Raw genomic sequence first — 113,297 nt, 5'->3', positions numbered from 1 at the left:
GCGCAGCTTGGCGGGTCGAAGCCCGCGTGGTGACTTAGCTGTCAGCTGGTGGCCGCGAGTACGAGGGGTAACACCGCGGGCGCGCCGGCCCCTCGGACCACCCGCGCCGCCATCGTCAACGTCCAGCCGGTGTCGGTGAGGTCATCGACCAGCAGCACCGGCCCGCCCGCGGCAGCGATGGCCGACGGGTCCGGCGCCGACCACGATCCCTCCAGCGCAGCGACACGATAGGCGGAGTTGGCCGCCGCGACCGGGCGGCGACCGGCGGCGTAGTGCAGCACACCGAGATCGGTCAGCCTGCCGAGCCGGGCCACCTCGCGCGCCAGCGACGAGATCAGGACCGGATGGGAGTCCGAGTCGAGCGCCAGCACCGCGGTCGGTCGGGTCGACCAGTTCCAGGCGGCGAGCACCTTGACCGCCGCCTGCACCACCTCCGGTGGGACTTCGCCGTCAGGTTCGTCGAGCAGACGTCGCAGACGCGGGCCCCAGCCCAGGTCGGTCAGTCGCCCGATCGCCCGGCCCGGGGCGGGACCGTCACCGATGCGGCCACTGAGGGTGACGCCCAGCTTGCCGAGCCCTGACGGCCACTGTTTGCGTGGGGTGATCTCTATGCCTGGGCGCATCAGCCGCTCTGCGGTCAGCGCTGCGGCACCGTCGTCCACCGCAGCGGTGAACCGGGCGCCGGCACAGTTGTCGCAGCGGCCGCACCGCTCGCCATCGGTGAGGTCGGGGTCGTCGAGTTGCCTGCGCAGGAACGTCATTCGGCATTCGTCGGTGCTCTGGTAGTCGAGCATGGCCTGCTGCTCGCGGCGGCGGGCCTCGTCGAGTTGGCGGTACCGCACCTCGTCGTAGTCCCATGGCTGGCCGGTGCCTACCCACCCGCCTTTGACCCGTCGCACCGCACCGTCGACGTCGAGCACCTTCAACACCATCTCCAGCCGGGTGCGGCCCAGATCCACCAGCGGCTCCAAGGCCGGCGTCGACTGTGGCCGGTCGGGCTCCAGCGCACCAATCACATTGCGCACCATGGCTTCCGAGGGAAATGCCACCGATGCGAAGTATCGCCAGACATCCTGGTCTTCACGCCCCGGCAGCAGCACCACCTCGGCGCTGTCCGTCGAGCGGCCCGCGCGGCCGACCTGCTGGTAGTACGCGATCGGCGAGGACGGCGCACCGAGGTGCACGACGAAGCCGAGATCCGGCTTGTCGAACCCCATCCCGAGCGCCGAGGTGGCGATCAGGGCCTTGACCCGGTTCTCCAGCAGATCCGCCTCGAGCTGTTCGCGCTCAGCGGTTTCCGTGGACCCGGTGTAGGCGGCCACCTCGTGGCCGCGCTCGCGCAGCAGCGCCGCCACGTCGTGCGCCTGGGCGACGGTCAGCGTGTAGACGATCCCGGAACCCGGCAGCGCATCGAGGTGCTCGGCCAGCCACGCTGTGCGCTGTGCACCGCCGCCGGCCTGGACTACCGACAGCCGCAGCGACTCGCGGTCGAGCCCCCCGCGCAGTACAAGCGTGTCCCGGCCGCCGACCCCCAACTGGGCTGCGACGTCGTTGACGACCCGGTCGTTGGCGGTGGCGGTGGTCGCCAAAACCGGTACGTCCGAACCGAGTTCGGCGATCAGCGTCCGGATCCGCCGATAGTCGGGGCGAAAGTCGTGACCCCAGTCCGAGACGCAGTGCGCCTCGTCGACCACCACCAGTCCGGCGTCGGCGGCCAGCGCCGGCAGAACGGTGTCGCGGAACTCCGGGTTGTTCAGGCGTTCCGGACTGACCAGCAGGACGTCGAGCTGACCGCCGTTGACCCGCTGGTGAATGTCATCCCACTCGGTGACGTTGCCGGAGTTTATGGCGGCCGCGCGAACGCCCGCGCGCTGGGCGGCGGCGACCTGGTTGCGCATCAACGCCAGCAGAGGCGAGACGATGACGGTCGCACCATGACCGCGCTCGCGCAGCAGCTTGGCGGCGATGAAGTACACCGCCGACTTGCCCCACCCGGTGCGCTGCACGACGAGCGCCTGGCGGCGCTGCACCACGAGCGCTTCGATGGCCGTCCACTGGTCGTCGTGCAGGACCGCGGCGGGTCCGGCCAACTGTTCGAGGATGGCCTGGGCGTGCTCGCGGGTGGCCGCCGGCTGGGTCATGGGCACCATCGTGCCCTGCGGGCCCGACAGCGCTCTCGACTAGCCCTTGGCCGCGGCTGAAGCAGTCCCCGAGTCGCTGCGCTCCTGCCCGCCGGCCGCCTGCTCGCGCTGGATCTCCAGCGCGATGTCGATCAGCTGATCCTCCTGGCCGCCGATCAGCTTGCGCTGCCCGGCGCGGTGCAGCAGCTGATGGGCGGGAACGCCGTAGCGCTCGGACTGGCGGATGGCGTGCTTGAGGAAGCTCGAGTACACCCCCGAGTAGCCCATGATCAGCGCGTTGCGGTCCAGCAGGCACTCGGCCGGCATCGCGGGGGCGACGACCTCTTCGGCGGCGTCGGCGATCTCGAAGAAGTCGATACCGGTCTTGACGCCGATCTTGTCGAACACCCCGATCAACGCTTCCACCGGAGCATTGCCCGCACCGGCGCCGAACCGGCGGCAGCTGCCGTCGATCTGCTTGGCGCCCGCGCGCACCGCCTCCACCGAGTTGGCCACCCCCAGGCCGAGGTTCTCGTGGCCGTGGAAACCGACCTGGGCATCGTCACCCAGTTCGGCGACCAGAGCCGCCACCCGATCGGCCACGCCTTCGAGCACCAGCGCACCGGCCGAGTCGACCACGTAGACGCACTGGCAGCCGGCGTCGGCCATGATCCGAGCCTGCTTGGCCAGCTTCTCCGGTGAGATGGTGTGGCTCATCATCAGGAACCCGACGGTCTCCAGGCCGAGCTCGCGGGCCAACCCGAAGTGCTGGATCGACACGTCGGCTTCGGTGCAGTGGGTAGCGATCCGGCAGATCGAGCCACCATTGTTCTGCGCTTCCTTGATGTCTTCCTTGGTGCCCACGCCGGGCAGCATCAGGAAGGCGATCTTGGATTCCTTGGCCGTCTCGGCGGCCAGCTTGATCAGCTCCTGCTCCGGGGTCTTCGAGAACCCGTAGTTGAAGCTGGACCCACCCAGCCCGTCGCCGTGGGTCACCTCGATCACCGGCACGCCTGCGGCGTCCAGGGCGGCGACGATGGCGCCGACTTCGTCCTTGGTGAACTGGTGGCGCTTGTGATGGCTGCCGTCCCGCAGAGAGGTGTCCGTCATCCGGACATCCCAGCTGGCGTCGAACCAGACCTGTGCACTCATGCTTGCGCTCCTGTTGCCGATGAAGACAGTGACCCCGCGCCGGCCAACTCTTTGGCGATCTCCTCGCCGACCTTGGTGGCCGCGGCGGTCATGATGTCGAGATTTCCCGCATACGGCGGCAGGTAATCGCCGGCACCCTCGACCTCCACGAACGTGGTCACGAGATGGTTGCCCCCGTTGTAGACGGTCGGCTCGTCGAACTGCGGCTCGTTGAGCAACCGGTACCCGGGCACGTAGGTCTGCACCTCGGCCACGACCTCCTTGATGGAGGCGGTGATGGCGTCATGGTCGGCATCCTCGGGGATCGCGCAGAAGATGGTGTCGCGCATGATCATCGGCGGATCGGCCGGGTTGAGGATGATGATCGCCTTGCCGCGTTTGGCACCGCCGATGACCTCGACGCCGGCGCTGGTCGTCTTGGTGAACTCGTCGATGTTGGCGCGGGTGCCCGGACCGGCCGAGGCCGACGACACCGACGCGACGATCTCGGCATACGGCACATCCACGACGCGGCTCACGGCGTACACCATCGGGATGGTGGCCTGGCCACCGCAGGTGACCATGTTGACGTTGGGTGCGTCCAGGTGCGCGCGCAGGTTGGCCGGCGGGATGACACCGGGGCCGACGGCGGCCGGGGTCAGGTCGATCGCCCGGATGCCGGCCTCGGCGTAGCGCGGCGCGGCGGCCTTGTGCACGTAGGCGCTGGTCGCCTCGAACACCAGATCCGGCTTCTCCGACTGGGCGAGCAGCCAGTCCACGCCTTCATGGCTGGTCTCCAGACCCAGCTTGCGGGCGCGGGCCAGACCCTCGCTTTCCGGGTCGATGCCGATCATCCAGCGCGGCTCGAGCCAGTCCGAGCGCAGCAGCTTGTAGAGCAGGTCGGTGCTGATGTTGCCCGAGCCGACGATGGCGACGGACTTCTTGGCCGTTGCGGCCATATGAACGCTCCTCTTACTCGAATGACAGCCGGACTGAGCCCAGACCGGCGAAGTCGGCGACGAACTGGTCGCCGGGACGGGCGTCGATGGCCCTGGTGCACGACCCCGGCAGCACGATGTCGCCGGCTTTGAGGCGGACGCCAAAACTGTCGACCTTGCGGGCCAGCCAGGCCACGGCGGTGACCGGATTACCGAGAACGGCGTCACTGCGGCCCTCGGCCACCACCTCGCCGTTGCGGGTCAAGACGGCCTGGATAGCTCTGATATCCACGTCCTTGGGCGAGACCCGCTCCTTGCCGAGCACGAAACCTGCCGACGACGCGTTGTCGGCGATGGTGTCGCACAACGCGATCTTCCAGTCCTTGATCCGGGTGTCGATCAGCTCGATGGACGGGGCGAACGCCGCGGTCGCGGCCAGCACGTCGTCCTCGGTGCACCCCGCGCCCGGCAGGTCGTCGGCGAGGATGAACCCGACCTCGACCTCGACGCGCGGGAACAGGAAACGTCCGGCCGGAACCGGGATGTCCTCGAAGACCTCCATGTCGGCGAGGAGATGACCGTAGTCGGGCTCGTCGACGCCCATCATCTTCTGCATCGCCTCCGAGGACAGGCCCACCTTGTGGCCCACCACGCGGGCACCCTCGGCGACCCGCTGACGGATGTTGATGAGCTGGATCTCGTAGGCGTCGACCACGTCGATGCCGGGGTGATTGGCGGTCAGCGGGGTCAGCGGGACACGGCTGCGCTCGGCCTCGGCCAGTTCGGCCGCAAGCTCTTCTCGCGTCGCAACGCTCAGCATTACCCGGAGTCCCCTCGTCGGTGTGACCGGGGCGAACGGCGCCCGGTGCGGCTGATTCTAGTGCTGTCCGACACCCCCTGGTGTAAGCGTTCCGCTGATCGGATAGGTGGGGTCAGTAGCGCCAGGACGGGGCAATTCTATAACGTGTTCTAGTATGACAGCTCAGGAGTTCGACGTCGTCGTCGTCGGTAGCGGCGCCGCGGGTATGGTCGCCGCGCTCACCGCCGCTCACCAGGGACTATCGGCGGTCGTCGTCGAGAAGGCGCCGCACTTCGGTGGATCCACCGCCCGGTCGGGTGGTGGCGTCTGGATTCCCAACAACGAGATCCTCAAGCGCGACGGCGTCACCGACACCAAAGAGGCCGCGCGCACCTATCTGCACACCCTCGTCGGTGACGTGGTCGAACCCGAACGAATCGACACCTATCTCGAGCGCGGGCCGGAGATGCTCTCGTTCGTGCTCAAGCACACGCCGCTGAAGATGTGCTGGGTGCCGGGCTACTCGGACTACTACCCCGAGACTCCCGGCGGGCGCCCCGGCGGCCGCTCGGTCGAACCGAAGCCGTTCGACGCCAAGAAGCTCGGACCCGACGAGAAGTTCCTGGAGCCGGCTTACGGCAAGGTGCCGCTGAACGTCGTTGTGATGCAGCAGGACTACATGCGGCTCAACCAGCTCAAGCGTCACCCCCGCGGTGTGCTGCGCAGCCTGAAGGTGGGCGCGCGCACCGTATGGGCCAACGCCCGGGGCAAGAACCTGGTGGGCATGGGCCGCGCACTGATCGCGCCGCTGCGCATCGGTCTGCGTGAGGCCGGGGTGCCGGTGCTGCTGAATACCGCGCTCACCGACCTCTACGTGGAGGACGGCGTGGTGCGCGGTGTGTACGTCCGCGACACCACCGGGCCGGAAGCGGCTGACCCGCAACTGATCCGGGCCCGTCGCGGCGTGATCCTCGGTTCGGGCGGCTTCGAGCACAACGAGCAGATGCGCATCAAGTACCAGCGTGCACCGATCACCACCGAGTGGACGGTCGGGGCGGTGGCCAACACCGGCGACGGCATCGTGGCCGCCGAAAAGCTCGGTGCAGCACTGGAATTGATGGAGGACGCGTGGTGGGGACCGACGGTGCCGCTGGTCGGAGCGCCGTGGTTCGCGCTGTCCGAGCGCAACTCCCCCGGCTCGATCATCGTCAACATGTCGGGTAAGCGATTCATGAACGAGTCGATGCCGTACGTCGAGGCCTGCCACCACATGTACGGCGGCCAGTACGGCCAGGGCAACGGCCCGGGCGAGAACATCCCGGCCTGGCTGGTCTTCGACCAGCAGTACCGCGACCGGTACATCTTCGCCGGATTGCAGCCCGGACAGCGCATTCCGAAGAAGTGGATGGAATCCGGTGTGATCGTCAAGGCCGACAGCCTGGCCGAGCTCGCGGAGAAGACCGGACTTCCCGCCGATTCGTTCGCGGCGACGGTCGAGCGGTTCAACGGGTTCGCCCGCACCGGTGTCGACGAGGACTTCCGTCGTGGCGAGAGTGCCTACGACAAGTACTACGGCGATCCCACCAACAAGCCCAACCCGAACCTGGGCGAGATCAAGCACGGACCGTTCTACGCGGCGAAGCTGGTGCCCGGTGATCTCGGCACCAAGGGCGGAGTCCGCACCGACGTCAACGGCCGCGCCCTGCGCGACGACGGCTCGGTCATCGAAGGCCTGTACGCGGCCGGTAATGTCAGCTCGCCGGTGATGGGTCACACCTATCCCGGCCCGGGTGGCACCATCGGCCCCGCGATGACCTTCGGCTACCTGGCCGCACTCGACATAGCCGGGAAGGGCTGACATGCCAATCGATCTCGACGTGGCGCTCGGCGCCGAGCTGGACCCCATCGAGTTCTCCTGGACGAGCAGCGACGTGCAGCTCTACCACCTCGGCCTGGGTGCGGGTTCCGACCCGATGGACCCGCGCGAGCTGCGTTATCTGACCGACCGCACCCCGCAGGTGCTGCCGACGTTCAGCAGTGTGGCGGCAAGCTTCCACATGACCGAGGCGCCGAAGGTGAAGTTCCCCGGGATCGACATCGAGCTGAGCAAGGTGCTGCACGCCAGCGAGTCCGTCACCGTGGCGGCGCCGATTCCGCCGAGCGGCACCGGGCGGTCGGTGCAGAAGTTCACCGAGATCTGGGACAAGGGCAAGGCAGCGGTCATCGTCAGCGAGATGACGGTGACCGATCCCGCGGGCAACCTGCTGTGGACCACCAAGCGGTCGATCTTCGCTCGCGGCGAGGGCGGTTTCGGCGGTGAGCGCGGCCCGTCGACCTCGGTGGCTGCACCGGATCGCGCACCGGACTACGAGATCTCGATCCCGGTGTCACCGCAGCAGGCGCTGCTCTACCGGATGTGCGGCGACCGTAATCCGCTACACTCCGATCCCGAATTCGCTGCTGCCGCAGGCTTTCCGCGACCGATCCTGCACGGGCTGTGCACCTACGGCATGACCTGCAAGGCGCTGGTCGACACACTAGTCGACGGCGACGCCACCCAGGTGAAGACCTACGGGGCGCGCTTCGCCGGTGTGGTGTTCCCGGGCGAGACCATCAAGGCCAGCATCTGGAAAGAGGACGGCCGCTTCGTCGGTGTGGTCACCGTTCCGTCTCGCGATGACGCCGTGGCGCTTTCCGACGTTGAGTTCGTCCCGGCCTAGTCCCCTTCCCGTCGACAGTAACCTGATGGCGGAAAATCAGGCTCGAGACCGCCGGGAGGTTGCTGTCGGCGAGCCAGTGCAAGTTCTGCCCAACGGATGATGCTGCCGTCGGTGTCCTCGGCGGTGATGCGGATGACGATCCAGCCGAGTCCGATGAGTGTGTCGTGACGGCGGATGTCCTTGTTGAACTGCCGACGATCAGTCCGATGGTGGTCACCTTCATATTCGAAGGCGATCTTGAGGTGCTCGTAGCCCATGTCCACCTCGGCGATGAGGACGCCGTACTCGTTGTACACCCGGATCTGGGTTTCTGGTCGCGGTAAGCCTGCTCGAATGATCAACAGGCGCAATGCCGTTTCTCGGGGTGACTCGGCACCCGGATCCACGAGCTGCAGACTGGCGCGAGCTTGCGTGATGCCACGCCGGCCGCGATAGCGCTGCGCGAGCAGCTCGACGTCAGCGACTTTGAGCCGAGTGGCGCGAGCCAGCGCGTCGACGGCCGGTATCGCGGTGTCGGGCGGATACCAGCACAGCAGGTCCAGTGCCGTGCGCTCAGGTGTGGTGACTGGCATGCCTGCCCTCTGGCAGACCTCGTCGGGCTCCAGGTACACGCCGCGGGCGATCACGCCGCGAGTTCGCTTGTGGTTGGTGTCGTTGATCTCGGCGGGTCGAGCACGACTGATCCACTTCGCCCCGTGAAGGGCAGATGCCGAGAAGCCGACGAGGACGCCACGCCGGCGAGACCGAAGCCAACAAGCTCTCGCACGTATCCACGGTGTCAGCTCCGTGCCGACCGGGATGTAGACGTCTTGATGAACGGCGACGAACTTCGTACGCAATTGATGTTGGGTCAACCGGCCAGCCACCAGCGCCTCACTGCCGAGGAATGGTCCTTCCATGCCGGGAGTGTGCCGCGGCGGTCCGACAACCCGACGACAGTAACCTGACGGCGGAAAATCAGGCTCGAGACCGCCGTGAGGTTACTGTGGGCGAGAAGAAGGGTCCCGGGCTCAGCCGAGGATGAGCCCCGAGGTCGGTACGCCGGTGCCGGCGGTGACGAGCACATGCTCGACGTCAGGTACCTGGTTCACCGACGTCCCGCGAAGCTGACGCACACCCTCGGCGATGCCGTTCATCCCGTGGATGTAGGCCTCGCCCAGCTGTCCGCCGTGGGTGTTGATCGGCAGCCGGCCGCCGATCTCGATCGCGCCGTCGGCGATGAAGTCCTTGGCCTCACCCCAGCCGCAGAACCCCAACTCCTCCAACTGAATCAGCGTGAACGGCGTGAAGTGGTCATAGAGGATCGCGGTCTGGATGTCGGTCGGCTTCAGCCCGGACTGCGACCACAGCTGCTTGCCGACCAGACCCATCTCCGGCAGCCCGTCCAGTTCGGGACGGTAGTAGCTCACCATCGAGTACTGGTTGGGGCTGGAGCCCTGCGCGGCAGCCTCGATGACGGCCGGCCGGTGCTTGAGATCCTTGGCCCGCTCTGCTGACACAACCACGATGGCCACGCCGCCGTCGGTCTCCTGGCAGCAGTCCAGCAGCCGCAGCGGCTCGGCGATCCACCGCGAGTTCTGGTGATCCTCGATGGTGATCGGCTTGCCGTAGAAGTACGCCTTTGGATTGTTGGCCGCATGCTTGCGGTCGGCCACCGAAATAGCGCCGAAGTCACGGCTGGTGGCACCCGAGAGGTGCATGTACCGCTTGGCGATCATCGCCACCTGCGCGGCTGGCGTCGAAAGCCCGTGCGGGTAGGAGAACGAGTTGTCCACGCTGGTGGAGTCCGCGCCCTGGATCAGCCGCAGCTGCACCTGGCCGAACCGCATACCCGAGCGCTCGTTGAAAGCACGGTATGCCACAACACAATCCGCGACACCGGTCGCCACCGCGATCGCGGCCTGCTGGACCGTCGCGCACGCCGCGCCGCCACCGTGGTGGATCTTGGAGAAGAACTTCAGATCCCCGATACCGGTCGCACGCGCAACGGCCACCTCGGTGTTGGTGTCCATCGTGAACGTCACCATGCCGTCGACGTCAGCGGGAGTCAGGCCGGCATCGTCAAGAGCGGCGGTTACCGCCTCTGCCGCCAACCGCAGCTCGCTGCGTCCGGAGTCCTTGGAGAAGTCCGTGGCACCGATACCTGCGATGGCTGCTTTTCCCGAGAGCTCACCGGGCATCAGGCGTTTCCTCCGATGGTCAACGTCGAGGTCGCGATCACATGGTCTCCGAGACTATTGCTGCCAACAACTTTCACCGTGATCACACCGTCCTCGACAGCGGTCACCTCACCTCTGAAGGTCACCGTGTCATAGGCGTACCACGGCACTCCCAGACGCAACCCGATCGTCTTGATCACCGCGTTGGGACCCGCCCAGTCGGTGACGTAACGCTGCACCAGACCGGTGTCGGTGAGGATGTTGACGAAGATGTCCTTGGATCCCTTGGCCTGCGCCTTGTCCCGGTCGTGGTGCACGTCCTGGTAGTCGCGCGTCGCGATGGCGGTCGAGACGATGAACGTCGGATCGCCGTAGAGGGCGAGTTCGGGCAGCTTGGTGCCCACCTCGACAGTCGGTGCACTCATGCTTGCGGCTCCCACGCGTACAGGGTCCAGGCCGGCCCGTCTTCACCGGCCGGAAAGTCGATATAGGTTGCCTGGACCGGCATTCCGATCTCCACGGTCGCCGGGTCGACGCCACGCAGCTCGCCGAGCATCCGCACGCCTTCGTCGAGTTCGACGAGCGCGATGACGAACGGCAGCGTTCGGCCGGGCACCTTCGGCGCATGGTGTACGACGAAACTGAACACCGTGCCTTTGCCGCTGGCGACCACGTACTCGATGGGCAGCTCTTTGTCCTGCCACAACGCCGGGACCGGCGGGTGCTGCAGCGTTCCGTCGGGCCGCTTCTGCAGCCGCAGCTCGTGAGCATTGACGCCGTCCCAGAAGAACTGGGTGTCCCGCGACGGCGCGGGCCGCATCATGAATGCCGGATCCAAGTCGTCCGGAACCGAAGAAACTGCCTCCACCTTATCCGCGGGCTTGAATTTCATGATGCGCCACATCATTTCGGCGACGTCTTCGTCACCGACCGACCAGGTGATCTTCTGGGTGATGAAGAAGCCTTCACCCAGCGCGGTCTGCTTGGGACCGATGACATCGGTCAGTTCTGCACTGACGCTGACATCCTCACCGGGCCGTAGGTAGCGGTGGTAGGTCTGCTCGCAGTTCGTGGCGACCACGCCGATGTAGCCGGCCGCGTCGAACAAGGTGATGATCTTGCCCAACGGGTCGTCGTCGGGGCGGACACCGCCGAGCCCCATCATCGTCCACACCTGGATCATCGCCGGGGGCGCGACAATGCCGGGATGGCCGGCTTCCTTGGCCGCAGCCTCATCGATATAGATCGGGTTCTGGTCGCCGATCGCGTCCAGCCAGTGGTCGATCATCGGCTGGTTCACCGCATGACGGCCGGTGCGCGGCTTGCTCTTTCCCTCGGACTTGACCTTCTCCGCGGCCGCCCGGATATCGTCGACCGCACTCATAGTTGTCCGTTCTTCGCGCGAGCGCTCATCACCGCGGAACCCTCGGCACCTTCAGGCCCGACGCCGCGACCTGTTCACGCATCACCTCGTTGACACCACCACCGAACGTGATGACGAGGTTGCGCTTGGTCTGCGAGTCCAGCCAGTCCAGCAGCTCCGCGGTCTGCGGCTCAGCCGGGTTGCCGTACTTGCCGACGATCTCCTCGGCCAACCGCCCGATCCGCTGGATGCGCTCGGTCGAAAAGACCTTGGTGGCAGCGGCATCGGCGATGTCGATGGTCTCACCGGAGGCCGCGACCTGCCAGTTGAGCAGCTCGTTGATCCGCCAGATCGCCTTGATCTCACCGAGCAGACGGCGTACGTCGTCATTGTCCAGCGGAGTCACACCATTACCGCCGGGCTTGGAGGCCCACTCGTGCACCCGGTCGTATATACCGGCAATCCTGCCCGCCGGCCCGAGCATCACGCGTTCGTGGTTGAGCTGAGTGGTGATCAGTCGCCACCCGGCGTTCTCCTCGCCGACCAGCATCTCGGCCGGGACGCGGACGTCGTTGTAGTAGGTGGCGTTGGTGTGATGCGCACCGTCGGACAGGATGATCGGCGTCCAGGAGTAGCCAGGGTCGGTGGTGTCGACGATCAGGATCGAAATTCCCTTGTGCTTCACCGCATCCGGGTCGGTACGGCAGGCCAGCCACACGTAGTCGGCGTCATGGCCGCCGGTGGTCCAGATCTTCTGCCCGTTGACGATGTACTCGTCGCCCTGGCGCACCGCTGAGGTGCGCAGCGAGGCGAGGTCGGTACCGGCCTCAGGCTCGGAGTACCCGATCGCGAAGTGGACCTCACCGGCCAGGATCGCAGGCAGGAACTTCTTCTTCTGCAACTCGGTGCCGTACACCTGCAGCGTGGGGCCGACGGTCTGCAGCGTCACCGCCGGAAGTGGGACGTCGGCGCGCGCCGCCTCGTTGACGAAGATCGACTGCTCGACCGGCCCGAAGCCGTGGCCGCCGAACTCCTTTGGCCAGCCGACGCCGAGCTTGCCGTCGGAGCCCATCCGCTTGATGATCGCCCGGTAGGCCTTGCCGTGCCGGTCGATCTCCATCTCCGCGCGTTCCTCAGGCGAGATGAGATTGGCGAAATACTGCCGCATCTCGGCCTGCAAGTGCCGCTGCTCGGGGGTCAGTTCGATGAACATTGCGCTCCCACAAGGTCGAGTCGATAAGAGGGGCCACCCAGCAACCGGGTGAGGTCCTTGATCGTGGAGTAATACCGGTGCATCGGGTAGGTGATGTCCATACCCATGCCGCCGTGCAGGTGATGACAGGTCTGCATCGCCGGCGGGGCTTGCGAGGTCAGCCAGTAGCCGAGCACGTCGATGTCGTCGTCGGCGTCGCGCCCTTCGGCGAGCCGCCAGATCACCGAGTTGGCCGCCAAAGCCAGTGTGCGCGAGGCGATGTACACCTCGGCCAGCTGTGCAGCCACGGTCTGGAAGGTGGACAGCGGCCTGCCGAACTGTTCCCGGTTGGCCACATAGCCCGCCGTCAGAGTCAGCGCGCCGGCCACCAGTCCCGCGGCGAACGCGCCGATGGCCGCCGACGCCAACTGGTTGACCCGGTGCGGGGTTGCGCCGTCGAGCACATCGTCGGGCTCGACGGCGACATCTGTGAAGGTGACGGCGTACTCGTCACCACCGGTGGAGGCAGGAGTCTTGGTGAGCTGCACACCCTCGGCGTTCGGCGAGACCACCACCACCGCGGTGTCGGCCGTGACGATCAGCCAGTCGGCCTGTTCGGCGTACGGCACAACGACCTTGGTGCCGTTGAGCTTTCCACCGGCCACGGTGGTCGCCGGGCGATCAGGAAGCGACGCGCCGGGCTCGTTGAGTGCGGCCGACAGGATCGCGCCCTTGGCCACACCGGCGAGGAACCGGTCCTGCTGGGCATCGGAGGCGAGATCGAGCAGCGGAAGCAGGCCGAGACCCAACGTCGCCAACGCCGGCGAGACGGTCCCGTGGCGGCCGATCTCGGTGAGCGCCGTCGTGATCTCGGGCAGGCCGACGCCGTCTCCCCCGAGTCGCTCGGGAACGCCCAGTGCCGTGACACCGCCCGAAACCAAGGCGTCCCAACTGTTGTCGCGGTCCAGGACCGAGGTCACCACATCGGCGACAGCCTGCTGTTCCGGGTCCGGAGTGAAATCCACCCGAATCCTCCTTGGTGTTGAGGTTGAGACGGAGACTGAGGTCTAGTGCGCCGACGCCACGGCGGGCGTCTTTCCGGTGTAGTCGACCTGCCAGTGCTTGATTCCGTTGAGCCACCCCGAACGTAGCCGCTCGGGTGTGCCCACCGAGGTGAGATCGGGCATATGGTCAGCAATCGCATTGAACATGAGGTTGATGGTCATTCTGGCCAGGTTCGCCCCGATGCAGTAGTGCACCCCGGTGCCGCCGAAGCCGACGTGCGGGTTGGGGTCGCGCAGGATGTTGAACGAGTGCGGATCGTCGAAGACTTCTTCGTCGAAGTTGGCCGAGCGGTAGAAGATCGCCACTCGCTGGCCCTTTTTGATCGACACTCCGCCGAGCTCGACGTCTTCGAGCGCGGTGCGCTGGAACGCCGTGACGGGGGTCGCCCACCGGACGATCTCGTCCGCTGCGGTCTCGGGACGGTCCTTCTTGTACAAGTCCCACTGGTCGGGATTGTTCGCGAAGGCGATCATTCCGTGGGTGATCGAGTTGCGGGTGGTCTCGTTGCCGGCGACGGCCAGCATCATCACGAAGAAGCCGAACTCGTCCTCGGAGAGCTTCTCCCCGTCGATGTCGGCGTTGACCAGGGCGGTGACGATGTCATCGCCGGGGTTCGCGGTCTTCACCCCGGCCATGTGCATGGCGTAGGCCAGCACCTCCATCGACGACTGCTTGGGGTCGACGTCGGCGAACTCCGGATCCTCCCCACCGGTCATCTCGTTGGACCAGCGGAACAGCTTCTCGCGGTCCTCCTGGGGCACACCGAGCAGACCGGCGATCGCCTGCAGCGGAAGCTCGCACGATACCTGCTCGACGAAGTCGCCGGAGCCCTCCGCGGCGGCGGCCTTGGCGATGGCCTGGGCGCGCTCGTTGAGCTCGTCCTTCAGTCGGCCGACCGCGCGCGGCGTGAAGCCCTTGGAGATGATGCGGCGCAGCCGGTCGTGGTGTTCGCCGTCCATGTTGAGCATGACGAAGCGCTGAAGATCGATGTCCTCGCGCGACATGTCATCGGGGAACTGCGGGATGGCGCCGTTCTCCCAGCTGGAGAAAACGTCGTTGCGGCGTGAGACCTCTTTGACGTCCTTGTGCTTGGTGACGACCCAATATCCGCCGTCGTTGAAGCCGCCCTTTCCGATAGGCTGCTCGCACCACCAGATCGGCGCCACCTCGCGCAGCTCAGCGAGCTCCTCGACCGGCAACTTCTTGACGTTGCGGTCCGGATCCAAGAAGTCGAATCCGTGCGGCAGGTTGGGGGTTGGCATGTCCATGCGCTCCTCAGTTATGACGTGTTCTAGTGCCAGTAAAACACGGCTCCACCGCAGACAAAAGGCACCAAGGCATCCTCGCTTGTCAGAGTAATGAAACGTGTTCTAGCCTGACCGCATGGGTAATCCTGTCATCGTCGAAGCCACCCGCAGCCCGATCGGAAAGCGGGGCGGCTGGTTGTCCGGTCTGCACGCCACCGAATTGCTGGGCGCGGTACAGCGGGCTGTAGTGGAAAAAGCCGGTATCGATCCGAACGAGGTCGAGCAGGCCATCGGCGGTTGCGTCACCCAGTTCGGTGAGCAGTCCAACAACATCACCCGGGTGGCCTGGCTGACGGCCGGCCTGCCCGAGCAGATCGGCGCAACGACGGTGGACTGCCAGTGCGGCAGCGCCCAGCAGGCCAACCACCTCATCGCCGGCCTGATCTCAGTCGGGGCCATCGACGTCGGGATCGCCTGCGGTATCGAGGCCATGAGCCGCGTCGGCCTGGGCGCCAACGCCGGTCCGGACCGCTCGAAGATCCGCGCCGCCTCGTGGGACATCGACATGCCCGACCAGTTCACCGCCGCTGAGCGCATCGCCAAGCGCCGCGGCATCACCCGCGAAGACCTCGACCATCTTGGCTACATCTCCCAGCTGAAAGCCAAGCGCGCCTGGGACGAGGGCCGCTTCGACCGGGAGATCTCCCCGATCGAGGCACCTGTTCTCGACGAGAACAAGCAACCCACCTCCGAGCGGCACCTGGTCAGCCGCGACCAAGGTCTGCGCGAGACCACCATGGAGGGCCTCGCCGGGCTCAAGCCGGTGATGGAAGGTGCGATGCACACAGCAGGCACCTCGTCGCAGATCTCCGACGGCGCCGCCGCGGTGCTGTGGATGGACGAAGACAAGGCACGCGCGCTCGGCCTGCGTCCGCGTGCCCGCATCGTCGCCCAGGCCCTCGTCGGCGCCGAGCCCTACTACCACCTCGACGGCCCGGTGCAGTCAACGGCGAAGGTGCTGGAGAAGGCCGGGATGAAGATGGGTGACATCGACCTGACCGAGATCAACGAGGCGTTCGCCTCCGTCGTGCTGTCGTGGGCCCAGGTGCACGGGGCCGATATGGACAAGGTCAACGTCAACGGCGGAGCGATCGCACTGGGCCACCCGGTCGGCAGCACCGGCAGCCGGCTGATCACCACCGCGCTGCACGAGCTCGAGCGCACCGACCAGAGCACCGCGCTGATCACGATGTGCGCCGGCGGTGCGCTGTCGACCGGAACCATCATCGAGCGGATCTAAAGCTTGACGACGAATGACACCGGCGGGCTGGAGCGCAGCGACCCGGGGACAGACTCGGCCCGCATCGCGGCCGCGCAGGCCTACATCAGCGCACTGGCCAGCCACCGGGGCGACGACGTTCCGTTCGCTCCTGATTGCACCCGCGTCGAGGTCGGCCTCAAGACCGGCTTCTCCGGAAATCACTTGCGGCGCAGCCTCAATCGCGGCCTGCAGTACCGGGTCATCGCGGCGATCACCGAGCCGGAGTTCACCGTCTCCGGTGACGAGGTGCACGCCCGCTTCGATCTGGTCACCAAACCGTCGTTCGCTGGACGGAAAGTCGGGGCGCACATCGACGAGACGTTCCTGATTCCGGCGGCCGATGGCAGGATTCATCACATCCGGGCCCACATCCGCCCGTTCATCCAGCGCTAGCCCGAGGAGATCTTCTTGCCTAAACCGCGCCCCAAGGGCCTCGACACCCCGACGACGAAGTTCATCATCAGGTGGATGTCAAAAGCGCAGACCGCGGTCTACAAGGCCAGCAAAGGCAAGATCGGCGGCAGCTTCCTCGAAGGCGCGCCGGTGGCGCTGCTGACGACAATCGGGCGCAAGACTGGTGAACCGCGGGTCGCGCCACTGCTGTTTCTGCGCGAAGGCAATCGGATAGTGCTGGTTGCTTCCCAGGGCGGCAGCGACAAGCACCCCCTGTGGTACCTCAATCTCAAGGCGAACCCGAAGGTGAAGGTTCAGATCAAGGACGAGGTGCTGGAGTTGACAGCGCGCGATGCCACCGAGGCCGAGCGTGCCGAGTACTGGCCCAAGATGACCGCGTTCTACACCGGCTTCGAGGACTACCAGTCCTGGACCGATCGCGTCATCCCGATCGTGATCTGCGACCCGTAAACCCTAGGCGCCGAACACCGGCAGCGGTTCGCGGGACTTGGCCAGCAGGTCGGTGACGACGGGGCCGAGTTCGGCGGGATCCCACCGAGCGCCCTTGTCGATCTCTGCGCCGCGCGCCCAGCCCTCGGCGACCCGCACGATGCCGCCCTCGACCTCGAATACTCGGCCGGTCACGTCGCGCGACTCGACACTGCCGAGCCACACCACCAGCGGTGAGATGTTCTCCGGTGCCATCGCGTCGAAATCCTGTCCCTGCGTTGACATCATGTCGGCGAAGACCGTCTCGGTCATCCGGGTGCGTGCCGACGGGGCGATCGCGTTGACGGTCACACCGATGCGGCTCATCTCGGCGGCGGCAACCAGAGTCAGTGCGGCGATGCCTGCTTTGGCGGCGCTGTAGTTGGCCTGCCCGACGCTGCCCTGCAGGCCTGCCCCCGAGCTGGTGTTGATGATGCGGGCATCGACGGCGTCGCCGGCCTTGGACTTGGCCCGCCAGTACGCGCCGGCATGTTTCATGGTGGCGAAGTGGCCTTTGAGGTGGACGGCGATGACGGCGTCGAACTCCTCTTCGGAGGTGTTGACGAACATCCGGTCCCGCACGATGCCGGCGTTGTTCACCAGGACGTCGAGCCCGCCGAAGGAGTCCACGGCGGTCTGAACCAGTTCGGCGGCCTGAGCCCAGTCGGCGACATTTGATCCGTTGGCGACGGCTTCCCCACCGGCTGCGGTGATTTCGTCGACCACCGACTGCGCCGCACTACCACCGCCGGCAGGAGACCCGTCGAGCCCGACACCGATGTCGTTGACCACCACACGTGCCCCTTCGGCGGCGAACGCCAGTGCGTGCGCCCGCCCGATGCCACCACCAGCACCCGTGACGATGACCACCCGGCCGTCGAGCAAACCCATTGCGTTGTCTCCTTACTTGTTTGCACTCGAGGCGGACAGATACGCAGGCGGCTCTCCGCCACCGTGCACCGCCATCTTGGCCCCACTGATGTATGAGGCTGCGTCGGAAGCCAGAAATGCTGCGGCCCAACCGATATCAGCCGGCTTGGCCAGGCGGCCCAGCGGCACGGTGGCCGCGACGGCTGCCTGCGAGTCGGCGTCGCCGTAGAACAGTTCGACCTGCTCGGTTTCGACCATGCCGACGACGAGGGCGTTGACCCGGACCTTCGGCGCCCATTCCACCGCCAGTGTGGTGGTCAGGCTCTCGACTCCCGCTTTGGCCGCACTGTAGGCGGCGGTGCCGGGCGACGGGCGGCCCGCACTCACCGACGAGATCGACACGATCGAACCGCCGTTCGGTTGCTTCTGCATCACCGCGTTCGCGGCCTGCGAGACATGCAGCATCCCAAGCAGATTCAGCTCGATGATCTTCTGGTGGAACTTCGGCGAAGCTTCGGCGGCCAGCGCGTACGGTGAGCCGCCGGCGTTGTTGACCACCACATCCAGGCGGCCGTGCTTGTCGACGATCGCGTCGATCAGGGCGGCCACGGCCTCCGGGTCGCGGACGTCGCAGCTGTGGAACTCGTAGGGCAGGTCCTCGACGGGACGCCGGGCGCAGGTGACGACCGTCGCGCCTTGCTGCGCGAATACGGAACTGATGCCCGCGCCGACACCTCGAACACCACCGGTGACGAGGACGACGCGACCTCGTAGGCCCAGGTCCAGCGTCCCGGGAGTGTCAACCGCCTCAGTCACTGTGCTAGCGTACCAAGCAAGTGCTTGCTTAGGTATTCGCCCCGTCAGGAAGTGGCCCAGGAACTCTGATGACCATCACGTCTCGCACCGTCGAACCCGGCATCGTCGCTGTCACGGTGGACCACCCGCCCGTCAACGCGCTGCCCTCGCGTGGCTGGTTCGAACTCGCCGACACCATCACCGCCGCCGGGCGCGACATGACGACCCACGTGGTGATCCTGCGCGCCGAAGGCCGCGGCTTCAACGCCGGCGTGGACATCAAGGAAATGCAGAACACCGAAGGCTTCACCGCCCTCATCGACGCCAACCGGGGCTGCTTCGCCGCGTTCAAGGCGGTCTACGAGTGCGAGGTGCCGGTGGTCGCCGCGGTCAACGGCTTCTGCGTCGGCGGTGGCATCGGTCTGGTCGGCAACGCCGACGTGATCGTCGCCTCCGACGATGCCAAGTTCGGGCTCCCCGAGGTCGAACGCGGCGCACTCGGTGCGGCCACCCACCTGTCCCGGTTGGTGCCCCAGCACATGATGCGGCGGCTGTTCTACACCGCGGCGACGGTCGACGCCGAGACGCTGCACCACTTCGGGTCGGTGCACGAGGTGGTGCCCCGGGCCGAGCTCGACGAGGCCGCGCTGCGGGTGGCCCGCAACATCGCCAACAAGGACACCCGGGTGATCCGGGCCGCCAAGGAAGCGCTGAACCTCATCGACGTCCAGCGCGTCAACTCCAGCTACCGCATGGAGCAGGGCTTCACCTTCGAGCTGAACCTGTCCGGTGTGGCCGACGAGCACCGCGACGCGTTCGCCGGGACTTCGAAGGCGGACAAGCTATGAGAGACAAGCGAACAACACTCGACGAAGCAGTCGCCGGCATCGAGAGCGGTATGACCATCGGCATCGCCGGCTGGGGATCGCGGCGCAAGCCGATGGCCTTTGTGCGCGCACTGCTGCGTACCGATGTCACCGACCTGACCGTCGTCACCTATGGGGGACCTGATCTCGGGCTGCTGTGCTCGGAAGGCAAGGTCAGCAAGGTCTACTACGGCTTCGTCTCGCTGGACTCCCCGCCGTTCTACGACCCATGGTTCTCCAAAGCCCGCACCACGGGTGCGATCGTGGCCCGGGAGATGGACGAGGGCATGCTGCGGTGCGGTCTGCAGGCCGCCGCGCAACGGCTGCCGTTCCTGCCGATCCGCGCCGGACTGGGCAGCTCGGTCATCGACTTCTGGGACGGCGAGCTCAAGACCGTGCGCTCCCCCTACCAGACCGACGGATCGTACGAGGAACTGGTCGCGATGCCCGCCCTGCGGTTGGACGCCGCCTTTGCGCACCTGAATCTCGGTGACAAGCACGGCAATGCCGCCTACACCGGTATCGACCCGTACTTCGACGACCTGTTCCTGATGGCCGCCGACCGGCGGTACCTGTCGGTCGAGAAGGTGGTCTCCACCGAGGAGCTGGTGAAATCCGTTCCGCCACAGGCACTGTTGGTCAACCGGATGATGGTCGACCAGGTGGTCGAAGCGCCCAACGGGGCCCACTTCACCACCGCTGAGCCGGATTACCCGCGCGACGAGAAGTTCCAGCGCCACTACGCCGCGGCAGCCGCCGAGGAGGCGACCTGGCAGGAGTTCGTCGACACCTACCTGTCGGGCAGTGAAGCCGACTACCAGGCCGCAGTGCGGCGCTTCGGACAGCAGGAGGCCAAATGATCCAGGTCAGCCGCGCCGAGGTGTGCGTCATCGCCTGTGCCGAACTGTTCCGCGATGCCGGCGAGATCATGGTCAGCCCGATGACGAACGTCGTCTCCATCGGCGCCCGCCTGGCGCGTCTGACGTTCGCACCGGACATCCTGCTCACCGACGGCGAGGCCCGACTGCTCGCCGACACACCGGCACTCGGCGCGCAGGGCGCGATCGAGGGATGGATGCCCTTCGGGCGCGTCTTCGAGACGCTGGCCTGGGGACGGCGTCATGTCGTGATGGGCGCCAACCAGATCGACCGGCACGGTAATCAGAACCTGTCGGCGTTCGGTCCGCTGCAGCACCCCACCAGGCAGATGTTCGGGGTCCGCGGCGCACCGGGCAACACGATCAACCACGCCACCAGCTACTGGGTGGGCAATCACTCCAAGCGGGTGTTCTGCGACGAGGTCGACATCGTCTCCGGAATCGGCTGGGACAAGGTCGATCCGGACAACCCGGCGTACCGCTTCGTCAACGTCTACCGCGTGGTCACCAACCTCGGCGTATTCGACTTCGGCGGTCCCGACCGCACCATGCGGGCGTTGTCGCTGCACCCCGGTGTCGAACCCGACGAAGTCCGGGAGAACACCTCCTTCGAGGTCCACGGTCTCGACGACGCCGACCGCACCCGGCTGCCCAGCGGTGAGGAGCAGACTCTGATCCGCGAGCGAATCGACCCGAAAGGGCTGCGCGACAAGGAAGTAAAAGCATGAGGCTGCGCACGCCGCTGACCGAGCTGGTCGGCATCGAGCATCCGGTGGTCCAGACCGGTATGGGCTGGGTGGCCGGCGCCCGGCTGGTCTCGGCCACGTCCAATGCCGGCGGCCTGGGCATCCTGGCCTCGGCGACGATGACGATCGACGAGCTCGCCACCGCGATCGCCAAGGTGAAGTCCGCCACCGACAAGCCGTTCGGGGTGAACATCCGCGCCGATGCAGCCGACGCCGGTGACCGCGTGGATCTGATGATCCGCGAGGGAGTCAAGGTGGCCTCGTTCGCGCTGGCCCCCAAGCAGGAGCTGATCGCCCGTCTCAAAGAGGCCGGCGCCGTTGTGGTTCCGTCGGTGGGTGCGGCCAAGCATGCCCGCAAGGTGGCGAGTTGGGGTGCCGATGCGGTGATCGTGCAGGGCGGCGAGGGCGGCGGGCACACCGGCCCGGTGGCCACCACGCTGCTGCTGCCCTCGGTTCTCGACGCGGTGGACATCCCCGTCATCGCGGCCGGCGGGTTCTTCGACGGCCGCGGTCTGGCAGCCGCACTGTCCTACGGTGCGGCCGGCGTTGCGATGGGCACCCGGTTCCTGCTGACCTCGGACTCCACCGTGCCCGACGAGATCAAACAGCGTTACCTGCAAGCCGCTCTCGACGGGACCGTGGTGTCCACGCGGGTCGACGGTATGCCGCACCGGGTGCTGCGCACCGGACTGGTCGAGAAGCTGGAAAGCGGTTCACGGCTAAGGGGATTCACCGCTGCCGTGGGCAATGCGGCGAAGTTCAAGAAGATGTCGCAGATGAGCTGGGCGTCGATGATCCGTGACGGCCTGGCGATGCGGCACGGCAAGGACCTCACGTGGTCGCAGGTTCTGATGGCGGCCAACACCCCGATGCTGCTCAAGGCAGGTCTGGTCGAGGGCAACACCGCGGCCGGTGTGCTGGCCTCCGGGCAGGTGACCGGCATCATCGAGGACCTGCCGTCCTGTGCAGAACTGATCGAGACCATCGTCAGCGACGCCGTCAAGCACCTGCAGGCCGCCGCCGCGCTCGTCGAATGATGCGTACGCTGGGCAGGTAAGCCTGATTCCGGGGGGAAGCGATGGCACTTGCACCACAGAGTTGGCCGCGGCAGTTCCGCGACCTGATCCGGCTGTCCAACAAATACCTGCTGAATCCGGCCATGTTGCGACTGGCCGGAACGAAGTACTGGTACGCCTCGGTGATCCGGCACACCGGGCGCCGGTCCGGAAAGAACTACGCGACGCCGGTCGTCGCCGACCGGGTCGGTGACCGGTTCATCGTTCCGCTGCCCTACGGCACCCAGGTGGACTGGCTGCGCAACGTTCTGACCGCCGGCCGGGCCCGCATCTCCAGCCGAGGCGAAACCTACGAGGTCGTGGCACCGCAGATCATCGACGCGACCGAAGCGCTGCCCCTGCTACCCCGCGACCGCCGGCGCACCTTCGAGCGGACCGGTATCGACCACTTCCTGCGGGTCCGGATAGCCTAGTTAAGCTGTGGCCTACATTCTCTGCAAATGAAGCTATTATCTTCATATGGCAGTTATGCAGCCTATGCCTTCATCTCGGGCGACGGTGATCGGGGATATCGTCGGCTCCCGGCAGACGCCTGACCGCGCGCGCCTGCACCGCCAGGTGACCCGCGCTCTCGATGAGGTCTCCTCGAGCGCCATCGATCCGCCCGCGTTCACGGTCGGTGACGAGTTCCAGGGCAGCTACCCCACCGTGGGTGCGGCGATCGACGCCGCACTGTCGCTGCGGTTGGCGCTCGCTCCCGACATCGACGTCCGCTTCGGCATCGGCTGGGGCGAGGTCACGATCCTCGATCCGGATACCGGCATCCAGGACGGGCCCGGATGGTGGTCGGCCAGAGAGTCCATCGAATGGATCGCCGGCGCCCAACAACAGCCTGGCCTGGCCCACGTCCGCACCGCCTACCGCCGCGCTGACGCCGACGGCCCCGACCCCGACGCCGTCAACGCCGCCCTGTTGTGTCGGGACCACCTGCTTGGATCGATGGATGCACGATCCCTGCGGCTGTTGCGGGGGCTCCTCGAGCACAAGACGAAGAAGGATCTGGCGGTAATGGAAGGCATCAGCGCTTCGGCGGTGTCCCAACGGGCGGCACGCGACGGACTCGATCTCGTGGTGTTGGCCAGCGGGCAGCTGGCGGCCCTCCGATGAGCGGCGTCGCCCTTTTCCTGATCGCCGTGGGGTGCGCCGACATCGTGCGGCGGCTGACATCACGCGCCGGGTTCGCTGTCCTGGCCGGCCCCCTGATCGCGGTGGGAGTTACCGCGCTCGGTGGGCTGTGGCACCTCGGCGACCTCGCCCTGCTCGGAATCGCCGCAGTCGCGGCGGCAGCCTGGGAGCTGGCCTGCACCCGCGCCGAACGCGTCGGCGGCCGCTGGCAGATCTGGCCGCTGGTGCTGTTCGGGTCGGCCCTTGTGGTGTTGATCCTGTTGTCCGGGCTGGGCTCTCCGGTGGGTGGTCCGGTCGCGGCCTGGGTCAGCTGGGCTGTGCTGCCGGGACTGCACACCGTGGATCCCGGCCGCGTCGTCATGGTCATCGGTGTGGTGCTGCTGCAGTTGGTGACCGGGAACCAGTTGGTGCGCCTGCTGCTCGGGTCGGTCGGTTCGGTCAAACCGGCCGGCCAGCCGCAGGCGTCCGACCGCCTCAAGGGTGGCCGGCTTCTCGGTCCCATGGAACGGCTGCTCATCGTGGGCCTGAGCCTCGCCGGTCAGCTCGCAGCGGCGACCGCGGTCGTCGCTGCCAAGAGCATCATCCGGTTCCCCGAGATCAACGCCCAGAAGGTCCGTGAGAACGGCGGCATCAGTATCGGCGGGCAGGAGCGCAGCGACCCGGGGATAACCATCGACGACGTCACCGAGTACTTCCTCGTCGGCAGTTTCGCCAGCTGGATTGTCGCGCTCGGCGGCCTCGCGCTCGCCCAATAGTCCGCAGTCTCAGGTCGCGGATTTTCCGCCCGGCAACGCGGGTCGACTTCGTACACTTCGGCACATGAAGACCAATGCCGCGGTGCTGTGGGAAATCGACGGAGACTGGCAGATCGAAGAAATCGACCTCGACGGGCCCAAGGAGGGCGAGGTCCTCATCGAGTTCGAGGCCACCGGACTGTGCCACTCCGACCAGCACGTGCGCACCGGAGATCTCGCCGGAGTGCCGCTACCGATCATCGGCGGGCACGAGGGCGCCGGTACCGTCCAGGAAGTCGGACCCGGTGTGCGCGACCTCAAGCCCGGCGACCACGTCGTGACGTCCTTCCTGCCGGCCTGCGGCCGCTGCCGCTGGTGCGCCAGCGGCCACCAGAACCTTTGCGATCTAGGCGCATTGATTCTTGTCGGCATCCAGACCGACGGCACCTACCGCCGTCGGGTCAAAGGCCACGACGTCGGCACACTGGCCGGGGTCGGCAGCTTCTCGCAGTACGGCACCCTGTCGGAGGCCTCCGTGATCAAGATCGACGACGACCTGCCGCTGAACCGGGCCTGCCTTCTTGGCTGCGGGGTCATGACCGGCTGGGGTTCAGCGGTCAACACCGCCGACATCAGGCCCGGTGACACCGTCGTCGTCATCGGATTCGGCGGCATCGGCAGTGGCGCGGTCCAGGGGGCACGGCTGGCCGGCGCCGAGCGGATCATCGTGGTCGAACCCGTCGAGTCCAAGCGCGAGAAGGCATTTCAGTTCGGCGCCACCCACTTTGTAACCACGATCGCCGAGGCCACCGCCCTGGCCGCGGACCTGACCCGCGGAGTGATGGCGGACTCGGCGCTGCTGACCGTCGGGGTGGTGGAGGGCCCGATGATCAACGACGCGTTCAACATCATCCGTAAAGGCGGCGCAGTGGTGCTGACCGGTCTGGCTCCGACCGAGGACCTCAACGCAGTGCTGCCGATGGCCTGGATCACGTTGTTCCAGAAGCGTCTTCTCGGCAGCCTGTACGGTGAGGCCAACCCGCGCGCCGACATCCCGCGACTGCTCAACCTCTACCGGGATGGCCAGCTGCTACTCGACGAGACCGTGACGCGCGAGTACAAGCTCGCCGATATCAACGAAGGCTTCGACGACATGCTGGCCGGCCGCAATATCCGCGGCGTCATCCTGCACGACCACTGACGACACACGAGTTCACGCGCGGCCGGAACGCGCCGCGTTGTTCTGGTGCACCCGGACACTGACCTCCAGCTGGAAACGGTCGGCGGGGTTCTTCAACGACAAGCCGGTGAGATCCTCGATGAGTTTGATCCGGTACAACAGTGAGTGACGGTTCAGATAGAGCGCCCTGGCCGCCGCGCTGGTGTTCGTCGCTTCGTTGAGCACGATCTCCAACGTGTGCATGAGTTGCCCACGCCGCGTGGTGTCGTAGTCGATCAGCGGCTGCAACGTCTGCAACACCATCGCCATGCTGCGCGGATGGTGGCGCAGCACGTCGGCGAACTGTTGGGCGCCGACGCTGCTGTCGGCAGGTGACGGGCGCGTCACAGCAGCGGCGGGCGGCGGTCCAAATGCAGCGGGTAGCAAAGCCCAGCTGACCAGATCATCGGAAAGCCCGCTGAGCTGCTGAGCGCACGCCACGAGCTCGGTGATCGTGGAAGCACTTGGCGCCGAGGCAAAGTGACTCATCACCAGGTCATCCGTGACCGACGACCGCACCGCAATGTCGGCCGACCGCGCCAGCGCCTGCAGAGATTCGGCGAACGCTCGGGCCAGATCGGTCCAGCCGTCGTCAGGACGTTCACTGCGACCGATGACCATCTGGAACCGTTGGTCCACCCGCGACGGACTCAACAGCGGGAGGACGCTCTTCTGGACGTCGGCGAAGGCAATCTCCCACGGCAACAACACAAACGGGAACGCGTGCTGCTCCGCGAGCGGGATCAGCAACTCGAGCAGCTCGTCGACGGCGACCTCGGGCGGAGGACTCAGCACCACGCCGGCCGCCGCAGAGGTGAACAGTGAGATGAGGAAATCGCCGACGCCCGGCTGATGGATGTCGGCATCGGTGGTCAGTACCAGGTCGCCCGGGCGGACGAAGTCCTCGGCCGGGGCGTGGATGATGTCGACCCAGCGCACCTCGCGGGTCAGCCCGCGGCGACCGGCGATGACCGAACCATGATCCAGCGGTGGAACCATCAAGACCGCCGCCACACTCAGCGACGAGTCCCCCGACATGACCGCTTCACTCTCCTGATCCACGCTCAGCGCCGGTTCGGCACCGAGAACCCCCGCTGGCCGCTGGTACTCCCGAAATCCGACGGTACCAGCGCCCATGCCGAGGCTAGTCAGCCCGCTGCCCGCCCGTCGGCGTCAGGACACCGACGAAATCGAGGACAGCTCACCGGTGGATCGGCGGCTCAAGAACATGCCCACCGCGAAGAACACCAACGGCATCACGCCGAAAATGGCCGCCAGGGTCGGATTGCCGCCGACGACCAGGGTCAGATTGGACACCACCAGAACCAGACTCGCTGCCAACACCAGTGTCGCCGCCGACGCGAGCAGCACGGTGCCAGTCGAACCACCCCGACGAACGAAGAAGATCACCACGGAGATCGTCGTCAGCAACCACAGGATCGCCAGCGCGAGGATTCCCAGACCACCGAGCGGACCGAAGATCTGTAGGACCGGATCGAGTCCGAGCACAACGAAGATCGCCATGATCACGAACGACGCCGCGGAGACGACCAGGGATGCCACCGCCGGCGAGCCATGCCGGGAGTGCACCCCGCCGATCTTGGTGGAGAAGACACCGCTCTGCCCCAGCACGAAGGCGTACCGCGCACTGATGTTGTGAAATGCCAGCGCACAGGCGAAGACGCTGATGAACCACAGCGCGGTGGTCAGGTCGCGTCCGACCATGCCGAGGTACTGCTGGGCGGTGTTGACCATGAAGTTGTCGGGGTCGTCCTCGGCGGCCTGGATGGCATCCGGTCCACCATTGCCCTCGATGAGGGCCCAGCTGGAGAAGGCATAGAACGTGGCGACGATGCCCACCGCCCAGAACGTCGCGCGCGGCACGGTGCGATCGGGGTCGCGGGCCTCATCCCGGAACACCACCGTCGCCTCGACACCAACGAAACCCCACAGCGCATAGAGCAACGCGATACCGAACCCGCCGGCGATCCCCTGCGGCGTGAACGAGTCACCGGTCAAACCGTGCTCACCACCGCGCATCACGATGACGAAGTCCAGGACCATCAGGATCGCGACCTCCGACACCAGGAACACGCCGAGCACCTTGGCGCTCAGATCGATGTCGCGGTAGCCGAGCCACGCGACCACGGCAAGCACCGCAGCCGTCAACAGCCACCATGGAATATCCGGTCCGTCGAAGCGCGTGATGAGCCCGTTGAGGATGACGCCGTCATAGGCGGCCACCGCCAGCAGCGTCGCCATGTAAGCCGGCAACGCGAGAACCGCTGCACCGGTTCCGGCCGCGCGACCGAGCGATTTACGGATATACGCATAGAAGGCGCCGGCGTCGGTGACGTACTTCGACATGGCCACGAAGCTGGCGGCAAACAGCAGGAATACCAGACCCGCGACGATGAACGAGACCGGGATGCCGGTGGTCTTGCCCAGTACCATCGCGATCGGCACGTTGCCGCCGATTGTGGACAGCGGCGCCGCGGCGGCGACCACCATCAGCACGATGGCGGGAACACCTAGGTGACCGCGTAGTTTCGTGGGCGCAGTGGTGGGTGCGGCGCTCCGGCTCGACCCGCCGCTCGTATCGACAACCTCGGTCACGGTTACTCCTGTTCTCCCCACGGAGCTATGACTGGGACCACTCCGATGTCCGGCCATTCTGCGAGAAGGCCTGCCGCTCGACTACACAGATCGGTGGCTTTCCAACACGTTGTGGTACGGCGAATTGCCCGGAAGGGCCTTGAGAGAACCGACACCGGACACGTTGTTGGAAGTTTTGGGTGCGTTCTTGCCTGCCAGGGCAGATACCCCAATGCTGTGTGCCATGCACCCGAATAGTGACGAGGCCGGCCAGGACCATCGGCTGGGCCGCATCCGACTGTTGGACCAGCAGACAGTCAATCTGGACGGGTTCGCCGAACCCGATCCGGAACTCGGCATGATCTCGCACCTGTCGCCGTATGACCCCGAGCCGTCCTGGCGTGTGGCCGACGACGGCACGGTGCTGGAGATGGACTCCAAGCCGGCCGCCGACTTCGACACGATCGATGAATTCGTTGTGCGGTATGCGATCGACCATTCCCAGGCCTGCTTGTCGATGGCCATGAGCGAGATCGAGCTGGCTCGGCTGATCGTGGATTCCAGCGTGCCGCGCGACGAGGTACTCCGGGTCTGCTCAGGCCTGACCCCGGCGAAGATGGCCAGGGTCGTCGCGATGCTGCAGCCGGTGGAGATCCAGATGGCGATGATGAAGATGCGCGCTCGCCGCACCCCGGCCAATCAGGCCCACGTCACCAACCGACTCGACGACCCATTGTTGATCGCGGCCGACGCGGCGACCGCGGTGGTGTACGGCTTCCGCGAACTGGAGGCGACGGTGCCGGTGCTCGACGACGCTCCCGCCGTTGCGATGGCTCTGCTCATCGGCTCCCAGGTCCCGGCGGCCGGCGCGCTGACACAGTGTTCGGTGGAGGAAGCCCGGGAACTCGAGCTCGGAGTACGCGGGCTGGTGTCCTACGCCGAGACGGTGTCGGTCTACGGAACTGAGCAGGTCTTCACCGACGGCGACGACACCCCGTGGTCCAAGGCCTTCCTGACCTCGGCCTACGCCTCACGCGGGATCAAGATGCGGCTGTCCAGCGGAGCCGGCTCCGAGGTGCTGATGGGCCAGGCCGAACGAAAGTCGATGAACTATCTGGAGTCCCGCTGCGTCGCGCTGGCCAAGGGAATCGGGGCACAGGGTGTGCAGAATGGCGGCGTCGACGGGGCAGCGATCACCGCCTCAGTGCCTGGTGGCGTCAAGGAACTCCACGCCGAGAATCTGATGGTGATGCTGCGCGGGCTCGAATCATGCAGTGGAAACGACTCGCTGATGAGTGAATCGACCATGCGCCGCACCAGCCGGACGTTGCCGACGCTGCTGTCGGGGTCGGACTTCATCTTCTCCGGCTTCGGTTCGATTGTGTCCTACGACAACATGTTTGGCCCGTCCAACTTCAATGCCGCCGACCTCGACGACTATCTGGTGCTGCAGCGCGACTGGGGCGTCGACGGCGGGTTGCGCTCGGTTGATCCGACCACGCTGGAGGCGATGCGGCGGCAGGCCGCCGAAGCCACCCGGGCGGTATTCGAATACCTCGGGCTGGCGGACTTCGACGATGAGCACGTCGAGGCCGTCGTGCAGGCCGAGGGTTCCAAGGACCTCCCCGCCAGCGACGGCGTGACCGTGCTGAACGCCGCCCGGATGATCGAACAATCCGGACTGACCGTCCTCGACGTCGTCGCTGCACTCGCCGAGACCGGGTTCACCGATGTCGCCGACCGCGTGCTGGGCATGGCCAAAGCCCGCGTCACCGGTGACTATCTGCAGACCGCGGCGATTTTCGACGAGCAGATGAATGTGCTTTCGGCACTGCAAGATCCCAACGACTACCGCGGACCCGGCACCGGTTACCGGCCAACACCGGAGCGACAGGCCCAGATCGACACCGTCCGACAGGCACGCTCGGTGACCGACCTGGTCAAGGAGCAGGCCAACTACTGCGAACCCGGCCGGGTGCTGGAGCTGGGGCCGGCCCTACCTGGCACCGATCCACGGGAGGTCGTGGTCGGCGTCTCCCCCGCCTTCGCCACCAAGCTGTTTCGCACGCTGTCGGGCATGACGATCTACGACGTGCTCGAGCAGATCCTCGCCGGCCTGGAAGAAGAGCAGTGCGTGGCGCGGCTGGTTCGCATCACCAACACCGTGGATCTGGGGTCGATCGGGAAGACCGCGGCCGGACTGTCCGGCTCCGGGGTCAGCGTCGGCCTGCAGGCCAAGGGCACCACCCTGATCCACCGCCGGGACCTGCCACCGCTGGCCAACCTCGAATTGCTCAGTGTCGCACCGCTGATCGCCCCCGATATGTACCGACTGATCGGTATCAATGCCGGTAGACATGCGAAGGGCGCGACCCCGGCCCCGATGCGCAACGCCTACACCGACGAGGCCATCACCGCCCGCTACCACACGAAGGTGGTGTCGATGGTCGCGATCGAGCGAGCCGAGATCGCCGCCCACACCGGATCCAATGTGGAATTGGAGTTCGTTCGATGACAACCTCTGCCCATTCGGGTCGCGCTCTCGACGAGATCACGGTCGACGCCGCGCGTGCCGGTCAGCTCAGCCTGGACGACATTCGGATCAGCCGAGAGACACTTCTGGTCCAGGCCGATAACGCTGAGCGGTCCGGTTCGGCGCAACTGGGGATGAATCTGCGCCGGGCGGCCGAGATGACCGTGCTGCCGGCCGCGGACATGCTGGCGGCCTACGAGGCACTGCGCCCCAACCGTTCCACATTCGACGAACTGCAGGAGCTGGCACAGCGACTCGAGGCCCACCAAGCACACGCGTGCGCACAGCTGGTCCGCGAGGCGGCGACGGCATACCAGCGGCGCGGCCTGTTGCGATGACGGTGTGGGCCGGTGTCGACATCGGCAATGCCACCACCGAGGTGGTCCTGTGCCGCGGCAGTGGTGAGCTCGAGGTGATCGGCAGCGCGCGGGTGCCGACCCGGGGCGGGAAGGGATCGCTGCGCGCCATCGACGTTGCCGCCCAGCTGGTTCGCCAGGTGAGCGGCGCCCACGGACTCATGGTCGAACGGGCCGCGTTCGCTCCGACGCCCCCGGTGACGTCCACCACTGAACAGGTCAAACTCCGGACCCGCCGAACCGGCCGGCTGCTCATCATCACCCGGGCCGCACCAACGACAGCGGGCGATGCCGCCGGCATCGGCGTCCCGGTACCGGTCGAACGCCTCAGCGAAGTCGGCCCCGACCAGTCGGTCATCGCCTGCGCGACAGCCGACCAGGGCTACCGCGATGTCGCGGGATTCGTCAATGCGGCAATCGATTCCGGCCGCGCCGTGGTGGGCGTGGTGACCACCAACGACGAGGCCGTGCTGGTGTCCAACCGGCTGAGGATTCCGTTGCCCGTCATCGACGGCGTCGACGTGACGGCGCTGTTGTCGGCCACCCTGGTCGCCGTCGAAGTGCGCCAGGGCTTCACGTCACTGCAGCGACTCACCGACCCGCACTGGCTCGTCGACGCGTTCAGCCTGTCCGACGACGAACGCGCCGACGCCACCGTGGTCGCCGATCAACTCTTCGACAGCGCGTGCGCGGTGGTGTGCCTGCACGACGGCACCCCCGAGGACGACGACCAGCCCGCCGAACCGGTCCCCACCGCGGCCGAGACCGAAGCCTCGCATGTTGTCCACCTGGCTGACATTGCGGCACAGGCGAATTCCCGGCGCGGCGCGGTGGTAGTCGACAGTCTGGTGCGGGCGACGATGGGCGATGACGTGCACCGGCCGCCTGCCGGTGCCGACGCGCTGAGCGAGGCTCTCGGAGTGCCGGTGGTGCGGGTCGACTCCGAAGCCGTCGCAGCCAGGGTGGGTGCACTGACCACCCCCGGCGTCACCGAGGACATGGCGGTCGTCGACGTCGGCGGCGGCACCGTCGACGTGGTGTCGGCGACGCAGCGCATCGTGCTTCCCGGCGCCGGCCAACTGCTCACGACCGCGACGTCGGCGGCCCTGGGGATTTCCCGCAGCACCGCCGAATACGCCAAGCGTGCCGAGGCGCTCAGCGCGGTCACCCCCCAGCTCGTCGAGGACGAGCACGGGCGCAGGCACTTCCTCGACACCCCGATCGACGGTCGCTGCACCGGCTGGCTGTTGGCCTCGGCCCCTAATGGGTTGCTGCCCTTCACCTCACGGCTATCCGGCTCCGAATGGCGCAACTGGCGCCTGGCGGCCAAACGCCTGGTCATCGGCGCCAATGTGGTGCGCGGACTGGAGCGGGTGGCTCCCGACGCCCGAGGACTGGTCCTGGTCGGCGGCGGAGCCGGTGACGACGAACTCGTGCGCGCCGTCAGCGAACAGCTCGGCCTGCGGGTGACCGTCGGGCGGGGCAACGTCTGCCGCACACTGGGCCACCGCTATGCAGTGGCCTACGGACTCGTCGCCATCGCCGCCGGCGGGTGAGACGCGTGTGGGCCCTATGCACCGGTTTTCGCCGATCTGCGTACATAGGACCCACACTCGAGGAAGTGCTAGAGCCGTTCGATGATGGTGACGTTGGCGGTACCGCCACCCTCACACATCGTCTGCAGGCCGTAGCGGCCGCCGCGGCGCTCCAACTCGTTGAGCATCGTGGTGAACAGCTTGGCCCCGGTCGCACCCAGCGGGTGGCCGAGCGCGATCGCGCCGCCGTTCGGGTTCACCTTCTCCGGGTCGGCCTTGGTCTCCTTGAGCCAGGCCATCACCACGGGCGCGAAGGCCTCGTTGATCTCGACGACATCGATGTCGTCGATCGTCAGGCCCGCCTTGTCCAGCGCGTACTTGGTGGCCGGAATCGGGCCGGTCAGCATGAACACCGGATCGGCGCCACGGGCACTGATGTGGTGGATGCGGGCCCGCGGGGTCAGGTTGTGATCCTTGACCGCCTGCTCTGAGGCCAGCAGCACAGCGCTTGCGCCGTCGGAGATCTGGCTGGCCATCGCCGCGGTCAGCCGGCCGCCTTCCCGAAGGGTCTTGAGGCCGGCCATCTTCTCCAGGCTGGATTCGCGCGGCCCCTCATCGATGCGGAAGTCACCGACCGGGACGATCTCGTTCTCGAAGTGCCCGGCACGGATCGCCGCAAATGCCTTCTCGTGGCTGTTGAGCGAGAACTCTTCCATCTCCTCGCGGGACAGGCCCCACTTCTCGGCGATCATCTCAGCGCCGCGGAACTGCGAGATCTCCTGGTCGCCGTAGCGCTCCAGCCAGTGCTGCGACTCGTTGGTCGGCGAGGTGAAGCCGAACTGCTCGGCCACGGTCATCGCCGAGGAGATCGGGATACGGCTCATGTTCTGCATACCGCCGGCCAGGATCAGATCGGCCGTACCGGCCATGATCGCCTGCGCCCCAAAGGAAATGGCCTGCTGGCTGGAGCCGCACTGCCGGTCGACGGTCACCCCGGGCACCTCTTCGGGGAAGCCCGCGGCCAGCCAGGTGTTGCGGCCGATGTTGCCCGCCTGCGGGCCGATGGTGTCCAGGCAGCCGACGATCGCGTCCTCGACGGCGCCGGGGTCGACGTCGACCCGGTCGAAGACGCCGCGGAAGGCCGCCACCCCGAGGTCGATGGGATGCACGTGGGCCAGCGAGCCGTTGCGCTTACCGACCGCGGTACGCACAGCCTCGATGACGTATGCCTGTGAGGCGGGGGCCATGTCGATCTCCTTACTTTGGGGCGGCTATTCCGCCGAGGACGATGGAAAGGTATTGGCGGCCAACCTCTTCAGCCGTCAGCGGGCCACCGGGCTGATACCAGCGCACGGATACCCAGGTGGTGTCGCGGATGAAGCGGTACACCACGTCGACGTCGATGTCGGGCCGGAAGCAGCCCTGCTCAATGCCTTCGTTGAGCAGGTCCAGCCACATCTTGCGCTGCTCTTTGTTTCGGGTGTCGACGAAGTCGAACTGCGGCAGCGAGGACAGCCGTTTGGCCTCGTCCTGGTAGATGACCACCTGAGCGTGCCGGTCCTCGATGGCCTCGAACGACGTCATGAACAGCCCCTTGAGCCGTTCCAGCGGGTTGGGTTCGGACTCGACGATCTCCTGGTAGCGGCCGAACAGCCAGTCCAGGAAGTCGCGCAGGACCTCCTCGACCATCTGCTCTTTGCTCTTGAAGTGGTGATACAGGCTGCCGGACAGGATGCCCGCCGAATCGGCGATGTCGCGCACGGTGGTGGCGCGCAGACCGCGTTCGGCGAACATGGTCGCGGCGAGATCGAGAAGCTCGTCGCGACGGCTGACCGGCTGTTCTGTCATGGGTGCTGGCTCGATACCGAAATCACTTCGCCGGTGAGGTAACTCGAGTAGTCACTGGCCAGGAAGGCGATCGTGGAGGCGATCTCCCACGGCTCGGCGGCCCGGCCGAAAGCCTCGCCCTCCGACAGCCGATCCAGCAGGTCGGTCGAGCTGACCTTCTCGAGGAACTTGTGCCGGGCGATGCTCGGGGACACCGCGTTGATCCGCACCCCGAACTCGACGGCTTCGATTGCGCTGCAACGAGTCAGGGCCATAACGCCGGCCTTGGCCGCGGCGTAGTGCGACTGCGAGTGCTGTGCGCGCCAGCCGAGCACACTGGCGTTGTTGACGATCACGCCGCCTTGTCCGGCCTCTCGGAAATACCGCAGCGCTGCCCGCGTCGCCCGCATCACCGAGGTCAGCGTGACGTTGAGAACGCGGTCCCACTCCTCGTCGGTCATGTCGACCACGGGCGTCTCACCACCGAGGCCGGCGTTGTTGACCAGCACGTCCAGGCGCCCCATCCGGGCGGTGGTCGAGGCGATCAGCGCGTCGACCTGCGCGGTGGACGTGACGTCGCACACGACGCTCTCCACCCGGCCGAGGCCGAGTTCGGCGAGCTGGTCCCGGGTCTCACCGAGCCGGCGTTCGTGGTGATCGGAGATGACGACGTCGGCGCCTTCGGCCAGCGCACGACGCGCTGTCGCCGAACCGATGCCGGTGCCCGCCGCCGCCGTGACCACGACGACCTTGCCGGTCAGCAGACCGTGGCCGGCGACCTCCTGCGGCACATCCGCCAATGAGCTCACTAGCCCTTCGCCTCTCGCGGTAGGCCGAGCACCCGCTCGGCGATGATGTTGCGTTGGATCTCGTTGGAGCCGCCGTAAATGGTATCGGCGCGGGAGAACAGGAACAGCCGCTGCCACTCGTCGAACTCGCCGCCGGCCATCAGCAGGCCGGACTTGCCCTGGATGTCCATCGCCAGCTCGCCGAGGTCGCGATGCCAGTTCGCCCACAGCAGTTTCGAGACGTTGTCCTGACCGGGCTGTTCGACGTCCATGGTCGCCAACGCGAAGGAGCGCATCGTCTGCAGACCCGCCCAGGCCCGGGTGAGCCGCTCCCGGATCAGCGGATCGTCGATCGCTCCGTTGGCCTTGGCCAACTCGACGACACCGGAAAGCTCACGGGCATAACGGATCTGCTGGCCCAGCGTCGAGACACCGCGCTCGAACGTCAGCAACCCCATGGCCACCCGCCAGCCGTCGCCCGGCTCGCCCACCACCAGGCCGGCGTCGGCGCGGGCATCGGTGAAGAACACCTCGTTGAACTCCGAGTCACCGGTCAGCTGAATGATCGGGCGGATCTCCACGCCGGGCTGATCGAGCGGCACCAGCAGGAAGGACAGACCGGCGTGCCGCTTGGAGCCCTTCTCGGTGCGGGCCACCACGAAACACCATTGCGCCCAGTGCGCCAGCGACGTCCACACCTTCTGGCCGTTGATGACCCAGTGGTCCCCGTCGAGCACCGCCGAGGTCGCGACGTTGGCCAGGTCGCTACCCGCGCCGGGCTCGGAGTAGCCCTGTGACCACAGCTCGGTGACATCGAGGATGTGCGGCAGGAACCGCTTCTGCTGCTCGGGAGTTCCGAAGGCGATCAGGGTGGGCCCGAGCAGTTCCTCACCCAGGTGGTTCACCTTGTCCGGGGCATCGGCCTTGGCGTACTCCTCGTAGAAGGCGACGCGGTGCGCCACCGACAGACCGCGGCCGCCGTGCTCGACGGGCCAGCCCAGGCAGGTCAGTCCGGCCGCCGCCAGATGGCGGTTCCAGGCCAGCCGCTCTTCGAAGGCTTCGTGTTCGCGCCCGGGGCCGCCGAGACCCTTGAGTGCGGCGTATTCGCCGACCAGGTTGTCGGCCAGCCACTCGCGGACCTCAGCCCGGAACTCCTCGACCGTTATCACCCCTGTAGGCTAACCTACCAAGCACTTGCTTTGTTAGCCCGGTCGGTGATGACGGCGCGAGACCGTGATGAGCAAGACCAAAGGAGCATTGATGGAGCGCAGCGACCCGCGCACGACGCCCGCTGTGCTGGACCGGATGGCCCGCGAACTGGGCGACCGGGAGGCGTTGGTCACCGAGGAGCGCACCTTCACCTTCGCCGAACTGCGCGAGGAAGTGCGCCAGGCCGCCGCGGCCATGATCGCGCTCGGGGTCGCCGCCGGCGACCGGGTAGCGATCTGGTCGCCGAACACCTGGCACTGGGTGGTCGCCTGCTTGGCCACCCATTACGCCGGCGCCGTGGTGGTTCCCCTCAACACCCGCTACACCGCCGCGGAGGCATCCGACATCCTGGCCCGCACGCATGCGCCGCTGCTGATCGCGATGGGCCGCTTCCTCGACACCGACCGCGTCGCCGACCTCGACCTCGCCGCGCTGCCCGATCTGCGCCACATCGTGCGGGTGCCCCTCGATACCGACGACGGGACATGGGACGAGTTCATGGCGGGCCCGAAAGCACCCGCTTCGGAGGTCGACCGCCGTGCCGCTGCACTGTCCGGCGACGACGTCTCCGACATCCTGTTCACCTCGGGCACCACGGGTCGCAGCAAAGGCGTCCTCTGTGCACATCGGCAGTCCCTGGCGGCGCCGGCCGCGTGGGCGGCGTGCGGTCAGCTCACCAGTGCCGACCGCTACCTGTGCATCAACCCGTTCTTCCACAACTTCGGCTTCAAGGCCGCCATCCTGGCCTGCCTACAGACCGGGGCCGCTCTGATCCCGCAGCTGACCTTCGACCCCGAGCAGGCCTTCCGGATCGTCCAGGACCACCGGGTGACCGTGCTGCCCGGGCCGCCGACGATCTTCCAGACCCTGCTCGACCACCCGGCCCGCAAGGACTACGACCTGAGCTCGCTGCGGTTCGCGGTCACCGGCGCGGCGACCGTCCCGGTGGTGCTCATCGAGCGCATGCAGGCCGAACTCGACTTCGACATCGTGCTGACGGCCTACGGGCTCACGGAGGCAAGCGGATTCGGCACCATGTGCCGGGCCGACGACGACGCGGTCACCGTGGCGACGACGTGCGGGCGACCGATCGCCGACTTCGAGCTGCGGATCGACTCACCGGATTCAGGGGGGGCCGGCGAGGTGCTGCTGCGCGGACCCAACGTGATGCTCGGCTATCTCGACGATCCGGCCGCCACCGAGGCCGCCATCGACACCGAGGGCTGGCTGCACACCGGCGATATCGGAACAGTCGACGCCGCAGGCAATCTGCGCATCACCGACCGCCTCAAGGACATGTACATCTGCGGCGGCTTCAACGTCTACCCCGCCGAGATCGAGCAAGTACTGGCCCGCCTCGACGGTGTCGCCGACGCAGCGGTGATCGGCGTGCCCGACGAGCGGCTCGGCGAGGTCGGCAGGGCGTTCATCGTGCGACGGCCCGACAGCGAGCTCGACGAGCAGGCGGTCATCGACTACACCCGTAAGCACCTGGCGAACTTCAAAGCACCACGATCGGTGGTGTTCCTGGCAGCACTGCCCCGCAACCCCGGCGGAAAAGTGGTCAAACCCACACTGCGAGAGATGGTCTGATGGATCTCAGTTACGACGACGCCACCCGCGAGTTCCGCGACGAGGTGCGCGACTTCCTGGCCGCCAACAAGGCCTCGTTCCCGACCAAGTCCTACGACACCGCCGAGGGTTTCGAGCAGCACCGGCACTGGGACAAGGTGTTGTTCGACGCCGGGCTGTCGGTGATCACCTGGCCGAAGAAATACGGCGGCCGGGACGCGAGCCTGCTGCAGTGGGTCGTCTACGAGGAGGAGTACTTCCGCGCCGGAGCGCCAGGACGCGCCAGCGCCAACGGCACCTCCATGCTGGCGCCGACGCTGTTCGCGCACGGCTCCGAGGAGCAGCTGGACCGGGTGCTGCCGAAAATGGCCAGCGGCGAAGAGATCTGGGCCCAGGCCTGGTCGGAGCCGGAGTCCGGTAGCGACCTGGCCTCGCTGCGCTCGACCGCGACCCAGACCGAGGGCGGCTGGCTGCTCAACGGCCAGAAGATCTGGAGCAGCCGGGCACCGTTCGGCGACCGCGGGTTCGGGTTGTTCCGGTCGGACCCGAGCGCCGAGCGCCATCGCGGACTGACCTATTTCATGTTCGACCTCAAGGCCGACGGCGTGACCGTGCGCCCGATCGCCCAGCTCGGTGGCGACACCGGGTTCGGAGAGATCTTCCTGGACAACGTATTCGTGCCCGACCACGACGTGATCGGCTCGGTGCACGAAGGCTGGCGGGCCGCGATGAGCACCACCAGCAATGAGCGGGGCATGTCGTTGCGCAGCCCGGCGCGTTTCCTGGCTCCGGCCGAGCGGCTGGTTGACGCATGGACGTCACACGGCTCCGACCCCGCCTACGCCGACCGGGTGGCCGACGCCTGGATCAAGGCGCAGGCCTATCGACTGCACACGTTCGGCACCGTCACCCGGCTGTCCCAGGGCGGTGAGCTGGGCGCCGAGTCGTCAGTCACCAAGGTGTTCTGGTCAGATCTCGACGTAGCACTGCACCAGACCGCACTGGAGCTTCGCGGGGCGGATGCCGAACTCGCCGACTCATGGACCGACGGTCTGCTGTTTGCGTTGGGTGGCCCGATCTACGCCGGCACCAATGAGATTCAGCGCAACATCATCGCCGAGCGACTGCTCGGGCTGCCCAAGGAACCCTCCGCGAGCTCTGGGAAGACGAAATGAAATTCGCACTCGACGAACAGCAGCGGGACTTCGCGGCGAGCATCGACGCCGCCCTGGGAGCCGCCGACGTACCCAGCGCGGTGCGGGCCTGGGGACAGGGCGACACCGCCCCGGGACGCAAGGTCTGGGCGACGTTGACCGACCTCGGCGTCACCGCCCTGGCCGTTGCGGAGAAGTTCGACGGTATCGAGGCCCACCCGGTGGACCTGGTCGTCGCACTCGAGGCGCTGGGCCGCTGGTGCGTGCCCGGCCCGGTGGCCGAATCCATCGCGGTGGCACCGGTTCTGCTCGCCGACGACGAGCGCTCCGCCGCGCTGGCCGCCGGTGAGCTCATCGCCACGGTGGCGCTGCCGCCTGCGGTGCCCCGCGCCGCCGACGCCGACTTCGCCGGACTGGTACTGCTGGCTCACGACGGCACGGTCACCGACGCCGCCGCCGGCAGCGAGCACGAGTCCGTCGACCCGGCCCGAAAGTTGTTCGACGTCAACGGGGTAGGCGAAGGTTCTGCCGCCGACGTCGCGAAGGCATTCGACTTCGGCGCGCTGGCCACCGCCGCGCAGCTGGTCGGCGCGGGCCAGGCGATGCTGGACATGTCGGTGGAGTATGCCAAGCAGCGCAGCCAGTTCGGCCGCATCATCGGCAGCTACCAGGCGATCAAGCACAAGCTGGCCGACGTGCACATCGCCCTGGAACTCGCCCGCCCGCTGGTGTACGGCGCAGCCCTGTCGCTGGCCGACGGCTCACCGGACACCGCCCGCGACGTCAGTGCGGCCAAGGCGGCCGCCTCCGACGCCGCCCTGCTGGCCGCGCGTTCGTCGCTGCAGACCCACGGCGCCATCGGGTTCACCTCCGAGCACGACCTGTCGCTGTGGCTGCTGCGGGTGCAGGCCTTGCATTCGGCCTGGGGCGACCCCACCACCCACCGCCGTCGCGTGCTGGAGGCCCTGGCATGACATCGCTGGAAGAACGGCAGATGCTGCGCGACACCGTCGTCGCACTGATCGACAAGCACGCCTCCTCGGCCGCGGTGCGCGAGGCGATGCAGTCACCCCGCGGGTACGACGAGACGCTGTGGACGCTGCTGTGCGAGCAGGTCGGCGTCGCCGCGCTCGTGGTACCCGAGGAACTCGGCGGTGCCGGCGGTGAATTGGCCGATGCGGCAGCGGTTCTCGAGGAGCTGGGCCGCGGACTGGTCCCGACACCGCTGCTGGGCACCACCCTTGCCGAGCTCGCACTGCTGGCCGCCGACGAACCTGACGGCGAACTGCTGGAACAACTGGCCGCGGGCGCGGCGATCGGCGCCGTCGCGCTCGACCCCGACTATGTGGTCAACGGCGACATCGCCGACGTGGTGGTCGGCTTGGAAAAAGACTCAGCGGGTGCCCGGCTGCAACGCTGGAACGACGTCACCGCCGAGGTGACACCGACCGTCGACCCGACGCGCCGGCTCGCCCGGGTGGTCCCCGGATCGACCGAGCCGATCGGAAACGATCCCGGCCTGGCCGATCTCGCCGCGATCCTGCTGGCCGCCGAGCAGGTCGGCGCTGCCGCGCGCTGTCTGGAGCTGACGGTGGCCTACACCAAGGAGCGGGTGCAGTTCGGCAGGCCGATCGGCAGCTTCCAGGCGCTCAAGCACCGGATGGCCGACCTGTACGTGTTGGTGCAGTCGGCGCGGGCCCTGGTCGGCGACGCGGTTGCCGACCCCACACGGGCGTCGGCGGCGCTGGCCCGGCTGTCGGCGAGCGAGGCGTTCACCACGGTCGCAGGCGAGGCCATCCAGTTGCACGGCGGTATCGCCATCACCTGGGAGCACGACATCCAGCTGTACTTCAAACGGGCGCACGGCAGCGCCCAGCTGTTCGGGCCGCCGCGCGACCAACTGCGCCTCCTGGAATCCCAGGTGTTCTAACCTGACTTCGGTGAAGTCCACCGCGGTCAACCTGCCCCATCCGATCGGCTACGTCCTCGGCGGGGGCGGCAGCCTGGGTGCGGTCCAGGTCGGGATGTTGCAGGCCCTCAGCGAGCGAGATCTGGGTCCCGACCTCGTGGCCGGCACCTCCGTCGGATCGATCAACGGGGCGGTCCTGGCGTCCGACCCGGTCGGAGCCGCCAACCGGTTGTCCCACGCGTGGGCGCGGATGACCCGGGAGGAGGTGTTTCCCGGCGGTCTGATCGCCCAGGCGCTGCTGTTGCAGCGGGTCAAGACCCACCTGTTCCCCAACACCGGGCTGGCAGCCGTCATCGCCGACTTTCTCGGTCCCACCACGGATTTCGCCGATCTCGTCCTGCCGTTCGCGGCCGTCACCGTCGATGTCGCCACCGCGCAGCCCCACGTGCTTCGGGCGGGGCCCCTGCTGCCGGCGCTGTTGGCCAGCTCGGCCATTCCCGGCATCTACCCGCCCGTCGACCACGACGGGCGGCGGCTCTACGACGGCGGCGTGGTGGCCAACGTCCCGATGCGCCAGGCCGTCGCGATGGGCGCCCGCTCGCTGGTGGTGCTGGACTGCTTCTTCCCCGGTCAGCTACCGCGTTCGACCGACACCATCGCCGACATTCTTCTGTACACCGCACTGGTGACCATGCATTCGCAGTCGGTGTCCGAGGCGACACTGGTGGCCGAGAGCATCCCGGTGGTGTACCTGCCCGGACCGGCGCCGCGGCTCGTCTCGCCGCTGGACTTCACCCACACGGCCGAACTGATCGAGGACGCGTACCTCTCGGCGCGACGGTTTCTCGACGACCTTCACGTCGACGGACCCGGGCTGTACCGTCAGGGCCCGCCGGCGGCGGGTGCTCTAGCGTGAGCCCGGTGAATGATCGCGTGGCGTTGCGGGCCGGTATCCCACCGTTCTACGTGATGGACGTGTGGCTGGCCGCCGCCGAACGCCAGCGCACCCACGGCGATCTGGTGAACCTCTCGGCCGGCCAGCCCAGTGTCGGCGCCCCCGAGCCGGTGCGCGCGGCCGCCGCCGCGGCGTTGCAAGCCAACCAGCTGGGCTACACCGTCGCGCTGGGCATCCCGGAACTGCGCGAGGCGATCGCCAACTCCTACGCCGACCGCTACGGCCTCCACGTCGGCGCCGACGACGTAGTGCTGACCACGGGTTCGTCGGGCGGATTCCTGTTGGCGTTCCTGGCCTGTTTCGACGTCGGCGACCGGGTGGCCATCGCCAGCCCCGGCTACCCGTGCTACCGCAACATCCTCTCGGCGCTGGGCTGCGAGGTGGTCGAGATTGCGTGCGGTCCCGAGACCCGATTCCAGCCGACCGCGCAGATGCTGGCCGAACTCGACCCACCCGTAGCGGGTGTGATCGTGGCCAGCCCGGCCAACCCGACCGGCACGGTGATTCCGGCTGATGAGCTCGCGGCGATCGCCTCGTGGTGTGACGAGACCGGGGTGCGGCTGATCAGCGACGAGGTGTATCACGGCCTGGTCTACCCCGGCGCCCCGGAGACCTCGTGCGCCTGGCAGACCTCCCGCAATGCGGTTGTGGCAAACAGCTTTTCGAAGTACTTCGCAATGACGGGATGGCGGCTGGGCTGGCTGCTGGTGCCGCCCGCGTTGCGGCGGGCGGTGGACTGTCTGACGGGCAACTTCACCATCTGTCCCCCGGTGCTGCCGCAGTATGCGGCGGTGGCCGCGTTCACCCCGGAGGCCATCGCGGAGGCGCAGGGACACCTGCACCAGTACGCACTCAACCGTGAAACCCTGCTCAGTGGGCTGCGCCAGATCGGCATCACCCGGCTGGCCCCGACCGACGGCGCGTTCTACGTCTACGCCGACGTCTCGGACTTCACCTCGGACTCGTTGACGTTCTGCGAAAGGCTTTTGGCGGATACCGGTTTGGCGATCGCACCGGGCATCGACTTCGACACTGTGCACGGCGGATCATTCGTGCGGCTGTCCTTCGCCGGACCTGCACATGACATCGACGAGGCGCTGCGCCGGTTGGGGCCTTGGCTGGGCGCCTGAAGCCCTTGCCGATGGCAACGAGATCAGCCGTTTGATCGCACTCTCGCTGAGCGGGATCTTCTCGGCGACTTCCTGCTCGCCAATACCGTGGGCGCGGCCCTGGTCGGGGCGATCACGCTGCGTATGCACGAGATGGCCGCCGCTCTGGCAGGCACCGGCGCGTGCTGAGCATAAATCTTGCGGCGCACCGGCTCAGCTGGTGCAGTCATCCCATGCCCTTCATCGAGTACAACGACGAACGCATCTACTACCGGCACTGGGCCGCGGCCGAGCCCCGCGCCGCAGTCGTGTTCCTGCACGGCTTCGGCGAGCACACCGGGCTCTACCACCGGTACGGTTTCGCCCTCAACGCCGCCGGGATCGACCTGTGGGCTGTCGACCAGATCGGCCACGGGCTGTCCCCCGGTCCGCGGGGCAACTTCGGCACCATCGAGGACAGCTCGGCGCTCGCCGAGGCACTGACCGAATTGGCCGAGAAGTCCACTCCCGGCATACCGCTTGTTGCACAGGGACATTCGTTCGGATCGATCGTCACGTTGTTCCGGCTCCTGGAACAACCGGACCGCTACCGGGCCGGCGTGATCTCCGGTGCGCCGGTGGTCGCCGTCCCCGAACTTCTCGACACCGACTCGTCGTTCGAACTCGATCCGAGCTGGTTGTCCAGCGACCCGTTCTACGTCGACTCGCTGGAGAACGATCCGCTGGCATTCGTGGAGTCCGACGGTACGGCGCTGACCCGTGAACTCGACCGGGCCTGGGACCGCTTCGGCGCCGAACTGCCGGCGCTGAGCGTGCCGACCCTGGCAGTGCACGGCGAGAACGATCCGATCGCCCAGATCGGGGCGGTGCGCGCCTACTCCGAGCAGATACCGGCCCTGCGACTGGCCGCCTTCGCCGGCGCCCGCCACGACATCCTCAACGAGTCAGTGCACCGCGAAGTGGCGTCGACGATCGTCGAATTCATCGACGAGCAGACAGGGGCCTAAAGCCAGGTGTCGTTGGTGGTCGTGGTCAGGAAGGCCTCGAGGTCGTCACGCCACTGCGCGGGGGTGTTCTTGTCCGGCTCAATGCCGGTGTACTCGCCGCGATAGAACAGCAGCGGACGGGGTTTGACCTTCGGCACCTCAGACAGCGAGTGCACCAGACCGAACACCACGAAATGGTCGCCGCCGTCGTGCACCGAATGCACGGTGCAGTCGATGTGGGCCAGCGAGTTGTCCAGCACCGGGGACCCGAGCTTGGACAGATGCCAGTCCACGCCGGCGAACTTGTCGGGCTCGCGGGATCCGAACCGCGCGCAGGTATCTCGCTGCTTTTCGGTCAGCACGTTGACGCAGAATTTGCCGCTGGCCTCGATGGCCTGCCACGACCGCGACACCTTGGTCGGGCAGAACAACACCAGCGGCGGTTCCAGCGACAGAGCCGCAAACGATTGGCAGGCAAAGCCGTTGGGCACATCGTCATGCATCGTGGTGATGATGGTGATGCCGGTGCAGAACTGGCCGAGCACGTGGCGGAACGTGCGCGGGTCGATCTCAGGGGCGGACATCGCTACTTGAAGCCCACCGAGAAGTCGTGGCCCCACAGGCTGACCGCGGTGCTCTCCCGGGCGACCCAGCCCTGATCTTCGACTTGCAAACCCTCACAACCGAATTCGATGTCGAAGCCACCCGGGGTCTTGATGTAGAAGGACAGCATCTTGTCGTTGGTGTGCCTGCCGAGCGTCGCCGACATCTTGACCTTGCGGCGCAGCGCGCGGTCCAGGCACAAGCCGACGTCGTCGGAGTTCTCGACCTCGACCATCAGGTGCACGATACCGGTCGGGTTGGGCATCGGCATGAAAGCCAGCGCGTGGTGGCGCGGGTTGCAACCGTAGAACCGCAACCAGACCGGATCGCCGTCGGCCGGGCGTCCGGCGATCTGCGGCGGCAGGCTCATCGAATCCCGCAACCGGAAGCCGAGCACGTCCTGATAGAAGGCCTGCGCGGCAGCATCGTCGTCACAGGTGAGAACGACATGCCCGAGGCCCTGCTCGGCGGTGACGAACTTGTGCCCGTACGGGCTGACGAAGCGGCGGCCCAGATACTGCGCACCGTGGAACGCCTCGAGAACGTTGCCGGCCGGATCGGAGAAGCGGATCAGCCCCTCGACCCGCCGTTCCGACTTGTCCTCGCGGGTGCCTTCGGCGAAGTCGACGCCAGCCTTGGCCAACGTTTCCCGCAGACCCTGCAGCGCCGCTGCATCGGCGACCTCCCAGCCGGAGACCAACAGCCGGTCCCGCTCGCCTGGCACGATCACCAGGCGGGCGGCGAACTCGTCCATGCGCAGGTAGAGAGCATCGGGGATGGCCCCGTCACCTTCGACCATGCCGAGCACCTTCAGCGCGAACTCACGCCAAGCCGCCACATCAGTGGCCTCGATCCGCATATAACCGAGCGCCTTGATGCTCATGGGGTGCACCTCCGGGGAAGTCGATTGTCGAACGTGTCGAACTGCTCCAACCGGCTACACCATGGTGTCGCCGAGAGGCAGACCGAACTCCTGGTTGCCGAACATCACGTAGGCCCGCTCGGCATCGTTGGCGGCGTGCACCCGGCCGGCGTGCGCGTCACGCCAGAACCGCTGCAGCGCAGTCTCGGTCTGCAGGGCGGTGGCACCGGCAGCCTCGAAGAGCCGGTCGATCGCCGTGATCGCCCGCTGGCTGGCGCGCACCTGGTCGCGGCGAGCCTTGGCCCGCAGCTCTAGCGGAACTTCCTTGCCCGCCAACAGCAGTGCGTACTCGTCGGCGAGGTTGCCCGACAGCTGCAGCCACGCCGCGTCGATATCGCTGCCGGCCTCGGCGATCCGGACCTTGGCGAACGGATCGTCCTTGGCCTTCTCGCCTGCGTAGGCGGCACGCAACCGCTTGCCCTGGTGCTCGATGTGAGCGTCGTAGGCGCCGAACGCCATACCGACGATCGGAGTCGAGATGGTGGTGGGATGCATTGTTCCCCAAGGCATCTTGTACACCGGCGCGGTGTTGGTCTTCAGTCCGGGCGCGGTGCCGTCGCTCATGGCCTTGAACGACTGGAAGCGGTGCCGCGGCACGAAGACGTCCTTGATCTCCAACGTCTTGGAGCCGGTGCCCTTGAGCCCGACCACATACCAGTCGTCGATGATCTTGTAGTCGCTGATCGGGATCAGGAAGCTGCCGAAGTCGACGGGGCGGCCGTCCTTGATCACCGGGCCGCCGACGAACGTCCAGCTGGCGTGATCGCAACCCGACGACCAGCGCCATGCGCCGTTGACGATGTAGCCGTCGCCGGACTCCGTCACGACACCGGCGCCCATCGGTGCGTAGGACGACGAGATCCGCACCGTTGGGTCGTCACCCCAGACGTCCTGCTGGGCCTGCTGCTCGAACTGGGCCAGGTGCCAGTTGTGCACACCGAGAATGCCCATCGCCCAGCCGGTGGACCCGCAGGCGCTGGCCAGCCGGCGCACCGCCTCGAAGAACAGCGTCGGGTCGGACTGCAAGCCACCCCACTGCTCGGGCTGTACCAGCTTGAAGAACCCGACCTCGTCGAGCTCGGCGACCGTGGCTTCGGGTACCCGGCGCAGATCCTCGGTCTCCTGGGCCCGCTCCCGCAGCCGCGGGAGCAACTCGTCAATACCGGCTAGGACCGATTGCGCGTCACGCTGTTGAATGGACGTCACTGCATGCCTCCCAGAAATGCGTTACTGGACCCAGACTAGAACACGTTACGATTTGTGTCGAGCAGCGCGGTACTGGGGCTGGTGGCGGTATGGATGGTCATTTCTGTAACCTGTTCTAGTTCTGCGAAAGGGAAGGCTAAGCAACGTGACGCAGGTGCCGCCGGACGAGCCCTTGGGCAGCCACGTCCTTGAACTCGAAGTGACCGACGTCGTCGCCGAGACCAGCGATGCACGCTCGCTGGTGTTCGGCGTGCCGGCCGGCGCCGACGTTCCCGCCGAGCGGCTGCGCTACGCGCCCGGACAGTTCCTGACCTTGCGCATCCCCAGCGACCGCACCGGCTCGGTGGCCCGCTGCTACTCGCTGTCCAGCTCGCCGTTCACCGACGACGCCCTGACCGTCACGGTCAAGCGCACCGTCGACGGGTACGCCTCGAACTGGCTGTGCGACCACGCGCACAAGGGCATGCGGATTCATGTGCTCGCGCCGTCGGGAACCTTCGTCCCCAGGACACTCGACGACGACTTCCTGCTGATCGCCGCCGGCAGCGGCATCACCCCGATGCTGGCGATCTGCAAGTCGGCGCTCTCCCAGGGCGCCGGGCAGGTCACGCTGCTCTACGCCAACCGTGACGAAGCCAACGTCATCTTCGCCGGGGCGCTGCGCGAGCTGGCCGCCAAATACCCCGACCGGCTGACCGTCGTGCACTGGCTGGAATCCGTGCAGGGCCTGCCGAGCACGCCGGCGCTGAGCAAGCTGATGGCGCCCTACACCGACCGGCAGGCCTTCATCTGCGGCCCCGGCCCGTTCATGCAGGCCGCCCAGGACGCGTTGGAGTTGCTGAGGGTCCCCTCCAAACAGGTGCACGTCGAGGTGTTCCGGTCGCTGGACACCGACCCGTTCGCCGCCGTGAAGATCACCGACGAGGGCGACGAGCCGCCGGCCACCGCCGTCGTCGAGCTCGACGGGCAGACCCACACCGTCTCGTGGCCGCGCAGCGCCAAGCTGCTCGACATCCTCATCGACAAGGGCCTCGACGTACCGTTCTCCTGCCGCGAAGGACATTGCGGCGCCTGCGCGGTGGTCATGCGCTCCGGCGAGGTCGAGATGGACATCAACGACGTCCTCGAACCTGATGACATCGCCGACGGTCTGATCCTGGCGTGTCAGGCACTGCCGAAGACCGACTCGGTCGAGGTCACCTACGACGAGTAGGCCGCTTCGCGCCGCGAGTGTGAATCGTCATACGGTGGCCGCGGCGTGTTGCGGATGACACCGCACCGTCGAGACGAAACCGCGCTCAGCGGGGCAGGCCGAGCAGACGTTCGCCGGCCATGGTGAGCAGGATCTGCTCGGTGCCGCCGGCGATGGACAGGCAGCGGGTGTTGAGGAAGTCGTGCACGCGCTTGTCGACGACGGCGCCTGCGGACTCCGACAATTCCATCCGGAACTCCGCCAGCTCCTGGCGGTGGCGCACCCCGATCAGCTTGCGGGCACTGGCTTCTGCGCCGGTGTCCAAGCCTGCGACCGCCAGCTGGGCGATGCGCTGATCCAGCAGGGAGCCGGCCTGTGCGGACAGGATCAGCTCTCCCACCCGGTCGAGCAGTGCGGTGTCGAGCTCGTGCTTCGCCGCCGACTGCAACATCTCCTCCACCGGGTTGCCCAGTGCGGTGCCACCGGCCATGGCGACACGCTCGTTGGCCAGCGTGGTGCGGGCCAGCCGCCAGCCGTCGTTGACCGCACCGACCACCAGCTCGTCGGGTACGAAGACGTCGTCGAAGAAGACCTCGTTGAACAATTCGTCGCCGGTGATCTCACGTAGTGGGCGCACCACGATGCCCGGGGTTTTCATGTCGACGATGAAGTAGGTGATGCCCTTGTGCTTGGGCGCGTCCTGATCCGTCCTGGCCAGGCATACCCCGTAGTGCGCCTTCTGCGCAGCAGAGTTCCACACCTTCTGCCCGGTCAAGCGCCAACCACCTTCGGCCCGAACAGCTTTCATGCGCAACGCGGCGAGGTCCGAACCCGCACCCGGCTCGCTGAACAGCTGGCACCAGATGAGCTCGCCCCGCAGTGTCGGCGCCACGAACCGCTCGATCTGCTCGGGTGTGCCGGCGTCGAGGATGGTCGGAAGCGCCCACCAGCCGATCACCAGATCGGGCCGTTGGATGCCCGCGGCGGCCAGCTCCTGGTCGATCAGCAGCTGCTCGGCCGGAGAAGCGTTGCGGCCGTGGGGCTTCGGCCAGTGCGGCGCCAGCAGGCCGTTGCCTGCCAACGCGGGCTGGCGCTGCTCGAGCGGCAGGGCCGCCACCTCGGCGACCGCGGCGGCGATCTCGGGCTGCAGGTGCGCCACCGACTCCAAATCGACGTGCAGTTCGCGGCGCACGCCCTGCAGCGTCAGCGTCGCGACCCGGCGCAGCCATGCCGGACGGCCACCGAGGAAATGGCCGATCCCGTAGGCGCGCCGCAGATAGAGGTGAGCGTCGTGCTCCCAGGTGATCCCGATACCGCCGAGCACCTGGATGGCGTCCTTGGCGTTGGTCTGGGCCGAGCCGATCCCGATCGCGGCGGCGATCGCGGCGGCGATCGCCAGCTGGTCGTCGTCAGAACCCGACCCCGCGACCGCCGCGTCAGCCGCGGCCACGGCGGCCTGCTGCGAGCGCAGCAGCATCTCGGCGCACATGTGCTTGATCGCCTGGAAGCTGCCGATCGGCTTGCCGAACTGCTCGCGCACCTTGGCGTACTCGGTGGCGGTCTCCAGCGCCCACAGCGCCACCCCGGCGGCCTCGGCCGCCAGCAGCGTCGCGGCCAGATCCTCGAAGCGTCGCCGCGACACCGACAACGTGGTGGCCGCCGCGGAGGCCAACGTCACGCGGGCCAGCGGGCGGGAGAAGTCGGTGGCCTCCAGTAACTCGACGGTCACACCGTCGCCGGCGGCATCGACCAGCACGACAGCGTCACCGACCGGCAGCAGCAGCACGCCACCCGCGTCGGCGCCCAGCACCGTCTCGACGGTGCCGGAGACCCGGCCGCCCTCGTCGCGCAGATCGGCGCGCAATGCCACACCCGCGGTGCGCTGCCCCGAGGCCAGCGCGTCGAGGAGGTCCTGGTCAGTCACCACCAGGGTGGCCAGCGCGGTGGTCACGACCGGTCCGGGGATCAATGCGCGGGCCGCCTCCTCGACCATGGCGGTCAAATCCTGAAGCGAACCGCCGGCGCCGCCGGCCTCCTCGGGTACCGCCACTCCGAACAGTCCGAGCTCGGCCAGCCCGGAGTAGACCGGCCGCCAGGCGTCGGGGGTGCCCTGCTCGACTTCCCGCACCGCGGCGTGCGCCGTCGCTGACGAGGCCCAGCTGCGAACCAACTCGCGGGCGGCAAACTGTTCGTCGGTGATGGTCGCTGACACCGTCGGCTCCTAGGTTTGACAAAGAAGGGCCGCTGAAAAACGTCTCGACCCACTAGAACGTGTTCTAATAGTGCCAGCGATCAACCGTCAAGTCGACCGCCATACCAGCAGGACACGCGGCCGACGTGGGGGATGAACAGAAGCGCCGCGCACCGTAGCAATGCGTATCGTTTCTCCACGACCGCGCACGGAAGGAGCCGTCCAGCCATGTCATCGCCCGCGCAGAAATCGTCGGCCGGATCCGGGTCGCAGCCGCGCGAGGTGATGCCGGTGTCGGTGCTTGCCGAGTCCGAGCTGGGCTCCGAGGCGCAGCGTGAACGTCGCAAGCGCATCCTCGACGCCACCATGGCGATCGCCTCCAAGGGCGGTTACGAGGCTGTACAGATGCGCGCGGTCGCCGACCGGGCCGACGTGGCCGTCGGTACGCTCTACCGCTACTTCCCGTCGAAGGTGCACCTGCTCGTTTCGGCCCTGGCCCGCGAGTTCGAGCGCATCGACGCCAAGACCGACCGGTCCGCCGTCTCTGGTGGCACACCCTTCCATCGGCTGAACTTCATGGTGGGCAAGCTCAATCGGGCCATGCAGCGCAACCCACTGCTGACCGAGGCGATGACGCGGGCCTACGTGTTCGCCGACGCCTCGGCGGCCGGTGAGGTTGATCACGTCGAGAAGATCATCGACAGCATGTTCGCCAGGGCGATGAGCGACGGCGAACCGACCGAAGACCAGTACCACATCGCCCGCGTCATCTCCGATGTGTGGCTGTCGAATTTGCTCGCCTGGCTGACGCGGCGCGCTTCAGCCACCGACGTCAGCAAACGTCTGGACCTTGCGGTGCGGCTGTTGATCGGCGACGAGGGCGCACCCTAGAGCCGGTGGCTGTTCCCGACGATCTGCATCGCGCGCTGACCGACATCGCGCGGGTTCCGCGCCTTTTGGTGGCTTCCGATTTCGACGGCACCATCGCACCGATCGTGTCCAACCCCGCCGACGCGCGCCCCATCCCGGCCGCAGCCGAGGCCCTGGCGGCGCTGGCAGCCCTGCGGGGGACCTCGGCCGCACTGATCTCCGGGCGGGCGCGCCGCGACCTGGCCGTGCTCTCCGGCGCCCCATCCGACGTGCACCTGGTGGGCAGCCACGGTTCGGAGTTCGACGCCGACTTCCTCGACGCCGTCGACGCCTCCGCCAGGGCGTTGCTGGCCGACATTGAGCAGGCGATGGCCGATATCGCCGCCCGGTACCCGGGCGCGACCATCGAGACCAAACCGGTCAGCGTCGCCTTCCATGTCCGAAACACCGCTCCCGAACACGCCCAGCAGGCGCTCGATGCCGCGCTGGCAGCTGTCGACGGCTGGGACGTCCACATCACCGAAGGCAAGGCCGTCCGGGAGTTCGCGGTGATCAACACCGACAAGGGCGAGGCGCTGGACCTGTTGCGGCAGCGCGACGAGGCCGACGCCATCGTGTTCTTCGGCGACGACGTGACCGACGAGAAGGCCTTCAGCAGGCTGGCCGGAACCGACGTCGGGGTGAAGGTGGGCCCGGGCGACACCCGCGCCGGCTACCGGGTCGAGGCGCCCGACGACGTGGCGGCGGCCCTGCAGGTACTGCACGAGATCCGCCGCGACTGGCTGGTCGGCTAGGCCGGCGGTCCGGCGGTGCGGCCGCGGACCAGTTCGGTCGACAACACATCGATGACCGGCAGTCCGTCGCGCGGCGGGCTGTGCAGCAGCCGCCCGGCCCGCTTGCCCTTCTCCAGGCTGGGCTGCGACACCGTGGTCAACCCCCGGTTCAGGGCTTCGGGAATTCCGTCGAAGCCCGTCACGGTCATCTGGCCGGGTACGTAAATGCCATGGGCGCGTAGGTAATCCATCGCCGAGATGGCCAGCACGTCGGTGGTGCACAGCAGTGCGGACAGGTGCGGGTTGGCCTGCAGCGCGTGTTCGGCGGCCGCGGCGCCGGAGGCCGGCAGGTGTTCGTAGCTCTCGACGATGGTCAGGGTGGCGGGATCCAGGCCCGCCGAGGCCATGGCGTCGAGCACCCCGGCGATCCGCTCGCTTTGGACGTGAAAGTGCGAATGCCGCAACCGATCCGGGGTCACCAGGCCGGTGCCGTGGCCGCCCGGGCCGGGCTCCCTGCCCAGTCGCATTGTCAGCAGGCCGATCTCGTGGTGGCCGAGGCCGATCACGTACTCGGCTATCCCGCGCATGGCCGCGCGGTCATCGATGCAGACCCGCGACGCCCCGGGGACATCCTTGGGCTGGTCGACGACGACGACCGGCAGGTGGCGCTGCAACACGGTCTGCAGATAGGGGTCGTCGTCGGAGGCGGCGTAGATGACGAAGCCGTCCACACCCGCCGACAACACCGCATTGGTGCCGTCAGTGACGCTGCGGCCCGGGCCGGCCGCCACCAGCAGCAGGCCTTGTCCGACTTCTTCGCACGATTCGGCCAGTCCGGCAACGAAATTGAGTGCTGCCGGATCGTTGAACGAGTACGTCAGCGGTTCGGTGATGAGCAACCCGACCGCACCGGCCTTGCGGGTTCGCAGTGAGCGAGCCACTGGGTCCGGACCCGGATAGCCGAGGCGCTTGGCCGTGGCCAGCACGCGCTCGCGCAGATCGGCCGACAACTGGTCGGGCCGGTTGTAGGCATTGGAGATCGTGGTGCGTGAAACCTTGAGTTCGGCCGCCAATGAGGCCAGCGTCGCCCGGCGCCGCGGCGCGGGACTTCTGGACATGCTCTGTGAGGCTAGCGGATCGGCTTGCGTAAACCCCGCATCAGTACTCTAGACTTTATTGGAAACGGTTTTCATTTGTATTAGAAGGAGCGGTCGTGCGCGCAGGTGCGGTTGTCGCAGTGTCGGCGTTGGTGTTGTCAGTCGGGCTGAGTGCGTGCGGCGGTGACAAGAACACCGGTGGGGCCGACACCAAATCCGGGCCCCCGTCCGTCGTCGCCTCCACCAACGTGTGGGGCAGCGTCGCCCAGGCCGTCGCCGGCGACCACGCCAAGGTGAAGGCGATCATCACCAACGCCTCAGCTGATCCGCATTCCTTCGAAGCCAGCCCGTCGGACGCGGCCGCGATCACCGACGCCGCCCTGGTGGTCTACAACGGCGGCGGCTACGACCACTGGGTCGACGACGTGCTCGCCGGCCACCCCGGTGTCACCTCGATCGACGCCTACAAGCTGCTCAGCGCCACCGGCGAACCCAGCCCCGCCAACGAGCACGTCTTCTACGACCTCGGGACCGCCAAAGCCGTCGCCACCTCGATCGGCGACAAACTGTCGCAGGACGATCCGGCGCACGCCGCCGACTACAAGACCAACGTCGCGACCTTCAACCGCGACGCCGACGCCATCGAGCAGATCGAGAAGTCGATCCGCACCACCCACCCCGGCGCGGCCGTGGTGGCCACCGAACCCGTCGCGCACTACCTGCTGGAAGCCGCCGGGCTGACCGACAAGACCCCGGAGGGCTTCGCCAGCGCTGTCGAGCAGGACACCGACCCGGCGCCCGTCGACGTCGCCGCCATGCTCGACCTGATCAAGAACCGGCAAGTCGCGGCCGTGGTGTTCAACGAACAGACCATCACCCCGGTCACCAAGCAGGTCCAGGCGGCCGCCCAGAGCGCCGGAGTGCCCATCGTCGGGGTCACCGAGACCCTGCCCGAGGGCAGCACTTATCTGTCCTGGCAGCGCGATACCGCCAACCGGTTGGCGAGCGCACTGCAGCAGAACCGATAATCACTGCTTGTGGCTGCCGAGGTCGTGTCGTTGACCGGTGCCCGGTTGGCCTTCGGCGACCGGGTGCTGTGGGATCACCTCGACCTGACGGTGTCGGCCGGTGAGTTCATCGCCATCCTGGGACCGAACGGGACCGGCAAGACGTCGCTGCTCAAGGTGCTGCTCGGCCAGCTGTCGCTGTCCGCAGGCACCGCGACGATCCAGGGCCGGCCGGTCGAGGCCGGAAGCGAGAAGATCGGCTACGTCCCCCAGCACCGTGCCGTCGACCGCGGACTGAGCCTGCGCGGCCGCGACCTCGTCGGCCTCGGTATCGACGGACACCGCTGGGGCGTCGCATCGCTGAACCCCACCGCGCGCCACCACCGCCGCGAGGCCGTCGACCGGGCGCTGGCCCAGGTGCACGCGCTGAAGCTGGCGAAGGTGGCGGTCGGGGTGATGTCCGGCGGCGAGCTGCAACGGCTCCGGGTCGCCCAGGCGCTGGCCAGTGACCCGGTGCTGCTGCTGTGCGACGAGCCGCTGCTCAACCTCGACCCCGCCAATGCCCGGCTGGTCGCCCAGCTCATCGACCGGCGCCGCCAGTCCGGCACCGCGGTGCTCTTCGTGACCCACGAGGTCAACCCCGTGCTGCCCTACGTCGACCGGGTCATCTATCTGGTCGACGGTCGGTTCCGGATCGGCACCGTGGCCGAGGTGATGACCTCCGAGACTCTCTCGGAGCTCTACCGCGCCGACATCCAGGTGGTCCAGGTCGGCAATCGGTACGTGGTCGTCGGCGAACACTTCGACCACTCCGGACACACCCAGGGCCACACCCATGAGTGACGAACTCTCCCACCTGCTGGGGCACCTGTTCTCGTTCGGCGTCACCGCCGATCTGCTCGGGCGTGACTTCGTCCAGCAAGCCCTCATCGCGGCCGCCCTGCTGGCACTGGTGGCCGGGCTGATCGGGCCGTTCATCGTGATGCGCCAGATGTCGTTTGCGGTGCACGGCTCCAGCGAGCTGTCCCTGACCGGCGCGGCCTTCGCACTGCTGGCCGGCTTCAACGTCGGCATCGGCGCGCTGCTGGGCTGCGGGCTGGCGGCGATCCTCTTCGGGGTGCTGGGCCAGCGGGCCCGCGAGCGGGATTCCGCGATCGGTGTGGTGCTGGCGTTCGGCCTCGGCCTGGCGGTGCTGTTCATCCACCTCTACCCCGGCCGGGCCGGAACCAGCTTCGCCTTGCTGACCGGCCAGATCGTCGGGGTCGGCTACTCGGGGCTGGCGCTGCTGGTGGCCGTGACGGTGGTGGTGATCGTGGTCCTGGCGGTCAGCTACCGCCCGCTGCTGTTCGCGACGGCCGACCCTGAGGTGGCCGCGGCGCGCGGCGTACCGGTGCGGGCGCTGGGCATAGTGTTCGCAGCGCTGGTCGGCGTGGTCGCCGCCCAGGGCGTACAGATCGTCGGCGCACTGCTGGTGATGTCGCTGCTGATCACGCCGGCGGCCGCAGCGGCGCGGGTGTTCAGCTCACCGGTGGCGGTGATCGCGGCGTCGGTGCTCTTCGCCGAGGTCTCGGCAGTCGCGGGCATCGTGCTGTCGCTGGCGCCCGGCGTTCCGGTGTCAGTGTTCGTCACGACGATCTCGTTCGTGATCTACCTGGTGTGCTGGGCGATCAGCAGGCGCCAGCATGACCCGGCGGCGGCGTAGCGGCTTTCCGGTGCCGCCCGGCGACCCATAGGCTGGGCCGGTGCCGTCAGTGGATCTCAATGCAGACCTGGGCGAGGGTTTCGGCGTCTGGGAACTCGGTGACGACGACGCCATGCTCGGCATCGTCACCAGCGCGAACCTCGCATGCGGCTTCCACGCGGGCAACCCGGTGCGGCTGGCCCGCACCTGTGAGTCCGCAGCGCGGTCCGGTGTGCGGATCGGCGCCCAGGTCGGCTACTTCGACCTCGCCGGCTTCGGCCGCCGCTACATCGACGTCGAGCCCGCCGAGCTGACCGCCGACATCATCTACCAGATCGGCGCCCTGCGCGGGCTGGCCCAGGCCGCCGGGACAGCCGTCGGCTACGTCAAACCCCATGGCGCCCTGTACAACACGATCGTCAACGACCGAGGGCAGGCCCGCGCCGTAGCGCAGGCGATCCACGCCGTCGACCCGGGCCTGCCGGTGCTCGGGCTGGCCGGGTCGGTGTTCTTCGACGAGGCCCGCGCATTGGGCCTGCGCACCGTCGCTGAGGCCTTCGCCGATCGCGCCTACCAGCCCGACGGTCAGCTGGTCTCCCGGCGTGAGAAGGGCGCCGTGCTGCGCGACCCGGCTCAGATCGCCGACCGCGTGTCGACGATGGTGACCTCCGGACAGGTCAAAGCGATCGACGGGACCACGATCACCATCGAGGTGGAATCGGTTTGTGTACATGGTGATTCACCGGGTGCGGTGGAAATCGCCACAGCGGTTCGTGAACGCCTGCTCGCCGCCGGCGTCGAGCTGACGGCCTTCACCTGATGCGCCTGAAGCTCGGCCGCCCCGACATCGGCGACTACCGCGACCGGTTCGACCTGACCGCCGCCAAACCCGATGCGGCGCTGGCCATCACCTGGCTGGGTGTGTCGACGCTGTTGGTCGACGACGGCACCACCGCGGTGCTCACCGACGGGTTCTTCTCCCGCCCTAGCCTGCTCGACGTGGGATTGCGGCGGCTCACCCCGTCGGAGTCGCGGATCGACTACTGCCTGAACCGGGCCGGGATCAACCGGCTTGCCGCGGTGCTGCCCGTGCACACCCACTTCGACCACGTCATGGACTCCGCGGTAGTCGCCCAGCGAACCGGGGCACAGGTGATCGGCGGCCAGTCGGCCGCCAATGTGGCTCGCGGAGCCGGCCTTGGCTCCGGCAGCATCGTCGTCGCCCATCCCGGCGAGCCGCTGAGTCTCGGGCCCTTCGACGTGACGCTGATCGAATCGCACCACTGCCCACCGGATCGCTTCCCCGGGGAGATCACCCGACCAGTCGTCCCCCCGGTCAAAGCGGCGGCCTACCGCTGCGGTGAGGCGTGGTCCACGCTCATCCACCACACACCCAGCGACCGCAGAGTGCTGATCCAGGGCAGCGCCGGATTCGTCCCCGGCGCACTCGAGGGCCGGCGCGGCGAGGTGGTCTACCTCGGCGTCGGTCAACTCGGCCCCCAGCCGGAGGACTACATCACCGACTACTGGCGGCACACCGTCGAAGCCGTTGGGGCACAACGGGTGATCCTCATCCACTGGGATGACTTCTTCCGCCCGCTGACCGAACCACTTCGAGCGCTGCCCTACGCCGCAGACGATCTCGACGTCACGATGCGCGTGCTGTCACGTCTGGCCGACCGTGACGGCGTGCGGTTGCACCTGCCGACGGTGTGGCAGCCCACCGACCCCTGGACCTGAGTCTTGACCGACCTGATCATCTCGCTGGTGCTGTTGGCGGCCGTCCTGCTGTTCGCGATCGCACGGCCGGCCGGCTGGTCCGAGGCGGTGGCGGCGGTTCCGGCCGCGGCCGTCGTCATCGCCGTCGGCGCGGTGACACCACACGACGCGGTCACCGAGATGAGCCGGATGCTGCCGGTCGTGGCGTTCCTGGCTGCCGTGCTTGCACTGGCCAGCCTCTGCGACGACGAGGGCCTGTTCGAGGCGGCCGGGTCGTGGATGGCACGCACCAGCACGGGCCGACCGCGCCGCCTGCTGGGCCAGGTGTTCGTCGTCGCCGCGGCAACGACGGCGATCCTGAGCCTCGACGCCACGGTGGTGCTGCTGACACCGGTCGTGCTGGCGACCGCGCGGATGCTGCGGGTGCCGGCACGCCCCCACCTGTATGCCACCGCGCACCTGTCCAACACCGCGTCCCTGTTGCTACCGGTCTCCAACCTGACCAATCTGCTGGCATTCAGCGCTGCCGGGTTGTCGTTCACCCGGTTCAGCGTGCTGATGGCCGCACCGTGGCTGGTGGCTGTGGCCGCCGAGTACGCGGTGCTGCGCCTGGTGTTCCGCCGCGACCTCGCCGCCCTGCCCGCCGTCGATGCCCCCGAGCCCGTGCCGCGACCGGTGTTCGTGTTGGTGGTGCTGGGCTTGACCCTGGTGGGCTTCGCCGTGACGTCGTTCGCCGGGCTGTCGCCGGCCTGGGCTGCGCTTGCCGGTGTGCTGGTGCTCGGCGTGCGGCCGCTTGCCCAGCGGCGCAGCACAATTGGCGGCATCGCCCGCTCGCTGAACCTGCCGTTCTGTGTGTTCGTCCTGGCGCTGGCCGTGGTGGTCAAGGCCGTCATGGTCAACGGGCTCGATACCGCCGCCGGCGATCTGCTGCCCGCAGGGGACAGCCTGGCGGCGCTGCTCGGTATCGCGGCCCTGGCCGCGGTGCTGTCCAATGTCGTGAACAACCTGCCTGCGGTGCTGGTGCTGCTGCCCCTCGTCAGTGGCCCGGCCGCGGTGCTGGCGGTGCTGATCGGGGTCAACATCGGACCGAACCTGACCTATGTCGGCTCGCTGGCCAACCTGCTGTGGCGGCGGATTCTGCACCAGCACGGCGAGCCGACCGGCGTGCGGGAGTTCACCTGGCTGGGACTGCTGACGGTGCCGCTGTGCCTCGTCGTCGCCGTGGTGGCACTGTGGGCGGGAATCCGGCTGATCGGCGCCTGATCCCGTCAGCCGCGCCCGGGCGCTGCGCACAGCGCCGCGGTGGCCGCCAGGATCGAGGCCTGCACGTCGGCCTCGGGAACGTCCTTGAGACCGGTCGCCGCTCGCAGGAAGTCCCCGAACAGACACCAGCTCACATAGACCGCGAGGCTATGTGCCGCAGCAAGTCTGGTCTCGCGGTCGTCACCGTGCTGGCGCAACAACGGATCCAGTATTAAGGCCACGTTGGGGAAGGTGGACTGCAACTCTCCCACCGGAAAGCCATCGAGTGAGACCCGGGCGATCACCCGCAGGTGACGGTCGATCGCGGCCTGGGCCACCGCCGGCTCGGGTGAGCTGGCGATCAGCGCAGTGAAATACGAGCCGAGCCAAGTGAGTACGGCGCCGACGAGTTGATCCTTGGTTCCGAAATGGCGGTAGACGAGGCCGTGGTTGACGCCCGCCCGCGCCGCGACATCCCTGATGGAGGTGGCCGTCGGACCCCGCTCGGCGAACAGATCGGCAGCCGCCACCAGGATCGCGTCCACCACCTCTTCCCTGCCCCGCGGACAGGCAACCTCCGATGCTGTTGCCGACGGTGTAGTCATGTGACTACGATAGCTCACCATCAGCTGTAGTCACCCGACTACGACCGCACCGCGACGAGAGGTTCACGATGGCCAGCACCGTGACTGTGACGAAATTGACCAGCCGGATCGGCGCCCAGATCGACGGCGTCCGACTGGACGGGAACCTCGATCCCGACGCGGTACACCTCATCGAGAAAGCACTGCTGGACAACAAGGTGATCTTCTTCCGGGGCCAGCACCACCTCGACGACACCCAGCAGCAGGAGTTCGGGCGGCTACTCGGAACTCCCGTCGCGCACCCGTCCATCAAGCACGCCGACCCGGAGAAGGCACTGATCCAACCGCTGGACTCCGAATGGGGCAAGGCCACCCAGTGGCACACCGACGTGACATTCCTGGCCAATTACCCCAAGGCCTCCATCCTGCGGGCGGTCATCCTGCCCAGCTACGGCGGATCGACCCTGTGGGCCTCGACGGTGGCCGCCTACGAAGCGCTGCCCTCGAGCCTCAAGCGATTCACCGAAGACCTGTGGGCGTTGCATTCCAACCAGTTCGACTATGTGATCAACAGCAAGATCGACGGGATCAACGAACTGGTCGACTTCACCGCATCCGACTTCCGCACCGAACATCCGATCGTGCGCGTGCATCCCGAAACCGGTGAGCGCTCGCTGCTCGTGGGGTCCTTCGTCAAGTACATCCTCGGGCTCGACCCCCACGAGTCCGCCACCGTGATCGATCTACTCCAACGTCGAATCACTCAGCCCGAGAACGTCATTCGCTGGGAATGGCAGCCCGGCGACGTCGCGATCTGGGACAACCGCGCCACCCAGCACCGGGCCATCGACAACTACGACAACCAACGGCGCCTGGTCCACCGGGTCACCCTGGCCGGCGACGTGCCGCAGTCGGTCGACGGCCGGCACAGCCGCGGGGTCGGAAACAGCAACCGCGACACCGTCGCGGCCTGAGGCCCGGGTCCTAGCGGCGGCGGCGCTGGCGGGCCACTTCGGCGAGCACCACACCGGCGGCCACCGACGCGTTCAACGACTCCATCGGCCCTGCCATCGGAATCGACACCACCACGTCACAGGTCTGGCGCACCAGCCGCGACAGCCCCTTGCCTTCGGACCCGACCACCACGACCAACGGACCGGAGGCGTCGAACTCGTCCAGTTCGGTGTCGCCCTCGGCGTCCAGGCCGACCACCTGCAGGCCCGCATCCGACCACTCCTTGAGCGTGCGGTTGAGGTTGGTGGCGCGGGCGACCGGAACACGCGCTGCCGCACCGGCACTGGTGCGCCAGGCCACCGCGGTCACCGACGCCGAACGCCGTTGCGGGATGAGCACACCGTGCCCGGCGAACGCTGCCACCGAGCGCACGATAGCCCCCAGGTTGCGCGGGTCGGAGATGTTGTCGAGCGCGACCAGCAGGGCCGGGTCGACGTCGCGCGTCGCCGAGGCCAGCAGGTCGTCGGGATGGGTGTAGCGGTAGGGCGGCACCTGAAGAGCGATGCCCTGATGCAGGCCGTTGGAGCTCATCCGGTCCAGGTCGGTGCGCGGCACCTCGAGTATCGGGATGCCGCGATCGGCAGCCAGTGTCACCGACTCCGTCAGCCGCTCGTCGGCTTCGGCACCCAGCGCCACGTACAGCGCGTTGGCCGGGGCGTCTGCCCGCAGGCATTCCACGACCGGGTTGCGGCCGAGGACCATTTCGGTTTCGTCGGTGGGCTTGGTGGCCGGCTTGCGCGCCGGTTTGGCGGCCCGCTTGTTGGCCGGATGTCCGGGACGCATGTGCGCCGGCGGTGTGGCGCCGCGCCCCTCGAGCCCGCGCCTGCGCTGCCCGCCTGAGCCGACGGTCGGCCCCTTCTTGGTGCCTGCCTTGCGAATTGCGCCGCGGCGCTGGGAGTTACCCGCCATCTGCTTTGCTGCCTTCTTCGCGCAGCGCCCATTGCGGGCCGTCTGCAGTGTCGGTGACTTCGATTCCGGCTTCCTTGAGTCGGTCCCGGATCTCGTCGGCTTGCGCCCAGTCGCGGGTCTGGCGGGCGTCGTCGCGGCGCTGAAGTTCTGCACGCACCAGGACGTCGACCGCACCGAGCGCGGCCGAGGTCTCGTCGCGGTTCTCCCACCGTTCATTGAGCGGGTCGCAGCCGAGAATGTCCATCATGGCCCGGATTTCACCGGCCTTGGCCAGCGCCGTCTCGTGGTCGCCGGACTCCAGTGCCCGGTTTCCGTCGGCGCGCGCGCTGTGTACCTCCGACAGTGCGACCGGGACGGCGAGGTCGTCGTCGAGTGCGGCACCGAACTTCTCGGTCCAGGTGCCGGGCACCACGGTCCCGACCCGGGTACGCACCCGGTGCAGGAACTCCTCGATGCCGGTGTATGCCTTGACGGCGTCCTGAAGAGCGTTCTCGGAGAACTCCAGCATGGACCGGTAGTGCGCGCTGCCCAGGTAGTAGCGCAGCTCGGCCGGCCGAACCCGTTGCAGCACAGCGGGAATCGATAGCACGTTCCCCAGCGACTTGCTCATCTTTTCGCCGCCCATGGTGACCCAGCCGTTGTGCAGCCAGTACCTGGCGAAGCCGTCGCCGGCGGCGCGGGCCTGGGCGATCTCGTTCTCGTGGTGCGGGAACACCAAATCCATTCCACCGCAATGGATGTCGAATTCAGCGCCCAGGTATTCATGGGCCATCGCGACGCACTCGGAATGCCAGCCCGGCCGACCCCGGCCCCACGGCGTGGGCCACGACGGCTCGCCGGGCTTGGCGCCCTTCCACAACGTGAAGTCGCGTTGGTCGCGTTTACCTTCGCCGGCGCCCTCGCCCTGGTGCACGTCGTCGATCCGGTGCCCGGACAACTTGCCGTACTCCGGGAAGCTGAGCACGTCGAAGTAGACGTCGCCGGAGCCGGTGTAGGCATGGCCGGTGTCGATAAGGCGATCGATGAGCTCGACGATCTGGGTGATGTGTCCGGTCGCCCGCGGCTCCGCCGAGGGCGGCAGCACACCGAGGGCGTCGTAGGCGGCGGAGAACTCACGCTCGTGGGTGGCCGCCCACTCCCACCACGGCCGACCCGCGTCGGCGGCCTTGGTGAGGATCTTGTCGTCGATGTCGGTGACATTGCGAATGAAGGCGACGTCGAAACCCTTGGCCATCAGCCAGCGCCGAAGAACGTCGAAAGCCACGCCGCTGCGGACGTGTCCGATATGGGGCAGGCCCTGCACGGTCGCACCGCACAGATAGATGGAGGCATGGCCGGGCCGGATGGGCACGAATTCGCGCACGCCACCGGTGTAGGTGTCGTGTAATCGCAAACTGGTGCCGGTCACGACGCGCCAGCTTACCGGCCTAATCGGCGTTATCCGGCACCGAGTCGCCGCGGGACACCACCAGAGCGGTCGCCACTGCCGCCAGTCCCTCGCCGCGGCCCGTCAGCCCCAACCCGTCTGTCGTCGTCGCCGACACCGATACCGGCGCGCCGAGCAGCTCGGTGAGCAGCCGCTGCGCCTCCTCGCGGCGCGGACCGATCTTGGGCCGGTTACCGATCACCTGCACCGCGGCGTTGCCGACCACGAAACCGGACTCGGCCAGCAGGTCACGCACGTGTGCCAGCATCTGCGCGCCGGTGACGCCACGCCACTGCCGCTGGTCGACACCGAAGACCGCCCCGAGGTCGCCGAGCCCGGCCGCCGAGAGCAGGGCGTCGCACAACGCGTGCACGGCGACGTCGCCGTCGGAGTGCCCTGAGCAGCCGTCGGCGCCGTCGAACAACAGGCCCAACAGCCAGCAGGGCCGGCCGGCTTCGATCGGGTGGACGTCGGTGCCCAGCCCGACACGGGGAATCGTCATGCGCCGAGCACCGCTTGGGCGAGCCGCAGATCCAGCGGCGTGGTGATCTTGAAGGCCAGCGTGTCACCGGCGACGGTGTGGACCGGGGTTCCCAGGAACTCGACCAGCGAGGCGTCATCGGTGACGACTGCGCGGGCGGCGCCCTCGTAGGCGCGGCGTAGCAGTGCGGTTTCGAAGCCCTGCGGGGTCTGGACCGCGCGGAGTCCGGCACGTTCGGGCGTTCCCAGGACCACGCCGTTGGCGTCGACGGCCTTGATGGTGTCGATGACGGGGAGCACCGGGATGACAGCGCGAAGTCCGTCGCGCAGTGCGGCAACCACCCGCTGGATCTGTGCGACCGGGGTCAGCGGACGGGCCGCGTCGTGGACCAGGACGAAGTCCGGATCCCCTACCGCGGCCAGCGCCCGCCGCACGGTATCGGGACGTTCCGGACCACCGGCCACCACGGTGGCCCGGTCACCAAGGATGAGTTTGGTCGCGTCGACCCGCTCTTCGGGCGCGGCCACGACGACCCGATCGACGACGCCGGAATCGAGAAGTGCGTCCACGGCACGTTCGAGCATGGTGCGTCCGCCGAGATCGACGAATGCTTTGGGAATTCCGGCACCGAGCCGCTCACCGGAACCAGCGGCCGTCACGACCGCGACAGTCTCCGACACCGATACCCCTCAGGGCAGTCAGGAGGCGGCGGCCAGGACCTCGTCGAGAATGATCGACGCCTTGGCGTCATCGGTGTTCTCAGCCAGCGCGAGCTCACCGACGAGGATCTGACGAGCCTTGGCCAGCATCCGCTTCTCGCCGGCGGACAGGCCGCGCTCCTGATCACGGCGCCACAGGTCGCGAACCACTTCGGCCACCTTGTTGACGTCGCCGGAAGCGAGCTTCTCCAGGTTGGCCTTGTAGCGACGCGACCAGTTGGTGGGCTCTTCGGTGTGCGGCGCGCGCAACACCTGGAAGACCTTGTCCAGGCCTTCCTGACCAACAACGTCACGAACGCCGACGTACTCGGCATTATCGGCTGGAACTCGAACGGTCAGGTCTCCCTGGGCGACCTTCAAGACGAGATATTCCTTCTGTTCGCCTTTGATGGTCCGGGTTTCGATCGCTTCGATCAATGCAGCACCGTGGTGTGGATAGACAACGGTGTCTCCGACCTTGAAAATCATCAGATTCGAGCCCCTTTCACTCCTCAATGCTAGCACGGCGTCGAATAGCGTGCGGATCAACGGTGCAGGTCAGGGGCACTGCAGGTGAAGGCGGGGGGTTGACACGGTGACGAAAGCGTGCAACGAGCAGGCCTGTTCCAGTGCTCTGCGGCAACGGTTTGCGATGTTGCCGTCGAGGTAGGGCGACCCTTGGCTACCGCGCGGCCGTGGTACCTACTACGCTACATAGTCGAACCGCGGCGGCGAGATTCTGCCGACCGCACCGGCCCAAGCAGGAGGCTGCTGTGAACCGCTTGTCTAACCGCCTCGTGGTGGCAACCGCGACGCTGGCCGCCGGTGGCCTGCTCCTCACCGGCTGCGGATCTGGCCAGATCTCGCAGACCGCCAGCCAGGAGTCCGCGGTCAACGGCAGCACCGCCAACATCAAGAACATCGCACTGCGCAATGTCCACCTGCAGGCTGTGCAGACCGGCGACTCCCTCAAGCCCGGCCGCACGGTTCAGCTGATCTTCCTGGCAGCCAACAACTCCCCCGACGTCAACGACAAGCTGGTCGGCATCACCAGCGACGTGGGCTCGGTAGAGGTGAGCGGTCCGACCGCGATCCCGGCGTCCTCGCGGCTGCTGGTCGGCACGGCCGACGGCCAGGATGAGGTCACCGCGCTGAGCAGCGCGCAGCCCACCACCGCCGAGGTGACGCTGAGCGAGCCGATCACCAACGGACTGACCTACAAATTCACCTTCGAGTTCGAGAAGGCCGGCCAGGCCACGATCGCCGTGCCGATCTCGGCGGGTGAGGCTCCCCGCCGCGACGAAGTGGGCACCGGCGGCGGACACGGCTGAGCCCGGCCGATCAGCCCGGCGGGTTGATCAGGTTTCTGTCGTACCCACCCGATAGCGTCACAGAGTGGCCAAGGCGCGAGTGCAATACCGATGCTCCGAATGCCGCCATGTCACCGGCAAATGGGTCGGCCGCTGCACCGAATGCGGAACCTGGGGAACCGTCGAGGAACTCACCGCGCCGCCACTGGCGGGCGGAAGCGCGCAACGCGCCGTGGTGCCGTCGTCGCCCGCGGTGCCGATCAGTTCGATCGACCCTGACCGCACCCGCCATTTCCCCACCGGGGTGAGCGAACTCGACCGGGTCCTCGGCGGTGGTGTGGTTCCGGGCTCGGTGAGCCTGCTGGCCGGTGATCCGGGAGTCGGCAAGTCGACGCTGCTGCTCGACGTGGTCAACCGGTGGGCCCAGGCCGGCCGCCGGGCCCTCTACGTATCCGCCGAAGAGTCCGCCGGGCAGATCAGGATGCGCGCCGAGCGCACCGGATGCACGCACGACGAGGTCTTCCTGGCCGCCGAATCAGACGTCAACACCGTGCTCGGGCACATCGATGCGGTGCAACCGAGCCTGGTGATCGTCGACTCGGTACAGACGATGAGCGCAGGCGACACCGACGGCGTGGTCGGCGGGGTCACCCAGGTCCGCGCGGTGACCACCGCGCTGACCGCGACCGCCAAGTCCACCGGTGTCGCGATGATGCTCGTCGGGCACGTCACCAAGGACGGGGCGATCGCCGGGCCGCGTTCCCTGGAACATCTGGTGGACGTGGTCCTGCACTTCGAAGGTGACCGCAACTCCGCTCTGCGCATGGTGCGCGGTGTCAAGAACCGGTTCGGCGCCGCTGACGAAGTCGGCTGTTTCCTGTTGCACGACAACGGAATCGAAGGCGTGGCCGACCCGTCGGGGTTGTTCCTCGACGAGCGGCCCACCCCGGTGTCGGGTACCGCGGTGACGGTGACACTCGACGGTAAGCGTCCGCTGATCGGAGAGATCCAGGCGCTGCTGGCAGCGCGCGGCGACCACGCACAGCCGCGCCGCGCGGTCAGCGGCATCGACAACTCGCGGGCGGCGATGATCGCCGCCGTGCTCGAGCGACGGGCCGGGCTCAAGGTCAGCGCGACCGACATCTACCTGTCGACGGTCGGCGGTATGCGGCTGATGGACCCGTCCTCGGATCTCGCCGTGGCGATGGCGATGGCCTCGGCCTATGCCGACACACCACTACCGAGCACCACCGTGGTGATTGGTGAAGTGGGCCTGGCCGGGGACCTGCGCAAGGTCACCGGTATGGACCGCAGGCTGGCCGAGGCGGCCCGCCTCGGCTTCACCACCGCGCTGGTCCCGGTCGGGTGCGGCACGGTGCCGAAGGGTTTCCGGGCAATCGAATCGGCCACCATCGGCGATGCGCTGCGCTCGATGCTGACCATGGCGAAATCGCAGTACGACAACGTCGTCACACAGATTCGGCGGGACAGGTCGAGTAACGACGGCGACGCAGTGGACAATAAGTGGCTGTGAGCACCGTCAACCGGTCGAATGGGTCGGCACAGCCGCCGGTCGCCACGCTGCGTGACACGATCGGGCGGCTGGCGCCGGGTACCGCCCTACGCGACGGGCTGGAACGCATTCTGCGGGGCCGCACCGGCGCGCTGATCGTGCTGGGCTACGACGAACGGGTCGAGGCCATCTGCGACGGCGGTTTCTCGCTGGACGTCCGGTTTGCTCCGACCCGGCTCCGCGAGCTGTCGAAGATGGACGGCGCGGTGGTGCTCTCGACCGACGGCAGCCGCATCGTGCGGGCGAACGTACAGGTGGTGCCGGACCCGACGATCCCGACCGACGAGTCGGGCACCCGACATCGCTCCGCGGAACGCACCGCCATCCAGACCGGATATCCGGTGATCTCGGTGAGCCACTCGATGAACATCGTCACCGTCTACGTCGCCGGCGAGCGCCACGTGGTCGCGGACTCGGCCACCATCCTGTCCCGCGCAAACCAGGCGATCGCCACGCTGGAGCGTTACAAAGCCCGCCTCGACGAGGTGTCCCGGCAACTCTCGACCGCCGAGATCGAGGACTTCGTCACGCTGCGCGACGTGATGACCGTGGTGCAGCGACTGGAGATGGTCCGCCGGATCGGGCTCGAGATCGACGCGGACGCGGTGGAACTCGGCACCGATGGCCGCCAGCTGCGGTTGCAGCTGGAGGAACTGCTGGGCGGCAACGACACGGCACGTGAGCTGGTCGTGCTGGACTACCACGCCAACCCGGACCCGCCGACGAAGGCCCAGGTCAGCGCAACCCTGGCCGAACTCGACGGGCTGTCGGACACCGAGCTATTGGATTTCACCGCGCTGTCGCGGGTGTTCGGGTATCCCTCCACCGCGGAGGCGCAGGATTCGGCGCTCAGCGCGCGGGGCTACCGCGCGATGGCCGGAATTCCGCGCCTGCAGTTCGCCCACGTGGATCTGCTGGTCCGCAACTTCGGCTCCCTGCAGGGATTGCTGGCGGCCAGCGCGACCGATCTTCAGTCAGTCGACGGCATCGGTGCCATGTGGGCGCGCCACGTCCGTGAGGGACTCTCGCAACTGGCGGAGTCGACGATCGCCGACCGGCTGGTCTAGCCGCCGGGAGCCGGCGGTGCCTCGACCGTGGCCGGGGCATTTCCCGGCGCCGGCGCGGCACCTGGCGGCGGGGCTTCGGCGAGGATGAACGGCACCGATGCCGAGCGCAGGTTGCCCAGCTGGACCACCAGGTTGTAGGTGCCGGGTCCGATGGGCTGACGGGGCAGCGGGCACTGCGGCGCGGAACCCATGCCGGTCCAGGTCACTTCGGTGGTCACCTGCTCACCCGGGTTGAACGTCTTGACCAGGGTCTCGTTGGACGGCGCGCAGTCGAGGTTGGACCACAGCCGCTTGTTGTCCAGCGAGTACACGTAGGCGGCCAGCACAGCGGCGCCCACGTCGCGCTTGCAGGCGACCAGGCCGATGTTGGTGACGACCATGGTGAACTTCGGCTGATCACCGATGACGTACTGCGGCGCGTTGGTGATGCCCTTGACCGCCAACGTCGAGTCCGGGCAGTCGTCGCCCTCCTTCAGCACCGGCGGCGGGGCGACGGCCTCGGTGGGTGTCGGGGTGGGCGGCGGTGCCGACTCGGACGGCGGCGGGGCCACAACAGGAGTCTTGTTCTCCGGCTGGGGGTTCTGCGACTGCGAGGCCGCGGTCTTCACCGAGCTCTTGGAGTCCGAGCCGCCGCCGAACACAGCGAAGGCCACGCCGATGACGATGGCAAGAACCAGCGCCGCGATGCCGATCGCCAGTCCACGGCGTCGCCAGTAGATTTGCGAGGGCAGAGGTCCACGCGGTTCGAGATCCAGCACGATCTCACGGTAAGCCCAGGTCACCGCCAGCTGTCCGACCTCACTCGGCGTGTCGCCTTGTTCGCCAGCCGGATCGGTGATTACTCGCCGATATCGCCGATGTGTTTGCGGAGCGCGACCTTGCCGTCGGCGAGCTGATAAGTGAGGCCGGCGATGGCCAGCGTGCCGGCGTTGATCTTGTCGGCGATGGCCGTCGAGCGGGACATCAGCTGCGCAGCGGTCTCGGTGACATGGCGGGCCTCGAACTCATCGACGCGGGTCAGGCCGTCGCGGCGGCCCAGCAGGATCGACGGGGTGACCCGTTCGACGACGTCTCGGACGAACCCGGGCGGAACCTGCCCGTCGTCGAGCGCCGACAGCGTGGCCTTGACCGCACCGCAGCTGTCGTGGCCGAGTACGACGATCAGCGGCACGTTCAGCACGGTGACGGCGTATTCGATGGAGCCGAGCACCGCGGAGTCGATGACGTGGCCGGCGGTGCGGACCACGAACATGTCCCCGAGGCCCTGGTCGAAGATGATCTCGGCGGCCACCCGGCTGTCGGCGCATCCGAACACGACGGCGGTCGGGCGCTGCTCCGCGGCCAGGCTCGCGCGGTACTCGATGCTCTGGCTCGGATGCTCGGGCTTACCAGCGACGAAGCGCTCGTTACCCTCCTTGAGTGCCTTCCACGCTGTCACCGGGTTGCTGTTTGGCATGGCGCCTATTCTGCACTGCGGATGAATCGGGCACGTCGTGAGCATCTCCCCGAAGGAACTCGTCGACTGGTTCGCCGTGGCCCGCCGCGATCTTCCGTGGCGTGACCCCGATGTCAGTGCCTGGCAGATTCTGGTCAGCGAGTTCATGCTGCAGCAGACCCCGGTGGCGCGGGTGGCGCCGATCTGGCTGGACTGGGTGGCGCGCTGGCCGACCCCGTCGGCGACCGCGGCCGCCGGCGCCGCCGACGTGTTGCGGGCGTGGGGAAAGCTGGGCTACCCGCGCCGCGCCAAGCGTCTGCACGAGTGCGCCACGGTGATCGCGACCGAACATGGCGATGTGGTGCCCGACGATGTCGAGGTGCTGCTGACCCTGCCGGGCGTGGGTGCCTACACCGCACGTGCGGTGGCGTGCTTCGCCTACCGCAAGCCGGTGCCGGTCGTGGACACCAACGTGCGCCGGGTGGTCGCCCGCGCGGTGCACGGCCTGGCCGATGCAGGCAGCCCCTCAGCGACCCGCGATATGGCCGACGTCGAGGCGCTGCTGCCCGATGATGCCAGTGCCCCAACGTTTTCCGCTGCGCTCATGGAGCTCGGCGCCACGGTGTGCACCGCACGATCACCGAAGTGCGGCATCTGCCCGCTGAGCGTGTGCGCCTGGCGGGCCGCGGGTTTCCCGGCTGGCACCGGCCCGGCTCGGCCGACGCAGCGCTACGCCGGTACCGACCGTCAGGTCCGCGGGAAGCTGATGGATGTGTTGCGCGCGAGCACGGCGCCGGTGGAACGGGCCCGGCTCGACGTGGTGTGGCTGACCGACCCAGCACAGCGCGACCGCGCGCTGGACTCGCTGCTGGTGGACGGTTTGGTGGAGCAGACGGCCGACGGCCGGTTCGCGTTGGCCGGCGAAGGCGACGACGCGGGAGCGTAGCGACTGAGGAGGAGCCGAGCAGACACCACCGAAGGCGAGTAAGCCGCGACCGAGCGTGCGTGTCGGTACGGCGACACGCCGCAGCGGCGCGCAGTACGCGCACTGTCGCGACGCGACTAGGAGGCCTGGGCGAAGCGGCGCCGGTAGTCCGAGGGCGTAACACCGACGATCCGGCGGAAGTGGTGGCGCAGCAGGGTGGCGTTGCCGAAGCCGGCCCGCTCAGCGATGCGGTCTACGTCGAGGTCGGTCTCCTCGAGCATCCGGCGCGCATAGAGCACCCGCTGGTCGGTGACCCACTGCATGGGCGTGGTGCCGGTCTCCTCGACGAAGCGGCGCGCAAACGTGCGGGCCGACATGCTCGCACGGCGTGCCAGGCTGGCGACCGTATGAGGCGCTCCTAGGTTGCCGAGGATCCAATCCAGTTGCGGGGCAAAACCTTCCGAACATCGCGCCGGTATCGGCTGATCGATGTACTGACGTTGGCCGCCGTCGCGTTGCGGGGGCACCACCATCCGGCGGGCAATGACGTTGGTGATCGCGCTGCCGAGCTCACGACGCACCAGATGCAGGCTGGCGTCGATACCCGCAGCGGTGCCCGCGCTGGTGACCAGATCGCCGTCGTCGACGAACAGGACATTGCGGTCGACGATGGCCGACGGGTAGCGCCGGGCCAGTTCTTCGGCGTGCATCCAGTGCGTGGTGACCCGGCGTCCGTCGAGCAGGCCCGCGGCGCCTGCGACGAACACGCCCGAGCAGACCGTCAGTACGGTCGAGCCGGCCGCGTGGGCGGCCCGCAGCGCTTCCAGGGCCTCGGGCGGGTAGTTCTCCGGCGGGCCGCTGACCGCGGGAACCGCCACGACGTCGGCACCCATCAGGTCGTCGAGCCCGTGATCGGGGATCAGCTGTGCACCCACGCTGGTGCGCAGGGCCTTGCCGGGTTCCGGTCCGCACACTTTGAAGTCGAAGTTCGGCACGCCGTCGGCGGAGCGGTCGATGCCGAAGACCTCGCAGATCACCCCGAACTCGAACACCGTGACGCCGTCGAGGACGAGGGCCGAGACGCTGCGCAGTGCCATGGCAGCATTTTATCTCATGTGGTCAGTGCTGCCACTGTTGGCTGGATATAACTGCCCGAAGAGTTACTGCCATGACCGCTCTCATCATTTTCCTGGGCCTGACCGTGCTCCTGCTCGCACCGTTCGGCATCGTCGCCGCGGTATCGCACCGCGACGGCACCGCGGGGCTGCACCGCACAAACTTCATGGTCGCCGCCCCCTTGGTCGGCCGACTCTACCGCGACGATGACGACGCCGACGCCCGCCGCATCGCACACGACCTCAGTGCCATCCGCACCCGCTTCGAGGAGCACCCGGTATGGCCGTCACCCGGTGTGCTCGGCGAGCGCCGCTAGAAAGCCCTCGACGGCGACGCGGTACTGATCGGGGGCGTCGTCGTGCACGAGATGCCCGGCGCCGGGCACGTGAACATACGTCGAGCGGTCCCCCGCCAGTTCGTGCATCCGGCGCATCTGGCCGGGCGGCGCCACCGAATCGCCGGCCTCGATCAGCAACACCGGCGCGCGGACCGATCGCCACTGCTGCCAGTAGTCACGGGTGCCCCACTCCGCGGCGATCTCGATCCAGCGGGCCGGCTGCCCGTGCAGTCGCCAGCCGGTGGCGATGCGGTCGAACGCCTCCAGGAAGTACCGCCCGGCCACCGGACCGAACTCCTCGAAAACCTTTTCCGCCGAACCATATTCGACGGGTAGCGCGTGCACCCAGGGCTCCCACGGTCCTGTGGTGCGCCCGACGAAGTCCGGCGCCATATCCTCGACCACCAACGCGCTGACCAGATCGGGCCGCTGCCCGGCCAGGCACCAGGAATGCAGACCGCCCATCGAGTGCCCGATCAGGGTCGCCGGGGCACCCAGCCCGCTGACCGCCTCACCCAGATCCTCGACGAACCGCTCGGTGCTGACGGGGGCGCCGTCCTCGACATCGCGGCCACGGTGCCAGGGCGCGTCGTAGGTGTAGACCGCGCCGAACCGGGACAGCCACGGCACCTGCCGCGACCACGTACTGCCGCGACCCATCAGGCCGTGCACCAACACCAGCGGGCGCCCCATGCCACCGCGGTGGGTCAGCAGCTCGGACTTCACCGCTTCATCTTGCGCGGTGGGACACCGCCTCAGGCGAGCGCGGTAGCCTTGCGCCATGTCCGTGGTGAAGATCAACGCAATCGAGATACCCCCGGGTGCCGGCCCCGAACTGGAGAAGCGGTTCGCCAACCGCGCGCACGCGGTCGACAACCAGCCGGGCTTTCTCGGGTTCCAATTGCTGCGACCGGTCAAAGGTGAGGACCGCTACTTCGTGGTGACCACATGGGAGAGCGAAGAGGCCTTCCAGGCCTGGGCCACCGGCCCCGCGATCGAAGCGCATGCCGGGGAGCGGGCCAACCCGGTGGCCAAGGGTGCTCACCTGCTGGAGTTCGAGGTTGTGCTGGACGTTGCCGGGACCGGCACCCAGGCGTAGCGCCCGCCGGGTGCGCCGGACCACGGTGGCATTGACCACCGTGATCGTGTCGGCTGCTGCCCTGGCGACGAGTTGCGCACCGGCACCTGCGCCGCCGGCCAACGCCGGCGCAGCTGTGCGCATCGAGATCAACACCCCGCAGGGGGTGCGGGCCCAGCAGGTCATGGACATGCTGAACTCCGACTGGCCCATCGGAGCAGCCAGCGTCAAGACCCTCGCCGCGCCCGACATGGTCAACGCGGTAGCCGCCACCATGGACTCGCTGTGGTGGGACCGGCCCTACACCCTGGCCGGAGTGGACATCGGCGCCGGTGTGGCCACGCTGCATCTGCTCACCTCCTACGGTGCCCGCCAGGACATCGAATTGCGCACCGGCGACGACACTTTCGTCCGCCGCTTCGAGGTGACCACCGAGAAGCCCGTCATAAACTCGTGGCAGGACGTCGACACCGCCCTGAACCGCACGGGCGCGCGCTACTCGTGGCAGGTGTCGAAGGTCGACGACGGGCGCTGCGAGAAGGTCGCAGGCACCAACACCGCCCAATCCTTGCCGCTGGCATCGATTTTCAAGACCTACGTGCTGTTCGCCGTGGAAACCGCGGTGCGGGCCGGCACCTTGACGTGGGACGACAAGCTGACCATTACCGCCGAGGGCAAGAAGCTGGGCTCCTCCGGGTTCGACAAGCTGCCAGCGGGATCGCAGATCACCGTACGGCAGGCGGCCGGCAAGATGATCTCGACCAGCGACAACATGGCCACCGACATGCTGATCAACCGGCTGGGCACCCACGCCATCGAGCAGGCCCTGGTCGACGCCGGTCACCACGACCCCGCCAGCATGGTGCCGTTCCCGACCATGCGGGAGATCTTCGCCGTCGGCTGGGGCAACCCCGACGTCCGCGACCAGTGGAAGACAGCCACCCCGCAGCGCCGGGCAATCCTGTTGCAGGAAGCCAACTCCCGCCCCTACGAACCGGATCCACAGCGCACCCACGCACCGGGTTCGGCGTACGGCGCAGAGTGGTACGGCAGCGCGGAGGACATCTGCCGCGTGCACGCCGCCCTGCAGCACAACGCCGTCGGCCCCGCGGCCCCGGTGAAGGACATCATGTCGGAGATCGCCGGTATCGACCTCGACCGCACCGAGTGGCCCTACATCGGGGCGAAGGCCGGTAACCTGCCCGGCGACTACACGTTCAGCTGGTACGCAGTGGATCGCACCGGGCAGGCGTGGGTGGTCAGCTTCCAGCTGAACTGGCCGCGATACCACAGCCCGAATGCCGGCGGCTGGGTGATGACAATCATCAAGCAGGTGTTCGGGCTGCTGCCCCGCTACCGCTGACCCCAGCGCAATGTCCACCCCCCGCGGTGCTGCGCGATGCCAGAGCGGCGAATACGGTGGCCATCACTAGTGTTTCGACCAGACGACGTCCACGGCGAGGGAGCACATGAAGTTCGGTATCTCGACATTCGTGACCGACGACGGCATCGACCCGGTTTCCTTGGGGCGAGCCATCGAGGAACGCGGTTTTCACTCGTTGGTGATCGCCGAGCATTCCAACATCCCGGCCAGCCGCGCATCGGCATTCCCTGACGGCGGCGAACTGCCGTCGATGTACTACAAAACGCTCGACCCGTTTGTGACATTGGCTGCGGCCGCGGCGGTAACGAAGACGATCGAGTTGTTCACCGGCGTCGCTCTGCTGGTGCAACGTGATCCGGTGCATACCGCGAAAGAGGCGGCGAGCATCGATCTGATTTCGGGCGGCAGGTTCGTCTTCGGGGTCGGCGCGGGGTAGAACCTCGAAGAGATGCGCAACCACGGCACCGACCCGAAGACCCGCGGCGCACTTCTCGACGAGCGAATCGAGGCGATCAAAGCGCTGTGGACCGAGGAGCCGGCGGAGTATCACGGCAAGTACGTCGACATCGAGTCTGCCTTCAGCCGGCCCAAGCCGGTACGCAAGCCCCACCCGCCGATCTATATCGGCGGCGACTCCGACGCCACCGTCAAGCGCGTCATCCGCCATGGGGCGGGCTGGATCTGCGAAGCGGGTCCGGCGGACCATTTGTCCAAGCGGATCAACCAGATCCGCGACGGTGCAGGGCACGATGTTCCGCTAGCGCAGTTCGGGACCCCCACGGATCTGGAGTACTGGCGCACGTCTGAGGCTCTCGGCTTCGATCAGGTCGCGTTGTTCCTGCCGCCGGCCCCGAGGGACGAGTCGCTGAGAACTCTCGACGACTTCGCTGCGCTGGTAGCCGAATATCGCGGCTGAGCCCACCGGGACCGGGCTGCCCCGCTACCGCGCACCCCAACGCAATGTCCACCGCCCGCGGTGGTGCAACACGGTGCGGCTGACCGGCGCAATATCGATGCGCCAGAACGACTCCGGTGGGGCGTCGAGCGCGACGACGATGGCTGCGCGCACCACTGCCGGGTGAGTGACGGCGGCCAGTCGCACCGGTGTGCCGCTGACGTCGTCCATCCACGCGCCCACCCGGGCGATCAGCGCCTCGACGGACTCACCGCCGTGCGGGGCACTGTCCGGCCGGCTCAGCCAGGCGGCCAGTTCAGCCGGCGGCGGATCTGAGAGCAGGCAGCCATGCCAGCGCCCAACGTCCAGGTCGGCCAGGCGGTCCTCCACCGCCGCCCGCAGGCCCAGAAGCTCGGCGGTCTGCCGGGCCCGGACCTCGGGCGCGGTGAATGCCGAGTCGAACTGGCCGATATCGGCGACGGCGTCAATCTGGTTGTAGCCCAGTGCGTTCAGCGGCTCGTCGTCGGCGAATCGTCCGGCTGCCATGGCATCGGTCATGGCGTGGGAAACCAGGGTCAGCCGGACGACCTCACTCACACCGGGACGCTGGTCCGCTCACGGGTGTCGAGCAGCCGGTGCATCAGCGCCGCGCACACGACCCCGATGGTCGCCCACATCACCACCTGGGTGCCCAGCGAGTAGAGCCTGAACTCGTAGAGGACGTCGGCCGGAAAGTGCTCGGGCGTCTCGTCGATCGTCGGCAGCACAGCCATCACGACAGTCAGCGCCACCACATAGGCACCCGCCGCGGCTAGCGTCGCGTTCCAACCACCGAGCCGGGCGATCAGCTTGCCGCGCACGACGACCGCGGCCACCAGTAGGACCGCGGAGATCACCACCATCAGCAGATACAGCAGGGTCCGCTGGCGGATGGTCTCCTCCAGACTGGCCGCCGGCGGGGTCGGTGGGTATTTCAGAGCGGGAACGACGTTGAGGCACAACAGCATCGCCCCGGCGAGCAGAGCAGCCGCGGGCCGCGGTGCGAGGTCACCGAAGCGGCCGTAGACCACGCAGAACACCACCGCGAGCAGCGCCCCCATCGCCACTGCGAAGGCAAGGACACCGAACCCCATGCCGATGTTGGCCTGGATACCGCGGCTGAACAGCTCCACGCCGTGTTCCTGCCCGCCGTGCATGTGGGACATCTCGTCCTCGAACGCGATCGCACGGTCGATCACCGGCTCTTGGAAGATCCGGGCGAACAGGAATGCGAGTACGCCGCCTAGCGCGCCGGCCAGCAGGCCGCGCGCGATGATTCGCGCTTGCATGGCGCGATCAGTGGCAGGGGAAGCCGAGGAGGTGCCGCGCGTCGTGCAGGAATTCGTGCACGTGCATGTCGTCACCGAAAACAGACGTCGCGCCCTGATCCATGCCGACGAAGTACAGCACCAGCAGCGCGAAGAACGCGGTTGCGGTCAACCACACCACCGCTTTGGCCGCCGAGAGATCGACGGCACGGGTGGACTTGCGGGCCTCGGAAGATGTCATGAGAGTCCTTTCCCGGAATCTTCGCGTCCCGGATAGGTAGATGACGAGTGTCGGGTCTGACTGTGGACAGTGGCGCGACCGTTCTGGACTCTCACCAGATTCCTCGACTCGTCTATTACACCGAGAATCGTAAACCTTTGAGCGGGTTTAGCCCGACCCGTATCCCAATTGCTGGGCGGTGTACTTGGCGGCATCGGTGACGGGCACCGCCTGAACCGCGGTGCCGTAGGCACAGATCTCGGTCCAGACGTCGCCGATCTCGGTGGTGTCGAAGCGCATGGCGACGATCGCGTTACCGCCCCGGCCGCGGGCTTCGGCGATCAGCCTGGCCATGGCCTCGTTGCGGCTCTCGGCCAGATTCTTCGTCATGCCCTGCAGTTCCCCGCCGAACATGCTCTTGAAGCCGGCGCCCATCTGTGAGAAGGCGTTGCGCGAGCGGACGGTCAGACCGAACACCTCGCCACACACCCGCTGAATCTCCCAGCCCGGAAGGTCATTTGTCGTGACAACAAGCATGAGCAGAAGATTAGCGCCCGCGAGTGCGCGCGTGGATACGCAATTCGCCGCGAGTCCCGTACGAAACGGCACGCCCGCCGCAATCGTCGGCGGACATGCGAAAGGCCCCCCGCGTCGCGGGGGGCCTTCGCTGTGAAACTGCTACTCGCTGGCCGTGCCTGCGCTGGCCAGGTCGGGCTCAGCAGACTCGGGCCGCTTGGGCCCACCGGTGAAGGTGAACACCGCGTCCTCGCCGGCGCCCTCGCCGTCCCAGTTGTCCACGTCGACGGTGACCAGCTGGCCGGGCCCGACCTCCTCGAAGAGGATCTTCTCGCTCAAGGCGTCCTCGATCTCGCGCTGGATGGTCCGGCGCAGCGGCCGGGCCCCGAGCACCGGGTCGAAGCCGCGCTTGGCCAGCAGAGACTTGGCCTTGTCGGTCAGCTCCATCGTCATGTCCTTGGCCTTGAGCTGCTTGGACACCCGGCCCACCATCAGGTCGACCATCGTGATGATCTCTTCCTTGGTGAGCTGGTGGAAGACGATGATGTCGTCGATGCGGTTGAGGAACTCCGGGCGGAAGTGCTTCTTGAGCTCGTCGTTGACCTTCTGCTTCATCCGCTCGTAGTTGTTCTCGCCGCCACCCTGGGTGAAGCCCAGGCCGACCGCCTTGGAGATGTCGGAGGTGCCCAGGTTCGAGGTGAAGATCAGCACGGTGTTCTTGAAGTCGACCGTGCGACCCTGGCCGTCGGTGAGACGGCCGTCCTCGAGGACCTGCAACAGGGTGTTGTAGATCTCCTGGTGCGCCTTCTCGATCTCGTCGAACAAGACGACGGAGAACGGCTTGCGGCGCACCTTCTCGGTGAGCTGGCCGCCCTCCTCGTAGCCGACGTACCCGGGGGGTGCGCCGAACAGCCGCGAGGCGGTGAAGCGGTCGTGGAACTCGCCCATGTCGATCTGGATGAGCGCGTCGTCGTCGCCGAAGAGGAACTCCGCCAGCGCCTTGGACAGCTCGGTCTTACCCACGCCGGACGGGCCGGCGAAGATGAACGAACCGGACGGGCGCTTGGGATCCTTGAGGCCGGCACGGGTGCGGCGGATGGCCTTCGAGACAGCCCGCACCGCGTCCTCTTGCCCGATGATCCGCTTGTGCAGCTCGTCCTCCATGCGCAGCAGCCGAGTGGTCTCCTCCTCGGTCAGCTTGAACACGGGGATACCGGTCCAGTTGCCCAGAACCTCGGCGATCTGCTCGTCGTCGACCTCGGCCACAACATCGAGATCACCTGACCGCCACTGCTTTTCACGCTCGGCGCGCTGAGCGACCAGTTGCTTCTCGCGATCCCGCAGCGACGCCGCCTTCTCGAAGTCCTGCGCATCGATCGCGCTTTCCTTCTCCCGGCGGGCGTCGGCGATCTTCTCGTCGAACTCGCGCAGGTCTGGCGGAGCGGTCATCCGGCGGATACGCATCCGGGCGCCGGCCTCGTCGATCAGGTCGATCGCCTTGTCCGGCAAGAACCGGTCGTTGATGTAGCGGTCGGCCAGGGTGGCCGCGGCCACCACGGCGGCGTCGGTGATCGACACCCGGTGGTGTGCCTCGTAGCGGTCGCGCAGACCCTTGAGGATCTCGATGGTGTGCGCCACGGTCGGCTCACCGACCTGGACCGGCTGGAACCGGCGCTCCAGGGCGGCATCCTTCTCGATGTACTTGCGGTACTCGTCGAGCGTGGTCGCGCCGATCGTCTGCAGCTCACCTCGGGCCAGCTTGGGCTTGAGGATCGAGGCGGCGTCGATCGCACCTTCGGCGGCTCCCGCGCCGACGAGCGTGTGCAGCTCGTCGATGAACAGGATGATGTCGCCGCGGGTGTTGATCTCCTTGAGCACCTTCTTGAGGCGCTCCTCGAAGTCACCGCGGTAGCGGCTACCGGCGACCAGTGAACCCAGATCCAGGGTGTAGAGCTGCTTGTCCTTGAGCGTCTCGGGGACCTCGCCGTGCACGATGGCCTGCGCCAGGCCTTCGACGACGGCGGTCTTGCCGACGCCGGGCTCGCCGATCAGCACCGGGTTGTTCTTGGTGCGCCGGCTCAGCACCTGCATGACCCGCTCGATTTCCTTCTCCCGGCCGATGACCGGGTCGAGCTTGCCTTCCATGGCTGCGGCGGTCAGGTTGCGGCCGAACTGGTCGAGGACCAGCGAGGTCGACGGGTTACCGGACTCGCCGCCGCGGCCGCCGGTACCGGCCTCCGCGGTTTCCTTGCCCTGGTAGCCGCTCAGCAGCTGGATGACCTGCTGGCGCACACGCGTCAGCTCCGCCCCCAGCTTGACGAGCACCTGGGCCGCGACGCCTTCGCCCTCACGGATCAGGCCGAGCAGGATGTGCTCGGTGCCGATGTAGTTGTGGCCGAGCTGCAGCGCTTCGCGCAACGACAGCTCGAGAACCTTCTTGGCACGAGGGGTGAAGGGGATGTGTCCCGACGGCGCCTGCTGGCCCTGGCCGATGATCTCCTCGACCTGGCTGCGGACACCCTCGAGGGAAATGCCCAGCGACTCCAGGGACTTGGCGGCTACGCCTTCACCCTCGTGAATAAGACCCAACAGGATGTGCTCGGTCCCGATGTAGTTGTGGTTGAGCATCCGGGCTTCTTCTTGCGCCAGGACGACGACCCTGCGGGCACGGTCGGTAAATCTCTCGAACATCGGTGGTTACCTGCTCTCCATCACGATTAGGTACGACGGTAGGCACCGCACACCTGTCGACCACTCTAATGGGCGGTTCCAGGAGGTGCCCTCCCTTGCCCACCCATTCCGCATCACAGCGGTGGACATAGCTGACCAACGCGGGAGAACGCCGATTCGTTTCCGGTAATCAGCGGCCTTGCCTTCGCCCCGAGCGAAAGTGACTGACGGGACGGTGACGAGCCGGCCGGCGGCGCCGAATCAGGTCGCGGCGTGGAAAGCGTCGATGATGTCGGCCGGAATCCGGCCGCGCGTCGACACCTTGTGGCCGTTGCGGCGGGCCCAGTCGCGAATGGCAGCGCTCTGCTCGCGATCGATGGACGCGCGGCCGCGCCCGGGCGGGCCGGAGCGGCCACGACGGCGGCCACCGACACGGCGGCCGGCCTCGACCCACGGCTTCAGCTCGTTGCGCAGTTTCTGCGCATTCTTCGCGGAAAGATCGATCTCATAGCTCACGCCGTCGAGCGAAAATTCAACTGTTTCGTCGGCCGCACCTTCACCGTCGAAATCATCGACGAGGGTGACGGTAACTTTCTTGGCCATCAGCTCACGTGGTCCTTCTGCTTGTTCACTACAAGCGATTGATGAAACGCCTCCCCTTGCCAACTAATGTGCCACATTGGCGCAGGGCATTCAACCGGCTGCAGGTCAGGCCACTTCAGTTGCCGTGCCGACGAACAATCGGGAACAAAACAGTCTCTCGAATTGACAATCCTGTGAGAACCATTAGCAATCGGTCGATACCCATTCCGGTTCCGGTGGTCGGCGGCATCGCGTACTCCATCGCAGCCAGGAAATCCTCGTCGAGTGCCATCGCCTCGTCGTCGCCTGCGGCGGCCGCCCTGGCCTGGGCCTCGAAGCGTTCCCGCTGGACGACCGGGTCGACCAGCTCGGAGTATCCGGTGGCCAACTCCACTCCGCGCACGTAGAGATCCCATTTCTCGGTGACGCCGGGGATGCTGCGGTGCTGGCGGGTCAGCGGTGTGGTCTCCACCGGAAAATCCCGGACGAATGTCGGGGCCCACAAAGTGTCGCCGACTGTGTGTTCCCACAGTTCTTCGACGAGCTTGCCGTGCCCGTAGCCGCGATCGCGCGGGATCTCGACATCGAGCCGGTCAGCAATAGCGAGTAGGTAATCCAGCGAGGTGTCGGGAGTGATCTCTTCGCCGAGAGCTTCGGACAGAGATGGATACATTTGAATCGACGGCCATTCGCCGTCGAGATCAAAGATTGTGCCATCCGGCAATGGCACTTGACGTGTGCCGACGGCCTCGTCTGCGACTTCTTGAATAAGTTCCCTGGTGACGACGGCGGAATCGTCGTAGGTTGCCCACGCCTGATATGTCTCCAGCATGGCGAATTCCGGCGAATGAGTGGAATCCGCGCCTTCGTTGCGGAAGTTCCGATTGAGTTCGAAAACTTTCTCCAGACCGCCCACGACACAGCGCTTCAGGAACAATTCCGGCGCGATTCGCAGGTAGAGGTCGGTATCGAGGGCATTGGAATGGGTGACGAACGGCCGGGCCGCCGCGCCACCGGCCAGCGTCTGCAGCATCGGCGTCTCCACCTCGAGGAAGCCGCGCCGATCCAGTGCGTTGCGCACCGCACGCACCACCGCGATGCGCTGGCGGGCCACCGTGCGGGCCTGCGGGCGCACGATGAGGTCGACATACCGCTGGCGGACCCGCGACTCCTCGCTCATCTCCTTGTGCGCAACGGGCAGCGGGCGCAGCGCCTTGGCCGCCATCAGCCAGGAATCGGCGAGCACCGACAACTCGCCGCGGCGCGAGCTGATCACCTCACCATGAACGAACACGATGTCACCGAGGTCGACGTCGGACTTCCACGCTTCGAGCGCGTCCTCGCCCACCCCGGCAAGGCTGATCATCGCCTGCAGCTGGGTGCCGTCCCCCTCCTGCAGGGTGGCGAAGCACAACTTGCCCGAGTTGCGGGCGAACACCACCCGACCGGTGACACCGACGATGTCGCCGGTTGTGGCATCGGCGGGCAGGTCCGGATAGGCGGCTCGGATCTCGGCCAGCGAATGGGTCCGCGGCACCGACACCGGGTACGGGTCCTTACCCTCGGCCAGCAGGCGTTCTCGCTTGCCCTGTCGGATGCGGAACTGCTCGGGGACCTCAGATCCCTCAGTCCCGAGGTGGAGGTCGTCGTCCGGTGCATCAGCAGAGCTCACGACGTGCCAGCTTAAATGAGTCCATGACGCCACTCATCAACGCCGCAGCTGTAGCGGCCCTGGCCGACGAGGCGGTGGACTGGCGCTTCAAGGGGCTGCCGGCATCGTGGTCGGGTCGTACCCCCGCTCAGATCAGCGCCCAGCGGCCCGACCTGTTCGACGCGGGACCGCTGGGGCCGGTGTGCGTACTGCGCGCCGAGGCGCTCGAGCACAATCTGGCGACGATGGCCGCGTGGTGTGCGAAGCACGGGGTGGAACTGGCCCCGCACGGCAAAACCCACATGGCACCGCAGCTGGTGGCACGGCAGTTCGGCGCCGGTGCGTGCGCGGTGACCGCCGCGACGATCAGCCAGGTGCGGACCTTCCGCGCATTCGGTGTCCGTGAGGTGGTGCTGGCCAACGAGCTGGTCGACGCGGCCGGGCTGGCATGGCTGGCCGGCGATCTCGACGCCGACCCGGACTTCCGGCTGATCTGCTGGGCCGACTCGGTGCGTGGCGTTCAGCTGATGACCGAGGCACTCAAGGCGGCCGGGGCCGGGCGGCCGGTCGACGTGTGTGTGGAACTCGGTGCGCCCGGGACGAGAACGGGGTGCCGCGACGACACCGCCGCCGACGCGGTGGCGGCCGCCGTGGTGGCCAGCCCTCGACTGCGGCTGGCTGGGGTGGCCGGTTACGAGGCCGCGCTCGGCCACGACGTCTCGGCCGGCGGGGTGGCGCCGGTGCGGGCCTACCTGAGGAGACTCGCGGACACCGCACGGCGGCTGGCACCCCTGTGCGAAACAGGGGAAGTGATTGTGACCGCCGGTGGCAGTACACATTTCGATCTGGTGGCCGAGGAGCTCGCCGGAGACTGGCGCACGATCGTGCGCAGCGGGGCTTACCTGACCAACGACGACGGGCTCTACCTGCGCACCTCGCCGCTGACCAGGCCGGGGGCGCCGGCAGACGGCTTCGTCGCGGCCCTGCATGTGTGGGCCCAGGTGTGTTCGCGGGCCGAGCCGGGCCTTGCACTGTTGACGATGGGCCGCCGCGACGTGTCGTTCGACCAGGATATGCCTGTGCCGCAACGACTTCGGCAGGACTCCGGCTGGCGCGCTGATGTGCTGGCGGGCTGCGAGGTCACCAAACTCAACGACCAGCACGCGTTCGTGCGCCTGACTCCGGCGGCCGAGGAGACCGTCGGCGTCGGCGACTGGATCGAACTCGGGGTGTCACATCCATGCACCGTGTTCGACAAGTGGCAGCTGATCCCGGTGCTCGACGAGCACGAGCGGGTGGTCGATCTGGTGCGTACGTTCTTCTAGACAGGCTCAGCGCGGTGGTTTGAGCTTGCCGCGCTGGCTGTCACGGTTGCGTTCGTAGACCATCCGCAGCCCGTCGAGGGTCAGATGTTTGTCGTAGTGGGCGACCGTACGCAGATCGGGCAGCAGCAACGGGGCGGTGTGACCGGTGGCCACCACCGAGACGTCGTCGCCACCGAATCCGTCCACATCTTCCCGGATTCGGGCCACCAGGCCGTCGACCAGACCGGCGAAGCCGAACACCGCGCCTGCCTGCATGCACTCGACGGTGTTCTTGCCGATCACCGAACGGGGCCTCGTCAGTTCCACCCGCCGCAACGCGGCTGAGCGGGCCGCGGCCGCGTCGGAGGACACCTGGACGCCGGGAGCTATTGCACCGCCGAGGAATTCGCCCTTGCCCGACACGACGTCGACACAGATCGATGAGCCGAAGTCCACCACGATGGCCGGCGATGAGAACTTGGCGTAGGCCGCCAGGCAGTTCACGATGCGGTCGGCGCCGACCTCTTTGGGATTGTCCACGAGCAACGGGATGCCGGTGCGAACCCCCGGTTCGATGAGCACATGCGGCACCGTCGGCCAGTACTGCTCGAGCATCAGGCGCACCTCGTGCAGCACCGAAGGTACCGTGGACAGGCCGGTGGCTCCGGTCAGCAGCTCGGAGTCGTCACCGATGAGCCCCTCGATGGTCAGCGCCAGCTCGTCGGCGGTGACCTCGGACTCGGTCCGGATTCGCCACTGCTGGGACACTTTTGCGTGATCGCCCGAGCCGGAGATCAACCCGACGACGGTATGGGTGTTGCGGACGTCGATGGCGAGCAGCACGGCTACCGCACAGCCCGCGGCGACAGCAGACCGGTGACGTCGTCGGGGACGTGCGCCGGGTCGTCACCGAGGTCGATCTGACGGTTCTCGGCGTCGACGAACACGATGCGCGGCCGGTACTCGCGGGCCTGCGCGTCGTCCATGGTGCCGTAGGCGATCAGAATGACAAGATCGCCGGGATGCACGAGATGAGCTGCGGCACCATTGATTCCGATGACTCCCGACCCGCGCTGCCCGGTGATGGCGTAGGTGACCAGACGGTTGCCGTTGTCGATGTCGACGATGGTGACCTGCTCACCTTCCAGCAAGTCGGCCGCCTCCATCAGATCGGCGTCGATGGTGACCGAACCCACATAGTGCAGATCCGCATGCGTCACCGTCGCCCGGTGAATCTTGGACTTCAACATCGTCCGGAACATCAATTTCTCCAACTGATTTCGTTGTTCTCGTCGTGCCCGACACCGGGCGGGGCCGCATTGGTCGACAGGTCGATGGCGATGTTGTCCAGCAGCCGGGTGCCACCGATGCGGGCAGCGATCAGCATCCGGGCGGGGCCGTACTCCGGCGGTGGCTCCAGTTGCGGACCGCGCACCTCGAGGTAGTCGACCTCGATCGCGGGCACTTCGTCGAGCACCGCGCGGGCGGCGTCCAGGGCCGGCTCGACCCCACCCGACGCTGCGTACATGCCCGCCAACAGTGCCGACGACAACGCGCAAGCCTGTTCGCGCTCTTCGGGATTCAGATAGCGGTTGCGCGACGACATCGCCAGCCCGTCGGATTCCCGCACGGTCGGCACCCCGACGATGCGCACATCGACGTTGAGGTCGGCGACCATCTGCCGGATGAGAACCAGTTGCTGGTAGTCCTTCTCGCCGAAGAACGCCCGGTCCGGACGCACGATCTGCAGCAGTTTGAGTACCACGGTGAGCATTCCTGCGAAATGCGTCGGGCGCACCGCACCTTCGAGTTCCGCCCCCAGCGGACCGGGATGGACCGTGGTGCGCGGCCCGTCGGGATACATCATCGAGGCGGTCGGGGTGAACACCACCTCGACGTCTTCGCCGCGCAGCAGTTCCAGATCGGAGTCCAGGGTGCGCGGGTAGGCGTCGAGGTCCTCGTTGGCGCCGAACTGCAAGGGGTTGACGAAGATCGACACCACCACGACGGCGCCGGGCACCCGCTTGGCGGCCCGAACCAGGGCCAGGTGGCCGTCGTGCAGCGCACCCATGGTCGGCACGAACATCACCCGCCGTCCGGTGTGCCGCAGCGCCCGGGTCACGTCGGCAAGCGACTGCGGCGTCGGATAGACGTTGAGTTGCCCGGCGCTGAACTGCGGCCCCGCCTTGCTCACTGCGGCCGTCCTTGACCGGCCGACCAGTCCGCCAACACCTCGAAGACCTCCTTGGGAGCCCGCGCCCGCTGGGCGGTACGCAGTGAGTTCGCGCAATAACTCTGCGCCAGTTGGGAATCCACCTCGTTGAGCGCGACGAGATGACCGGCCACCGCGGCGGCGTCACCGCGGGCCACCGGTCCGGTCAGCGCCGACTGGCCACGGCGCAGAGTGTTCTCCAGCGCAGCCCGGGCCAGCGGGCCCACGATGCGCTCGGCCAGCCCGCCCGGTGCGGTGCCGATGAGTTCCTGCCCGAGCAGCTCCTGACCGGAGAGCGCGGCGCGCAGCGCGTCGAGCGCGTCGGCCACCACGGTGACGATGTGGTTGCTCGCATGCGCCAGCGCCGCGTGATACAGCGTGCGCGCATCCTCGCTGACCCGGAACGGCTCGCCGCCGATCTCGAGCACCAGCGACTGGCCGATGGCATAGCCGATCTCGTCGGCGGCGGTGATTCCGAAGCACGTCTCACCGAGACGCACCACGTCTTCGTCGGAGCCGGTGAACGTCATCGCCGGATGGATGGCCAGCGGAACGCAACCCTGCGCGGTCAGCGGGGCGAGCACGCCGATGCCGTTGGCACCCGAGGTGTGCACGACGATCGTTCCGCGCCGCACCGCCCCGGTGGCGGCAAGGCCATTGACCAGTCCGGCCAGCTCCGAGTCGGGCACGGTGAGCAGCAACAGCTCCGCGTTGTCGGCCACATCGGGAACCGGCAGCACCGCTGTGTCGGGCAGCCGCCGCTCCGCCAGCCGCAGGGAAGCGTTCGAGATCGCGCTGCAGGCGACGACGACGTGTTCGGCGCGTTCGAGTGCCAGTCCCAGTGCGGTGCCGACCCGCCCCGCCGAGACGATGCCCACTTTCAGGCGTGCCGGGCGCAAGCCGTTGGGGGTCCCCACCTGGACGACCTCGCTGACGTCGTTGGATTTCGTTCCGGTCCTGCGCTGCGGGTACCGGACGGTCTGGTCAACTTTACCCGGCTGGCTGGGGGCCCTAGTCCTCGCGCCTGCGGCGCCGGCCGCCGCCCCTGTTGCCGTTGGCCTCCAGACGGGCCAGCAACTCGGCGACGGACTGGCCGCCGGCGTGCTGGCCCCGCGGTCCCTCGGGCTGATCGTCTTCGGCGTCGTCATCGCCGCGATGCCGCGACGCGGGCTCGGGCGGCGGCGGGGTGGACATGGCAGGCGGGACCTGGCCGTAGGTCGGTGCCTCTACTGAATGCCGGGCCCGCGGCGCGGCCGGTTCGGGGGCCGGCTGCATCGCCGGTTCGGGGCGCGGCGGTGCGGCTGGCACAGGCTCCTCGGCCTGCGGCCCGGTCCAGTGCCTGCCCCGTGCGGGCTCGTCGGCCGGCGCGGCAGGGGCGGTGACGTCGCTGTCGGGGGCGGACGGCGCGGCCCAGCTGCTGCCCGGCGCGCCCGGCGGCAGCCAGCGGCCTTCGGCCTCCACCGGCTTCCACTCGGAGTGGCTTGCCGCGACGTCGGACGGCGTGTACTCGGCAGCGGGTGCCGACTGCGGCTCGGGCTGCGGCGCACTCACCGGAGCGGGCTCCGGCGGCGGCGTGAACGACCGTTGTGGGGCCGGTGCCGGGCGGGCACCGTTGTCGCCGGACCGGCGGTGCGATCCCCGGTAGTCGTCGGGTAGCGGCGGTTCCTCGTAGCGGCGCCGCGGCGGCGGCGCGTACGGCGGCTGCGGCGGTGGCGCCGGGGCAACCAGGGGTTCCTCGGGAACGTCGATGATCGGGTTCTCGGCAGTGCGGCCGGCGGACTCCTCCGCATTGACCGGCGTGATGCGGCTGCTCTGCACCCGGCCCGGGGTGGGCGGCAACGTGGTGGTGTCGCGGGTCCAATCGCCGTAGCCGGCGCGATCGCCCTCGAGGGCGGGCCGGTCGCCGAGGTCGGCGTCGAATAGGACCTCCAGGTTGGCCCGCAGTGCGGCCAGCTCGGCCCGCAACGCCGCGACCTCGTCGGCGGCCTGGGCGCGCAGCTCGGTGGCCAGCTCGCGGCGCAGATGCGACTCGACACTCAGTTCGTACTCGCGGCGGGCGGAGATCTCCCGGTCCAGTTGCAGGTCGTAGACGAGCTTCAGGTCGCGGGCCCGGGCCGCATCGACATCGCTTTGGCGGCGGTAGATGACCGAGACGAAGGCAGCGACGACGGCCGCCCACAGCGACAGCACCACCGCCAGCTTGAGCAGCTCGACGCGGTTGGTGAAGACCAGAGCAGAACTGGCGACGATGGCCAGGACTAGCAACGTCGTCAAGAGCAGCCAACCCGGCCTGCGGCCGCCGCGCCGATTACGGCTGCCGCGGGACAGAACGGTCATGGGCTGACTGTACCCGGGCGATGTCCGGGAACGTGTCCGCAAGCTGCGGCGATTCGCCCTGGCGGCTACTCGGCGGCGCGGTCGGGGTCCTCGGTCGGCTCGCCGGGCGACTTGCAGCAATTCTGCAGCCACAACGACGCGATCACGAGAGCCACCGCGCTGATCGCCGCTACCACCACACCCGGGATGTCGGCCCGCGCGTGGTCGGTGCGGATGACCAACAGGTAGACCAGCACGCCGATCCACCATCCGGCGACCGGCGCACCGACCCAGGCGGAGGCCTTCGCGATCACCAGACTGCGGGCCACCGCCAGCGGGTGCAGCCGGCCGGCGCCGACACCGATCTGGCCGTCCCGGATCCTGCTGCGCACCGACCAGCCCCAGACCGCCTCGGCCGCGGCCACCGCCAACAACGACAGCCCGGTCCACACCGTGATCGGCGGGAAGTACCGGTAGAGCAGACGCAGCAGCAGACACGACAGGATCGCGACGCCGATGACCGCGGCCAGCAGGTCGCGTTTACGTGTGGGACCCATCAGGTGCCGGAGGCTTCGTCGGGGGGCAAATTGAGGATGAGGTCGGTCAGCCGCACCCCGGCGCGCTCGGCGGGGTCCAACTCCTCGAGCAGCCGCTGAACCGGCCGCACCACGCCGGCCACGGTCAGCGTCGCATCGGGGTCCACCGCCAGCCACGGGATCATGACGAACGCCCGCAGGTGTGCCATCGGATGCGGCAGGGTCAGCCCCTCGTCGAGGGAGAACACCTCGTCGGCACCGTCATGACCCGAGACCAGGTCGACGTCGAGGGTGCGCGGACCCCACCTCTGCTCGCGGACCCGCTCGTTGGCCTGTTCGAGCGCCTGTGCACGGGCCAGCCAGCCGTGGCCGTCGAGCCGGTCGTCCTCGGCGACGACGATCGCGTTGAGGAACGGGCCCTGCTCGACACCGCCCCATGCATCGGTTTCGTAGACGGGCGACAGTGCGCGCACCGAGGTGCCGAGCCCGTCGACGGCCGCCTGCAGCCGGGCCATCCGGTCGCCGAGGTTCGAGCCGATCGACAGCACCACCCGCGTCATGTCACGTCCCCGGCGGGAACGATCTGGCCCCGGCCGCCGCGCCGGGATCGGCGGGCGACGACGGCAACGTCGGTGAACGACAACGGGATCGGTGCGTGCGGCTTGTGGAGGACGACCTCGACGGCGTGCACCCGCGGGTCGGTCATGACGTCCTCAGCGATCTCGGCGGAGACGGTCTCGATGAGGTTGCGGGCCGGGCCACCGATCACGGCGGCCGCACGTTGGGCCAGTACGCCGTAGTCGAACGTGTCGGCCAGGTCGTCGCTGGCGGCGGCATCGGCCAGGTCGATCCACACCGTGATGTCGACCACGAAGTCCTGCCCGTCGCGCCGCTCATGGTCGAAGACACCATGGTTACCGCGAACGGTCAACCCGCGCAATTCGATTCGGTCAGCCACCGCCACCCTCCCAGGCCTCAAGGACGGCGAGCGCGTCCACGCTCGCACGTACGTCGTGCACCCGGACCCCCCACGCACCGTGCACGGCGGCCAGCGCCGAGATCACAGCGGTGGCGGTTTCACGGCCGTCCGGGGGGCGGGGGTTACCGTCCCGGTCGGCCAGCAGGGCGCCCAGGAAACGCTTCCGGGAGGCTCCGACGAGCACCGGGATGCCGGTCGCGACGAACTCGGGCAGCGCGTTGAGCAGAGCCCAATTATGTTGTGCTGTCTTGGCGAAACCCAGGCCGGGATCGATGATCAGGTTGGCGGTCTCGACACCGGCGGCGATGGCGGCGTCGACACTGGCCAGCAGTTCGTCACGCACCTCGGCCACCACGTCGCGGTAGTCGGGTGCCTCGTGTGGGCGCTGCGCCCCCACCGAACGCCAATGCATCAGTACCCAGGGCACTTTCGCATCAGCCAGCAGTGGCGCCATCGCCGGATCGGCACGTCCGCCCGAAACATCGTTGACGATACTGGCACCGCACTCCAGCGCGGCCGCGGCGACCGCGGCGTGCATGGTGTCGATGCTCACGGTGATCCCCTGGGCGGCGAGTCCTTTGACCACCGGGAGCACTCTGGCCGTCTCGACTGCCGCATCGATTCGCACCGCGCCGGGACGGGTCGACTCACCGCCGACGTCCACGATCGCCGCACCCTGGGCGACCAGCTCGACCCCATGCTCGACGGCCCGACCGGGATCCAGGTAGCGGCCGCCGTCGGAGAAGGAGTCATCGGTGACGTTGACAACTCCCATCACCTGCACGGGGCCGGCGGGTCGGAGCGCCCCGACCCGGGGCGGGAGTGTGTTCACTTCCGCAGGATGAGTTCCAGCGCCTCTGCTCGGGATGCATTGTCGGTCTTGAACTGTCCGCGCACCGCCGACGTCGTGGTGGTGGCGCCGGGCTTGCGGACTCCGCGCATCGCCATGCAGAGATGCTCGGCCTCGAGCACCACGATGACCCCGCGCGGCTTGAGCTTGCGCATCACCGCGTCGGCAATCTGCCCGGTCAGCCGCTCCTGCACCTGCGGACGCTTGGCATACAGGTCGACCACCCGAGCCAGCTTCGACAGCCCGGTCACCCGGCCGTCGTCGCCGGGGATGTAGCCGACGTGCGCGACACCGTGGAACGCCACCAGGTGGTGCTCGCAGGTCGAGTACATCGGGATGTTCTTGACCAGGACGAGTTCGTCATGCTGCTCGTCGAAGGTGGTCTCCAGCACCGCGTCCGGGTCGGTGTACAGGCCCGCGAACATCTCCCGGAAGGCCCGCGCAACACGGGCCGGGGTGTCGACCAGACCTTGTCGCTCGGGATCCTCGCCCACCGCGATCAGCAGTTCACGCACTGCCGCCTCGGCACGCTCTTGGTCAAAAACCGGCGTCTCGAGAGTTATCGAGGTCGGTTGCACCATTGGGGCTCCGTTTCGTCAATCAACCATTGGCCGGCGGGTTGGGCCGGTTGCCGTCGTCACCGGCGTCGTCCTGCGGAGCCGACCCGGGCCCGGCATGGCTGGGAGCAGGGTAGGGCTGATACGGCGGGTAAGGCTGCCCGTGCTGCTGCGGCGGCTGTCCCCATCCGGGCGGAGGCGGATACCAGTAGCCGCCGCCACCCTGCTGACCCGGCGGCGGCCAGCCGGGAGCGTGCCAGCCGGCCGGTGCGCCGTAGTCCGGCTGGCTGGTGCCGGGCTGCTGCGCCGGTGCGCCGTGGTGCGCGCCATTGCCGTTACCGCCATTGGGCTGCTGGGCTTGGGCGGCCGCGCTCGCCTGTGCGATCGCCTTCTTGAAGGCCGGCTCGGGCATCGGCTTGGGCCACGGCTCACCGCGCTCGATGGCCAGCTCGCCCGGGGTCTTGATGGGCGGCTTGTCGGACGGGATCCGCCCACCGAAGTCGTCGAACACCGTCAGCCGGGGGCGCTTCTTCACGTCGCCGAAGATCGCCTCCAGCTCGGAGCGGTGCAGGGTTTCCTTCTCCAGCAGCTCCCCGGCGAGGATGTCGAGGACGTCGCGGTACTCGGTGAGGATCGTCCACGCCTCGGTGTGGGCGGCCTCGATGAGTTTGCGGACCTCGTCGTCGATGTCGCGGGCCACCTCGTGGCTGTAGTCCGACTGGGTGCCCATGGTGCGGCCCAGGAACGGGTCGCCGTGCTCGGTGCCGTACTTGACCGCGCCCAGCTTGGAGCTCATGCCGTACTCGGTGACCATTGCCCGGGCGATCTTGGTGGCCTGGTCGATATCGGAGACCGCCCCGGTGGTCGGCTCGCGGAACACCAGCTCCTCGGCGGCACGACCGCCCATGGCGAACACCAGCCGGGAGATCATCTCCGAGCGGGTCATCAGGCCCTTGTCGTCCTCGGGCACCGAGACGGCGTGGCCGCCGGTGCGGCCGCGGGCCAGGATGGTGACCTTGTAGATCGGTTCGATGTCGGGCATCGCCCACGCCGCCAGGGTGTGGCCACCCTCGTGGTAGGCGGTGATCTTCTTCTCCAGCTCGCTGATCACCCGGCCCTTGCGGCGCGGTCCGCCGATCACCCGGTCGACGGCCTCTTCCATGGCCGCAGCGGTGATGACGGTGCCGTTCTCGCGGGCGGTGAGCAGCGCGGCCTCGTTGATGACGTTGGCCAGGTCGGCGCCGGACATGCCGACGGTCCGCTTGGCCAGCCCGTCGAGGTCGGCATCGGGGGCCATCGGCTTGCCGGCCGAATGCACGCGCAGCACCGCCTTGCGGCCGGCCAGGTCCGGGCTGGTGACCGGGATCTGGCGGTCGAAGCGGCCGGGACGCAGCAGGGCGGGGTCGAGGATGTCGGGCCGGTTGGTGGCCGCGATCAGGATGACGCCCTGGCGTTCGCCGAAACCGTCCATCTCCACGAGCAGCTGGTTGAGGGTCTGCTCGCGCTCGTCATGCCCACCACCGAGGCCGGCGCCGCGCTGGCGGCCGACGGCGTCGATCTCGTCGACGAAGATGATGCACGGGCTGTTCTGCTTGGCCTGCTCGAACAGGTCACGCACCCGGGAGGCGCCGACACCGACGAACATCTCGACGAAGTCCGAGCCTGAAATCGTGAAGAACGGAACTCCGGCCTCGCCGGCGACAGCGCGCGCCAGCAGCGTCTTTCCGGTGCCGGGTGGCCCGTAGAGCAGCACGCCCTTGGGGATCTTCGCCCCGAGCGCCTGATAGCGCGACGGGTTCTGCAGGAAGTCCTTGATCTCATAGAGCTCTTCGACGGCCTCGTCGACGCCGGCCACGTCGGCGAACGTGGTCTTCGGCATGTCCTTGGAGAGCTGCTTGGCCCGCGACTTGCCGAAGCCGAAGCCCATCCGGCCACCGGTCTGCATCCGGGAGAACAGCACGAACAAGCCGACGAGAAGCAGCAGCGGGAGCATGTAGACCAGCAGCGAGCCCAGGACGCTGCCCTGGTTGACCACGGTGTTGGTCTTGATGTTCTTGGCGCTCAGCGCGTTGAACAGATCGACGCCGTACCCGGTCGGGTACTTGGCGATGACCTTGTTGGAGTTCTCGGTGTCGCCATTGCCGTTCTTGAGCTCCAGGCGCAGCTGCTGTTCGCGGTCGTCGATCTGGGCGCTCTTGACGTTGTCGCCGTTGATCTGGGCCATCGCCACCGAGGTGTCGACAGGCTTGAAGCCACGGGTGTCGTCACTGAAATAGAAGAACGACCAGCCGAGCAGCAACACCACGGCCACCACCGTCAGTGTGCGGATCACGTTTTTCCGGTTCATCTACATCGGCCGTGTCCGGCCAGGTCCTTCCGATATGCGCAGCTGGAATAGTTCAGGCTACCGCTAGACCAACGTGGGGAAGTGCCCCGCCGGTTTCCGTCAGGGATTGGTTCGTGTTCACCCGTGGGCGAACACGCCCTTCCGGCAGGCCGACTGCTGTGCTTGGCTACCACCGTGGTCGCCTCTACCGAACGGTTAGTTGACGTCAACGGTGTTCGGTTGCGGGTGGCCGAGGCAGGTGAGCAGGGTGCCCCGGTGGTCGTCCTGACCCACGGTTTTCCGGAGCTGGCCTACTCCTGGCGCCACCAGATCCCGGTGCTGGCCGAGGCGGGGTATCACGTGCTGGCACCCGACCAGCGCGGCTATGGCGGATCCTCGCGGCCGGCACAGATCGAGGCCTACGACATCACCGAACTGACCGGCGATGTGGCCGCACTGCTCGACGTCGTGGGCGCGCGGCGCGCCGCGATCGTCGGGCACGACTTCGGTGCCGTGGTGGCCTGGAACATGCCGCTGCTGCACCCCGACCGGGTCGCCGGGGTCGCCGGGCTGGCGGTGCCGCCGATACCGCGGCCGCTGACACCGCCGACCGAGGCGTTCCGGCGGATCTTCGGCGACAACTTCTTCTACATCCTCTACTTCCAGCAGCCCGGCCCCGCCGACGCCGAGCTGGCCGAAGATCCGTTGCGAACCATGCGCGTGCTGCTGGGCGGCATGCGCACACCCAAGACCGAGGAAGCCGCGCAGCAGATGCTGTCCCCCGGACCCGACGGCTTCCTCGACCGGCTGGCCCAGCCCGAGCAACTCCCGGACTGGCTCAGCACCGAGGAGCTGGCGCACTACGCCGCCGAGTTCGGCCGCACCGGGTTCACCGGGGCGCTCAACTGGTATCGCTGTTTCGACCGGAACTGGCACATCCTGGGCCAGGCATCGACCGAAACCATCACTGTCCCAGCACTATTCGTCGGCGGCACCGAAGATCCCACGCTCGGCTTCACCCGAGTCGACCGGGCCACCGAGGTGGTCAAGGGCCCGTACCGGCAGGTGCTGCTCGACGGCGCCGGACATTGGATTCAGCAGGAACGACCCGACGAGATCAACCGTGAACTGGTGGGTTTCCTATCCGGATTGGAGTGGTGACCATGCGACCCCTCAACTTCGGCGTGTTCGTCACGCCGTTTCACCCTGTCGGCCAATCCCCCACTGTCGCACTGGAGTATGACCTGGAGCGGACCGTCGCACTGGATAGGCTGGGCTACGACGAGGTGTGGTTCGGCGAGCACCACTCGGGTGGATACGAGCTGATCGCCTGCCCCGAGGTGTTCATCGCCGCGGCCGCCGAACGCACCAAGCACATCCGGCTGGGCACCGGCGTGGTCTCACTGCCCTATCACCACCCGTTGATGGTCGCCGACCGGTGGGTGCTGCTCGACCACCTGACGCGCGGGCGGGTGATGTTCGGAACCGGTCCCGGCGCACTTCCCTCGGACGCCTACATGATGGGCATCGACCCGGTGGAGCAGCGGCAGATGATGCAGGAGTCGCTGGAGGCCATCCTCGCGCTGTTCCGGGCCGGGCCCGACGAACGCATCAGCAGGCACTGCGACTGGTTCACCCTGCGCGACGCGCAGTTGCACATCCGCCCCTACACCTGGCCGTACCCCGAAATATCCACGGCAGCAATGGTTTCACCGTCTGGTCCGCGGCTGGCCGGGACACTGGGCACGTCGCTGCTGTCGTTGTCGATGTCGGTTCCCGGCGGGTACGCGGCCCTGGACAGCGCCTGGCAGATCGTGGTGGACAAGGCCGCCGAAGCGGGCCGTCCGGAGCCCGACCGGACCAACTGGCGGGTGCTGGGCATCGTGCACCTGGCCGATACCCGCGAGCAGGCCATCGACGACTGCACCTACGGGCTGCAGGACTTCGCCAACTACTTCGGTGCGGCCGGGTTCGTGCCGCTGTCCAATGATGTCGAGGCCCCCGCGCAGACACCGCACGAGTTCGTCGCCGCCTATGCGGCGCAAGGTAACTGCTGCATCGGAACCCCAGACGACGCGATCGCCTACATCACCGATCTGCTCGAGCAGTCCGGCGGGTTCGGCACCTTCCTGATGCTCGGCCACGACTGGGCCGACCCGAAAGCGACCTACCACTCCTACGACTTGTTCGCCCGCAAGGTCATCCCGCACTTCAAAGGCCAGCTGCGCGCTGCCGAGGCATCCCACGAGTGGGCCAGGGACATGCGCGGTGACCTGTTCGGCCGGGTGGGCGAAGCGATCGTGAAGGCGATCGGCGAGCACACCGGCAGCCAGGCTTAGACCTCGTTAGGTACGCCCGGGGTGAGCCAGCGGATGCGGTCACTCACATCTGAGTCCGACAGTGTTTGACGCATCACGCTTTCCGGCTCGCGGAAGTGGGTCCACCCGCCGTAGTGCACAGGCACCACGACATTGGGCCGCATCAGCCGGATCAGGTCGACGGCGTCTGCGGCCGTCATCGTGAAGCGCACCGGGCCGGTGAACCAGAACCGCACGCCACCCAGATGCAACAGCGCCACGTCGACCGGAAACCGTTGAGCCACCTCGCGCACACCCTCATAGAGCACGGTGTCACCGGACATCCACAGCGCGGCAGCCTCCTCACCGTCGCGGTGCAGGGCGAAACCGACCACCTTCCCGGCGATCGGCCTGCTGAACTTCGGGCCGTGCCGGCACGGCGTCGCAGTGACCCGCAACGGCGCCCGGCCGGGGGCGGTCAACGTCGTCGACTCCCAGTTGGCCAGACCACGCACGTCGGGCGCTGCACCGGAAATCCGCTGCGCGCCGGGCACGGTGGTGATCACCGTTGCCGCCTGGCGCAGCAGTCCGCGACCGGAGTCGTCGAGGTTGTCGGCATGGTGATCGTGGCTGAGCAGCACGGCATCGACCGGAAACACCTCGGCCGGCGGTTGCGCCGGACCGGCGATCTTGCGTGACGACGTGCCCCAGCCGAAGGTGTACCGCCGCCCGGGCGGGTCGAACGTCGGGTCGGTGAGGATGCGCCACCCGTCGAGCTCGATCAGGGTCGTGGGACCACCGAGGTGGGTGAGCCGGGGCCGAGACATCCAATGACTGTAGTGCCGCCGGTACGGTGGCAGGCATGCCGATCGCCGGACGCCGACTCATTGGTCTCGTTGCCGCTGCGGGTGTCACCGCCGTGGTTCTCAGCGGCTGCGACGCCGCCAGCACCGCGCCGTCCGGCAGCAACCCGCGCCAGGTGACGGTCGTCGGCTCCGGGGAAGTCAAGGGCGTTCCCGACACGCTGACCGCCGACGTGAGCATCGAGGCGAGCGCGCCGGACGTGACCACGGCGATGAACCAGACCAACGACCGGCAGAAGGCCGTGCTCAATGCGCTCAACGCCAGCGGCGTCGACGCCAAGGACATCAGCACCACGCAGGTCAGCCTTGCGCCGCAGTACAGCGACGGTTCGGTGATCTCCGGCTACCGGGCCAGCAATTCGATCCAGATCAAGATCCGCAAGCTCGACACCGCCTCGCAGGTGCTGGCCAACGTCGTCAGCGCAGGCGGCGACGCGACCCGGATCAACTCGGTGAGCTACTCCATCGAGGACGACTCGAAGCTGGTCAGCGATGCGCGCGCGCGAGCGTTCAACAACGCCAAGGAACGTGCCCAGCAGTACGCCGATCTGTCCGGGCTGTCGTTGGGCCCGATCATCTCGATCAGCGAGGCGCCGGGCAGCACGGCCCCGCCGCAGCCGATGCCGGCACCGATGCCGCGCGGGGCGATGGCCAGCGAGGTGCCGTTGCAGCCGGGCGAGCAGACCGTCGGCTTCTCGGTGACGGCGGTCTGGCAACTCGGCTGACGGTGCCGATCAGTCGTCGCCGAAGCCCTCGTGGCAGTCGACGTCGGCCGTGCCGTCGTTGTCGGAATCCCGGTCGATCACCTGCCCGTTGACCGTGATGGTGCAGGACACCTGGGACCCGGTGGACCGGGCGGTCACACCGTAGGTCGGGTTGACCTGCTGGCCCACGAATGTCGTGGTCCACGGCGCTGACACGTTGTTGAGCTGCTGGCGGTTGCCGTCCCCGTCGAGATAGGTGACGTTCGACAGGGTTCCGTCGCTGGTGACCGTGTAGACGACGACGTTCCCGTCGGCCCCCGCGTTGGGCGCCGCGACGAGCGCAGCACCGCAGATGACGGTGGCCGCCATCGCCACCCGAGTCCGGTTGTTCGGCAGCCGACGCGTAGTCGAAGTCATGAGTCCCCATCTCTGTTGACGTACGTGGGCGAGGACGTTACCCGTGATCAGCGAGTTGCGAGGCTCAGTGCTGATAGACCTTCGGGTCCAGAGTGCCGATGTAGGGCAGGTCGCGGTACCGCTCGGCGTAGTCCAGGCCGTAGCCGACAACGAATTCGTTGGGGATGTCGAAGCCGACGTAGGAGATTTCGACGTCGGCGCGCACGGCATCGGGTTTGCGCAGCAGAGTGCACACCCGCAGCGACTTGGGGTGCCGGGAGGCGAGGTTGCGCAGCAGCCAGGACAGCGTCAGGCCGGAGTCGACAATGTCCTCGACGATGAGCACGTCACGGTCGTGGATGTCGCGGTCGAGATCCTTGAGGATTCGGACCACACCCGACGATGACGTGGACGACCCGTACGAACTGACGGCCATGAACTCCAGCTGGGTGGGCAGTGGGATGGCCCGCGCCAGGTCGGTCACGAACATGACCGCGCCCTTGAGGACGGTGACCAGAAGCAGATCCTGGCCGTCGAGGGAGTTGCCGTAGTCCTTGGCGACCAAGGCCGCCAGTTCCCCGGTCCGGGCCTGAATCTGATCTTGGGACAACAGGACCGACTTGATATCCCCGGAATAGAGGTCGTCCACCGACACGAGCCACACTGTGCCATGCCCAGGCCCGCACGACCAATTACACCGGCCGGACGTACAACACCAGCGTGCGGTCGCGGCGCCCGGCGAACAGTCGCTGGTGGCGCAGATCCGAGCCGACCGCCACCCCGCCCTGCCCGCGCCACGCGGTGACCAGCGCGTCTACCGCACGAATCTGCTTGTCGGTGAGTCCGCTGGCTCCGCCGCGCAGCAGCCATCCCCGGATCACCCGTCGCCGCACCGCCGCAGGCAGGTCGGTCAGCGCCGACACCGGCAGGGCGGCACCGCCGTCGGCAGCGGCCAGCGCCTCCTCGGCGAGCGCGTCGAGCGCGTCGGTGTCCTCGCGCAGCGCCGCGGCGGTGCGGGCCAGCGCCTCGGCCACACCTCCGCCGAGGACGTCTTCGAGCAGCGGCAGGACCTCGTCGCGCAGCCGTACCCGGGTGAACCGCGGGTCGTGGTTGTGCGGGTCGTCCCACGCGTGGAGACCGAGCTCAGCGCAGGCGGCGTGGGTGAGACTGCGGCGTTCGCCGAGCAGCGGCCGGTACCAGGGTGGGTCGCACACCCGCATTCCGGCGATGGACCGCGCACCGGAGCCACGGCCCAGACCCAGCAGGACGGTCTCAGCCTGATCGTCGAGGGTGTGGGCGAGCAGCACCGGCTGTTCGGCGCGGGCGGCGTCCAGGGCGGCGTAGCGGGCCGTGCGGGCGGCGGCCTCCGGCCCGCCCTCGGTGCCGACCCGGACCGCGAGCACGGTGGCGTGCACGCAGCCCAGCCGCAGTGCCTGGCCCCGGGCCGCTTCGGCCACGTCCGCCGAGCCGGGCTGCAGCCGGTGGTCGACGATCAACGCAGTGGTCGGCAGCGTCGCGGCGGCCGCGGCGGTCAGGGCCAGGGAGTCGGGTCCGCCGGACAGCGCCACGCACCAGCTGGTCGCGGCGGGCAGATGATCCGTCGCGAACCCGGCCAGGGTGGCCCGCAGCCGGGCTAGAGCACCCGGTCGATCCACCGCTGCGGATCTTCGATCTCGTCGGGCAGCGGCAGGGTGTCCGGTCCCGACCACACGATGTTGAACCGGTCCATCCCGACCTTGGTCACCACGTGGTCGACGAACGCCTTGCCGCGGGTGTACTGGCTCATCTTGGCGTCCAGTCCCAGCAGCGCACGCAGCAGGCGTTGCAGCGGCGGCTGGTGCCGTTGCCGGCGTTGGTCGAAGCGGCTGCGGATGGTGTGCACGGACGGCACGACGGCCGGGCCGACGGCGTCCATGACATGGTCGGCGTGGCCCTCCAGCAGAGTGCCCAGCACAAGCAGTTGATCCATCGCCTCACGCTGCGGCTCGGATTGCACCGCGCGCATGAAGCCGAGGATGCCCTCGCTGTTGGGGTCGGGCCGCTTGGCGCCCGCGCGCCGGTCCTTGACGAACTCGGCCAGCCGGGCCACCACGGCGGTGACGTCGTCGCCGCCGGCGTCGGAGGTCAGCACGCCAAGGGCGCGTGACATGTGTTGTGCCAGCCAGGGATTGGCGTTGAACTGCACGCGGTGTGTCACTTCGTGTAGGCATACCCAGAGCCGGAAGTCCGAGGGCGACACCCGCAGTTGACGCTCGACGGCGATGACGTTGGGGTACACCAGCAGCAGCTGCCCGCCGGCCTGCGCCCCGACGGCGAACGGGTCGAACTGGCCGAGGATGCCCGAGGAGACGAACGCCAGGACCGCACCGGTCTGCGCTCCGGTGATACGACCCGTGATCGGGTTGGCGGCCTTGTCGGTGCCGCCGGTCATCACCCGCATCGAGTCGGCGGCGGCGCGGATCCATTGCTCGCGGTCGACGATCCGGGCCTCGGGTACGGCCGCATCATTGCCCAGGTGGGTGACGTCGCGCACCGGGCCTTCGGCCGCGCGCGACGCGCAGGCCAATTCGTCGATGGCCTGACGGCGGGTGTAGTCGGTGGCCGGTGGTCCCGGCCGGGTCAGCCAGGCGCCGACGGTACCGGCGAACTGCCAGTCCACCGCCCGGCCGACGGTCGACTCGTCGGGTGCCGCACTCATGCGCCGCACCCGCAGGTGCGCAGTGTCGCCGCGAGCGCGTCGATGGCAACCCGGCCCATCGGGCCGGCGTCGTTGGAGATGAACGCGAAGGTCAACACCCTGCCGTTGGCGTCGGTGACGATCCCGGCCAGCGAGTTGGTTCCGGTCAGCGATCCGGTCTTGGCGCGCAACCAGCCCGCCGACGAGGTCTTCGGATCCCCGCCCAGGAAGCGATCCGACAAGGTGCCGCTGCCGCCGGCGATGGGCAGCAGGTCCACCAGGGGCCGCATCGCGGGGTGGTCGGGGCCGGCGGCCGCGCCGACCACCTCGTCGAGGGTCGTCGCGGTCAGCCGGTCGAACACCGAAAGTCCGCTGGAGTCGACCAGGGTGGCGCCGGTCATGTCGACACCTGCCGAGGCCAGGGTGCTGGTGACGGCGTCGACGCCGCCGGCGAAGCTGAGCGGACGGCCGGTCGCTTTGGCCACTTCGCGGGCGATGGTTTCGGCCATCACGTTGTCCGAGGCGTTCATCATCTGCCGCAGCCGTTCGATCAGCGGCGCCGACTGCACCGAGGCCAGCTGACGTCCGGTCGGTGCGGTGGCGGCGAAGGTGACGGTCGCCGGGTCGACGCCCAGCGCCGCGGCCAGTGCCCGCCCGGCGTCGAGCGCCGGTGTGGTGGAGCGCCGCGACTCGACGGTGGTCGGCTGGGTGCGGCCGGCGTCGATCATCACCGCCTGCAGGGGGGCGATGTCGCCGCCGGCGATGTCCGCGGGATCCCAGCCCGGCGCGAAGTCGGGTCCGCTGAACAGGGATCCGTCCACCTGGACGGCGGTGACGGTGATGCCGCTCTTGCGGACCTGGTCGGCCAGGTCGCTGATGCGGGCGGCGCCGCGGTACCAGGTGTCCTCGTCGGGCGGTGCCGCCGACAACGTGGGGTCACCGCCGCCGACGAGCACCACGACGCCCGGCTGGCGGGTCTGGTCGGCCGCGACGACGGTGGTGGTGACCCGCTCGTCGCGGGCCAGGGTGAGCAGTGCGGCACCGGCGGTGAGCACCTTGTTGGTCGAGGCCGGTTGCATCGGAACCGCGGATCGCTGTTCCCAGAGCTGCTTGCCGGTGTCGGCGTCGGTGATCCGGCCGGTGATGTTGCCGAGGTTGGGGTCGGCTACCGGCGCGGCGAGCGCAGCGGATAGCCCCGCCGGGCTGGGGACGCCCGCCGAGTCGGGCAGGGGAACCACCGCGGGGCGGGCGGTGGCCGGCGGTGGCGCAGCGGGCAGTTGCGCGGTGTTGCTGTGCGCTCCTGTAGTCAGTGCAGCCACGACCGCGACGACGACGGCGACCAGGGCGATGATCGCCGCGGCGAGCATCGCGTGGGTGGAACGCCGCCACCGCGAGGGATTCATGACTTTCCTGACTGCATCGGCTTCATTGTGCCCAACCACCCTGCAGACCACGGTATCGGTGGCGTTAGGGTTAGGCGCCGTCGGCGGCGCCGGCGGGCAGGAGCGAAGCGACCCGGGATCTCCCTCGGGCGAGCAGAACCAGCGGAAAAAAGGAGTCGCGCGGTGGAGTTCGACGTCACCATCGAGATCCCCAAGGGCCAGCGCAACAAGTACGAGGTCGACCACGAAACCGGCCGGGTCCGGCTCGACCGCTACCTCTACACACCGATGGCCTACCCCGCGGACTACGGCTTCATCGAGGACACCCTCGGCGAGGACGGCGATCCGCTGGATGCCCTGGTGCTGCTGCCGCAGTCGGTCTTCCCCGGCGTGATCGTCGAAGCCCGCCCGGTCGGCATGTTCAAGATGGTCGACGAGGCCGGCGGCGACGACAAGGTCCTGTGCGTGCCCGCCGGTGACCCGCGCTGGGACCACATCCAGGACATCGGCGACGTGTCGAGCTTCGAGCTCGAGTCGATCAAGCACTTCTTCGTGCACTACAAGGACCTCGAGCCCGGCAAATACGTCAAGGCCGCCGACTTCGTCGGCCGCGCCGAGGCCGAGGCCGAGGTGGAACGTTCGCGGGAGCGGTTCGCCGCCGAAGGTCACTGATTCACCGCACGGTGCAGAATTTAGCCTGCCCGTAACATCCGGTAACCCGGTTGTGCTTTGGGTTTCCCATGATGAACACGTGTTGTTGCATCAGGGCATCGGTCTGCAGGCTTTCAACGAGCTGCCGGATCGCAAGGCCGTGCACGCACTCTACGAGTGCTGCAACAGCGTGACGCTGGCCAGGGACCTTGCCAGGGGGCGCCCGTATGCCGACCACAACGCCCTGTTCCGGCGTGCCGACGCATTGTTGTTCTCGCTGTCGGAGACGTCGATCGACGACATCCTGCAGGCCTACCCGCATGTCGGGAGCCGGCCGCGCAGCACCAAGTCGCAGGCCGAGCACTGTTCGGTGTGGGACGACCGCCCCGAGGTGATGGCGGAACTCAACGCCGTCGTGCAGGACTACTCCGAACGCTTCGGCTACGACTTCGTCATGCATGTCGGCGGGTTTGCACCTGACTGCTGCGCGGAATCGGTCATCGGCATGGTCCGCGACCGGATGCACCACGATCCAGAGACCGAGCGCAAAGTGGTGCGCAACGAGTTGGCCCGGATCAACCGCAGCCGCCTCGAGCGCATGCTGGGCCCCGAGGGCGGCTACGACAACTGGGGCTGACACCCCGTCCGTCCGGCCGAGATGCGGCCCGGCACTTAGGCTTCAACGGTGACCGGTGCCGCGAATCCAGCCTTTCTGTCGTTTCCCGATCTGGCGGCGCGCCCGGTCGGCGGGTCGGTGGTGTGGGCCAACGACGACCTGTTTGCCGAGCGGGAGAACCTGATCAAGTCGCAGCCGGCGGAGTTCCGCCCGGCGACCTTCGGCCACAAGGGCCAGATCTACGACGGCTGGGAGACCCGCAGGCGCCGGGGAGCCACGTCCGAGGACTGTGACCAGGCGATCGTGCGCCTCGGGGTGCCGGCCGTCGTGCACGGCGTCGTGGTCGACACGGCCTGGTTCACCGGAAACTATCCGCCGCAGATCTCCGTCGAAGCCGCCTTTGTCGAGGGCTACCCGGGCGTCGGGGAGTTACTCGACAACACGTCGTGGACCACCATCGTCGAGCGCGCAGACGTCAACGGTGACACCCGAAACCCGTTCACGGTCAACTCATCTCGCCGGTGGACGCATGTCCGGCTGTCGATCTACCCGGATGGCGGGGTGGCCAGGCTGCGGGTGCACGGCGAGGCGCTGCTGGATCCCCGCTTCGCCCAGGGCACCCCGCTGGATCTGGCCGCGCTGGAGAACGGGGGCCGAGTCACCGCCTGCTCCAACATGTTCTACGGCTCGCCGAACAATCTGCTGCTGCCCGGCACGGCGCGCACGATGGGCGAGGGCTGGGAGACCTCCCGCCGACGTGACGCCGGCAACGACTGGGTGCAGATGCGGTTGGCCGGGCAGGGGGTGCTCACCGCCGCCGAACTGGACACCTCGTACTTTCTGGGCAACAGCCCCGGACAGGGGCGGCTGATGGGCCGCGACGGCTCCGGTGACTGGTTCGAGGTTCTGCCCGTGACGGACCTGCGGCCCGATACCCGGCACCGTTTCCTGCTCGACGACGCACCCCCGGCCACCGACGCCCGCCTGGACATCTATCCCGATGGTGGGATGGCCCGGCTGCGACTCTTCGGCCGGTTGACCGATGACGGACTGCGCACAGTCGGTGAAAGATGGGACGCCAGCGCCTAGATTGGCAGTCGTGGCCCTGTCGATGGATCCCCAAGTCCTCGGTTTCCTGCAGCCCCTGATGGAAGCCGCCGCCCAACTCGAGCCCCCTGCCGTGGGGGACGTCACCACCCGCCGGGAACGCGCGGTGCCGTTCTTCGAGGTGCTCGCCGCGGGACGCCCACCGGTCGGCGGTGTCGAAGCACACCGCTACACCGTCACCTCCTCCGACGGCGCCGAGCTGCCGCTGACGTGGTACGTCCCGGACTCGGAGCTGCCGGGCAGCGCGGTTCTCTACCTGCACGGCGGCGGCATGATCTACAGCCTGGCCGAAACCTCACCGGCCTACCACGCAGGCGTGCGCGCCTACGTCGCCGCCTCCGGCGTGCCTATGCTGATGGTGGATTACCGTGTGGCGCCGGAACATCCGGGCCTGACACCGGTCGAGGACTGCTACGCCGCCCTGGTATGGCTGGCCGAGAACGCCGGTGAGCTCGGCGTCGACCCGGCCCGGCTGGGGGTGGCCGGCGACAGTGCGGGTGGCGGGCTGGCTGCCGGGGTGAGCCTGCTGGCCCGCGACCGCAGCGGCCCGGCGCTGGCGCTACAGCTGTTGATCTACCCGATGCTCGACGACCGCACCACCACGCCGGATCCAGCGCTGCCGCCGGAGTTTCTGACCTGGACCTACGAAGACAACGTCACCGGCTGGGGCGCGCTGCTCGGAACCGCGGCCGGCGGCGCCGACGTGTCGGCCTACTGTGCGCCCGCACGGGCTGGAGACCTGGCCGGGCTGCCGCCGACCTACCTTGACACCGGCGATCTGGACATCTTCCGTGATGAGGACATCGCTTATGCGACAAGGCTTTCAGCTGCCGGGGTGCCGGCCGAACTGCACGTGCATCCGGGCTGCCCGCACGCCTTCGAGGCCCTGGCCCCCGCCGCGGACGTGTCCCAACGGGTGATCGCCGACCGGGTGCGCCGGCTGCGATCCATCTAGCAGCGGACGGGCTCAAGATTCACCCCGCCGAAGGCACTCCCGGCAAATAACGCTTCGCCGGCGGTGTTGCGTACTCCCCTCGTTTCGACGTACGCAGACCCATCGTCACCAGTGACTGCACCGTCAGCGTCGCGGCACTCACCCCGTCTACCACCGGCACCCCCAACTCGGCCGAGATCTCCCCGCACATATCGGCCATCCCCGCGCAGCCCAGTACCACAGCGTCAGAGTGATCCACCTCGATCGCCTCGCGGCACGCCTCGGTGATGACCTTGCGCGCGTTGGGATCGCTGTCGAGGTCCAGTACCGGTATCTCGCACGCATGGATGCCACGGCAGAACCGCTGCATGCCATAGCGTTCCGCGAGGTGTGCCGACTGCCCGATGGTCCGTGCCAGCGTCGTGACAATGCTGAAGCCGCTGCCAAGGTGACTGGCGGCCTGCATAGCCGCCTCGGCAATGCCGACGACCGGTCCGGCCGCGATCTCGCGAGCGGCGTCGAGGCCCGGATCACCGAAACAGGCGATCACATAGCCGTCGACGCCTTCACGCTCGCCTCGCTGAACGGCCCGCAATACGCCGGGCACCGACAGCGCCTCGTCGTAATGGCTTTCGATCGACTCCGGCCCGATCTCCGAGGTGACGCCGGTGACGATCACGTCTGGCCCGGCCACTGCCGCAGCACATTTCGCGATCGTGTCGGTCATGGCCTGGGTGGTGTTGGGATTGATCACCCAGATCCGGATCACGGAATTGGAGCGACAGCCAGCTTGGTGCGCGTCGCAAGCACGTAGTAGGTCGCCAATCCCAGCCCGCATCCGATGAACCAGCTGTACTGCGCAGCGGTGTGCATACCGGGGACACTACCGGCCAGCACGGGGATCACGGCGGCGACCGCTGAGACGGCGGTGGCGATGACCGCCGCCGGGTTATAACCCTTTTTGTACCAGTAGGTTCCGTCCTCGGCCAGGGTGAACAGGTCGTCGACGATCACCTTCTGCTTGTGGATCAGGTAGTAGTGGCCGATGAGTACACCGAACAGCGGGCCGATGAACGCACCGAGGATCTCCAGCGTGTAGTGGATGACCTCCGGATTGTTGTACAGGTTCCACGGGGTGATCAGCACCGAACCGACCGCGGCGATCATGCCGCCCGCGCGCCAGCTGATCCGCTGCGGGCTGACGTTGGAGAAGTCGAATGCGGGCGAGATGAAGTTCGCGACGATGTTGATGCCGATTGTGGCGATCGTGAATGTCAACGCGCCCAACACGATAGCGAACGTCGAATCGATCCTTGCCACCGTCGCCACCGGGTCGGTGATCAATTCGCCGAATACCGGCACCGTCAACGACGCGGTGACGACCACCAGAATCGAGAACACCAGGAAGTTGACCGGCAGGCCGAGGAAGTTGCCCCGCTTCACCGCGTCGAATGACTTGCCGTAGCGGGCGAAGTCGCCGAAGTTCAGCATCGGGCCGGAGAAGTAGGAGACCACCAAAGCGATCGCGCCGAGCATGACCGGTACCGAGTCAAAGCCGGTGTACTTCACGTCCCCCAGGTTGAGGTCGATCGCGCCCCAGCCGGCCTTGTAGATGAGGTAGCCGCACAGCAGGAACATGACCACATAGACCGCGGGCCCGCAGAAATCGATGAATCTGCGGATCGACTCCATGCCGCGCCAGAAGACGCATGCCTGCAGTACCCACAACAGCAGGAAGCTGCCCCAGCCGAGGAACGGCAACCCGAGGAATCCGTGCTGGTTGACGTCAGCGTACGGCGCCAACCCCGGAAATAGTTTGAGCAGAACGACATCCAGCGCTGCTGACGCTAGGTAGGTCTGAATCCCGTACCACGCCACCGCGATCAGACCGCGGATGATGGCGGGGATATTCGCACCGAGCACACCGAAGACGCTGCGGCAGATCACCGGGTAGGGCACCCCGGTAGCCTGGCTGGGCTTGGCGACGAGATTACAGAAGAAGTTGACGATCACGATGCCGATCAACAGCGCGACGAGCACCTGCCAGCTAGCGAGGCCAAGCGCGAACAGGCTGCCCGCCGTGACGTAGCCGCCGACGCTGTGCACGTCGGACATCCAGAACGCGAAGATGTTGTAGGAACTCCAAGTCTGCTTGCGCAGTGGAGCCAGGTCTTCATTGGTCAACCGCGGGTCGTAACCCGGCTTGATCAGTCCGCTGCCGACCGGGTGACCGGCGGCTTCGACGAGATCACCCGCGCCGACAACGGCGCCGGGCGGCAGTTCTTTCGCACTCTGGGAGGTGTCGATGTCGGTCATGGCCGGACGCTATCGACGGCGCGTTTCCGCCGTATTTCCGTCGAACTACCCGGCTATTGCGTCGAAGATATATCCGCCGACAGCAGCAGCCCGGTATCGGTGGGCACGGTGGCGATGACGGAGTTGAGCCGCTGCGCGTGCAGTTCGGCGACGGTGAGGAGTTGCTCGACATCGCCGGCGAGGAATGCGTCGACCATCTCCCGATGATCCACATGCAGCGCGGCACGATCCGACGGCGCGACGTGCACCATCGACTGCACGGGTTCGGTTATGTTCCAAGCCGTTTCGAGCATGTGCAGCAGGCGGAACATCCGCGACGGACGGGTGAGCGCGAGGTGGAAGTGTCTGCTCTGGCGGTGATACGCGAGCGGATCGTCATTGTCGATCGCCTGCTGCAGAAGGTCGTTCGACGCCACGATCGCTGCCCGATCGGCGTCGGTGGCGTTGGCCACTGCAGAGGCCAGCGATGCTGCCTCCAAAGTCTCACGCACGATGTACATTTCGCGCAGTTCTTGAACCGTGAGCTGGGCGACCGTGTATCCGGAGTTGGACCGGTGCGCGACAAGCCCCTCCCCGATGAGGGTTTTCAGCGACTCACGCACCGGGATCTGGCTGACGCCGAACAGATCCGCCACCTCCGCTAGCGGAATCGGGGTGCCCGGCAGGGTGGCTCCGTCGAGGATCACCCGGCGCAGTTCGTCGAGGATCGCCTGCTGCGGGCTGCCGGGCTGGTCGACCACCAGCCTGGCGACCAGCGCCGAACGTCGTCTCAGCATCCGAATCACGTTATGTGCCGTTTGTTTCGGGGGTGCTACGACCAGCGTGCCGAGATCGACGTCTTGCACGAGATGTCTAGCCGGCAGCCCAGCTCTTGGCGCGCTCGAGGTCGTCCAGCCCGAACACGGCGGCCTCGCCCGGCACCAGCCACGACAGTGCGTGCAGCGCGTGGGCGATCCACTCCTTGTCGGTGACGATCGCGATCCGCTTGAACGCCGCGTGATGCGGATAGACGGTGCCGAACCCCATCTTGAGGTCCTCGACCAGACCGCCCGGTCCGAAGCCTTCGTAGTCGTCGTCGATCACCTCGACGATCCTGATGTCCTGGCCGGAGCCGAGCAGCTCCTGGAAGGTCGGTTTGAGCCGGTGCAGCTCGTCGCCGCCAAGCCGTCCCGACACCCGGAAGCCCGTCACTCCCGCCGGCATGTCCTCGAGTAGTTCGATCATCGCGCCTCCTCGTCCTGGCTCCACAGTAGGAGCCAGGCGGCGCTACGCGGCGGAGATTCGCAGCCGGGTGTGGATACCGCGCAACGCCGCCTGGGCCTGCGGGCGCAGATCCTGTTCCGGTGTCACCGGAATCAGCGTCACCCCGTCGGCCACGCCGGCGACGAACAGGTCCGTGACCATGCCGGCCAGGCCGTCGACCGTGCCCGCGTAGTGCACCGTCGACTCACCGGCGTGTCCGGAGATCGCCGTCAGCGCCGTGCGGGAGTCCTCGGCGACCGCGACGGCGACGTCGAGCACCACCGGAACGTCGGCGGGCAGTCGGCGGCGGCGGCGCTGAGCCTCCTGGAGATTGGCCGCTCGCAAGCGCACCACTGGGTGGCCACCCGCGGTGAGCTCCGTCCACTCCCCGACCGCATCGGTGATGAACACCCGTGGACTGCGCCTTCGTGACTCCGGCATAGCCGCCACGCTACGGACCCCGCTGGGCGCCGCCAACGGTTGCACTCAGCCGGACGCGAAAGAGCCTCAGATCGTCTTGGTTGTCCGGGTCTTGAGCAGGCTGGCCACCATCGTCAGGAACAACGTCAAGATGATGACCGCCAGGCTCAGCAGGGTCGGAATCTCCGGGACGTCGACATGCCGGCCGCCGTTGATGAACGGCACGGTGTTCTCGTGCAGGGCGTGCAGCACCAGCTTCACGCCGATGAAGAACAGGATGAACGCCAGCCCCTGCGACAGGTACACCAGGCGGTTCAGCAGGTCACCGAGCAGGAAGTACAGCTGGCGCAACCCCATCAGCGCGAACAGGTTGGCGGTGAACACCAGATACGGCTCGCTGGTCAGCCCGTAGATCGCCGGGATCGAGTCGAGCGCGAAGAGTAGATCGGTGGTGCCCAGGGCGACGATGACCAGGAACATCGGGGTCATCAGGCGCTTGCCGCCGTCCTTGATGTACAGCTTGAGCCCGTCCCACTTGTCGGTGGTGTTCAGATAGGTCCGGGCGAAACGCACCACGGCGTTCTCGGCGTCGTCGTCGTGGTCGGAGTTGCGGACCAGTTTGACCGCGGTGAACACCAGGAACGCACCGAAGATGTAGAAGATCCACGAAAACCTGGTGATCGCAACAGCTCCCAGCGCGATGAAGATGCCGCGGAACAACAGCGCGAGCACGATGCCGACCAGCAGCGCCTGCTGTTGGTACACCTTGGGGACGTTGAAGCTGGCCATGATGATGATGAAGAGGAACAGGTTGTCCACCGACAGGCTGTACTCGGTGAGCCAGCCCGCGAAGAACTCCAGCCCGAACTGGCTGCCGTGGAAGTTCCACACCCAGATGCCGAACGCGATGGCCAGACCCACGTAGAACGACAGATAGATGGCGCATTCGCGCATCGTCGGTTCGTGCGGTCGACGGGCGATGACGATCACGTCGAACAGCAGGATGGCCACCGTCACACCGAGGGTGATCAACCATTCGAGCTGGGAAACATTCACTGCCAGAGACCTCCGGGCGTCACAAAACGTCCGAGGTCTCTTCCGCCGCATACGACGCGCGGCCCGCGGCACCGGACGGCCGATGACGGCCGACGTGGTGACGACACCGCGACGAAGGAATACTCCCCTCTGCGAGCAGTCTGTCAGTAGTCCCAGGACAGCACAAACCGGACCGCGTCGGACGCTCTCCCGTAATCAGGGACGCCTAGTATCCACAGTCGTGGCGACGCCGGAAATTCCCGCTCAGTACCTGTTGTCCGACCATGCCCCGGCACCGCGCACCCTGATCGACATCCTCTACGACACCGCCGCCCGCTACCCCGACGCCGCGGCCCTCGACGACGGCGACGTGGTGCTCACCTACTCGGAGCTGATCGCCGACATCGAGGACAGCGTGGAGTGGCTGGGCGCGCGCGGTATCGGCCGCGGCGACCGGATCGGCATCCGGATGCCGTCGGGCAGCTACGCGCTCTATGTGGCGATCCTGTCGACGCTGGCCGCAGGTGCGGCCTACGTGCCGGTGGACGCCGACGATCCCGAGGAACGGGCGCATCTGGTGTTCGGCGAGGCCGAGGTCGTCGGCGTCATCACCGAGGCGGGGCTCACGCGCGGCCACGGTTCGTCTCGCGGCTGGCGCGCGACCGCCCCGCTGGGCCGCGACGATGCCTGGATCATCTTCACCTCCGGCTCCACCGGCACCCCCAAGGGCGTGGCCGTCACGCACCGCAACGCCGCCGCGTTCGTCGACGCCGAAGCGCAGATGTTCTTGCAGGACAATCCGATTGGGCCCGGCGACCGGGTGCTGGCCGGACTGTCGGTGGCCTTCGACGCCTCGTGCGAGGAGATGTGGCTGGCCTGGCGTCACGGCGCCTGCCTGGTGCCCGCACCGCGCGCCCTGGTCCGCAGCGGCATGGACCTGGGCCCGTGGCTGGTGGCCCGCGACATCACCGTGGTCTCGACGGTCCCTACCCTGGCCTCGCTGTGGCCCGCCGAGGCCCTGGAAGCGGTACGGCTGCTGATCTTCGGCGGTGAAGCCTGCCCGCCGGAGCTCGCCGAGCGCCTGGCGGTGGAAGGCCGCGAGGTGTGGAACACCTACGGGCCCACCGAAGCGACGGTGGTGGCCAGCGCGGCGCGCCTCGGCGGCACCGGCGGGCAGGAGCGGAGCGACCAGGGGTCAGGACCGAGCCCGGTCAGTATCGGACGGCCGCTGCCGGGCTGGGATCTGGCGGTGGTCGACGCCGCGGGCAACCCGGTTCCCCTCGGCGGTGTGGGTGAGCTGGTCATCGGCGGGGTGGGGCTGGCCCGCTACCTCGATCCGGAGAAGGACGCCGAAAAGTACGCGCCGATGGAATCGCTGGGCTGGGCCCGCGCCTACCGCAGCGGCGACCTGGTGCGGCTGGAAGCCGACGGGCTGTACTTCCAGGGGCGCGCCGACGACCAGGTGAAGGTCGGCGGGCGTCGCATCGAACTCGGCGAGGTCGACGCCGCGCTGGTGCACCTACCCGGGGTCAGCGGCGGTGCGGCGGCCGTGCGGCGGACGGCCAGCGGCACCCCGATGCTGGTCGGCTACATCGCCAGCGCCAACCCGGACTTCGACCTGACCGCGGCCCGCGCCCACCTCACCCAGGCGCTACCCGCTGCGCTGGTACCCCGGCTGGTGCTGCTCGACGAACTGCCCACCCGCACCTCGGGCAAGGTGGACCGCAACGCACTGCCGTGGCCGCCGCCCGGATACCAGGAGTCCGAACCCGACCTCGGCGGCACGATGGGCTGGCTGGCCGGGCTGTGGCGCGACGTCCTCGGCGCGGTCGTCGACGGGCCGGAGGCGGACTTCTTCGCCCTGGGCGGCGGATCGCTGTCGGCGGCGCAGCTGGTGGCCGCCCTGCGCGAGCGTTTCCCGCAGCTGACAGTGGCCCAGCTCTACGACCATCCCCGACTAGGCTCGCTGGCCGAATACCTCGATGAGCAGGCGCCGGCAGTCGCGGTGACACCTCGTGTCGTCACACCCACCCCGATCAGCACCCAGGTCGCCCAGGTCCTGCTGTCGGTGCCGCTGGCCACCCTGACCGGGCTGCAGTGGGTCACCTGGCTGGCGTTGATCAACAACGTCACCGCCGCCGTGCACCCGCTGCCGTGGCTGGTGCCGGTGAACTGGTGGGTGGTGGCGGTGGCCTTCATCCTGTTCATCACCCCGGTCGGCCGGATGGGCATCGCGGTGTTGGGAGCGCGCATGCTGCTGTCGGGGCTGCAGCCCGGCACCTACCGCCGCGGCGGGTCGGAGCACCTGCGGGTCTGGCTGGCCGAGCGACTGGCCGACGCCAGCGGTGCAGAGAACCTGGCCGGGGCGCCGTGGCTGGTGTACTACGCCCGCGCGCTGGGTAACACCGTCGGCAAAGGCGTGGATCTGCATTCGGCGCCTCCGGTGACCGGGATGCTCAAGCTCGGTCACCGCTGCTCCATCGAGCCGGAGGTAGACCTGACCGGGCACTGGATCGACGGCGACCTGTTCCATGTCGGGCCGATCACCGTCGGCAATGACGCGACGATCGGGGCGCGGACCACCCTGTTTCCCGGGTCGGTGATCGGCAAGGACGCCGACGTCGCGCCCGGCTCCGGGGTCGTCGGCAAGGTCAAGAACGGCCAGTACTGGAAGGGGTCGCCGGCGGTGAAGTCCGGCAAGGCCCGCCATCCGTGGCCCGAGCATCGCCCGCCGCGGGCCCTGCAGTGGGTGGCGATCTACGGGCTGACCTCGGTACTGCTCAGTGCCGTGCCGCTGGCAGCGCTGGCCGCCGGGCTGGCAGTCCCGGCCTGGATGGCGCGGCACGCCGCGACGTTAGGATCGGCGATTGCGCTTGCCGCGCCGTGGATTCCGGTGGCAGCGCTGGTCGCGATGGTGGTGTACGCGTTGCTGACCGTGATCAAGGTGCGGGTGCTGTCGATCGGCCTGCGGGAGGGCTATCACCCGGTGCGCAGCCGCATCGGCTGGCAGATGTGGGCCACCGAACGGTTGATGGACGCCGCCCGCAACTACCTGTTCCCCATCTACGCCAGCCTGCTCACCCCGTGGTGGCTGCGCCTGCTGGGGGCGAAAGTAGGCCGCAACACCGAGATTTCGACCGCCCTGCTCACCCCGAAGTTCACCGTCATCGAGGACGGCGCGTTCCTGGCCGACGACACCATGGTGGCGTCCTACGAACTCGGTGGCGGCTGGATCCACGCCGCCAAGGCCACTGTCGGCAAGAGGGCATTCCTGGGCAACTCCGGGATCACCCAGCCGGGACGGCGGGTTCCCGACGACGGCCTGGTGGCGGTGCTGTCCGCCGCCCCGCACAAAGCCAAGGCCGGTTCGTCGTGGCTGGGAAGCCCGCCGATCCGCCTGCGCCGGCACGCCGATGAAGCCGACGCCGCACTGACCTACCAGCCGTCGATGCGGCTGAAGATCATGCGCTCGGCCGTCGAGACCTGCCGGCTGATCCCGGTGGTGGTGACCTTCGCGATCGGGGTCGCCGTGCTGGTGAGCCTGCAGGCTCTGGCGTTGCGGTTCGGCTACGGCTGGGCCGCGCTGGCCTCCGGGGTCATCCTGCTGGTGGCCGGCGCGGTCGCCGGCGGTACGGCAGTGGCTGCCAAATGGCTTGTGGTCGGGCGTATCCGGGCCGTCGAGTACCCGCTGTGGTCGTCATTCGTCTGGCGCAACGAGGTGTCGGACACCTTCGTCGAGACGGTGGCCGCACCGTGGTTCGCCCGCGCCGCGAGCGGGACACCGGTGATGAACCTGTGGCTGCGGGCGCTGGGCGCCAAGATCGGCCGCGGCGTGTGGTGCGAAACCTACTGGCTGCCCGAGGCGGATCTGGTGACCCTGCAGCGCGGCAGCACCGTCAACCGCGGATGCGTGGTGCAGACCCACCTGTTCCACGACCGGATCATGCGGATGGACACGGTGATCCTCGAGCAGGGCGCGACCCTGGGCCCGCACTGCGTCGCGTTGCCCGCCGCGAAGCTGGGCGCGGGTGCGACCGTCGGCCCCGCCTCCCTGGTAATGCGCGGTGACGAGGTTCCGCCGTCCAGCCGCTGGCAGGGCAATCCCATTGCACCGTGGGTTGT

The 113,297-nt window shown here is 67.8% G+C and carries 113 protein-coding genes and 2 pseudogenes (2 of these 115 only partly in view); 51 read left to right on the top strand and 64 right to left on the bottom strand.

Features of this window, described 5'->3' with window-relative positions; genetic code table 11:
- On the top strand, positions 1-33 hold the 3' end of the coding sequence (locus tag HBE64_RS02220; RefSeq protein ID WP_167097372.1) for an IclR family transcriptional regulator. It extends 879 nt beyond the left edge of the window; the window shows 33 of its 912 coding nt (coding positions 880-912); its start codon lies off the left edge, out of view; the stop codon is at positions 31-33.
- Positions 34-41: 8 nt separating this feature from the next.
- Here the strand turns inward: HBE64_RS02220 and HBE64_RS02215 are convergent, their stop codons facing one another.
- From HBE64_RS02215 to HBE64_RS02200, 4 genes are read right to left on the bottom strand one after another with little or no spacing between them, the layout of a single operon-like run.
- Positions 42-2,141, bottom strand: coding sequence for a RecQ family ATP-dependent DNA helicase (locus HBE64_RS02215; RefSeq protein ID WP_167097370.1), 2,100 nt, complete (start codon positions 2,139-2,141; stop codon positions 42-44).
- A gap of 39 nt (positions 2,142-2,180) precedes the next feature.
- On the bottom strand, positions 2,181-3,272 hold the full coding sequence (gene dmpG, locus HBE64_RS02210) for a 4-hydroxy-2-oxovalerate aldolase (RefSeq protein WP_167097368.1): 1,092 nt from the start codon (positions 3,270-3,272) through the stop codon (positions 2,181-2,183).
- Positions 3,269-4,210, bottom strand: a complete 942-nt coding sequence (locus tag HBE64_RS02205) for an acetaldehyde dehydrogenase (acetylating) (protein ID WP_167097366.1) — start codon at positions 4,208-4,210, stop codon at positions 3,269-3,271. The genes dmpG and HBE64_RS02205 overlap by 4 nt, the downstream gene beginning before the upstream one ends.
- A gap of 13 nt (positions 4,211-4,223) precedes the next feature.
- The gene (locus HBE64_RS02200) at positions 4,224-5,009 is read right to left on the bottom strand and encodes a 2-keto-4-pentenoate hydratase (RefSeq protein WP_167097364.1); all 786 of its coding nucleotides are present in this window, start codon (positions 5,007-5,009) and stop codon (positions 4,224-4,226) included.
- Positions 5,010-5,163: 154 nt separating this feature from the next.
- On the opposite strand from HBE64_RS02200, the gene kstD reads away from it, so the two are divergent.
- Positions 5,164-6,846 (top strand): 3-oxosteroid 1-dehydrogenase, encoded by a 1,683-nt coding sequence (gene kstD / locus HBE64_RS02195; protein WP_167097362.1) that lies wholly within the window; start codon positions 5,164-5,166, stop codon positions 6,844-6,846.
- Between the two features lies 1 nt (position 6,847).
- Positions 6,848-7,708, top strand: coding sequence for a MaoC family dehydratase (locus HBE64_RS02190; RefSeq protein WP_167097360.1), 861 nt, complete (start codon positions 6,848-6,850; stop codon positions 7,706-7,708).
- On the opposite strand, the gene HBE64_RS02185 is transcribed toward HBE64_RS02190, so the two are convergent.
- The 7 genes from HBE64_RS02185 to HBE64_RS02155 all read right to left on the bottom strand — a co-directional run bounded on the left by HBE64_RS02185 (position 7,705) and on the right by HBE64_RS02155 (position 14,749).
- Positions 7,705-8,607 (bottom strand): hypothetical protein, encoded by a 903-nt coding sequence (locus HBE64_RS02185; protein WP_167097358.1) that lies wholly within the window; start codon positions 8,605-8,607, stop codon positions 7,705-7,707. The two genes, HBE64_RS02190 and HBE64_RS02185, sit on opposite strands and share 4 nt — an antisense overlap.
- A 111-nt stretch (positions 8,608-8,718) precedes the next feature.
- On the bottom strand, positions 8,719-9,888 hold the full coding sequence (locus HBE64_RS02180) for a lipid-transfer protein (protein ID WP_167097356.1): 1,170 nt from the start codon (positions 9,886-9,888) through the stop codon (positions 8,719-8,721).
- Positions 9,888-10,292: a MaoC family dehydratase gene (locus HBE64_RS02175; protein WP_167097354.1), complete on the bottom strand. Its 405-nt coding sequence runs from the start codon at positions 10,290-10,292 to the stop codon at positions 9,888-9,890. The genes HBE64_RS02180 and HBE64_RS02175 overlap by 1 nt, the downstream gene beginning before the upstream one ends.
- Complete coding sequence (locus HBE64_RS02170; RefSeq protein ID WP_167097352.1) at positions 10,289-11,251, bottom strand: bifunctional MaoC family dehydratase N-terminal/OB-fold nucleic acid binding domain-containing protein; 963 nt, start codon at positions 11,249-11,251, stop codon at positions 10,289-10,291. The genes HBE64_RS02175 and HBE64_RS02170 overlap by 4 nt, the downstream gene beginning before the upstream one ends.
- Positions 11,252-11,279: 28 nt before the next feature.
- Complete coding sequence (fadE29, locus tag HBE64_RS02165; protein ID WP_167097350.1) at positions 11,280-12,443, bottom strand: acyl-CoA dehydrogenase FadE29; 1,164 nt, start codon at positions 12,441-12,443, stop codon at positions 11,280-11,282.
- A complete protein-coding gene (locus tag HBE64_RS02160) occupies positions 12,428-13,447 on the bottom strand; it encodes an acyl-CoA dehydrogenase family protein (RefSeq protein WP_167097348.1) in 1,020 nt (339 codons plus the stop codon). Before HBE64_RS02160 ends, fadE29 begins: the two co-directional genes overlap by 16 nt.
- Positions 13,448-13,489: 42 nt before the next feature.
- The gene (locus HBE64_RS02155; RefSeq protein ID WP_167097346.1) at positions 13,490-14,749 is read right to left on the bottom strand and encodes a cytochrome P450; all 1,260 of its coding nucleotides are present in this window, start codon (positions 14,747-14,749) and stop codon (positions 13,490-13,492) included.
- 121 nt (positions 14,750-14,870) lie between these two features.
- On the opposite strand from HBE64_RS02155, the gene HBE64_RS02150 reads away from it, so the two are divergent.
- The 3 genes from HBE64_RS02150 to HBE64_RS02140 are packed head-to-tail and all read left to right on the top strand — an operon-like array spanning position 14,871 to position 16,919.
- On the top strand, positions 14,871-16,034 hold the full coding sequence (locus HBE64_RS02150) for a steroid 3-ketoacyl-CoA thiolase (RefSeq protein ID WP_167097344.1): 1,164 nt from the start codon (positions 14,871-14,873) through the stop codon (positions 16,032-16,034).
- 3 nt (positions 16,035-16,037) lie between these two features.
- Positions 16,038-16,448 (top strand): hypothetical protein, encoded by a 411-nt coding sequence (locus tag HBE64_RS02145; protein ID WP_243841469.1) that lies wholly within the window; start codon positions 16,038-16,040, stop codon positions 16,446-16,448.
- Between the two features lie 15 nt (positions 16,449-16,463).
- Positions 16,464-16,919, top strand: coding sequence for a nitroreductase family deazaflavin-dependent oxidoreductase (locus HBE64_RS02140; RefSeq protein WP_167097342.1), 456 nt, complete (start codon positions 16,464-16,466; stop codon positions 16,917-16,919).
- A gap of 3 nt (positions 16,920-16,922) precedes the next feature.
- Here HBE64_RS02140 and HBE64_RS02135 read toward each other — a convergent pair whose 3' ends face one another.
- Together HBE64_RS02135 and HBE64_RS02130 are read right to left on the bottom strand one after the other, a co-directional pair.
- Positions 16,923-17,828, bottom strand: coding sequence for an SDR family oxidoreductase (locus HBE64_RS02135; protein WP_167097340.1), 906 nt, complete (start codon positions 17,826-17,828; stop codon positions 16,923-16,925).
- Positions 17,829-17,840: 12 nt separating this feature from the next.
- Positions 17,841-18,659 (bottom strand): SDR family oxidoreductase, encoded by an 819-nt coding sequence (locus HBE64_RS02130; RefSeq protein WP_371744160.1) that lies wholly within the window; start codon positions 18,657-18,659, stop codon positions 17,841-17,843.
- Between the two features lie 32 nt (positions 18,660-18,691).
- On the opposite strand from HBE64_RS02130, the gene echA20 reads away from it, so the two are divergent.
- From echA20 to HBE64_RS02090, 8 genes are all read left to right on the top strand, one after another.
- Positions 18,692-19,450, top strand: coding sequence for a (7aS)-7a-methyl-1,5-dioxo-2,3,5,6,7,7a-hexahydro-1H-indene-carboxyl-CoA hydrolase (echA20, locus tag HBE64_RS02125; RefSeq protein ID WP_167097338.1), 759 nt, complete (start codon positions 18,692-18,694; stop codon positions 19,448-19,450).
- Complete coding sequence (gene ipdA, locus HBE64_RS02120) at positions 19,447-20,328, top strand: cholesterol ring-cleaving hydrolase subunit IpdA (RefSeq protein ID WP_167097336.1); 882 nt, start codon at positions 19,447-19,449, stop codon at positions 20,326-20,328. Before echA20 ends, ipdA begins: the two co-directional genes overlap by 4 nt.
- Positions 20,325-21,074, top strand: coding sequence for a cholesterol ring-cleaving hydrolase subunit IpdB (ipdB, locus tag HBE64_RS02115; RefSeq protein ID WP_167097334.1), 750 nt, complete (start codon positions 20,325-20,327; stop codon positions 21,072-21,074). Before ipdA ends, ipdB begins: the two co-directional genes overlap by 4 nt.
- Complete coding sequence (gene ipdC / locus HBE64_RS02110) at positions 21,071-22,129, top strand: (3aS,4S,5R,7aS)-5-hydroxy-7a-methyl-1-oxo-octahydro-1H-indene-4-carboxyl-CoA dehydrogenase (RefSeq protein ID WP_167097332.1); 1,059 nt, start codon at positions 21,071-21,073, stop codon at positions 22,127-22,129. Before ipdB ends, ipdC begins: the two co-directional genes overlap by 4 nt.
- Before the next feature lie 41 nt (positions 22,130-22,170).
- Positions 22,171-22,581 (top strand): nitroreductase family deazaflavin-dependent oxidoreductase, encoded by a 411-nt coding sequence (locus HBE64_RS02105; RefSeq protein WP_167097330.1) that lies wholly within the window; start codon positions 22,171-22,173, stop codon positions 22,579-22,581.
- Positions 22,582-22,627: 46 nt separating this feature from the next.
- Positions 22,628-23,275 carry a SatD family protein gene (locus HBE64_RS02100; protein WP_167097328.1) on the top strand — a complete coding sequence of 216 codons (648 nt, stop codon included), beginning with the start codon at positions 22,628-22,630 and terminating at the stop codon, positions 23,273-23,275.
- Positions 23,272-24,048 carry a hypothetical protein gene (locus tag HBE64_RS02095; RefSeq protein WP_167097326.1) on the top strand — a complete coding sequence of 259 codons (777 nt, stop codon included), beginning with the start codon at positions 23,272-23,274 and terminating at the stop codon, positions 24,046-24,048. Before HBE64_RS02100 ends, HBE64_RS02095 begins: the two co-directional genes overlap by 4 nt.
- A gap of 64 nt (positions 24,049-24,112) precedes the next feature.
- The gene (locus HBE64_RS02090; RefSeq protein WP_167097324.1) at positions 24,113-25,228 is read left to right on the top strand and encodes an NDMA-dependent alcohol dehydrogenase; all 1,116 of its coding nucleotides are present in this window, start codon (positions 24,113-24,115) and stop codon (positions 25,226-25,228) included.
- 12 nt (positions 25,229-25,240) lie between these two features.
- On the opposite strand, the gene HBE64_RS02085 is transcribed toward HBE64_RS02090, so the two are convergent.
- Both HBE64_RS02085 and HBE64_RS02080 read right to left on the bottom strand, forming a co-directional pair.
- The gene (locus HBE64_RS02085; protein ID WP_243841468.1) at positions 25,241-26,383 is read right to left on the bottom strand and encodes a PucR family transcriptional regulator ligand-binding domain-containing protein; all 1,143 of its coding nucleotides are present in this window, start codon (positions 26,381-26,383) and stop codon (positions 25,241-25,243) included.
- Between the two features lie 36 nt (positions 26,384-26,419).
- The gene (locus tag HBE64_RS02080; RefSeq protein WP_243841467.1) at positions 26,420-27,862 is read right to left on the bottom strand and encodes an APC family permease; all 1,443 of its coding nucleotides are present in this window, start codon (positions 27,860-27,862) and stop codon (positions 26,420-26,422) included.
- A gap of 223 nt (positions 27,863-28,085) precedes the next feature.
- Between HBE64_RS02080 and HBE64_RS02075 the strand changes: the two genes are divergently transcribed.
- From HBE64_RS02075 to HBE64_RS02065, 3 genes are read left to right on the top strand one after another with little or no spacing between them, the layout of a single operon-like run.
- Positions 28,086-30,356 carry a propanediol/glycerol family dehydratase large subunit gene (locus HBE64_RS02075; RefSeq protein WP_167097320.1) on the top strand — a complete coding sequence of 757 codons (2,271 nt, stop codon included), beginning with the start codon at positions 28,086-28,088 and terminating at the stop codon, positions 30,354-30,356.
- Positions 30,353-30,712: a diol dehydratase small subunit gene (locus tag HBE64_RS02070; RefSeq protein ID WP_167097318.1), complete on the top strand. Its 360-nt coding sequence runs from the start codon at positions 30,353-30,355 to the stop codon at positions 30,710-30,712. The genes HBE64_RS02075 and HBE64_RS02070 overlap by 4 nt, the downstream gene beginning before the upstream one ends.
- Positions 30,709-32,286, top strand: a complete 1,578-nt coding sequence (locus tag HBE64_RS02065; RefSeq protein ID WP_167097316.1) for a diol dehydratase reactivase ATPase-like domain-containing protein — start codon at positions 30,709-30,711, stop codon at positions 32,284-32,286. Before HBE64_RS02070 ends, HBE64_RS02065 begins: the two co-directional genes overlap by 4 nt.
- Before the next feature lie 68 nt (positions 32,287-32,354).
- Here HBE64_RS02065 and fadA6 read toward each other — a convergent pair whose 3' ends face one another.
- The 4 genes from fadA6 to ipdE1 are packed head-to-tail and all read right to left on the bottom strand — an operon-like array spanning position 32,355 to position 36,049.
- Positions 32,355-33,512 (bottom strand): steroid 3-ketoacyl-CoA thiolase FadA6, encoded by a 1,158-nt coding sequence (fadA6, locus tag HBE64_RS02060; RefSeq protein WP_167097314.1) that lies wholly within the window; start codon positions 33,510-33,512, stop codon positions 32,355-32,357.
- 10 nt (positions 33,513-33,522) lie between these two features.
- The gene (gene kstR2, locus HBE64_RS02055; RefSeq protein WP_167097312.1) at positions 33,523-34,113 is read right to left on the bottom strand and encodes a TetR family transcriptional regulator KstR2; all 591 of its coding nucleotides are present in this window, start codon (positions 34,111-34,113) and stop codon (positions 33,523-33,525) included.
- A complete protein-coding gene (gene ipdF, locus HBE64_RS02050; RefSeq protein WP_371744158.1) occupies positions 34,110-34,892 on the bottom strand; it encodes a (5R,7aS)-5-hydroxy-7a-methyl-1-oxo-2,3,5,6,7,7a-hexahydro-1H-indene-carboxyl-CoA reductase in 783 nt (260 codons plus the stop codon). The genes kstR2 and ipdF overlap by 4 nt, the downstream gene beginning before the upstream one ends.
- An 8-nt stretch (positions 34,893-34,900) precedes the next feature.
- Positions 34,901-36,049, bottom strand: coding sequence for an acyl-CoA dehydrogenase IpdE1 (gene ipdE1 / locus HBE64_RS02045; protein ID WP_167097308.1), 1,149 nt, complete (start codon positions 36,047-36,049; stop codon positions 34,901-34,903).
- Positions 36,050-36,140: 91 nt separating this feature from the next.
- On the opposite strand from ipdE1, the gene fadD3 reads away from it, so the two are divergent.
- From fadD3 to HBE64_RS02010, 7 genes are all read left to right on the top strand, one after another.
- Positions 36,141-37,682 (top strand): 3-((3aS,4S,7aS)-7a-methyl-1,5-dioxo-octahydro-1H-inden-4-yl)propanoate--CoA ligase FadD3, encoded by a 1,542-nt coding sequence (gene fadD3 / locus HBE64_RS02040; RefSeq protein ID WP_167097306.1) that lies wholly within the window; start codon positions 36,141-36,143, stop codon positions 37,680-37,682.
- The gene (locus HBE64_RS02035) at positions 37,682-38,836 is read left to right on the top strand and encodes an acyl-CoA dehydrogenase family protein (RefSeq protein ID WP_167097304.1); all 1,155 of its coding nucleotides are present in this window, start codon (positions 37,682-37,684) and stop codon (positions 38,834-38,836) included. The genes fadD3 and HBE64_RS02035 overlap by 1 nt, the downstream gene beginning before the upstream one ends.
- Entirely contained in the window at positions 38,833-39,789 is a 957-nt protein-coding gene (locus HBE64_RS02030) for an acyl-CoA dehydrogenase (RefSeq protein WP_167097302.1), read from the top strand. Before HBE64_RS02035 ends, HBE64_RS02030 begins: the two co-directional genes overlap by 4 nt.
- Positions 39,786-40,745 carry an acyl-CoA dehydrogenase family protein gene (locus HBE64_RS02025; protein ID WP_167097300.1) on the top strand — a complete coding sequence of 320 codons (960 nt, stop codon included), beginning with the start codon at positions 39,786-39,788 and terminating at the stop codon, positions 40,743-40,745. Before HBE64_RS02030 ends, HBE64_RS02025 begins: the two co-directional genes overlap by 4 nt.
- Positions 40,746-40,755: 10 nt before the next feature.
- Entirely contained in the window at positions 40,756-41,640 is an 885-nt protein-coding gene (locus HBE64_RS02020) for a patatin-like phospholipase family protein (RefSeq protein ID WP_243841466.1), read from the top strand.
- A gap of 5 nt (positions 41,641-41,645) precedes the next feature.
- A complete protein-coding gene (locus tag HBE64_RS02015) occupies positions 41,646-42,809 on the top strand; it encodes a pyridoxal phosphate-dependent aminotransferase (RefSeq protein WP_167097298.1) in 1,164 nt (387 codons plus the stop codon).
- 212 nt (positions 42,810-43,021) lie between these two features.
- Entirely contained in the window at positions 43,022-43,795 is a 774-nt protein-coding gene (locus HBE64_RS02010) for an alpha/beta fold hydrolase (protein ID WP_167097296.1), read from the top strand.
- Here HBE64_RS02010 and hsaB read toward each other — a convergent pair.
- From hsaB to hsaA, 3 genes are read right to left on the bottom strand one after another with little or no spacing between them, the layout of a single operon-like run.
- Positions 43,792-44,358, bottom strand: a complete 567-nt coding sequence (hsaB, locus tag HBE64_RS02005) for a 3-hydroxy-9,10-secoandrosta-1,3,5(10)-triene-9,17-dione monooxygenase reductase subunit (RefSeq protein ID WP_167097294.1) — start codon at positions 44,356-44,358, stop codon at positions 43,792-43,794. The genes HBE64_RS02010 and hsaB overlap by 4 nt on opposite strands.
- A gap of 2 nt (positions 44,359-44,360) precedes the next feature.
- Positions 44,361-45,260 carry an iron-dependent extradiol dioxygenase HsaC gene (gene hsaC, locus HBE64_RS02000; RefSeq protein WP_167097292.1) on the bottom strand — a complete coding sequence of 300 codons (900 nt, stop codon included), beginning with the start codon at positions 45,258-45,260 and terminating at the stop codon, positions 44,361-44,363.
- Positions 45,261-45,314: 54 nt separating this feature from the next.
- Positions 45,315-46,505: a 3-hydroxy-9,10-secoandrosta-1,3,5(10)-triene-9,17-dione monooxygenase oxygenase subunit gene (hsaA, locus tag HBE64_RS01995; protein ID WP_167097290.1), complete on the bottom strand. Its 1,191-nt coding sequence runs from the start codon at positions 46,503-46,505 to the stop codon at positions 45,315-45,317.
- A 145-nt stretch (positions 46,506-46,650) separates the two neighbouring features.
- Here hsaA and HBE64_RS01990 point away from each other — a divergent pair, with 145 nt between their 5' ends.
- The gene (locus HBE64_RS01990) at positions 46,651-47,718 is read left to right on the top strand and encodes a ferredoxin--NADP reductase (protein ID WP_167097288.1); all 1,068 of its coding nucleotides are present in this window, start codon (positions 46,651-46,653) and stop codon (positions 47,716-47,718) included.
- An 85-nt stretch (positions 47,719-47,803) separates the two neighbouring features.
- On the opposite strand, the gene HBE64_RS01985 is transcribed toward HBE64_RS01990, so the two are convergent.
- Entirely contained in the window at positions 47,804-49,909 is a 2,106-nt protein-coding gene (locus HBE64_RS01985) for an acyl-CoA dehydrogenase (protein ID WP_167097286.1), read from the bottom strand.
- 270 nt (positions 49,910-50,179) lie between these two features.
- Here HBE64_RS01985 and kstR point away from each other — a divergent pair, with 270 nt between their 5' ends.
- A complete protein-coding gene (gene kstR / locus HBE64_RS01980; RefSeq protein ID WP_167108505.1) occupies positions 50,180-50,779 on the top strand; it encodes a cholesterol catabolism transcriptional regulator KstR in 600 nt (199 codons plus the stop codon).
- A gap of 5 nt (positions 50,780-50,784) precedes the next feature.
- A pseudogene (gene otsB / locus HBE64_RS01975) lies at positions 50,785-51,549 on the top strand (trehalose-phosphatase); the annotation flags it as partial.
- On the opposite strand, the gene HBE64_RS01970 reads toward otsB, so the two are convergent.
- The gene (locus HBE64_RS01970) at positions 51,549-52,649 is read right to left on the bottom strand and encodes a LacI family DNA-binding transcriptional regulator (RefSeq protein ID WP_167097282.1); all 1,101 of its coding nucleotides are present in this window, start codon (positions 52,647-52,649) and stop codon (positions 51,549-51,551) included. The pseudogene otsB and the gene HBE64_RS01970 sit on opposite strands and share 1 nt — an antisense overlap.
- Positions 52,650-52,744: 95 nt before the next feature.
- Between HBE64_RS01970 and HBE64_RS01965 the strand changes: the two genes are divergently transcribed.
- Genes HBE64_RS01965 through HBE64_RS01940 form a run of 6 tightly spaced genes read left to right on the top strand, consistent with a single transcriptional unit; the run spans position 52,745 to position 58,298 of the window.
- Complete coding sequence (locus HBE64_RS01965) at positions 52,745-53,656, top strand: metal ABC transporter solute-binding protein, Zn/Mn family (RefSeq protein WP_208300549.1); 912 nt, start codon at positions 52,745-52,747, stop codon at positions 53,654-53,656.
- Between the two features lie 9 nt (positions 53,657-53,665).
- Complete coding sequence (locus tag HBE64_RS01960; protein ID WP_167097280.1) at positions 53,666-54,478, top strand: metal ABC transporter ATP-binding protein; 813 nt, start codon at positions 53,666-53,668, stop codon at positions 54,476-54,478.
- On the top strand, positions 54,471-55,337 hold the full coding sequence (locus HBE64_RS01955) for a metal ABC transporter permease (protein ID WP_208300548.1): 867 nt from the start codon (positions 54,471-54,473) through the stop codon (positions 55,335-55,337). Before HBE64_RS01960 ends, HBE64_RS01955 begins: the two co-directional genes overlap by 8 nt.
- Before the next feature lie 40 nt (positions 55,338-55,377).
- Complete coding sequence (locus tag HBE64_RS01950) at positions 55,378-56,136, top strand: LamB/YcsF family protein (protein WP_167097278.1); 759 nt, start codon at positions 55,378-55,380, stop codon at positions 56,134-56,136.
- Complete coding sequence (locus HBE64_RS01945; protein WP_167097276.1) at positions 56,136-57,056, top strand: MBL fold metallo-hydrolase; 921 nt, start codon at positions 56,136-56,138, stop codon at positions 57,054-57,056. The genes HBE64_RS01950 and HBE64_RS01945 overlap by 1 nt, the downstream gene beginning before the upstream one ends.
- A 12-nt stretch (positions 57,057-57,068) precedes the next feature.
- Positions 57,069-58,298, top strand: a complete 1,230-nt coding sequence (locus HBE64_RS01940) for an SLC13 family permease (RefSeq protein WP_167108496.1) — start codon at positions 57,069-57,071, stop codon at positions 58,296-58,298.
- Positions 58,299-58,303: 5 nt separating this feature from the next.
- On the opposite strand, the gene HBE64_RS01935 is transcribed toward HBE64_RS01940, so the two are convergent.
- Positions 58,304-58,882, bottom strand: a complete 579-nt coding sequence (locus HBE64_RS01935; RefSeq protein WP_167097274.1) for a TetR/AcrR family transcriptional regulator — start codon at positions 58,880-58,882, stop codon at positions 58,304-58,306.
- 68 nt (positions 58,883-58,950) lie between these two features.
- Here HBE64_RS01935 and HBE64_RS01930 point away from each other — a divergent pair, with 68 nt between their 5' ends.
- Positions 58,951-59,835, top strand: a complete 885-nt coding sequence (locus HBE64_RS01930) for a TauD/TfdA family dioxygenase (RefSeq protein WP_167097272.1) — start codon at positions 58,951-58,953, stop codon at positions 59,833-59,835.
- A gap of 10 nt (positions 59,836-59,845) precedes the next feature.
- Here HBE64_RS01930 and rlmB read toward each other — a convergent pair whose 3' ends face one another.
- The 5 genes from rlmB to carD are packed head-to-tail and all read right to left on the bottom strand — an operon-like array spanning position 59,846 to position 63,878.
- The gene (gene rlmB, locus HBE64_RS01925; protein ID WP_167097270.1) at positions 59,846-60,784 is read right to left on the bottom strand and encodes a 23S rRNA (guanosine(2251)-2'-O)-methyltransferase RlmB; all 939 of its coding nucleotides are present in this window, start codon (positions 60,782-60,784) and stop codon (positions 59,846-59,848) included.
- On the bottom strand, positions 60,774-62,192 hold the full coding sequence (gene cysS, locus HBE64_RS01920) for a cysteine--tRNA ligase (protein WP_167097268.1): 1,419 nt from the start codon (positions 62,190-62,192) through the stop codon (positions 60,774-60,776). Before cysS ends, rlmB begins: the two co-directional genes overlap by 11 nt.
- Positions 62,193-62,211: 19 nt before the next feature.
- Positions 62,212-62,712, bottom strand: a complete 501-nt coding sequence (gene ispF / locus HBE64_RS01915) for a 2-C-methyl-D-erythritol 2,4-cyclodiphosphate synthase (RefSeq protein WP_167097266.1) — start codon at positions 62,710-62,712, stop codon at positions 62,212-62,214.
- Positions 62,709-63,371 (bottom strand): 2-C-methyl-D-erythritol 4-phosphate cytidylyltransferase, encoded by a 663-nt coding sequence (gene ispD / locus HBE64_RS01910; RefSeq protein WP_167097264.1) that lies wholly within the window; start codon positions 63,369-63,371, stop codon positions 62,709-62,711. The genes ispF and ispD overlap by 4 nt, the downstream gene beginning before the upstream one ends.
- An 18-nt stretch (positions 63,372-63,389) precedes the next feature.
- On the bottom strand, positions 63,390-63,878 hold the full coding sequence (gene carD, locus HBE64_RS01905) for an RNA polymerase-binding transcription factor CarD (RefSeq protein WP_167097262.1): 489 nt from the start codon (positions 63,876-63,878) through the stop codon (positions 63,390-63,392).
- 284 nt (positions 63,879-64,162) lie between these two features.
- Between carD and HBE64_RS01900 the strand changes: the two genes are divergently transcribed.
- The 3 genes from HBE64_RS01900 (at position 64,163) to disA (ending at position 67,339) form a co-directional block, all read left to right on the top strand.
- A complete protein-coding gene (locus HBE64_RS01900; RefSeq protein ID WP_167097260.1) occupies positions 64,163-64,720 on the top strand; it encodes a hypothetical protein in 558 nt (185 codons plus the stop codon).
- Between the two features lie 64 nt (positions 64,721-64,784).
- Positions 64,785-66,233: a DNA repair protein RadA gene (radA, locus tag HBE64_RS01895; RefSeq protein WP_167097258.1), complete on the top strand. Its 1,449-nt coding sequence runs from the start codon at positions 64,785-64,787 to the stop codon at positions 66,231-66,233.
- Positions 66,224-67,339, top strand: a complete 1,116-nt coding sequence (gene disA, locus HBE64_RS01890) for a DNA integrity scanning diadenylate cyclase DisA (protein ID WP_167097256.1) — start codon at positions 66,224-66,226, stop codon at positions 67,337-67,339. The genes radA and disA overlap by 10 nt, the downstream gene beginning before the upstream one ends.
- Here disA and HBE64_RS01885 read toward each other — a convergent pair.
- Both HBE64_RS01885 and HBE64_RS01880 read right to left on the bottom strand, forming a co-directional pair.
- On the bottom strand, positions 67,336-68,097 hold the full coding sequence (locus tag HBE64_RS01885) for a hypothetical protein (RefSeq protein ID WP_167097255.1): 762 nt from the start codon (positions 68,095-68,097) through the stop codon (positions 67,336-67,338). The genes disA and HBE64_RS01885 overlap by 4 nt on opposite strands.
- Positions 68,098-68,177: 80 nt before the next feature.
- Positions 68,178-68,795: a carbonic anhydrase gene (locus HBE64_RS01880; protein WP_167097253.1), complete on the bottom strand. Its 618-nt coding sequence runs from the start codon at positions 68,793-68,795 to the stop codon at positions 68,178-68,180.
- 37 nt (positions 68,796-68,832) lie between these two features.
- Between HBE64_RS01880 and HBE64_RS01875 the strand changes: the two genes are divergently transcribed.
- On the top strand, positions 68,833-69,720 hold the full coding sequence (locus HBE64_RS01875) for an A/G-specific adenine glycosylase (protein ID WP_167097251.1): 888 nt from the start codon (positions 68,833-68,835) through the stop codon (positions 69,718-69,720).
- A gap of 116 nt (positions 69,721-69,836) precedes the next feature.
- Here the strand turns inward: HBE64_RS01875 and HBE64_RS01870 are convergent, their stop codons facing one another.
- Complete coding sequence (locus HBE64_RS01870; protein WP_167097249.1) at positions 69,837-70,796, bottom strand: helix-turn-helix domain-containing protein; 960 nt, start codon at positions 70,794-70,796, stop codon at positions 69,837-69,839.
- Positions 70,797-70,867: 71 nt separating this feature from the next.
- Here HBE64_RS01870 and HBE64_RS01865 point away from each other — a divergent pair, with 71 nt between their 5' ends.
- On the top strand, positions 70,868-71,131 hold the full coding sequence (locus HBE64_RS01865) for a hypothetical protein (protein WP_167097247.1): 264 nt from the start codon (positions 70,868-70,870) through the stop codon (positions 71,129-71,131).
- Here the strand turns inward: HBE64_RS01865 and HBE64_RS01860 are convergent.
- Entirely contained in the window at positions 71,102-71,845 is a 744-nt protein-coding gene (locus HBE64_RS01860; RefSeq protein WP_243841599.1) for an alpha/beta fold hydrolase, read from the bottom strand. The two genes, HBE64_RS01865 and HBE64_RS01860, sit on opposite strands and share 30 nt — an antisense overlap.
- 88 nt (positions 71,846-71,933) lie before the next feature.
- Between HBE64_RS01860 and mhuD the strand changes: the two genes are divergently transcribed.
- The 3 genes and pseudogenes from mhuD (at position 71,934) to HBE64_RS01845 (ending at position 74,530) form a co-directional block, all read left to right on the top strand.
- The gene (gene mhuD / locus HBE64_RS01855) at positions 71,934-72,251 is read left to right on the top strand and encodes a mycobilin-forming heme oxygenase MhuD (RefSeq protein WP_167097243.1); all 318 of its coding nucleotides are present in this window, start codon (positions 71,934-71,936) and stop codon (positions 72,249-72,251) included.
- Positions 72,226-73,593: a serine hydrolase gene (locus HBE64_RS01850; protein ID WP_371744066.1), complete on the top strand. Its 1,368-nt coding sequence runs from the start codon at positions 72,226-72,228 to the stop codon at positions 73,591-73,593. Before mhuD ends, HBE64_RS01850 begins: the two co-directional genes overlap by 26 nt.
- A 106-nt stretch (positions 73,594-73,699) precedes the next feature.
- Positions 73,700-74,530, top strand: a pseudogene (locus HBE64_RS01845) (LLM class F420-dependent oxidoreductase).
- 24 nt (positions 74,531-74,554) lie between these two features.
- Here HBE64_RS01845 and HBE64_RS01840 read toward each other — a convergent pair.
- From HBE64_RS01840 to lysS, 7 genes are all read right to left on the bottom strand, one after another.
- Complete coding sequence (locus tag HBE64_RS01840; protein ID WP_167097239.1) at positions 74,555-75,106, bottom strand: histidine phosphatase family protein; 552 nt, start codon at positions 75,104-75,106, stop codon at positions 74,555-74,557.
- Positions 75,103-75,837: a CbtA family protein gene (locus HBE64_RS01835; protein WP_167097237.1), complete on the bottom strand. Its 735-nt coding sequence runs from the start codon at positions 75,835-75,837 to the stop codon at positions 75,103-75,105. Before HBE64_RS01835 ends, HBE64_RS01840 begins: the two co-directional genes overlap by 4 nt.
- A 7-nt stretch (positions 75,838-75,844) precedes the next feature.
- Entirely contained in the window at positions 75,845-76,057 is a 213-nt protein-coding gene (locus HBE64_RS01830; protein WP_167097235.1) for a CbtB domain-containing protein, read from the bottom strand.
- Between the two features lie 147 nt (positions 76,058-76,204).
- Complete coding sequence (locus HBE64_RS01825) at positions 76,205-76,573, bottom strand: YbjQ family protein (RefSeq protein WP_167097233.1); 369 nt, start codon at positions 76,571-76,573, stop codon at positions 76,205-76,207.
- A gap of 141 nt (positions 76,574-76,714) precedes the next feature.
- Positions 76,715-79,243 carry an ATP-dependent protease ATP-binding subunit ClpC gene (clpC1, locus tag HBE64_RS01820; protein WP_167097230.1) on the bottom strand — a complete coding sequence of 843 codons (2,529 nt, stop codon included), beginning with the start codon at positions 79,241-79,243 and terminating at the stop codon, positions 76,715-76,717.
- A gap of 240 nt (positions 79,244-79,483) precedes the next feature.
- The gene (lsr2, locus tag HBE64_RS01815; protein WP_167097228.1) at positions 79,484-79,825 is read right to left on the bottom strand and encodes a histone-like nucleoid-structuring protein Lsr2; all 342 of its coding nucleotides are present in this window, start codon (positions 79,823-79,825) and stop codon (positions 79,484-79,486) included.
- Positions 79,826-79,940: 115 nt separating this feature from the next.
- Complete coding sequence (gene lysS / locus HBE64_RS01810) at positions 79,941-81,476, bottom strand: lysine--tRNA ligase (RefSeq protein ID WP_167097226.1); 1,536 nt, start codon at positions 81,474-81,476, stop codon at positions 79,941-79,943.
- 23 nt (positions 81,477-81,499) lie between these two features.
- Between lysS and HBE64_RS01805 the strand changes: the two genes are divergently transcribed.
- A complete protein-coding gene (locus HBE64_RS01805; protein WP_167097224.1) occupies positions 81,500-82,780 on the top strand; it encodes an alanine racemase in 1,281 nt (426 codons plus the stop codon).
- A 6-nt stretch (positions 82,781-82,786) separates the two neighbouring features.
- Here HBE64_RS01805 and HBE64_RS01800 read toward each other — a convergent pair whose 3' ends face one another.
- The 11 genes from HBE64_RS01800 to ftsH form a co-directional block, all read right to left on the bottom strand.
- Positions 82,787-83,602 (bottom strand): type III pantothenate kinase, encoded by an 816-nt coding sequence (locus tag HBE64_RS01800; RefSeq protein WP_167097222.1) that lies wholly within the window; start codon positions 83,600-83,602, stop codon positions 82,787-82,789.
- A gap of 2 nt (positions 83,603-83,604) precedes the next feature.
- Positions 83,605-84,021: an aspartate 1-decarboxylase gene (gene panD / locus HBE64_RS01795; protein ID WP_167097220.1), complete on the bottom strand. Its 417-nt coding sequence runs from the start codon at positions 84,019-84,021 to the stop codon at positions 83,605-83,607.
- Positions 84,021-84,953 (bottom strand): pantoate--beta-alanine ligase, encoded by a 933-nt coding sequence (gene panC / locus HBE64_RS01790; RefSeq protein WP_167097218.1) that lies wholly within the window; start codon positions 84,951-84,953, stop codon positions 84,021-84,023. The genes panD and panC overlap by 1 nt, the downstream gene beginning before the upstream one ends.
- The gene (locus HBE64_RS01785) at positions 84,950-85,888 is read right to left on the bottom strand and encodes a Rossmann-like and DUF2520 domain-containing protein (protein WP_167097216.1); all 939 of its coding nucleotides are present in this window, start codon (positions 85,886-85,888) and stop codon (positions 84,950-84,952) included. Before HBE64_RS01785 ends, panC begins: the two co-directional genes overlap by 4 nt.
- 94 nt (positions 85,889-85,982) lie before the next feature.
- Positions 85,983-87,308: a DUF6779 domain-containing protein gene (locus tag HBE64_RS01780; protein WP_167097214.1), complete on the bottom strand. Its 1,326-nt coding sequence runs from the start codon at positions 87,306-87,308 to the stop codon at positions 85,983-85,985.
- Between the two features lie 65 nt (positions 87,309-87,373).
- On the bottom strand, positions 87,374-87,844 hold the full coding sequence (locus HBE64_RS01775; RefSeq protein WP_167097212.1) for a DUF3180 domain-containing protein: 471 nt from the start codon (positions 87,842-87,844) through the stop codon (positions 87,374-87,376).
- Positions 87,844-88,383, bottom strand: a complete 540-nt coding sequence (gene folK, locus HBE64_RS01770) for a 2-amino-4-hydroxy-6-hydroxymethyldihydropteridine diphosphokinase (protein ID WP_167097210.1) — start codon at positions 88,381-88,383, stop codon at positions 87,844-87,846. The genes HBE64_RS01775 and folK overlap by 1 nt, the downstream gene beginning before the upstream one ends.
- On the bottom strand, positions 88,380-88,781 hold the full coding sequence (folB, locus tag HBE64_RS01765; RefSeq protein ID WP_167097208.1) for a dihydroneopterin aldolase: 402 nt from the start codon (positions 88,779-88,781) through the stop codon (positions 88,380-88,382). The genes folK and folB overlap by 4 nt, the downstream gene beginning before the upstream one ends.
- Positions 88,774-89,577, bottom strand: coding sequence for a dihydropteroate synthase (folP, locus tag HBE64_RS01760; RefSeq protein ID WP_167108493.1), 804 nt, complete (start codon positions 89,575-89,577; stop codon positions 88,774-88,776). The genes folB and folP overlap by 8 nt, the downstream gene beginning before the upstream one ends.
- A gap of 53 nt (positions 89,578-89,630) precedes the next feature.
- On the bottom strand, positions 89,631-90,233 hold the full coding sequence (gene folE, locus HBE64_RS01755) for a GTP cyclohydrolase I FolE (protein ID WP_167097206.1): 603 nt from the start codon (positions 90,231-90,233) through the stop codon (positions 89,631-89,633).
- 19 nt (positions 90,234-90,252) lie between these two features.
- Positions 90,253-92,556 carry an ATP-dependent zinc metalloprotease FtsH gene (ftsH, locus tag HBE64_RS01750; RefSeq protein ID WP_167097204.1) on the bottom strand — a complete coding sequence of 768 codons (2,304 nt, stop codon included), beginning with the start codon at positions 92,554-92,556 and terminating at the stop codon, positions 90,253-90,255.
- A gap of 174 nt (positions 92,557-92,730) precedes the next feature.
- Between ftsH and HBE64_RS01745 the strand changes: the two genes are divergently transcribed.
- Together HBE64_RS01745 and HBE64_RS01740 are read left to right on the top strand one after the other, a co-directional pair.
- Positions 92,731-93,696: an alpha/beta fold hydrolase gene (locus tag HBE64_RS01745; protein WP_167097202.1), complete on the top strand. Its 966-nt coding sequence runs from the start codon at positions 92,731-92,733 to the stop codon at positions 93,694-93,696.
- A gap of 2 nt (positions 93,697-93,698) precedes the next feature.
- A complete protein-coding gene (locus HBE64_RS01740) occupies positions 93,699-94,874 on the top strand; it encodes an LLM class flavin-dependent oxidoreductase (RefSeq protein WP_167108489.1) in 1,176 nt (391 codons plus the stop codon).
- Here the strand turns inward: HBE64_RS01740 and HBE64_RS01735 are convergent.
- Complete coding sequence (locus HBE64_RS01735; protein WP_167097200.1) at positions 94,871-95,659, bottom strand: MBL fold metallo-hydrolase; 789 nt, start codon at positions 95,657-95,659, stop codon at positions 94,871-94,873. The two genes, HBE64_RS01740 and HBE64_RS01735, sit on opposite strands and share 4 nt — an antisense overlap.
- 35 nt (positions 95,660-95,694) lie before the next feature.
- On the opposite strand from HBE64_RS01735, the gene HBE64_RS01730 reads away from it, so the two are divergent.
- Entirely contained in the window at positions 95,695-96,420 is a 726-nt protein-coding gene (locus HBE64_RS01730; RefSeq protein ID WP_167097198.1) for an SIMPL domain-containing protein, read from the top strand.
- A 9-nt stretch (positions 96,421-96,429) separates the two neighbouring features.
- Here HBE64_RS01730 and HBE64_RS01725 read toward each other — a convergent pair whose 3' ends face one another.
- The 5 genes from HBE64_RS01725 to dacB form a co-directional block, all read right to left on the bottom strand.
- Entirely contained in the window at positions 96,430-96,816 is a 387-nt protein-coding gene (locus tag HBE64_RS01725; RefSeq protein WP_167097196.1) for an MmpS family transport accessory protein, read from the bottom strand.
- 64 nt (positions 96,817-96,880) lie between these two features.
- A complete protein-coding gene (gene hpt, locus HBE64_RS01720) occupies positions 96,881-97,450 on the bottom strand; it encodes a hypoxanthine phosphoribosyltransferase (protein WP_167097194.1) in 570 nt (189 codons plus the stop codon).
- A gap of 37 nt (positions 97,451-97,487) precedes the next feature.
- Positions 97,488-98,450 (bottom strand): tRNA lysidine(34) synthetase TilS, encoded by a 963-nt coding sequence (gene tilS, locus HBE64_RS01715; protein ID WP_167097192.1) that lies wholly within the window; start codon positions 98,448-98,450, stop codon positions 97,488-97,490.
- The gene (locus HBE64_RS01710) at positions 98,429-99,493 is read right to left on the bottom strand and encodes a zinc-dependent metalloprotease (protein WP_167097190.1); all 1,065 of its coding nucleotides are present in this window, start codon (positions 99,491-99,493) and stop codon (positions 98,429-98,431) included. Before HBE64_RS01710 ends, tilS begins: the two co-directional genes overlap by 22 nt.
- On the bottom strand, positions 99,490-100,875 hold the full coding sequence (dacB, locus tag HBE64_RS01705) for a D-alanyl-D-alanine carboxypeptidase/D-alanyl-D-alanine-endopeptidase (protein WP_167097188.1): 1,386 nt from the start codon (positions 100,873-100,875) through the stop codon (positions 99,490-99,492). The genes HBE64_RS01710 and dacB overlap by 4 nt, the downstream gene beginning before the upstream one ends.
- A 162-nt stretch (positions 100,876-101,037) precedes the next feature.
- Between dacB and HBE64_RS01700 the strand changes: the two genes are divergently transcribed.
- The 4 genes from HBE64_RS01700 to HBE64_RS01685 all read left to right on the top strand — a co-directional run bounded on the left by HBE64_RS01700 (position 101,038) and on the right by HBE64_RS01685 (position 104,183).
- The gene (locus HBE64_RS01700; RefSeq protein WP_167097186.1) at positions 101,038-101,526 is read left to right on the top strand and encodes an inorganic diphosphatase; all 489 of its coding nucleotides are present in this window, start codon (positions 101,038-101,040) and stop codon (positions 101,524-101,526) included.
- A gap of 79 nt (positions 101,527-101,605) precedes the next feature.
- Entirely contained in the window at positions 101,606-102,142 is a 537-nt protein-coding gene (locus HBE64_RS01695; protein WP_167097184.1) for a 2-oxo-4-hydroxy-4-carboxy-5-ureidoimidazoline decarboxylase, read from the top strand.
- A gap of 48 nt (positions 102,143-102,190) precedes the next feature.
- A complete protein-coding gene (gene alc / locus HBE64_RS01690) occupies positions 102,191-103,210 on the top strand; it encodes an allantoicase (protein WP_167097182.1) in 1,020 nt (339 codons plus the stop codon).
- Positions 103,211-103,220: 10 nt separating this feature from the next.
- Positions 103,221-104,183, top strand: a complete 963-nt coding sequence (locus tag HBE64_RS01685; RefSeq protein WP_167097180.1) for an alpha/beta hydrolase — start codon at positions 103,221-103,223, stop codon at positions 104,181-104,183.
- A 19-nt stretch (positions 104,184-104,202) separates the two neighbouring features.
- Here the strand turns inward: HBE64_RS01685 and HBE64_RS01680 are convergent, their stop codons facing one another.
- The 6 genes from HBE64_RS01680 to HBE64_RS01655 form a co-directional block, all read right to left on the bottom strand.
- Complete coding sequence (locus HBE64_RS01680; RefSeq protein WP_167097178.1) at positions 104,203-104,931, bottom strand: aspartate/glutamate racemase family protein; 729 nt, start codon at positions 104,929-104,931, stop codon at positions 104,203-104,205.
- Positions 104,928-106,478, bottom strand: a complete 1,551-nt coding sequence (locus HBE64_RS01675; RefSeq protein WP_167097176.1) for an NCS1 family nucleobase:cation symporter-1 — start codon at positions 106,476-106,478, stop codon at positions 104,928-104,930. Before HBE64_RS01675 ends, HBE64_RS01680 begins: the two co-directional genes overlap by 4 nt.
- Before the next feature lie 53 nt (positions 106,479-106,531).
- Complete coding sequence (locus HBE64_RS01670) at positions 106,532-107,254, bottom strand: GntR family transcriptional regulator (protein WP_167097174.1); 723 nt, start codon at positions 107,252-107,254, stop codon at positions 106,532-106,534.
- 76 nt (positions 107,255-107,330) lie between these two features.
- On the bottom strand, positions 107,331-107,702 hold the full coding sequence (locus HBE64_RS01665; protein ID WP_167097172.1) for an STAS/SEC14 domain-containing protein: 372 nt from the start codon (positions 107,700-107,702) through the stop codon (positions 107,331-107,333).
- Positions 107,703-107,744: 42 nt separating this feature from the next.
- Positions 107,745-108,161 carry a hypothetical protein gene (locus HBE64_RS01660; protein ID WP_167097170.1) on the bottom strand — a complete coding sequence of 139 codons (417 nt, stop codon included), beginning with the start codon at positions 108,159-108,161 and terminating at the stop codon, positions 107,745-107,747.
- Positions 108,162-108,227: 66 nt separating this feature from the next.
- Complete coding sequence (locus tag HBE64_RS01655) at positions 108,228-109,196, bottom strand: TerC family protein (protein ID WP_167097168.1); 969 nt, start codon at positions 109,194-109,196, stop codon at positions 108,228-108,230.
- 220 nt (positions 109,197-109,416) lie between these two features.
- Here HBE64_RS01655 and HBE64_RS01650 point away from each other — a divergent pair, with 220 nt between their 5' ends.
- A protein-coding gene (locus tag HBE64_RS01650; protein ID WP_243841463.1) for a Pls/PosA family non-ribosomal peptide synthetase crosses the window boundary here: on the top strand, positions 109,417-113,297 show its 5' portion. The gene runs 49 nt beyond the window's last position; the window shows 3,881 of its 3,930 coding nt (coding positions 1-3,881); the start codon lies at positions 109,417-109,419; its stop codon lies beyond the right edge, outside the window.

Source organism: Mycobacterium sp. DL592 (genome assembly GCF_011694515.1).
Classification (GTDB): domain Bacteria; phylum Actinomycetota; class Actinomycetes; order Mycobacteriales; family Mycobacteriaceae; genus Mycobacterium.
Note: the sequence above shows the minus strand (reverse complement) of the source record. Positions and strands in the feature narration are given on the sequence as shown.

Excerpts from the sequence above, each read along its gene's own strand:
- HBE64_RS02150 (WP_167097344.1), top strand. The coding sequence starts at position 14,871 with ATGGGTAATCCTGTCATCGTCGAAGCCACCCGCAGCCCGATCGGAAAG.
- HBE64_RS02215 (WP_167097370.1), bottom strand. The coding sequence starts at position 2,141 with ATGACCCAGCCGGCGGCCACCCGCGAGCACGCCCAGGCCATCCTCGAA.
- HBE64_RS01955 (WP_208300548.1), top strand. The coding sequence starts at position 54,471 with ATGAGTGACGAACTCTCCCACCTGCTGGGGCACCTGTTCTCGTTCGGC.
- hsaB (WP_167097294.1), bottom strand. The coding sequence starts at position 44,358 with ATGTCCGCCCCTGAGATCGACCCGCGCACGTTCCGCCACGTGCTCGGC.
- HBE64_RS02090 (WP_167097324.1), top strand. The coding sequence starts at position 24,113 with ATGAAGACCAATGCCGCGGTGCTGTGGGAAATCGACGGAGACTGGCAG.
- HBE64_RS01660 (WP_167097170.1), bottom strand. The coding sequence starts at position 108,161 with ATGCCGGAGTCACGAAGGCGCAGTCCACGGGTGTTCATCACCGATGCG.
- HBE64_RS01805 (WP_167097224.1), top strand. The coding sequence starts at position 81,500 with ATGACGCCACTCATCAACGCCGCAGCTGTAGCGGCCCTGGCCGACGAG.
- ipdC (WP_167097332.1), top strand. The coding sequence starts at position 21,071 with ATGAGGCTGCGCACGCCGCTGACCGAGCTGGTCGGCATCGAGCATCCG.
- dacB (WP_167097188.1), bottom strand. The coding sequence starts at position 100,875 with ATGAATCCCTCGCGGTGGCGGCGTTCCACCCACGCGATGCTCGCCGCG.
- HBE64_RS01870 (WP_167097249.1), bottom strand. The coding sequence starts at position 70,796 with ATGGCACTGCGCAGCGTCTCGGCCCTCGTCCTCGACGGCGTCACGGTG.
- HBE64_RS01740 (WP_167108489.1), top strand. The coding sequence starts at position 93,699 with ATGCGACCCCTCAACTTCGGCGTGTTCGTCACGCCGTTTCACCCTGTC.
- HBE64_RS02170 (WP_167097352.1), bottom strand. The coding sequence starts at position 11,251 with ATGAGTGCGGTCGACGATATCCGGGCGGCCGCGGAGAAGGTCAAGTCC.
- HBE64_RS01830 (WP_167097235.1), bottom strand. The coding sequence starts at position 76,057 with ATGACATCTTCCGAGGCCCGCAAGTCCACCCGTGCCGTCGATCTCTCG.
- HBE64_RS01860 (WP_243841599.1), bottom strand. The coding sequence starts at position 71,845 with ATGGGGCGCCCGCTGGTGTTGGTGCACGGCCTGATGGGTCGCGGCAGT.
- echA20 (WP_167097338.1), top strand. The coding sequence starts at position 18,692 with ATGACCATCACGTCTCGCACCGTCGAACCCGGCATCGTCGCTGTCACG.
- HBE64_RS01670 (WP_167097174.1), bottom strand. The coding sequence starts at position 107,254 with ATGCTGAGACGACGTTCGGCGCTGGTCGCCAGGCTGGTGGTCGACCAG.
- HBE64_RS02035 (WP_167097304.1), top strand. The coding sequence starts at position 37,682 with ATGGATCTCAGTTACGACGACGCCACCCGCGAGTTCCGCGACGAGGTG.
- HBE64_RS02205 (WP_167097366.1), bottom strand. The coding sequence starts at position 4,210 with ATGGCCGCAACGGCCAAGAAGTCCGTCGCCATCGTCGGCTCGGGCAAC.
- HBE64_RS01970 (WP_167097282.1), bottom strand. The coding sequence starts at position 52,649 with ATGTCCAGAAGTCCCGCGCCGCGGCGCCGGGCGACGCTGGCCTCATTG.
- HBE64_RS01930 (WP_167097272.1), top strand. The coding sequence starts at position 58,951 with ATGGCCAGCACCGTGACTGTGACGAAATTGACCAGCCGGATCGGCGCC.
- HBE64_RS01935 (WP_167097274.1), bottom strand. The coding sequence starts at position 58,882 with ATGACTACACCGTCGGCAACAGCATCGGAGGTTGCCTGTCCGCGGGGC.
- HBE64_RS02185 (WP_167097358.1), bottom strand. The coding sequence starts at position 8,607 with ATGGAAGGACCATTCCTCGGCAGTGAGGCGCTGGTGGCTGGCCGGTTG.
- ftsH (WP_167097204.1), bottom strand. The coding sequence starts at position 92,556 with ATGAACCGGAAAAACGTGATCCGCACACTGACGGTGGTGGCCGTGGTG.
- HBE64_RS01675 (WP_167097176.1), bottom strand. The coding sequence starts at position 106,478 with ATGACCGACATCGACACCTCCCAGAGTGCGAAAGAACTGCCGCCCGGC.
- HBE64_RS02070 (WP_167097318.1), top strand. The coding sequence starts at position 30,353 with ATGACAACCTCTGCCCATTCGGGTCGCGCTCTCGACGAGATCACGGTC.
- HBE64_RS02190 (WP_167097360.1), top strand. The coding sequence starts at position 6,848 with ATGCCAATCGATCTCGACGTGGCGCTCGGCGCCGAGCTGGACCCCATC.
- HBE64_RS01730 (WP_167097198.1), top strand. The coding sequence starts at position 95,695 with ATGCCGATCGCCGGACGCCGACTCATTGGTCTCGTTGCCGCTGCGGGT.
- clpC1 (WP_167097230.1), bottom strand. The coding sequence starts at position 79,243 with ATGTTCGAGAGATTTACCGACCGTGCCCGCAGGGTCGTCGTCCTGGCG.
- HBE64_RS01835 (WP_167097237.1), bottom strand. The coding sequence starts at position 75,837 with ATGCAAGCGCGAATCATCGCGCGCGGCCTGCTGGCCGGCGCGCTAGGC.
- HBE64_RS02135 (WP_167097340.1), bottom strand. The coding sequence starts at position 17,828 with ATGGGTTTGCTCGACGGCCGGGTGGTCATCGTCACGGGTGCTGGTGGT.
- lsr2 (WP_167097228.1), bottom strand. The coding sequence starts at position 79,825 with ATGGCCAAGAAAGTTACCGTCACCCTCGTCGATGATTTCGACGGTGAA.
- hsaC (WP_167097292.1), bottom strand. The coding sequence starts at position 45,260 with ATGAGCATCAAGGCGCTCGGTTATATGCGGATCGAGGCCACTGATGTG.
- ipdA (WP_167097336.1), top strand. The coding sequence starts at position 19,447 with ATGAGAGACAAGCGAACAACACTCGACGAAGCAGTCGCCGGCATCGAG.
- fadA6 (WP_167097314.1), bottom strand. The coding sequence starts at position 33,512 with ATGGCCCCCGCCTCACAGGCATACGTCATCGAGGCTGTGCGTACCGCG.
- HBE64_RS01665 (WP_167097172.1), bottom strand. The coding sequence starts at position 107,702 with ATGATCGAACTACTCGAGGACATGCCGGCGGGAGTGACGGGCTTCCGG.
- ispF (WP_167097266.1), bottom strand. The coding sequence starts at position 62,712 with ATGACGATTCCCCGTGTCGGGCTGGGCACCGACGTCCACCCGATCGAA.
- HBE64_RS01735 (WP_167097200.1), bottom strand. The coding sequence starts at position 95,659 with ATGTCTCGGCCCCGGCTCACCCACCTCGGTGGTCCCACGACCCTGATC.
- HBE64_RS01780 (WP_167097214.1), bottom strand. The coding sequence starts at position 87,308 with ATGACCGTTCTGTCCCGCGGCAGCCGTAATCGGCGCGGCGGCCGCAGG.
- ipdB (WP_167097334.1), top strand. The coding sequence starts at position 20,325 with ATGATCCAGGTCAGCCGCGCCGAGGTGTGCGTCATCGCCTGTGCCGAA.
- HBE64_RS01825 (WP_167097233.1), bottom strand. The coding sequence starts at position 76,573 with ATGCTTGTTGTCACGACAAATGACCTTCCGGGCTGGGAGATTCAGCGG.
- folK (WP_167097210.1), bottom strand. The coding sequence starts at position 88,383 with ATGACGCGGGTGGTGCTGTCGATCGGCTCGAACCTCGGCGACCGGATG.
- HBE64_RS02200 (WP_167097364.1), bottom strand. The coding sequence starts at position 5,009 with ATGCTGAGCGTTGCGACGCGAGAAGAGCTTGCGGCCGAACTGGCCGAG.
- HBE64_RS02105 (WP_167097330.1), top strand. The coding sequence starts at position 22,171 with ATGGCACTTGCACCACAGAGTTGGCCGCGGCAGTTCCGCGACCTGATC.
- HBE64_RS02075 (WP_167097320.1), top strand. The coding sequence starts at position 28,086 with ATGCACCCGAATAGTGACGAGGCCGGCCAGGACCATCGGCTGGGCCGC.
- panD (WP_167097220.1), bottom strand. The coding sequence starts at position 84,021 with ATGTTCCGGACGATGTTGAAGTCCAAGATTCACCGGGCGACGGTGACG.
- HBE64_RS02155 (WP_167097346.1), bottom strand. The coding sequence starts at position 14,749 with ATGCCAACCCCCAACCTGCCGCACGGATTCGACTTCTTGGATCCGGAC.
- folP (WP_167108493.1), bottom strand. The coding sequence starts at position 89,577 with ATGGGAGTTGTCAACGTCACCGATGACTCCTTCTCCGACGGCGGCCGC.
- rlmB (WP_167097270.1), bottom strand. The coding sequence starts at position 60,784 with ATGGCGGGTAACTCCCAGCGCCGCGGCGCAATTCGCAAGGCAGGCACC.
- mhuD (WP_167097243.1), top strand. The coding sequence starts at position 71,934 with ATGTCCGTGGTGAAGATCAACGCAATCGAGATACCCCCGGGTGCCGGC.
- HBE64_RS02085 (WP_243841468.1), bottom strand. The coding sequence starts at position 26,383 with ATGGGCGCTGGTACCGTCGGATTTCGGGAGTACCAGCGGCCAGCGGGG.
- HBE64_RS01945 (WP_167097276.1), top strand. The coding sequence starts at position 56,136 with ATGCGCCTGAAGCTCGGCCGCCCCGACATCGGCGACTACCGCGACCGG.
- HBE64_RS01880 (WP_167097253.1), bottom strand. The coding sequence starts at position 68,795 with ATGCCAAACAGCAACCCGGTGACAGCGTGGAAGGCACTCAAGGAGGGT.
- HBE64_RS02030 (WP_167097302.1), top strand. The coding sequence starts at position 38,833 with ATGAAATTCGCACTCGACGAACAGCAGCGGGACTTCGCGGCGAGCATC.
- HBE64_RS02065 (WP_167097316.1), top strand. The coding sequence starts at position 30,709 with ATGACGGTGTGGGCCGGTGTCGACATCGGCAATGCCACCACCGAGGTG.
- fadE29 (WP_167097350.1), bottom strand. The coding sequence starts at position 12,443 with ATGTTCATCGAACTGACCCCCGAGCAGCGGCACTTGCAGGCCGAGATG.
- fadD3 (WP_167097306.1), top strand. The coding sequence starts at position 36,141 with ATGGAGCGCAGCGACCCGCGCACGACGCCCGCTGTGCTGGACCGGATG.
- HBE64_RS01865 (WP_167097247.1), top strand. The coding sequence starts at position 70,868 with ATGACCGCTCTCATCATTTTCCTGGGCCTGACCGTGCTCCTGCTCGCA.
- kstD (WP_167097362.1), top strand. The coding sequence starts at position 5,164 with ATGACAGCTCAGGAGTTCGACGTCGTCGTCGTCGGTAGCGGCGCCGCG.
- HBE64_RS01725 (WP_167097196.1), bottom strand. The coding sequence starts at position 96,816 with ATGACTTCGACTACGCGTCGGCTGCCGAACAACCGGACTCGGGTGGCG.
- folE (WP_167097206.1), bottom strand. The coding sequence starts at position 90,233 with ATGGTGCAACCGACCTCGATAACTCTCGAGACGCCGGTTTTTGACCAA.
- carD (WP_167097262.1), bottom strand. The coding sequence starts at position 63,878 with ATGATTTTCAAGGTCGGAGACACCGTTGTCTATCCACACCACGGTGCT.
- HBE64_RS02025 (WP_167097300.1), top strand. The coding sequence starts at position 39,786 with ATGACATCGCTGGAAGAACGGCAGATGCTGCGCGACACCGTCGTCGCA.
- HBE64_RS02100 (WP_167097328.1), top strand. The coding sequence starts at position 22,628 with ATGGCAGTTATGCAGCCTATGCCTTCATCTCGGGCGACGGTGATCGGG.
- dmpG (WP_167097368.1), bottom strand. The coding sequence starts at position 3,272 with ATGAGTGCACAGGTCTGGTTCGACGCCAGCTGGGATGTCCGGATGACG.
- HBE64_RS01775 (WP_167097212.1), bottom strand. The coding sequence starts at position 87,844 with ATGGGTCCCACACGTAAACGCGACCTGCTGGCCGCGGTCATCGGCGTC.
- HBE64_RS02180 (WP_167097356.1), bottom strand. The coding sequence starts at position 9,888 with ATGCCCGGTGAGCTCTCGGGAAAAGCAGCCATCGCAGGTATCGGTGCC.
- HBE64_RS02095 (WP_167097326.1), top strand. The coding sequence starts at position 23,272 with ATGAGCGGCGTCGCCCTTTTCCTGATCGCCGTGGGGTGCGCCGACATC.
- HBE64_RS02175 (WP_167097354.1), bottom strand. The coding sequence starts at position 10,292 with ATGAGTGCACCGACTGTCGAGGTGGGCACCAAGCTGCCCGAACTCGCC.
- HBE64_RS01710 (WP_167097190.1), bottom strand. The coding sequence starts at position 99,493 with ATGAGTGCGGCACCCGACGAGTCGACCGTCGGCCGGGCGGTGGACTGG.
- HBE64_RS02010 (WP_167097296.1), top strand. The coding sequence starts at position 43,022 with ATGCCCTTCATCGAGTACAACGACGAACGCATCTACTACCGGCACTGG.
- kstR2 (WP_167097312.1), bottom strand. The coding sequence starts at position 34,113 with ATGACAGAACAGCCGGTCAGCCGTCGCGACGAGCTTCTCGATCTCGCC.